Source organism: Rodentibacter haemolyticus (assembly GCF_015356115.1).
In the GTDB taxonomy this organism is placed as follows: Bacteria; Pseudomonadota; Gammaproteobacteria; order Enterobacterales; family Pasteurellaceae; genus Rodentibacter; species Rodentibacter haemolyticus.
This window is the reverse complement of the sequence record NZ_CP063056.1, coordinates 2,245,592-2,360,934: the sequence shown is the minus strand read 5'-3', so window position 1 is coordinate 2,360,934 and position 115,343 is coordinate 2,245,592. Positions and strand designations below refer to the sequence as shown.

The following is a 115,343-nucleotide window of genomic DNA, read 5'->3' as shown; positions in this document are numbered from 1 at the left end:
CGAACCGCCGTTTTCCAGATTTTTTCCTCAGCAAATACCGTTAATGTTTCTTTGGCACGAGTTACCCCGGTAAATACCAATTCACGCGAAAGTACGGGATTAAGTTCCGTCGGAAGCACCATAAAGGTGTGATCAAACTCCGATCCTTGTGATTTATGAATCGTCATCATAAATGCCGGTTCATGTGCCGGAATGCGGCTGGTAAGCACTTCCCGATTACCAAACCATACCTTACCCTTTTCCAGACACAAACCGATGTCGCCGTTATAAAGGCGTACATTGTGATCATTTTCCGTAATCATAATCGGTTTACCGATATACCAATCCTGCTCGTGGCGAAACCAAAGCAAATTTTCTCGGCGTAACGCCAAGGCAATTTCTTTATTCAGGTTTTCGACACCTAATGCGGAAGTGCGAAGTGCGGTTAAAAATCCGCTTGAATTAAAGCACGTTTGAATACTTTCCGCATAGCTTTTACCTTGTTCATTCAGTGCAGCAAAATCGACACCCCGTCTTTGTAACATTCGAAGTTCCGTTAAATAAAGGCGATAATTTTCGACCGCACTTTCCACCACTTGCCGTACGAAAGCGGCTTCATTCTGAGCAGAATCAAAAGCATTAAATTGTAATTCTTGCGGGCATTCGACAAACAATGCAAGGCTTTTTTCCGCACTGCCTCTCTGAATTTGTTCCGCAAGCCGACCGATAGCGGAATTTTTATCAAAACGGCGACTAAAAGTGAGATGGCATAGGAAATCACGCATTGGGTTAGAGGTTGGCGTGCTTGCTACCTCATAACCTGTGGTTCTACGTAAATAATCCGCCGTTTCATCACTATAAGGCAAATCCCGCCATTGCGCCAACTCGCCAAGCACAGCCCCGGCTTCCACAGAAGCAAGTTGAGCCTGATCACCTAATAAAATCAAGCGGGTTTCAGGTTTTAAGGCGTTAATTAACTTCGCCATTAACGGTAAATCGATCATTGATGTTTCGTCCACCACAAGCACATCCAACGCCAAAGGATTATGTACGTTATGACGGGCGTTATCGTTGAAAGCATTCACGCCAAGCAAACTATGTAGGGTTGCGGCTTTTTGCGGAACAGATTGAATCAAGGCAACGGGCAGTTCCATTGACTGTTGTAGAAATCCCAAAGCCTCTTGAATGGATTCTTCCAAACGTGAAGCGGCTTTCCCTGTCGGTGCAACCAGTTTGATATGCAATCGGTGTGCGTACAATTCTTGCAACACTAACAATAAACGGGTCACGGTTGTGGTTTTCCCTGTGCCGGGACCGCCCGTAATCACGGTAAAAGGGCTTTTTATCGCTATCGCAACCGCCACTTTTTGCCAATCGGTATCATCTGTTTTTTGAGGAAAATAGATCGCTAACTTTTCCCGAATTTTTTCATCAGAAAACGCTAAAGTGCGGTTATTTTTTAAGGTATTTTTTATGTAATTCGCCACGCGATATTCATCGTGCCAGATTCGATAAAAATACAATGCGCCGAATTGAAATACGAGCGGTGCGATTTGTGAAATCGGATCTTGTGTAAAAGCGATATGATCACACAAAGCGGATTGCCATTGCACCACAGGCAGAAAATCTATTTTTTGTTGAATCGCTGCCGGATAATTTTTTTCTGCCGAACGATAGCCTAAGCCGAACAAATTTCGTTCCAATTGTTTATCCAACGCAACGCACGTATTCCCTTGTGCGTAGTGCCAGCTACAAAGTGCAGCAAGTAATATCGCTAGATTTTTAACATTCTCAGGTAAATCGGTCGGTTGTTTATCTGCAATCAATTTCGCAAAATAATAATCGCTATAACTGATTATGCCTTGCTCATTAAGTTCTTGTAACAGGTTTAGCATTAAAACGCCTCCTCTAATTCATCAATGAGTTGCTTCGTTGGGCGATCAAAAAATACGCCGGATTGCGCTTTGCCGTTCATACCTCGCAAGAAAAGATAAAACACGCCGCCAAAATGACGTTCGTAATCATAATCACGATCCACGGTTTTTAAATAACGATGTAATGCCAAGGTATAAAGCAAATATTGCCAATCATAGTGATGATGTAACATCGCCTTTTCAAGCGCTTCGGGTGAATAATCCGTTTGCGTTTCGCCAAGGAAATTCGATTTATAATCCAACAAATAATATTTACCTTGATGGCGGAATACTAAGTCAATAGTTCCCCGTACCATTCCTTGAATATCTTCAAATTGCAATTTTTCACTCGGTAGTCGATGATAGTTCTTCAAAGCCCGATTGAAGATTTCCACATCAAAATGATCGCGGATTGATAAATAAAATGACATTTCTTTAATACAATCCGTTTTCGCCACTCCGGCAAGTTTCAGCGGCACGGCTTCGGAGAAAGGCGTTTGCAAAATTCGCTCAAACCATTGTTGTAACGGTTTGATAAAAGCCTCATCAAGTTGTAATTCTTGACACAGCTTTGTGATAGCCGCGTCATTGCTTAACAGACTAAAATCGTTTTTTTCTAAATAACGATGTAGCGCCGTCCCGACTTGTGTACCACGGGGAAGCCCTAAAATATCCGCGTTTTTTTGTTCCGAAAGTGCGGTCAATATTCCGGAAGAAATGTCGTAATCTTTCGCTTCATCAAAAACCAAGGATTTTTTTACCGCACTTTCGCTCAAATAATGCGCCCGACGGTGCGCTTGTTCAATCCCGGTGAAACTGGTAATACGCCAATCTTGCTCGATCTCTCCGCTAAATTCAGCCGCAGCAAGCCCCTCTTCCGTTCTGCCAAAAAACAAAGGCGGCAATTTAATTAATGTCTCTGCCGATTCAATCATCACTGCCTTCATTTTTGCCTTAAATTGATCGAGCAACGGTGCCGTTTGGTAGTTCTCCGCTAATTCCAATTTTTCACCGATTTCGCCTTGCGTCAGCACATAAAGGAACGGATTCCATTTTTTATCAAATTGCGTAGGCAAGGCAAATGCCATTTGGTATTTTGCCCTTGTCAGCGCCACATAAAGCAAGCGTAATTCTTCCGCAAAAGTTTCTTGGTTCAGGGCATCTAAATGGCGATTTTGCATATCCCATATCATCGTATCCCGTTCTTTGGAATAATAAAGATTCATTTCTTTTGCCGCATTACCCGATTTACTTGGATCACGGCTCGGCACGGCTAAAAACGGCAACCAAACCAAATCATATTCCAACCCTTTGGATTTATGGATAGTCACGATTTTTACCAGCTGACGCTCGCTTTCCAAACGAATTTGCGCCTCTTGTCTGCCCTCGCCTTGAATTTGTTTTTCAAACCAACTTAGCAATGCCGCTTCGCTTTCATTGAGGGTTGCCGCTTGTTGAAGAATTTCAGCCAAATGCAAGAAATCCGTTAAATCCCGCTCTCCCTTAGGTAAGCTTAATAATCGCTCCGCAATGCCTTGTTCCAACAAAAGTTGATGCAACATCGGCAACACGCCTTGTCGTTTCCACATTTGTTGATATTGAGCAAAACTATCCGCCCTGCGTTGCCAATCCGTTTCATTATGATGAATCTGGTGAATTTCCGCCGCATTCAAGCCGAAAAGTGCGGTCGCAATCGCATTTAAAATCGGGCGTTCAGCCACATTCAGACAGGCTTTTAACACAAGCACCAGTTCTTTTGCCACGCGGCTATCAAATACCGAGTTTTGATCGGAAAGATAAACGGAAGCGATGCCCAACTGCTGTAATTCACTTTTGACTAATTCGGCTTCATTCTTATCACGCACCAATACGGCAATATCCGCAGCTTGCAGCGTTTTGCTGTCCTTTTCAGCTTTAAAAACCGCCTGATTTTCAACCGCACTTTTTAACCAATGTTGAATTGAAATGGCGCAAGTGCGCGCCAAAGCGGTTTTATCTAAATTTTTACCGTCATTTTCCGTCAAATAAAAACGGTAAGCCGGCTCGCATTCGCCATTCAAATAAAATCGGTAATGATCCTCACGTGCGCCAACAGGAGAAAATTTAATATTATCGTAAATAAACGGTAAATCATTGAAATCAAATAGCGCGTTTACCCCTTCTACAACCTGCTTTTGCGAGCGGTAGTTTTTGGTTAAGTTAAAGCGTTCATCCGCCTGCTGTGCTGCTTTTAAATAAGTGAAAATATCCGCACCGCGAAAACGATAAATCGCCTGCTTAGGATCACCTATCATAATAAAACCGGTATTTTTCACCCGATGATCCCGATATATTTTTGAGAAAATGCGATATTGTTGCGCATCCGTATCTTGAAACTCATCAATCATTGCGAAAGGATATTGAAAGCGGATCATTTCCGCCAGATTATCGCCTTGCTCGTTGTGCAAGGCTTCACAAAGTAAACGCAATAAATCATCAAAAGATTTTTCCTGATGATTTTGTTTATATTCAAGGAGTTTTTGCCAAATGCCTTGGCGATAATGATAAAGGGTGATTTTTTTGAGTAATGCCGGATCAACGAGTTCCTGCACCCGATCTTCCAATTCCACAAAAACGGGATGTTGAAAAGGAGCTGCTCCCTCCTCGCCTTTTTGCGCTAAAACGGATTGCAGAAAATAATCCTTTAAAAGTTGATGAATATGATAATCCCGAGTATGGTTTGCCCATTTATTAATCTGTGCAAACCAATTTTTTAATCTGCCGGCTTGATATACTCTTCGATTTAACTTTTTAGGCGAACCTTTCGGGTAGGTTTTGGAAATTTCTTCGGTGATAAGCTCGCCGATTTTATCTACTTGTTGTAACCAAAACGCTTTCAATTCATCAACCGCCTGCAAATATCCGCTAAGGTTTCTCTGTAAAAACTCACCAATCGGTAAAGATAAAGAGTGGGGATTGTCTATTTCCACCTGCACATCTTTGCCCAAATCGGATTTTAAAATTTCCAACACCTCATCAGGCGAGCCCAATTCATTTGCAATAAAATTCGCTTCATCAAAAGGCAACGGATAAAAATGTTCACGCCAAAATTCATTAGCAAATTGTTTTAGCAAATCCGATTGATCCTTTAACAATTCTAAGTTGAAGTGAACACCGGAATTAAACGCATATTGCATTAACATTCGCCGACAAAACCCGTGAATAGTGAAAATAGCGGCAAGATCCATATTTTGTTCGGCAAGTTTTAAACGTTGAATGGCAAGCGGTAAATTATCAATGTTTTCGCAAAGTGCGATCAGAAATTCATCATTTTTAAAGGCGGTGATTTCTTTCGTTTCCGCATATTCCGATAATTTTTGTATGGCATCCGTAATACGTTCACGAATTTTTTGCTTTAATTCTTCCGTAGCCATTTCAGTAAACGTTACCACTAAGATTTCTTCCACATTCAATGGACGAGAAAAATTTTGTTCGCCGGCTTGTAACAAAAGTCGGAGATATAACGAGCCGATAGTATAAGTTTTTCCCGTACCGGCTGAAGCCTCAATAAGATTGACTTGATTTAAAGGCAATGTGACAGGGTTTAACGGCGTTGTTTTTTTCATAGTGTTATAAATAAAAAATTCATTATTATGTAGAGTGGGCAAATTTTTTGCCCACCGATTCAATGAAAACATTTCAATGGTGGGCAACAAGTTGCCCACCCTACAGGGGATACATAATACCGAAAAAATCGAATGTGGATATTTTAGGGACTAATAGCGGCTTTGGCTATGTATATAGTAAATAAAATTGATTTTTTCCGAGTAAAGATTTCGTTACAATATGCCGCCGAAAAATCAGTAAAATCATTGAGGAAATATGCGAAAAGGTAGAGGTTTTGCCTTGGTTGGTGCTTTACTTTTGGCAGGAATTATAAGCCTGCCTTGGTGGCTTTCCCCTAAACAGGCGGAACGTTTGGCAAATTATTTTCTTATGCCGGAATATTCACTGCAATTATCGGAGAATTGGACATTAAATGCCGAAGGATTATCGCTTCCTTATGCTCAACTCAAAACCGCTCAATGCACCTTAGTTGAATTTAAAGATCTCCGCTTACAAGGCTGGTTTACGCCTCGTTTAACGATTGAAGAAGGCTTGGCGGACTATGCTTGTATTCAAACCCTGCCGGATAACAGCGAAAAAAACTCACTGAAATTGACCGCACTTTTCGCCTCTCTTCCGCAATCCGAGCTTGACATTCATCATATAAAATTACGCAATGCCGAAGCTATCACCCCGTCGCTTTTTCAAAATTTATTCAATGCGGAGCTTTCCGCTATCGCTCATTATCAAAATAATCAATTTCATTTAAGTTTTTCCGCGAAGAAGAATGATGGTGTCATTATGGATCATCATTCCACATTACAGCTGCAAAACGGACATTTTCAGTGGCTTGGCGAGACAAATTATCAACCGGAAGAAAAACAGCATTATCACCTTGATTTTTCTCTATTACTCAATGATGAAATCTTACAAACCCAACCTGAAGGTAAAGTCCTATTAACTTGGCAACACCCCGATTTTTCCGTCAGTCAAGGCGAGGCGATTCTTTCTTGGAAGGGGGAAAACGGATTAATTAAAGCCCAGGATCTCAGCCGTCATTCTCCTTTATTAGATGTACCTTTTATTTTCACTCCGAAAGGATTAGAAATTTCTTGGGGAAATTTTTACTGGATATTTGACGGATACCAACCGATTAAAGGCTTTCTCGGTTTATCGGTTCGCACGCCTCAAAAAGGTTGGTTGCCCTTTAATATTGATTTAAATGTGATTGTGCAAACTTTTGGTGAAAAAGGTAAAGGGGAAATCGTGATTTCAGGTAAAGAAGGCAAAATAGGAGGCGGTGAGAAACGGGATCAAATCGATTTTGATCTGAAAACCCGTGGCGATTTGCGCTACAACAACACCGTTGCACAAACCAATTTAAGTTATCGGCTCGGCGGTACATTTTCCGATCCCATATTACACTTTCAACCCAATTCTATTTTTAAAATGGATAACCAACAAGCGGACACCAATATTCGGGTTCGTCTTCCGCTTGATAACGTACAAATCGGCAAATATGGTCTGAATGGCAGGCTACAGGCTTCATTGCAAGGTTTTACCCCACAATTTTCCAATATCGACATAAAACTTGACGGACAAGCCGATGAATTTATTGCCGGTATTAAAACACTCTTTGAACTGCGTGATCCGCAACAAAAATTACACCATGCCGAGCTCAACGCAGATAATCGTTGGGATTGGAGTATTGAAGGAAATGCCCGCTGGAATGCCCTGAAAACCCCAATCCGCTTAAAAGGAAGCGGCTTTTGGCAAGCGGATCATATCGAATTAAATCAGCTTAATGCCTCCTCCGATAAAATAAAAACGAACGGCGTTACTATGGCACCGCTTTATATTGAATTAAAAGATCGTCTACGCTGGGATTATGAAAAACAACACATTCGCGGTTTAATTCAAGCTAAAACGGAGCGGATCGCATTTGATTACGGCGGATATTTTATTAACCCTGTTTTAGGTATCGGCTTAGACGGTAAAAGTATCGGGCATTTTAATATTGCAGGCGATCTAAAAGCAGGTCAGCTAGGTCCTATTGATTTACTTGCCCGTTATGAAAATCAAACATTAAAAGGAAAAATAAGCTGGAAAACACAATCGGCAAAAGTGTTCCAATCACTTTTCCCGCAACAATGGGATTGGTTGATTCACCAAGGCGATATAAAAGGGGAAAGCGATTTCACAATTAATGATAAAGGTATCGCTATGAAGGGAAATTTAGCTTTACACAATGCCGATATTTCGTTTCCGGACGGTGAAATTGAAAATTTAACGATCCGTTTTCCTCTTCACTATCAAAATAATCTATTGCACAATAAACCGACTATGCCGATTAAAGTTTCTGTCGGCAATATGCGAAAAGGGGCATTATTCTTAAATAGCGGTGAGTTTGAGTTATACGGTAGTTATCCTAATTCAAAGAAAAAACCGCTGATCTTAAATAACGCTAAGATCGGTCTATTTGACGGTGAATTAAGGATTAATAAATTAAGTTTCCCACAAACCGAAATCGCCACGCTCAATTTTCATCATATTAATCTTGAGCGAATAATGACAATGGCGCAATATAATCAAATTCATTTGGAAGGGCGTGTAAATGCCACACTGCCTTTTTGGTTAAAGCATAATACCTGCTTAATTTGTAACGGCAGCTTAACGCAAGTCGGAAAAATGCGCATTAAGCTGAATGATGAAGTGGTTAAAGGGCTGAAAAAAGGCGGGTGGACTGAAAATATTCTGGTTGATTTACTAAAAGAAATGGAACTTAAAGATTCTTATGCAAATATCGATCTCACACCAAACGGACAAATGAATTTACGAACCAGCATTAAAGGGCTCAATGTCAATAACCCGACACATCACCCGATTACCTTAAATTACACACATCAAGAAAATATCTTTGAATTATGGGATATGATTGACTACGGTGCTCAATTTGAACAAAATTTACAATATCAACTTTATAAGCAATTAGACAATGAAAAAACACCTTAAAAATCAACCGCACTTTCTTGCAGGATTATTTGCTCTCAACCTTCTCACGGCGTGTACTCCGACTATTCAACTTGATACGCCCAAGGAAGGCATCACCATCAATATGAATGTGGTGGTCGATCATAATATAAATGTTACGATGGACGAAAAAGCAAAAGCTGTGAGCGGGGAAAATAAGAAAAAATAACGGCTTATGTTCCCATAAGCTATTCCGGTATTATGTAGCACCTGCATAAAACATTGTAGGTCTCTTAGGCGAAGCCGCACCCTTCCCCGATAAATATTGGATATAAAATTCTCCTATGTGCAACTGATATATAATACTGAGTCATTCAATTAAAAATTCAGTACCTTATCCGCTTCCACCGTCCAATCGGCAAGTTCGATTAGCGTGCCGATTTCTACCCCTTCGGCTAAAGCCGCTTCGGTAATGCCGCGCGCATTCGTACAAGTTTTGCAAAGTTTTACAACTGCGCCTTGCGCCGTTAGAATTTCCAACATTTGCTGTAGATGATAACCTTCACTCGGATTCTGTTTTGCCAAACCGCCCGTTACCGCATCAGACATTAAAAATAGTTTTAAATTGACCGCACTTTTATGCTGCTCTTGTATCTGTAACGCAAGGCGTAGTGCACTGAAGAAATGTTCATCGCCATAAGGTGAAGAATGAATAATAAAAAGCATATTTTGCATATTAAATCCTTGACTTATTCAGTTATAAAAAGGGCGAACTTTTCGCTCGCCCATCAAATTAACCGACCCACACAAATTTCGCAATAAATAAAATGGATACGACCCAAACCGGTGCATTTACCTCTTTAATGCGACCGGTGCAAGCTTTCATAATACAGTAACTAATAAAGCCAAAAGCAATCCCCTCTGTGATGGAATAAGTAAAGGGCATCATCGCAGCGGTGATAAAAGCCGGTGCGGCCTCCGTTAAATCATCCCATTGCACACGAATAAGGCTGGATGCCATTAAAATCCCCACATAAACCAATGCACCTGCCGTGGCATAAGCCGGCACCACACCGGCAAGTGGCGAGAAGAAAATCGTCAATAAGAACAATACACCTACGGTTACTGCCGTTAACCCCGTCCGTCCGCCAACGGAAACTCCCGCACCGCTTTCGATATAGGTACTGATCGCAGATGTACCGATATAAGAACCGCCTACCGCACTCACACTATCTACCAGTAAAGCCTGTTTCATTTTTGGAAAACGTCCTTTTTCATCGCTGATACCTGCTTTGTCTGTCACCCCCAATAACGTACCGGAGGAATCGAACAGATTTACCAATAAAAATGAAAAAATAATGCCAAGTAAAGCCGTATCCAACGCGCCGGCAAGATCAACCTTCCCGACAACCGCATCTAATGCCGGCGGCATAGACATCACACCGTGAAACACCACGGATTCATCAAGCCATAATGCTAAACCTGTTACCACTGCAATGGAAATCAGCACACCGGAAAAAATATTACGTGCCGCCAATACCATAATAATGAAAAATCCTAATATACCGAGCAATACTTTCGGATCATGTAAATCGCCAAGAGCCACTAACGTCGCCGGATTAGCGACAACAATCCCCATATTTTTAAATCCGATGAGCGCGATGAAAAAACCGATCCCTGCGCCAATCCCTACCCGCAACGCTAAAGGAATCGATGCCATTAACCAGTAACGAATTTGAAAAAGGGTTAGAAGCAATAAACCGACCGATCCCCAGAAAATCGTTCCCATCCCGATTTCCCACGAATAACCAAGTTTTCCCACAACTACATAAGCGAAAAAAGCATTCAGCCCCATTGCCGGTGCTAGTGCGATAGGAAGATTACTAAATAATCCCATCGCAATCGTTCCGAGCCCGGCAATCAGACAAGTCGTTACAAATACCACTTGTTTATCCATTCCGGCATCGCCAAGAACGGAAGGGTTTACAAACACAATGTAAACCATGGTGAAAAAAGTGGTGATCCCCGCAATAATTTCGGTTTTCGTGGTTGAACCTTTTTCACGCAATTTAAAAAGTCGTTCTAACATAATTGTTCCTTAAAATTAATAACCTTGATGATAAATCGCTTCCAATAACTTCAGTGAAAGATGGGCAAGATTAAAACGCTGCTCATCGGCAACGCTCCAAAATTCAATGCCGTTTTCAACCGCACTTAGCCCGCAGATATGTAATCTTACCTGCTCTTCCCCACTTTCAGCTTCACCGTTGATAACCGGTGTGATAAGGCTATCGTGATATTGCAAAAAGTCGTTTTCTTGCGGCTGGAAATCTACATTATAATCGGAAAGTGCGGTCACTTTTTGTGCCATTCCGTAAAATACCGGCACTTGCACAGCGTGAAATAGCACGGAATCTAATTGAGGAAAAATCTTTTGAATTTGTTGCGATAATGACAATGTATTTTGCGGGTGTACATCAAAGGCAAAACGGGGTTCTTTTTCCTCTAACGGAATACCGTTCAGCAAGCGTGCGGTTTGCCCTGCAAGTTTATTCACCGTATCAGTATTTTGATAAGAAGCAGGAAGTAAAGACGTGGTAAAAATTTGCGAAATATTTGCCGTTTGCAATAAAGGATAAATTGCCAAAGCAAGTTGGCTAACTTGCGGATCTGGCAAACTGACAATATTGCGTTGTCTTAATTCAACAAGATCCGCTTCATTCACACTTGGTACGACAACCGGCACATCAGATAATGCCGCACATATGCCTTTCATATCAATGACAACGCAGCCGCTTTCCGCTGCTGCGGCGATATGCGAGGCTTGTTCAAGATCACCGGCGAAAAAGAGATAATTCATCTCCGACCAATCCATTTCTTGCGGTGAATATTGCATCACACTTTTATTATTAAAGCGTACGCCCTGTTCTTCTCCAAAAGGATAAATCTCAACAATTGAGACTTTGCCGATATTTAAAGCACTTTGTTCAAGGCTTTCTGCAATTTTCTCGCATAATTCAAATTCTGCCGCAATGGCGATATTTAGGCTTGCGTCCATTTTTTTCTCCGCTGTAAAATAACGCGCCATTCTACAAAAAAAGGACAAGAAATAAAATGACACCGGCCATTGATTTACTCAAAAAACAAAAACTTCCTTTTATCCTGCATAGTTACGATCACGATCCGAATAACACTCATTTTGGCGATGAAGCCGCCGAAAAATTAGGTATTGATCCGCATCGCTCTTTTAAAACCTTGCTTGTTGCAGAAAACGGTGATCAAAAGAAACTCGCCTGTTTTGTCCTACCGACCGCCAATATGCTCAGTATGAAGAAAGCGGCGAAGGCGATCGGAGCCAAAAAAGTTGAAATGGCAGAGAAAGATTCGGCTCAAAAAAGCACGGGTTATTTAGTGGGAGGTATTAGCCCGATCGGACAAAAGAAACGGATAAAAACAGTGATAAATTCAACCGCACTTGATTTTGAAACTATTTACGTTTCCGGCGGAAAACGCGGACTAAGCGTAGAACTTGCTGCCGAAGATTTAGGGAAATTGTTAAATGCCGCCTTTACGGATGTGGTGGATGAGGAGTAGTAAATAACAGGTATTCGATTTCACCTGAAAAATGCTCTCTTCTGCATACTATTGTATAAAATGTCCGCATTATTACCGGTTACACAAAGAGAACTTTATCACAAATATTTGTTGGAGTAAGGTGGTTAGCCATAGGCGTAGCGCACCTTTCTGTCAACAATTTATCAATAAATTTCATTACGGTGCGTTACGGCTTCGCCTAACGCCCCTAGAAGTTTTATGCAAATGCTGCATAATATCGCTCGTATGCTTAATTTTATTCACTATAAATCTTAGAAACTGGAGGTATCTTGGAATAATCCGACTTTTAAATCTGTTGCGGTATAGATTACGCGTCCATCAACTTCCACTTCTCCGTCAGCCATTCCCATCACTAATTTACGATTAATTACCCGTTTCATATTAATGCGGTAAATGACTTTTTTTGCAGTCGGTAAAATTTGACCGGTAAACTTCACTTCACCCACGCCTAATGCACGCCCTTTTCCTTTGCCTCCTACCCAGCCGAGGAAGAAACCGACCAATTGCCACATCGCATCCAAACCTAAGCAACCCGGCATTACCGGATCACCGATAAAATGACAAGCAAAAAAAGGTAAATCAGGGTGAATATCTAATTCCGCTTCAATATAACCTTTATCAAACGTGCCGCCATTTTCTGTCATTTTAACAATACGATCCATCATTAACATGGTCGGAGCCGGAAGCTGCGGACCTTCTGCACCAAATAATTCACCACGGCCGGAGGCGAGTAAATCTTCATAGGTGTAACTTTCTTTTTTATTTGGTGAACAAGTGTTTTGCATTTTTATTCCTTAATTAAATCTAATTTCAGCAAATGACTGATAACTCCGCATTCTAAAAGGAATAACACTCAATGTAAATAGAAAACACTTGTTAGCTGAACTTGTCCAATCAGTCGATTTTACGTATAAAAAAACGCGAACCCAAATTCGCGCTTTGTAAATCTTAGAACCGGAAAAAATCCAACAAACCTTTTTTTATCGGTGCGGCCTTAAAATCAAGGCGATGTTGGATCAAACGGGAAATCGGTGTTTTATTGTCGGCATAGATTTTATCTTCTTCCAATAAATCACGTTGAAAAATCAGTTCGCAAGTTTGGAAAATGTCTTCTACCGGAAAGATAAAAAACTCGCCGTTTTTGACCGCACTTACCACCTCATTGGAAAGGCTTAATTGCTGAATGGTGGTTGCTGGAATAATCACGCCTTGATTGCCGGTTAAGCCACGGCGCTGGCAAATAGAGAAAAAACCTTCAATCTTATCATTCACTCCTCCTACGGCGTGCACCAAACCGAATTGATCGATTGATCCTGTGATGGCAATATGCTGCGGCAATGGCAAGTCTGCTAAAGCGCTGGTAAGCACGCAGAAAATCGCCAAAGATGCGCTGTCGCCATCAATTTCTCCATAAGATTGTTCAAAGACAAGCGAAGCGGAAAAAGGTAACTGCGAGGGCAATTCTAAAATATTTGATAAACAGGCTTGCGCAATCATCATTCCTTTACTGTGTAAATTACCGGCAAGCTCATTTTTGCGCTCAACATCCACCACTTCGCCGTCACCGAATTGTACAATGCAACTAATTCGGGAAGGCTCACCAAAAGCTACCGGCGTACCGGGATATTCAATCACGGACAGCCCGTTGATTTGCCCTACAATTTCACCTTTGGTTTCAACATAAACCTGCTCGTTTAAAATATCCGAGTAGGTTTGTTCTCTCAAAAATCCGTGTTGTGCGGTTTGTTGTTGAAAAACACGTTCAAAATCGACCGCACTTAACTTTGTTTTTTGCACTAAAATCGAAGCATTTCGCAGCATCGTGTTTAATGTATTAGGCGAAACATTGATCAAAAAACGGTTTTCACTTTCGCGAACTAAAAGTTGATAAAGTTTATTAAACGCAGAAAAATCAAGTTCAATCCCTTGTTTTTCCGCTATTTGCCGAACATAAGACACCCAATTTTTCTGCTCTTCCACATTCGCAACCGAAAGATAACTTTCAATTTCCGCATAATCGGCAAAAGCGTATAAATTTTCCTCTAGTTCGCCAAGTGTGGCGAGTTCTGTTCGATTGCCTAAAATAATCACTTTTATATCAATAGGATAAGCGGGAATATCGCAAGGTAAGGTTTTAAAAGGATGAGAAGAATACCAATCAAATCGCTTGGTTTGTAAAATATGTTTTAAACGCTGCCATAAATCAAATTGGCTCAACAATGTAGAAGCCCCCAAAATCAGCACGCCACCGTTTGCACGATGTACCAGCCCCGGTGTGAGCTGAATATCTCGCGAACTTGGATGTACTTTCACACTCCCGAAAAGCTGAAATTGATCGCAATAAAGCGCACTTAATACCTCTCCCGAGGCGGCAAAATTATCTTCTAAAGATTGTGCCGGTTCTACCTTGATATGCGGAAAGGAAAAAGAATCGCCTTGTTCCACCACATAATTCGCCCCGAAAACCGACCGCACTTCGGGCAACATTTCACGCATAAGTGATGTTAATAAATCCGCATAATCCGCTTGATCATCAGCTTTTAGTAGCATAAGCGAACGGCTTGCATTTCGTAAAAATAAAGAAAGCGCATTTTTAGCATTCTGTTGTAATGCCCAAAAATCAAGAGATTGTGTCGGTTTTTCGGTAAGGCTTAATTCTGGCTGCAACACTTGCCAATCAAGAGACTGTTCTTGGAAGAAAGATGAACTCACGGGTGGTTTCTCATTAGTAAAATTGGGGGTATTATCTCACATTTATGGATATTGTAAAAATCAACTGGAAAAATGGCGATAAAATGCGTATATTGAAACGGTTACCACGTCACTAAAGATCGGCATTATGAAATATCAAAAACTCGAGAATCAAGAAGCGAACTGGAAATGGGTTTATCTTATTCGTAAACATCGCGAAGGTGAAAATATCACCCGTTACAATGAAAAAAGCCTACAAGAGACGATTGTTAGCGAATTATTGGAAAGCCAACATTATCCGGAAAAAATCGAAAATTGGATCAAACAGCATCTTTCCACCGCATTACCCATTAAATTAGATCAAGCAATTCGCGCACGCCGCAAACGTTTTTTTAATGCGGAAAAGCAATCCACTAAGAAAAAATCTATTGATTTGGAATATGCGGTTTGGCTGCGCCTTTCAAAATATTCACGCAAAATGAATATGACCCTTTCCGAAACCATCAGTTATATGATTGATGAACGCGAAAGCAAAGCCTTATACGAGAGTCAAATGTCGGCAATGAAAAGCAGCCTAAGAAATTTACTGAAATAAAAAAGCAAGGTGATGAGCCTTGCCTTTTAAATTAACTAAGAAGAGGAAACTTTAAGAACACCAAATACCAGTTCTTATTTTATTCCGCAATCGGAATAATCTTTGTGGCGTGAGATCCTTTGTCGCCGTGAATAACTTCAAATTGCACTTTTTGCCCTGCTTTCAATGAACGATAACCGTCCATTTCAATCACGGAGTAATGTGCAAAAATATCAGTATCCACGCCTTCTGCGGAAATAAAACCAAATCCTTTTGCATTATTGAACCACTTAACAACACCAATTTCCATAACAGACCTCTTAGGCTTCGCCTATAATTTATAAATCAAATAAGACTATTGCCTTATCACCAAATCGTCGGCTATGTTTAAACATTTTCTTTTCTTATGCAACAAGCAATATCAAAAAGTGTTATGGAGATCACAAAAATTTTTATTTTTTGCTATTTTTATCTTCTTTTTCATATAATTCACGCAATTCTTTCGCCACAATTTGGATCGCTTCCCCGCTATTAATACCTTGCGCCATCAATTCTTGGATTTTTTCAACCGCTCTTTGCTGTTCTTCGTGTGTTAATTGAATATCTAACATAATTTACCAACCGAATATTTTCATTAAATTTTGCCATTGCTCATCTAATGGAGCCTGAATGATGATTTCTTTCCGTTCCCAAATAGGATGTTTAAAACGCAAGGTTTCCGCATGTAAGAATAAGCGCTTGCCTCCCGTATTTTCCGCTAATGCACGGTTTTGATGTAAATCGCCGTATTGCGTATCCCCCAAAATCGGATGAAAAATATGTTTACAATGACGGCGCAACTGATGTTTTCGCCCCGTATGCGGCATCAAACGGAGCAAAGAATAACGCGAAGTCGTATAGCGTCCTGCCGAATACGGCATTTCAACGATTTTTATACTTTCATAATCCGTGACGGCTTCTTGCGGCACTTTATCTTCTTCGGAAAACTTATCCGCAATTTTATCTAACCGAATTTTCAACGGATAATCAATACGTCCGTTTCCTTGTACATAACCGCGAACAATCGCCAAATAAGATTTTTTCACCGTCTTTTGCTCAAATTGTCGGCACATTAAATTCGCCGTCTCACGATTTAATGCAAATAACAATACGCCGGAAGTCGGACGATCTAAGCGATGAATAGGAAAAACGTGTTGTCCGATTTGATCACGCAGGGTTTGCATCACAAATTGCGTTTCGTGCGTATCCAACCAACTACGATGCACCAACATTCCTGCAGGTTTATTCACGGCAACCAACCACTCGTCTTGATATAAAATCTCTAATGTCATTGATTTTGTAATAACTCTTCTAATGCAACTAAAGGCGCAAGCAATGCGGTAAGCTCATCAAATTCCTTCAATGCTTCTTCAATATAGGGGGAAATCGCAATTTGATTCGGTAACGGTGTGCCGCTTTCTAATAATGCCTGCATACGAGGAATAAAAACCCATTGCAACCATTCTTCCGGCGCCATCGTATCAAGCGAAAAAGGTTCCTGGCTTAAAAACGCTTCCTGTGCCGGCGGCACAGCCTGCCATAAATTTAAACGCTGCATCGTTTGCCGAAGTTGTTCAAGATAAATTTTGGTTTGATTGCGCATAATGACTCCTCAATAAAAATCGGCATATTCTACATAAAATCACGATATTATGTAGTAAGTTTTACACTCTATATGAACCGTATAGGGTTATACGGCAAAGTCGCTTTGCGGCTCACAAGCGACATAATCGCTTAAAACAACCGGAATTTTGACCGCACTTTTCCCCCTTTAAATTTCTTATGTTTGCCAATACAAGCGATGAAGAAACCTCCCGAATGAGCATTATACAAAAACCGGTAAATACCAAAATTGTCGGTATAACATTTCAATCTGCGGCGTGGAAGGAAAAACCGTCTTGGTATCTTATCGCTAAACAAGATAAAGTGATTCCGGCAACAACGCAATTAATGATGGCAAAACGTATTCCAATCATTGGAGTGGATACGAATCAGGCACCACTGGTTTCTAAACCGGAAGAAATGGTAGATTTCATTCTTAAAGCGACTCAAACGGTAGCATAATGCACTGAAGCCCTTAGTCGGCTGTTGCAAAAAGATTTAAAGGCAATGTTAATCCCATTGCCTTTATTTTTAGCCTTGTACGCTAATACCCCAATATCAATGAATAACGGAAAAATCCTCCGAAGTGATTTCGGCGTGTTCATTTACAATCACTCGTTCCACTTTTGCCGTTTTGGGCCCTGTTTTTAACCATTGCGCCAACGCATTTATTTGTACCTCATCGCCCTGTGCAATCACTTCTACGGAACCGTCATTACGGTTTCTAACCGAACCTTTAATTCCTAATTTTTCCGCTTCTTTCCAAGTAAAGTAACGAAATCCAACGCCTTGCACTCGTCCGTAAATAAAAAATTGTTTTGCCATATTCCCCCCTTGTATTTCTTTGTTCTCCTCGTTTTATATCATAAGGAGAACAAAGAAAAAGAAGATGTTTAAACTATTTTGTTATGAAAACCACAAACCAAGATATTTAACGAAGGTGATCGTACTTAATATCGCCATTAAAATCGCTACGATCCAGCCACAAATAGCTAATGAAACGGGGTGTTTGTAATCTTTAACAATTGATTTCTTGTAAGCTGCAATTAAGATTAAACCTAGCGAAATCGGTAAAATAAAGCCATTGAGTGCACCGACGAACACCAATACTTGTGCCGGGCGACCGATGGTGGCGAGAACGACCGTGGAAATCGCAATAAAAATCACAATCCAGCGGTTTTTATGTTGTTCTATTTTTGGCGAGAAACTGCTGATAAAGGAAACGGAGGTATAGGCTGCGCCAATTACCGAAGTAATAGAGGCAGCCCAAATAACCACGCCGAAAATCATTAGTCCGATATTACCGGCGACAAAGGAGAATGCGGTTGCCGCAGGATTGGTCGGATCGAGTTTTACCCCTTGTGCGACAACACCCAACACAGCAAGAAACAGCACAACACGCATAATAGAGGCTATTAAAATGGCTGAAATAGAACTTTTACTAACTTCTTTGAGGGCGGATTTTCCTTTAATTCCTGCATCGAGTAAACGATGCGCTCCTGCAAAGGTAATGTAACCGCCTACCGTACCACCCACGAGGGTTACAATAGCAATCACATCTAATTTTTCAGGTAAAAAAGTGCGATAAACCGCTTCAGCAAGGGGAGGTTCGGCTTTAAAAGCAACATACAGGGTTAACGCAATCATAATAAAGCCCATTATTTGAGCAAATCGATCCATCGCTTTGCCCGCCTCTTTGAAAATAAAAATGCCGATAGCAATTGCTCCACTGATCAAAGCGCCCACCTCAGGCGAAACCCCAATTAAAATATTCAACCCTAAACCGGCGCCGCCCACGTTACCAATATTAAATGCTAATCCGCCCATTACAATCAGTACCGCCAGTATATAACCCGCACCGGGCAACACCTCATTTGCGACATCTTGAGCGCGTTTTTCAGAAACGGAGATAATTCGCCAAATATTCAGTTGAGCCCCAATATCCAACAAAATAGAGAGTAAGATCACAAAACCGAAACTTGCCAGCAAAGTTTGGGTAAAGGTTGCCGTTTGGGTTAAAAAACCCGGACCAATGGCAGAGGTTGCCATTAAAAAAGCAGCCCCGAGTAGGGCATTACGATTAGCAGACATCTTTCCCCCTTAGCAACAAGCCGTAATTTGAATATTTTCTGAACCTAGTGATGCCACAATACGTCGTGCAAACTCAATTGCGTGTTCGCCATCGCCGTGTAAACAGATACTTTCGGCATTCACAGAAATTATTTGCCCATCTACGGATTGTACTGTTCCGGTCTTGACCATTTGTAAAACTTGACGGATCGCTTCATCTTCATCTTCATCTTTGACTAATGCATCAGGGCGTGAACGGGGTACGAGTGCGCCGTTTGCTAAATAACGGCGGTCGGCAAAGACTTCTGAAATGGTGCCTAAACCGAGATCTTGTGCGATCCGAATAGGCAAGCTACCCGATAACGCCATAAGTTTTAAATTAGGATCGAAGGCTTTGATCGTTTGAACGATCAAGGTTGCAAGCTCCGCCTCTTTTGCAGCTTGGTTATATAGTGCACCGTGTGGTTTTACATAAGCCAATTTTACGCCCTCGGCATCACATAAGGCTTTGATTGCCCCAAGCTGGTAACGCAAACAAGCTTGCAAATCATCGGAGGCAAGCCGCATTTCTGTTCGTCCGAAATTGGCTCGGTCAGGAAAACCGGGGTGAGCCCCAACGGCAACCTGATTGACTTTCGCCCAACGAATTGCCTTATACATTTCCATATAATCGCCGGCGTGTAAACCACAAGCTACATTTGCGGAGCTAACTAATTGCAATAACACTTCATCATTGGCACAGCCCTCGGCTAAATCTACATTTAAATCAACTTGTTGCATTTGCTTTTCTCCTAATGTTGTCTAAATACCGCTCATCTTGTTGGTGTAATCTCAGTGCAGTTTGGCGATCTACTTGGGTAAAACGCACGTAGGAGCCGATCGCTTGTTGTGCTAATCTTCCTAAATCCGCTTGTATCACACAAGCGATTTTCGGGTATCCCCCAGTGGTTTGGGCATCTGCCATTAATACGATAGGTTGCCCATCAGGCGGGACTTGTACTGTTCCCATCGGTACGGCGTGCGAAAGCATTTCTAAAGTTGAACGTAGCCGCAAGGCTTCTCCTTGCAGGCGATAGCCCATTCGCCCACTCGGCGTTTTAATTGTCCAATCCTGTTGCCAGAAAGCCTGTCGGCTAGATTCTTCAAAGGCTTCATATTCACTAGAGACTAAAGCATGAATTTGCGAACAAAAATTGATAGGTTCAATACCTAACGGAGAAAGGTAAGTATCACGCGTTCCTGTGGCTAAATGATCGCCTTTTTTCAATAAACGTCCGTAAAACCCACCGAACTTCGCGTTTAAATCGGTACTGGCAGAGTTCAAAAATAGGGAAACCTTTACCCCACCCGCCACGCATAAATAAGCGTAGTTACCTGTGGTAATTCGCTTAATATGTAATGTTTGGCGAGCCTTCGCAGTGTATCGCCAATAAGGGAAAATCGGTTGATCGTCTAAGCTTGCTTCACATAACGCCCCGGTTAAACAAAATGGCGTGGCACAATCAAAAGTTATTGTGAAACCGCCCATTGAAAATTCAATTGCAGAGCATTCGGGAGAATTTTGTAGCAATAAATTGCCGGCTTTTAGCGCTAATTTATCCATTGCACCTGCCTGTCCGATACCTTGTCCACGATAACCTAGACGCCCTAAATCTTGAATATGGGCAAAGGCTTGAATAGATTGAATGTACATCATAATTCGATACGCTCTGCAAAAAATTTCACTTTATCACCCGCTTGTAACAATACAGGCGGTACCTTGTTCGCATCAAATAGAGGAATTGAGGTTTGCCCTATAAGCTGCCAACCACCGGGAGAACTAAAAGGATAAATACCCGTTTGTTCTCCCCCGATACCCACTGCACCGGCAGGCACTTTGGCACGAGGTTTAGTGTGTCGAGGAGTATGTAAGTGTTGAGGCAAACCGCCTAAATAAGGAAAACCGGGTTGAAAGCCGATCATAAAAACAGTGTAGGTGGGTTCGGTATGACGGCGGATAATTTCTTGAGGAGAACAGCGATGAAATTGAGCCACAGCGGCTAAATCCAACCCGACTTCACCACCATAATGCACGGGGATTTCAATCAGTCGTCCGATTTCTTGAAAGGATTGATATTGTAGGGTTTCCCATTGCTCAAGCAAGGTTTTGATGATGGTCGTATCAGGTGATGAGGAAAAAAATAGTGTTAGATTATTCATTCCCACCACTGTTTCTTGCACGTTCGGCAAATCCTCGACCCATTTTGCAAATTGCCATAGCCGCTGTTGGTTTGACAACGTCGCAGGTGGCGATAAAGCACATAGCAATGAAAATTCGCTGGTATAAGATATGGTTAGCATAAGCCCCCCTTAATGAAAGAAAGCATCTCACTGTTTTAACGCTTTGCCTATGCATTGTCAAATAAATTAAACAAAAAATTAACAATGATTTAAAAATTAAATTTACCTCGGATAACTACCCTAGTTCGCCATAAACTTGTTGTTTTAAAACTTAATTTTTAACAATGGCTTACTGTGTGATTTAATCCCTCAGCCGTTCCTGCAAAAATACAATTAATGACTTTATTTATACCTGCTTTTCTTACCTTACTATTTTAGTTATCTAGAACCCAAGTAAGAAGAATAGAAAACCCTACTAACTATAAAATGCGATGAAAAACTTTTTCATTTTTAACCGCACTTGCCTATTTTCATTTTGTGGAAATTAGCATAGCATAGGCGACAATTTCATTTACAAACAGAAAAGGAGTAATGATGAAATTACCTGTCCTAGCTATCGCAACATTATTTGCAAGTACGGCAAGTCTTGCCGGTATGGTTTCCACCTCATCAAATATGGATTTTTTAGCCATTGATGGACAAAAAGCAAGTAAATCCCTTTTAAAAGAAACCCGTTCATTCAATGTAAATGACACAAATACCCACCAAGTTGTCGTTCGCGTGAATGAAATTGTCGGTGGTGGTTCAAGCCAGTCTTTATTCGAATCCAATCCAATTATCGTAACGTTCCAAGGTAGCGCTGAAGATTTGGTCATTTCCGCACCAAGTATTCGCAGTAAAAGGGAAGCTGAAAAATTCAATTTAGCCCCTGTTATCACAGTAAAAACGACCTCCGGACAAGAAATTCCGGCTAAAATCGATATTTTAAAACAAGAGGGTTTATTCCCATCTGCTAACGTAGTCAGTGATTTGGCAGGTTACAATGCTTCCGGTGCGAAAGCCGCAGTATCTTCATTTGCCGCCACAGCAATGCCTGCCGCCCCAATGATGGCAACGGTACCGGCGGCAAACGGCAAAGCAACCAAAGGAAAAGTGGTGGTTCAAGGTCAAAACGTGGCGGAACAACAATTACAGTATTGGTTCCAACAAGCGGACAAAGAGACTCAAACCCGTTTCTTGAATTGGGCAAAATCCCATAAATAATTAGGGAATTAAATTAAAATGGATACAAAGCCGCAAGCCGAAGACAGTACGGCGAGGCGCAGCAATGTAGTAGACATTTTTAAATTTAATTCCGGTATTATGTACTAGTTACACAAAATGGATTGTAAGGGCATATTACATACGCCCAATTTCATAAGAGGGCTTATCAGGGCGTATGTAATGCAATACGCTCCTACCGACGTAATGAAATTCTTTTTGTGCAACTGATACGTAATACCGTTTAATTCGCTATAATGACCGCACTTTAAGATGAAAAGTGAGCTTATAAGGCTCACTTTTTATATTAATCAATAGAAAATAAAGAGGATAATCAAATGAACCATTGGCTCAATGCAAAAGTCATTGCGGCGATTCCTATTTTCATTTCCGTAAATATTGCCGCACTTGGCATTTGGTTCTTTGATATTTCTACCCAGTCTATGCCCTTGATATTGGGGATTATTGCCGGTGGTTTAGTCGATTTGGATAACCGCCTTACCGGTAGACTGAAAAACATTTTCTACACCCTTATCGCCTTCACGTTTTCTGCAATCATCGTTCAATTAAACATGGGTAACGCCCTGCCTTACCTAATCTTGATGACAATCGGCACCTTTGTTTTTACGATGATCGGTGCTATCGGCGAACGCTATCGAACCATTGCTTTCGGAACATTGGTGATTGCGGTCTATACTACTCTGACTTATTCCTCGGATGTCGTGCAAAACTGGTATATCAACCCACTGCTGATTATCATCGGCACCACGCTTTACAGCATCGTTACGCTGGTTGTGTACTTGTTTTTTCCGAACCGTCCCGTACAAGAAAGCGTTGCTAAGGCGTTTTGCGCTTTAGGAGAATATCTGGATGCAAAATCTGAATTTTTTGATCCTGATGAAGTCGATGAAATTGAGAAAAAGCACCTTAATTTTGCGATGAAAAACGCCAATGTCGTCAATGCTTTTAATCTTGCCAGAACCACACTTTTCTATCGTATCCGCGGGCAACATCGCCATACCCGCACCAAGCGAATGATTCGTTATTATTTCACCGCACAAGAAATTCACGAACGCACAAATTCCACCCATTTTGATTACAAACAAATCGCCGAACAACTCAAAAATACGGATTTAATTTTCCGTATTCAACGATTACTGGAATTACAAGCCCAGGCTTGCCATGAAATTGCCGCAAGCCTGCGTGAGAACAGATCTTATCGTTATAATACTCGGGTAGAAAAAGCATTAATCGGAACAATGCAATCTTTCGAGCTTTACAGCCATCAACATACGGAACATAGCGAACAGTTATTAGTTATCCAAACGCTATTGGATAATCTACAAAACATTGACTATCAGTTACGCCAGTTAGAACAAGAAACTACAGAAAATAAACAAAACGCCCGCATTCACACGGAACAAATTACCGGCTTAAAAAATATCGTTTCCGTCATTTTCAGCCATTTTACCTTTGAATCGCCGCTCTTCCGACATGCGGTTCGACTTTCAATCGTGGTATTCGTCTGCTGTGCCATTGTCGAATTTTTCCGATTTAACCTCGGTTACTGGATTTTACTTACTGCGGTTTTTGTCTGTCAACCCAATTACTCCGCCACAAAAACCAGATTACGCCAACGAATTATCGGCACGATTTTAGGTGTTGTAGTCGGTTCACTACTGCCTTACTTAAACCCGACATTGGAAATGCAACTAGGCCTAATCGTGCTAACCTGCACACTCTTTTTCTTTTTTCGCAGTAACAATTACAGCTTCTCCACCTTTTTCATTACCTTACAGGTACTAATTAGTTTTGATGTAATGGGGTTCGGCGCAGAAACCGCCTTGTTACCTCGTTTATTGGATACATTAATCGGCACGGCGATCTCTTGGTTTGCCGTGTCCTATTTATGGCCGGATTGGAAATATTTAGAATTAAATAAAGTGAGTCGCCAAGCTATTCACAGTGATGCCCAATATTTTTTACATATCATCAGCCAATTACAATTTGGTAAAAGCGATGACTTAAAATACCGCATTGCACGCCGCAATGCCCATCAATATTCGGCAGCTCTTAGTTCTACACTTTCCAATATGAATAACGAACCGCACAAATATCAGGCCTATTTGCAGGAAGGGTTTGATTTACTGAAAATGAACTATTCTCTATTAAGCTACATCTCGGCACTCGGTTCTTATCGCTATCGTATGACAAAACTGCGGCAAGACACCCGGTTTTTATCCGGCTTCTACCCCACAGCAAAAAAAATCTTATATACCCTAGAAAATATTGAAAAACTCCCTCAAGAAGTTTTTCATAAATTACAAGAAAATATCTTATTAAGCCTAAAAGAAGTTCAATGGGATGAAACCCAAATTAAAGAAAAATCCGCCTTTACGATACCGTTTCAACAACTAAACTTGATCGCACAATTGTTGCCGCAACTATATGAATATTTTCAAAAACATCGGCAAAACTGACCGCACTTTGTCAACCTGATTTCTTGTGATTAGTAATAGTTATTGTAAAATACTTGCCCCAATTAATTTTAGAAGGATAAAGAATGATCTCAATTCAACAACGAGCAGAACTACAACGCCGTATTTGGCAGATTGCCAACGAGGTACGGGGTTCGGTTGATGGCTGGGATTTTAAACAATATGTGCTAGGCACGTTGTTTTACCGTTTTATCAGCGAACATTTTTCCGACTATATTGAAGGCGGTGATGACAGTATTTGTTATGCTGAACTATCGGATAGTATCATCACGCCCGAAATTAAAACGGATGCAATTAAAACCAAAGGCTATTTTATTTACCCAAGCCAGCTGTTTACCAATGTGGTGAAAAAAGCTCATCACAATCCGCAACTCAATACGGATTTAAATGCGATTTTTGTGGCGATTGAAAGTTCCGCTAACGGGCATCCGTCCGAGCAGGATATTAAAGGATTATTTGCGGATTTTGACACCACATCCAACCGCTTGGGCAATACCGTAGCGGAGAAAAATCAACGCTTGGCGGCGGTATTAAAAGGCGTGGCAGAGTTAGATTTTGGTAAATTTGAGAACAACCAAATTGATCTGTTTGGTGATGCTTATGAATTTCTGATTTCCAATTACGCCGCCAACGCCGGCAAGTCGGGCGGTGAGTTTTTCACTCCGCAGAATGTGTCGAAGTTAATTGCCCAACTTGCCTTATACGGACAGGAAAGCGTAAATAAAATTTATGACCCAGCGTGCGGTTCAGGCTCGTTATTATTACAAGCGAAAAAACTGTTTGACGAACATATTATTGAGGAAGGCTTTTTCGGACAGGAAATCAACCACACCACCTATAACCTTGCCCGAATGAATATGTTTTTGCACAATATTAACTACGACAAATTTGATATTGCTCTCGGTAACACCTTACTTAACCCACAATTTTTAGACGATAAGCCTTTTGATGCCATTATCTCCAACCCGCCTTATTCCGTGAAATGGATCGGCAGTGATGATCCGACTTTGATTAACGATGATCGCTTCGCCCCAGCCGGCATACTTGCCCCAAAATCCAAAGCCGATTTCGCCTTTATTATGCACGCCTTAAGTTATCTTTCTGCCAAAGGGCGAGCAGCGATTGTAACCTTCCCTGGTATTTTCTATCGTGGTGGAGCAGAACAAAAAATCCGTCAATATTTAGTGGATAACAACTTTGTTGAAACCGTGATTGCTCTTGCCCCTAATCTCTTTTTTGGCACGACCATTGCGGTGAATATTCTGGTGTTAGCCAAGCACAAAACCGAGCAAACTACCCAGTTTATTGATGCAAGCGGTCTGTTTAAGAAAGAAACCAACAATAATGTATTAACCGATGAACACATTGCCGAAATCATCAAACTGTTTGCAGATAAACAAGATGTGCCGCACCTTGCCCGTTGCGTACCTAATGATGAAATCGCTAAGAATGATTACAATCTCGCCGTCAGTTCCTATGTGGAAGCCAAAGACAATCGAGAAATTATCAATATTACCGAACTCAATGCCGAAATTCGCCAAACAGTCGCCCAAATCGACCGCTTACGAACCGAAATTGAAGCGATTGTGGCGGAAATTGAGGGCAAGTGATGAATATTCAACCATCAACTTTAAGTTGATAGTTCAAATTGAAGATAATGTTAAAAAAGGACATAAATCATAATGAGCACCCAAGAAATCGACCGTTTAAGCAAGCAGAAAGCCTATGATTTATATGATTCCGGAAAAATCGATCAGATTGAAATTGGCACAACGCAAGGGTTACAACAAATTCATCGGCATTTATTTGAAGGGTTATATGAATTTGCCGGACAAATTCGGGAACTTAATATTTCCAAAAGCAATTTCCGCTTTGCCAATGTGCTATATCTGCAGGCAGCGTTAAACGCCATTGAAAAAATGCCTGAAAATACGTTTGAGGAAATCATTGATAAATATGTTGAAATGAATGTCGCCCATCCTTTTTTAGAAGGTAATGGACGTTCAACCCGAATTTGGCTGGATTTAATTTTAAAGAAAAATCTACAAAAAGTAGTAGATTGGCAAAAAGTCGATAAAAAATTGTATTTACAGGCAATGGAGCGTAGCCCAATCAATGATTTGGAAATTAGTTTTTTATTACAAAATGCCTTAACCGATAAAATTCACGATAGGGAGGTCTTTATGAAAGGCATTGATCAATCGTATTACTATGAACAACCGGAAAATGATTAAACAAGCGGTGGAATTTTGACAAAAATTGGCAAAAGTGCGGCCGGTTTTGGATAAGTTTTAACGGGAAACAAAAATGAAAAATATATTAGATTTAATTAAAGATTGTGAAGTAGAGTGGAAGCCTTTGGGAGAGGTTGCTCAAAAAGTTTCATCTGGAGGTACACCTAAAACAGGTGTTGATGAATATTATGGAGGAAATATTCCTTGGCTTAGAACTCAAGAGGTTAATTTTTGTGATATTTGGGATACAGAAATAAAAATAACGGAAGAAGGATTAAAAAATTCTAGTGCTAAAGTTATTCCCCCTAATTGTGTAATAGTTGCTATGTATGGAGCAACAGTTGGAAGAGTTGGAATAAATAAAATCCCATTAGCTACCAATCAAGCCTGTGCTAATATACAACTAGATGATAATATATTGAATTATCGTTACTTATTTTATTATTTATCACATAAATATGAATATATAAAATCATTAGGAAGTGGTTCTCAAACTAATATTAATGCACAGATAATAAAAAAACTATTAATCCCCATTCCCCCGCTAGAAATTCAGAAAAAAGTTGTAAAAACACTTGACATTTTTACCGAGCTGGAAGCTACGCTGGAAGCTGAACTTACTGCCAGAAAGAAACAATATGAGTATTATCGTAATAAACTCTTAGATTTTAACAATCAATTCGGGGGGTATAGCCAATTCCTATCAAAAGATGTGGTTTGGAAAACGTTGGGGGAGGTTGGTACTTTTATTCGTGGAAGTGGTTTGCAAAAGAAAGATTTTGTAGAAAATGGTGTTGGTTGTATTCATTATGGGCAGATTTATACGCACTATAGTACGTTTGCTGAAAAAACAAAATCTTTTGTTTCTGAGGACTTTTTTCAAAAAGCTAAGAAAGCATCGTACGGTGATTTAGTAATGGCAACAACTAGTGAAAACATTATTGATGTATGTAAAACAGTCGCTTGGTTAGGAAAAGATGATATTGCAGTCAGTGGGGATGCATTGATTATAAAACATAATCAAAACCCTAAATATATGTCCTATTTATTTCAAATAGAGCGTTTCCTTAAATTTAAACAAAAGCATTCAATGGGGACAAAAGTTATCAGAGTTTCTACAGATAATTTGAAAAAATATCAAATTCCACTTCCCCCACTAGAAACCCAACAAGCCATTGTGGATATTTTGGATAAGTTTGATACACTTACTCAAGATTTAACCCAAGGCTTGCCAAAGGAAATTGAATTGAGAAGAAAGCAATATGAATATTATCGGGAGAAGTTGTTGAACTTTAATAACCTTAATAAATAAGAGAGTTTAAAATGAACACGAATCAAGAAAACGATGAAGAAATGTTACTTAACAAGATTGATAAATTAGAATCTATCTTAGAAAGGAATATAAGTTTTATAGTTAATTGTGATACAAAAGTCTCCTTTTGGTTATCTACATTAGGGGTTATATTTACAATATTATTCACAGTAAGAATACCTACTTTAGACTATGTTAGACAGAATTTTTCTGACCTTCAATCTATTTGTGGATGTTTTACATTGGTACTAATTATATTTATATGTTCTTTGATTTCTTGTGTTATAGGAATATATTTTTTAATACAGGTTTTAATCGCAAGGATTGAATGTAATGGTTATTCAAATTCCAAAATTTTTTTTGGGCATATTGTTCAATATTCTGATTATAGGAATTATTTAAATGTGTTAAAAAGTACTACATTAGATGAATATAAAGAAGATTTAGTTTCTCAAATCTATATAAATGCTGTTATTTGTACAGAAAAATTTAAAAATTATAATAAAGGAGCAAAATTTTGTATTTATAGCTTACCTTTTTTAATTTGGTCTTGGTCTTATATTTTTCAAAAATAAAAAATAGGAGTTGTTATGTCTGAATACGATTATAAACAAGGTAAGAACAGAGTAGAAACTATTCTTAATAATTATATGCAAGTTGAAGAAAAAGATAAACTTCCTTGTGATGATAATTTCACTTTTGAAAATGGATATTTATCTTGGGTAACTGCCATATTTGTTGATATTAGAGATTCGACTTCGCTTTTTACAAATTACAATAAAGAGATTGTCGCAAAATTAATCAGGTCATTTACTTCAGAAGTTATTGAGATTTTAAGAGATGATAATATGATTCGAGACATAGGTATTAGGGGAGATTGTGTATATGCGATATATACAACGCCATATGAGGATGATGTACTAGAATGTGCAAATAAAACATTTTACGTAAACACTTTTATAAACATGTTTAATAAGTTATTAAGCCAAAAAGGATTCCCTACAATTAAAGTAGGAATTGGTATGGCGACAGATAAAGAACTGGTGGTAAAAACAGGACGCAAGGGAGTTGGCATAAACGATAAAGTATGGATCGGACGAGCAGTAACTATGGCATCAAATTTATCTGGTATAGGAGAAAAAGATAGTGATCATAGATTGATATATTCTAGTTTATCTTATGATAATTTTTTAAATAAATTAAAGAAAAGAAATGTAGAGGCTATAAGGTGGTTTAAACAAGATTATTATGGATTCAATAAAATATTCAAAGCCAATATAATAATATCAGAATTCAATAACTGGATTGAATCTGATTTTTCTTAATTTAATAAATAAAATTTAACGAGATAACTATGTTGATTACTGAAACCACCCCCATCACCGAAACCAACAACTTTATTATCCTCGATAAATACACGCCCATTGAGCAAAACGGTAGTTATCAAACAGAAAATGATTTGGAACGGGAGTTGATCGCTGATTTGCAGAATCAGGGCTATGAATACCTCAGGGATTTGAATAGTCAGGCGAAGTTGTTGGCGAATGTGCGGGAGCAGTTGCAGAAGCTGAATAATGTGCAATTTTCCGATAGTGAGTGGGGGCGGTTTGTGGCGGAATATTTGGATAAGCCAAGTGAAACCTTGATTGATAAGACCCGCAAAATTCATCACGACCATATCTATGATTTTGTGTTTGATAACGGGCAAATCCGCAATATTTATTTGGTAGATAAAAAACAGATTGCCCGTAATAGCGTGCAGGTCATCAATCAGTTTGAGCAAAGTGGCACACACACCAACCGCTATGATGTAACCATTTTGGTGAATGGCTTGCCGTTGGTGCAGATTGAGCTGAAAAAACGGGGCGTGGCTATTCGAGAGGCGTTTAATCAAATTCATCGTTACACTAAAGAAAGTTTTAATACGGAAAATTCCTTATTTAAGTTTTTGCAGATTTTTGTGATTTCCAACGGCACGGACACCCGTTATTTTGCCAACACTACCCAACGCAATAAAAATAGCTTTGATTTCACAATGAATTGGGCGAAATCGGACAATACGCTGATTAAGGATTTAAAAGATTTTACTGCCACTTTTTTGCAAAAACGCACATTATTAAATGTACTGTTTCATTATTCGGTGTTTGATGTGAGCGAGACGCTGTTGATTATGCGACCCTACCAAATTGCCGCTACAGAGCGGATTTTATGGAAAATCAACAGTTCCTATTTAGCGAGAAATTGGAGCAATAAGGAAAGCGGCGGTTATATTTGGCACACAACAGGCTCTGGTAAAACCTTAACCAGTTTTAAGGCGGCACGGTTGGCGACCGAGCTTGAGTTTATCGACAAAGTATTTTTCGTAGTGGATCGCAAAGATTTAGACTATCAAACGATGAAAGAATACCAGCGTTTTTCGCCCGATAGCGTAAACGGCTCGGAAAGCACGGCAGGCTTAAAACGCAATTTGGAAAAAGACGATAATAAAATCATTGTTACCACCATTCAAAAACTGAATAATCTAATGAAATCGGAAGAAAAATTGCCGGTTTATCAACAACAGGTGGTGTTTATCTTTGATGAATGCCATCGCTCTCAATTTGGCGAAGCACAACGCAATCTAAAGAAAAAATTTAAAAAATTCTATCAATTCGGGTTTACCGGCACGCCAATATTCCCTGAAAATGCCTTAGGGGCGGAAACCACTGCCGGCGTATTTGGGCGAGAACTGCATTCCTACATTATCACCGATGCCATTCGGGATGAAAAAGTGTTGAAATTCAAGGTAGATTACAACGATGTGCGACCAAAATTTAAGGCGTTTGAAACGGAAAAAAATCCCGAAAAACTGACCGCACTTGAGACCAAAGAAGCCCTATTACACCCAGAACGGATTAAAGAAATCAGCCAATATGTGCTGACCCATTTCAAGCAGAAAACCCACCGCCTAAACGGCACGGGGAAAGGCTTTAATGCGATGTTTGCGGTAAGCAGTGTGGCGGCAGCCAAACTCTATTACGATTGCTTTAAACTGCTGCAACAAGCGGTGGAAAAACCGTTAAAAATTGCCACGATTTTCTCTTTTGCCGCCAATCAGGAACAAGATGCCATCGGCGATATTGCCGATGAAAGTTTTGACCCGATGAATATGCAAAATCCTTCCGATAAAGCGTTTTTGCAGTCGGCGATCAATGATTATAACGCTTATTTTCAAACCAATTACGGCGTGGAAAGTCGGGAATTTCAAAATTATTATCGGGATTTGGCAAAACGGGTTAAAAATCAGGAAATCGACCTGTTAATCGTGGTAGGAATGTTTTTAACCGGTTTTGATGCCCCTACGCTCAATACGTTATTTGTGGATAAAAACCTACGTTATCACGGCTTAATTCAAGCCTATTCCCGCACCAATCGTATTTTTGATACCACCAAAACCTTCGGCAATATTGTTACTTTCCGAGATTTAGAACAAGCCACCATTGATGCACTTCAACTGTTCGGCAAGAGCAATACCCGCAATATTGTGTTGGAACGCAGTTATCAAGATTATATGCAAGGTTATGTGGATCAAACCACCGGCGAAAGTAAACGGGGTTATATTGAAGTGGTCAAAGAGTTGCAACGCTGTTTCCCTGATCCGCAGAAGATTGAAACAGAGCAGGATAAAAAAGCGTTTGTCAAATTATTTGGCGAATATCTCCGCCTTGAAAATATTTTGCAAAATTATGATGAATTTCATCAGCCGCTAAGCTCACCTGCGGATGATAATGTGATTGCCGAGCCAGCCGCCCCTTACGGATTTCAGGATTTATCGGAAAGAGCCACACAGGATTATCGTTCCACATATAATGACATTCGGGATTGGCTACGCAAACAACATCAAGGGGACAAAACAGACAAGCAAACGCTGGATTGGAGCGATGTGGTATTTGAAGTGGATTTGCTGAAATCCCAAGAAATCAATCTGGACTATATTTTAGAACTGGTCTTTGAACATCATCAAAAACACCAAAATAAACCCGCCTTGATTGAAGAAGCTCGCCGAATGATTCGAGCCAGTGTTGGCAATCGGGCAAAAGAAAGCCTGATTGTGGATTTTATTCATCAAACGGATTTAAATCGCATTCCAAGCAAAGCAGATATTATCGAAGCCTTTTTCCTATTCGCCCAAGGTGAAATGAAAAAAGAAGCCGATGCCTTAATCCATTCGGAACAACTCAACGAACCCGCTGCCCAACGTTATCTGGCAACTTCTCTTAAACGGCAATATGCCAGCGAAAACGGCTCGGATTTAAACGAACTGTTACCGAAAATGAGCCCGCTGAATCCCAAATTCCTTACCTTGAAAAACAATATTTTCCAAAAGATTAGTGCTTTTGTGGAGAAGTTTAAAGGAGTCGGGGGAAAGCTATAAAAAAACATGACTTTAACTAATTACACTTTTTGGTAATATATTTCCCCAAATTACCTATTGTTCTCCCCTTCATAAATAGGGATAATAACGCCCTTATAAAAAGGCGGTGAGTGATGACACATTATATTTTATTGGTTATCGGTACAGCATTGATTAACAATTTCGTGTTAGTGAAATTTTTAGGGCTTTGTCCTTTTATGGGCGTATCGAAGAAAATTGAAACGGCGATGGGTATGGGATTGGCAACAATGTTTGTCTTAACCGTTGCATCGCTTTGTGCTTACTTAGTGGATCACTATATTTTACTGCCTTTAAATGCAACGTTTTTACGCACGCTTGTTTTTATCCTTGTTATTGCAGTTGTCGTACAATTTACTGAAATGGTGATCAATAAAACCAGTCCGACACTTTATCGTTTGCTTGGTATTTTTCTACCTTTGATTACGACAAACTGCGCGGTTTTAGGCGTAGCGTTGCTCAATGTAAATTTGGCGCACAATCTCACAGAATCCGTCATTTACGGCTTTGGTGCTTCTCTCGGTTTTGCGCTTGTTTTGGTGCTGTTCGCCGCACTACGTGAACGCCTCATTGCGGCGGATGTACCTATCACCTTTCGAGGTTCATCTATCGCCTTAATTACGGCAGGTTTAATGTCCCTTGCGTTTATGGGCTTTACGGGGCTCGTTAAATAACATTAGTGACGTTATGATTTATCTTTTAATGGCAATTACCGTACTGATTTTATTTATCGGGCTTTATCAAAAATTTTCCGGAAAAACAAAGAAATAATGACCGTTTTACTCGTCGTAATCACCTTACTCGCCTTAATCTTTGGTGCGATTTTGGGTTTTGCATCCCTAAAATTAAAAGTAGAAGCAGATCCCATCGTAGAAAAAATCGATGCCGTATTGCCTCAAAGCCAATGCGGGCAATGCGGTTATCCCGGTTGCAAACCTTATGCGGAGGCAATTGCCAATGGTGATGAAATTACGAAATGTATTCCCGGCGGTCAACCGACCGTTGTAAAAATTGCAGAAATTTTGGGCGTGGATGTCCCTGCGATGGAGGGGGGAGAAGAACCCATCGAAATGGTGGCTTTTATTGATGAAAATATGTGTATCGGCTGCACTAAATGTATCCAAGCCTGTCCGGTAGATGCCATTATCGGCACAAACAAAGCAATGCACACCATCATTCCGGACCTCTGCACCGGCTGCGAACTTTGCATTGCCCCCTGCCCTACGGATTGTATTTCAATGATTCCCGTGAAAAAAAATATCGACAGTTGGGATTGGAAATTTGATGCCAAGCTAGTCATTCCGGTGGTAAACATCAGCAATACTGATAAAAAATTAGTTGTGGGGGAATAAGTGACGGACGTTTTATCTCGTTTTAATTCCGGCAAATTATGGGATTTCAAAGGTGGTATTCACCCACCGGATATGAAAGCCCAATCAAGCCACCAACCGCTAAGAACAATTCCTTTAAGTACGGATTTCTACATTCCGCTGAAACAACATTCCGGGCAAGCGGGTAATCTGTTGGTGAAAGTCGGTGATTATGTGTTAAAAGGTCAACCCTTAACGCAAGGCGATGGCTTGCGTATGCTGCCTATTCACGCCCCAACATCCGGAATCATTAAATCTATTGCGCCTTATGTGGCAGCCCACCCTTCAGGATTAGATGAACCGACAATTCATTTATTGGCGGATGGGTTGGATCAAAGCGTTGAACGACATCCTATTGAAGATTTTCTACACCTGACGACAGAACAGCTCATCGAAAAAATCTACCAAGCCGGCGTGGCAGGGCTGGGAGGCGCGGTCTTCCCTACCGCAGCGAAGATCCAATCGGCAGATAAAAAAATCAAATTATTAATCATTAACGGCGCAGAATGCGAACCTTACATCACCTGTGATGATCGTCTTATGCAAGAACATAGTGGTGAAATTATCGAAGGTGTACGTATTTTGCGCTATATCTTGCGTCCGGAAAAAGTAGTTATCGCCATTGAAGACAATAAACCGGAAGCAATTAAAGCCATCAAGCACGCCCTACAAGGCGCAAATGATATTGATGTACGCATTATTCCGACAAAATATCCCTCCGGTGCGGCAAAACAATTGATCTACTTGCTCACGGGTATGGAAGTCCCAAGTGGTGAACGTTCATCCGGCATCGGCGTACTTATGCAGAATGTAGGAACGGTCTTTGCGATCAAACGTGCCGTTATGGATGATGAAGTCTTAATTGAGCGTGCAATAACGCTTACAGGCGATAAAATTCAAGAAAAAGGTAATTATTGGGTACGATTCGGTACCCCGATTTATCACGCACTCACCCACGTAGGCTATCAATTTGATGAGCGTTTTCCCGTCTTTGTCGGGGGGCCGATGATGGGATTGGAATTGCCGAATCTCAATGCACCGGTAACTAAAATCGTAAACTGCCTACTCGCTCCCGATCATTTTGAATATGCCGAACCTAAGCAAGAGCAAGCCTGTATTCGTTGCTCTGCCTGCTCTGACGCTTGCCCCGTTAATCTTATGCCTCAGCAACTTTATTGGTTCGCCCGTAGTGAAGATCACAAAAAATCGGAAGAATATGCGCTGAAAGATTGTATTGAATGCGGTGTTTGCGCCTATGTTTGTCCGAGCCACATTCCATTGATCCAATATTTCCGCCAAGAAAAGGCGAAAATTTGGCAAATGAAAGAAAAGCAGAAAAAAGCAGATGAAGCCAAAATTCGTTTTGAAGCGAAACAGGCACGTATGGGGCGTGAAGAGCAAGAACGTAAAGCCCGCACGCAACGTGCTGCTGAAGCGCGCAGAGAAGAACTTGTCAAAACCAAAGGGGAAGACCCTGTAAAAGCGGCATTAGCACGTTTAAAAGCGAAAAAATCTAACGCCCCCGAAACAACACAAATTAAAACCTTTACTTCGGAAAAAGGTGAAATTCAACCTGATAATACGGATATAATGGCATTGCGTAAGGCCCGTCGCCTAGCACGTCAGCAAACAGAAACGGTAACAACCGATAATACGGCGCAGGAAAACCACGATACCGACACGAAAAAAGCCGCTGTCGCTGCCGCCATTGCTCGGGCTAAAGCAAAAAAACTTGCTCAAGCAAATAACAACAGCGAAATGAAAATCGAAAGTGCGGTCGAAAAAACGCAAGAAAATTCAACCGCACTTGATCCGAAAAAAGCCGCTGTCGCTGCTGCCATTGCTCGGGCTAAAGCGAAAAAGCTTGCTCAAGCAAATAACAACAGCGAGATGAAAACCGAAAGTGCGGTCGAAAAAACACAAGAAAATTTAACCGCACTTGATCCGAAAAAAGCCGCTGTCGCTGCCGCCATTGCTCGGGCTAAGGCAAAAAAACTTGCTCAACCAAATAACAACGGTGAGACAAAAATCGAAAGTGCGGTCGAAAAAACACAAGAAAATTTAACCGCACTTGATCCGAAAAAAGCCGCCGTCGCTGCTGCCATTGCTCGGGCTAAGGCAAAAAAACTTACTCAAGCAAATAACAACAGCGAGACAAAAATCGAAAGTGCGGTCGAAAAAACGCAAGAAAATTCAACCGCACTTGATCCGAAAAAAGCCGCTGTCGCAGCTGCCATTGCTCGGGCTAAGGCAAAAAAACTTGCTCAAGCAAACAACAATAGCGAGATAAAAACCGAAAGTGCGGTCGAAAAAACAGAATAAAATTCCTGTGTTATGTACCAGTTGCCCAAATCATTGTAAGGTGCCGTTAGGCGAAGTCGTAACGCAACAATAAATAAAATAGTGCGTTACGCAAGGGTCAATGCCCTACCAATAAAAATTGGATATGAAACTTTTTTGTGCAACAAATACATAAAGATGGAAATTCAACCGCTATTACGCAAGCAAAGCGAAAAAGGTCGCACAGACTCAACAAGAATTGAAAAAGCTCAGGAATAAAAGATGTTTAAAATGGTCAGTTCCCCCCACACTCATTCAGGGAAATTAACGGCACGTATTATGCTTTGGGTTATCTTAGCGATGATGCCCGCTTTATTTACGCAAATTTATTATTTTGGTTTAGGTGTATTAATCCAAATCACACTGGCGGTTTCTACCGCAGTGCTTGCTGAATTTACGTCAATAAAATTACGCGGCAAAAAGCCATTTTCCTACCTTGCCGATTTTAGCGTAATACTCACCGCCTTAATTTTGGCAATGGCGATCCCGCCTTACGCTCCTTATTGGATTATTATTATCGGTACGCTTTGTGCGGTACTGCTTGGCAAACATATTTATGGCGGTTTAGGGCAAAACCCGTTCAATCCTGCGATGATCGGCTATGTGATATTACTTATCTCTTTTCCTCTGCAAATGACAAGTTGGATACCGCCGATTCATTTATTGCAAGAACCGCCGACATTTTCCGACTCGGTTTCACTGATTTTTTCAGGCTTAACCACCGATGGTTTTTCCTTATCGCAACTCACTCACGGCATTGACGGAATTACGCAAGCCACGCCATTAGATAGCGCAAAGATCTTTTATTCAAACCACAAAGCATCGGATGATTTCTACCAGCTCATAAAAATGCCGATTTTTATGGGAAATGGTACTGATTTTGCGCAAGGTTGGTGGCAAGTGAATGTTGCCTTTTTAGTTGGGGGAATCTTCTTAATTTTAAAACGAACCATTCATTGGCAAATTCCGATAGCGATGTTAGTGACTTTTTTCTGTTTAGCCACGATTACCGCCCTTGCCGGCGGCACGCATTTAAGTGTCGTCAGTCAGATATTAAGCGGTGCAATGATGTTTGGGGCATTTTTCATTGCCACAGATCCTGTTACTGCTTCAATTACGCCACGTGGGAAAATCGTATTTGGTGCGCTCGTTGGTCTTCTTGTCTATCTTATTCGTTATCACGGAAACTACCCTGACGGTGTTGCATTTGCTATTTTGTTAAGTAATATTTGCGTGCCGCTTATCGACCATTACACACGCCCACGGGTAGCGGGTTATCACATAAAAGGAAAAAAATAATGGGGACATTTAAGATCAGCTCCGGCTATGGCGCACTTTTAGGCTTAGTTGCCCTGCTCTGTACCGCAATTTCTTCCGGTATTTTCTTTCTTACCAAAGGAAAAATTGATGAAGCCATGGCAGCACAGCAGAGAGAATTATTATTACAAGTGATACCACAAAACTATTTTGATAATAATCTCGTGGAAAGTGCGGTCATTCCGAAGGCTGAAAGTCTAAACGGAATTCAAAAAGTTTATTTCGCCAAAAAAGAAAATCAAGTCTCGGCTTATGCCTATGAAACCACCGCGCCCGACGGCTATTCAGGCGATATTCGGCTGTTAATAGGGCTTTCTCCGGACGGTGAAGTATTGGGTGTTCGAGTTATTGAACATCATGAAACACCGGGGTTAGGAGATAAGATCGAATTACGTATTTCCAACTGGATTTTAAGTTTCAATCATCACTTCATTAATGAAACGAATTTAACTGATTGGGCGGTAAAGAAAGACGGCGGTAAATTCGATCAGTTCTCCGGTGCGACCATTACACCACGTGCAATTGTAAATCAGATTAAGCGTTCCGCCTTCGTTATGCTAAATAATCAACCGCTGCTACAACAACTCGCCACCGCTCAGGAAAAATAATATGGCAAATTTAACGGAAAAAACCACCGCATTTGAAGAAACTCAGCCTCAAAGTGCGCTTGAAAATCAGGCAGAAAAATCTTTATTGAAAGAGATTTTCACTCAAGGAATCTGGAAGAATAACCCGGCAATCGTACAACTGCTCGGGCTTTGTCCTTTACTGGCGGTTTCCTCTACGACAACTAACGCCTTGGGATTAGGGCTTGCCACAATGTTGGTTTTAACCTGTACTAACACGGTAATTTCACTATTCCGTAAACAGATCCCACACGAAATCCGTATCCCGATTTATGTGATGATTATTGCGACCACCGTTACCGTGGTGCAATTATTAATGAATGCTTATACTTATACGCTGTACCAATCTCTCGGTATTTTCATACCTCTCATCGTCACAAACTGTATTGTAATCGGTCGTGCGGAAGCCTTTGCCTCGAAAAATAACCTCTTACATTCCGCTTGGGACGGTTTTTCTATGGGATTCGGTATGGCATTAAGCCTTACCGTACTTGGCGCACTGAGAGAAATCCTTGGGCAAGGCACATTATTCGAAGGGATTGAAAACCTTTTTGGTGAACACGCAAAATTCCTCACGCTCCACATTTACCATACCGATAGCAGCTTCTTACTTTTCATTCTGCCGCCGGGCGCATTTATTGGATTGGGATTGTTACTCGGCCTAAAAAACAGAATCGACAATCATCAACAAAAAGTAAAAAGTCACCATTAAAGTGCCATTTAACTTACTAAGTTTCTTAAGATTTTAGGAAATTTACAGCGGTCGAATACAGCAAATTTTCCATGAAGGAAATTCATGCCAAAAAGCGTGCTTTACTATTTTCTCGTAAAAGCAAGAAAATAGAGGAAAATATTATGAATCAAAAGAAAAGAATTGAAATATTAACCCGTTTACGGGATCAAAATCCCCACCCTACCACTGAATTACAGTATAATTCGCCCTTTGAATTATTAATCGCAGTGATTTTATCGGCGCAAGCCACCGATAAAGGGGTCAATAAAGCGACGGAAAAGCTTTTTCCTGTCGCCAACACACCACAAGCTATTTTAGATTTAGGCTTAGATGGGCTAAAAAACTATATAAGAACAATCGGGCTTTTTAATAGCAAAGCGGAAAATATCATCAAAACCTGCCGAGATCTCATTGAGAAACACAACGGTGAAGTGCCTGAAAGTCGTGAAGCTTTGGAAGCACTGGCGGGAGTGGGAAGAAAAACCGCAAATGTCGTATTAAATACAGCCTTTGGTCATCCCACTATTGCGGTTGATACCCATATTTTCCGCGTATGTAATCGCACAAATTTTGCACCGGGTAAAGATGTGGTTAAAGTAGAAGAAAAACTGCTTAAAGTCGTACCTGATGAATTTAAAATAGATGTGCATCATTGGCTCATTTTACATGGTCGTTATACCTGCGTGGCACGTAAACCGCGCTGTGGCTCCTGTATTATTGAAGATCTCTGCGAATATAAAGACAAAACCGAATATTAAAATTTTTGGACATTTCATTTGTGCTCACAATCTTTTTATTTTGTGACCGCACTTTTTTATTTTAACGAGGAAAAAATGACAACAAATCAACAACGTCAAACTTGGTCAAGCCGATTAACTTATGTAATGACTGTTGCCGGCGCAACGGTAGGCTTTGGGGCAACTTGGCGATTTCCTTACCTTGTGGGGGAAAACGGCGGCGGTGCTTATGTGATACTGTTTTGTATTGCCATGATTGTCATCGGTATTCCGATGATCTTAGTAGAAAATGTCATTGGTCGCCGCTTACGTGTTAATTCTATTGATGCTTTTGGCGATCGATTACAGGATAAAGGGATTTCCAAGTATTGGAAAACTCTGGGTTATATGGGCTTACTCGGCGCATTCGGCATTATGGCGTATTATATGGTGCTTGGCGGATGGGTAATTTCCTATATCGTTAACCTTATCAGCGGTTCATTAGATATTTCTGTCCCTATCACAAAAGAAGTAGCCAAAGATTTCTATGAGCTACATATCGGCAACAGCCCTTGGGAAATCGCCGCTTATACCTTGCTATTTGTTGTCGTCAATTACATTATTTTAGCCAAAGGTATTATTGGTGGAATTGAGCGTTCGGTAAAATACTTAATGCCTCTACTTTTTATTTTCCTTATCGGTATGGTGATCCGCAATATCACCCTACCGGGTGCAATGGAAGGTATCAGCTTCTATTTAAAACCAGATTTCAGCAAAATCACCCCTAAATTATTTATTTTTGTATTAGGGCAGGTCTTCTTCGCATTAAGCCTTGGTTTCGGTGTGCTAATCACCCTGTCCAGCTATTTAAACAAAGAAGAAAATCTGATTCATACCGCCGTTATCACGGGTTTCACAAATACGATTATTGCCGTATTGTGCGGTTTTATGATCTTCCCTTCCCTATTCACTTTCGGTATTGAACCCAATGCAGGTCCGACACTTGTTTTCCAAAGTTTACCGATAGTATTTTCACACCTATGGGCAGGTAAATTTTTTGCGATTGTCTTCTTCGGCTTATTACTCATCGCCGCCCTAACTACTTCACTTACTATTTATGAAGTGATTATTACCGCATTACAGGAAAAACTCAGAATGCGCCGTGGCAAAGCCATTACTCTAACTTTAGGGGGGATTTTCTTATTTGGTAATTTACCTTCTATCTTAGGGGATAGCCTTTGGAAAGACGTGACGTTTTTTGGAAAGAGTATTTTTGATGCTTTCGATTTTGTCAGCGGCAATATTCTCTTTATGCTGACCGCACTTGGTTGCGCAATCTTCGTAGGTTTCGTCTTAAAAGATGAAGCCAAAAAAGAACTTTCTCCAACCCCAAATTCTACTTTTACAAAAATTTGGTTTAACTATGTAAAATTTGTAGTACCCGTGATTATTTTGGTGATTTTTATCAGTAACTTATTCTAACCAAGAAAAAAACCGATCTGATGATCGGTTTTCTTTTTAATTTACTTCTCTAACGCGACTTCATCTCCGCCTGATTTTTCTTTTCTTCCAATTCTTCCCAACGCAAAAATGCAGTTTCCAGCTCTGCTTCCGTGTCGGCGAGTTCTTTTAATTTCGCCTCCGTTACGTGATGAGGTTGTTGAAAGAATGTAGGTTCACCGACCTCCGTTTGAAGTGCGGTCAATTTTTCCTCTAATTCTTCTAATAATTGCGGAAGTTGCTCCAACTCACGTTGTTCATTATAAGAGAGTTTTAGCGATTTCGGCTTAGAAACCCGCTCATTTTTAACCGCACTTTCCTGCTTAGCTTCAACTTTTTTACTCTGCACTTGCTCCGCTTTTAATGCTAGATAATTCATCTGCTGCTGTTTTGCATCAAAGAAACCGCCCACATATTTATTTAATACGCCGATTCCCTCAAACATATAGCATTCGGTTGCCGTGTTATCAATAAATTGACGATCGTGGCTCACAATGAGCAATGTGCCTTGATAATCCGTCAGAATCTCCTCTAATAATTCGAGTGTTTCCACGTCTAAATCGTTAGTCGGTTCATCAAGAATCAGCAGATTATTCGGTTTCAATAATAATTTTGCCAGTAACAAACGGTTACGTTCACCACCGGATAACGCCTTAACCGGTGTCATCGCACGTTTAGGCGGAAATAAGAAATCTTGTAAATAACCCAAAACATGACGCTTCACACCATTCACTTCAATATCTTGTTTGCCATCGGCAACGTTATCCATCACTGTTTTTTCAGGATCAAGATCCGCCCGATATTGGTCAAAATAAGCGATTTCCAATTTTGTACCGCAACGAATTTTTCCTTTTGTAGGTTGAATTTCACCGAGTAACAATTTAATGAAAGTGGTTTTACCACAACCATTTGCGCCCACTAACGCAATTTTATCGCCACGTAAAATCGTGGTACTAAAATCTTTTAATAACTGTTTGCCGGCAACTTCATAACTTACGTTTTCCATTTCAAATATAATTTTGCCGGAACGGCTTGAAGTATCCAGCTGCAATTTCGCCGTTCCCATCAGTTCACGGCGTTGACGGCGTTCTTCACGCATCGCCTTTAATGCACGCACACGGCCTTCATTTCGGGTACGGCGTGCTTTAATACCTTGACGAATCCAAATTTCTTCTTGTGCCAATCGCTTATCAAACAATTCATTTTGTAGGGCTTCTACCCGTAAATTTTCTTCTTTTGTGGTGAGGTACAAATCATAATTCCCCGGATAAGAAACCAATTGACCGCGATCTAAATCAACAATACGTGTTGCCATTTTGCGAATAAAAGAACGGTCATGAGAAATAAAAACAATACTACCGTTAAATTCCGATAAGAAATTTTCTAACCATTCAATGGCTTCCACATCCAGATGGTTGGTCGGTTCATCCAGTAACAGCACGTCCGGCTCACATACTAACGCACGTGCTAATGCCGCTTTCCGCAACCAACCACCGGAAAGTGCGGTCAATTTTGTGTTCGGATTTAGACCGAGTTTAAGCAAAACTTCATTAATTTTATTTTCAAATCGCCAACCATCCGCATACTCTAATTTATTTTGTATTTGTTCAAGCTGATTTAAAATTTGATCGCTATAATTATCTTCCAACCGGAGAGAAATTAGATGATATTCTTTCAATAAATCCGTTAAATGTCCGACACCTTCCGCGACATAATCAAAAACATTTCCCTCTGCATTACGTGGAGGATCCTGCTCAAGACGGGAAACCACCAAATCTTTTTCATACTGAATTTTGCCATCATCCAACAATACATCACCGGCAATAATTTTAAGTAAGGTTGATTTTCCCGCACCATTTCGTCCCACAAGACACACCCGTTCACCGGGTTCAATATGTAATTCGGCGCGATCCAATAACGGCGCATCACTAAAAGAAAGATAACCATTCGTTAAGCTAATTAATGCCACAATAACCTCGTAAAAATTCAACTGAAAACAACCGCACTATTTTATAACGGTTAAAGAAAGAAAGCGAAGGGAGAAAATCCTGTATTATGTGTATCAGTTGCACAAAGAGAATTTTATATTCAATATTTATCGGGGTAGGTTGTGCTGGCTTTGCGTAACGCACCATTTCATCTTCACCTAACGCACCATACAAGATTTGTGCAAGTGCGACATAATAACGAGAAAATCATTATAAGAAAAAAGGACGCTTTTTAGCGTCCTCATTTTCTAAACTTTAAAAAAATTAAAGTGCAGATTTTGCTTTTTCAACTAATGCAGCGAAAGCGACTTTGTCGAATACCGCAATATCGGCAAGGATCTTACGATCAATTTCTACTGACGCTTTTTTCAAGCCGTTGATGAATTTGCTGTAAGATAAACCGTTTTGACGAGCTGCCGCGTTGATACGTGCAATCCATAATTGACGGAATTGACGTTTACGTTGACGACGGTCACGATATGCGTATTGACCGGCTTTAATCACCGCTTGGAAAGCAACGCGATACACGCGTGAACGTGCACCATAATAACCTTTAGCCGCCTTAAGAACTTTCTTATGGCGTGCTCTTGCAATAACACCACGTTTTACACGAGCCATTATTTAATCTCCTATTGTAATATTTTACTAAAATGAACTAATCGTACGTTTTGCTTAAATAACGGCTTATGCGTATGGTAAGCAAGCTACTACTAAAACTTGGTCTGCTTTCGCAACCATTGATTTATGACGTAAATGACGTTTACGTTTAGTTGTTTTTTTAGTCAAAATATGACGTAAGTGAGATTGTTTACGCTTGAAACCACCGGAAGCGGTCTTTTTGAAACGCTTAGCTGCGCCGCGTACTGTTTTGATTTTAGGCATTGTTAAAATAACTCCGCATTTTTCATTAAAACAACATAATCAGGCGAACTTAAAAAGTTACTTGAAAGCACCGATCATTTCCAACATAAGGCAAACCGAATTGCCCTCAAAAGCAGTTAGGCTGCGTAGTGTGCCCAACTTGCAGTTGTCTTTTCATTCGAATCAAGCCGAATGAAAAGATTTTATTGAAGCAGAAACTTCAATAAAAATTCTTATTTTTTCTTAGGTGCTAACACCATTACCGCTTGGCGACCTTCTAATTTTCCCGGTGCGGATTCAACAACCGAAATCTCGGCTAAATCGTTTTTTACACGCTCCAACACATCTAAACCAATGTTTTGGTGCGCCATTTCACGCCCACGGAAACGTACGGTAATTTTCGCCTTGTCGCCATCTTCCAAGAAACGAACAAGGCTACGTAATTTAACTTGATAGTCACCCTCATCAGTACCCGGTCGGAATTTAATTTCCTTCACTTGTACGACTTTTTGCTTTTTCTTCTGCTCTTTAGCATTTTTACTTTTTTCATAAAGGAATTTACCGTAGTTCATAATACGGCAAACCGGCGGTTCTGCATTCGGACTAATTTCAACAAGATCAAGGGCTGCCTGCTCAGCCATATCTAAGGCTTGCTGAATGGAAACAATCCCTGCTTGTTCACCATCTTGGTCAATTAAACGAACTTCTTTTACACGAATTTCATCATTAATGCGATTCGGGCGATTTACTGCCGGCGCTTTTTTTACGGTTTTAATAATCGTATTCCTTCTATTGATTTCAGTAAAAATCTTTTACAACAAGCAAAAGATTCCAAATTTTATAGCCCATTAAATTGAGCAAAAACGCGCGAATTTTATAGTATCCTCTGATTTTATGCAACAAGATTTAACCATTTACACGAATTTCTACGCTTAAACTTTCACCAAATTCCAACAAATGATGAATCCTTGCCGTTTCTAGGCAAATCATATTTAAATAGCCTTTCTCGCTCATCGCACTTGTGGCTTTATGCCAAGGGTTCCAAAGCACAAGTTGAGTGGCATTGTGATGATGTAACTCTATGGTACGATGAAAGGCATCATCAATAATCTGATTCTGCATGTTATCTGCCGTATAAATACAATCCACGTTTTCCGTAATACGGCGTGGGGACGGCACACTCTCCTGCTTTTGATTCAAACTGTTAAAACAGGTTTTCGGTAAATTTGCAATTTCTACCTGTGCAATATCTCCGACATTAAAGTAACTATGCAACGCAACCTGCGCCGGTTGTTCACCATAATGGGTAAAAGTAATACCGCATTGCTCGGTAAATATCATCACAAGTTTTGCCTCAATGATATTTAAATCTGAAAACAATTCAAATTCTAACCGCACTTTTTCTGCTGAAATATCATAGTGACTTAACTGCCACAAACGGATTCGAGCCGTGCCGTGTGCCGGCTGTTTGACGCTGCCAAACCAAGGATAGCAAATCGGGATTCCGCCGCGAATTGCCGTCCCTTTTTGAAAAGGCTCGATTTCACTGAGCCATAATACATCTTGTTCTGCGCCTTTAGGTTGCCAACTTAATAATTGCGCCCCTTGCAAGGCAATTTTTGCTGTACCCACAGCGTGTTTTAGATGTAAAACCGGAATTTCGTTATATTGAATTAAATGAAGTTCGGGTGTGATTGTTTTGAGTAGCGTTGTTTTCATATTTATTTCCTGTTATCACGATTAGGGCAAGAAATTCCCTTCGAGTTAAACCTAATTCGACTATTTTAAACGAATTGAAAATCCCACAAAGGGAGCTGATTATAATGAATTTACACAGTCAATGCTTATATTAATAAACGTCAAAAAATCATAAATCGGAGAAAATTTTACAAAATAAGGACGAGAAAAAAGTGCGGTCAAATTTAACCGCACTTTTAGCTATCTATAATTTGTTAAATGCCAACAACATCGCACTTTGCGGATCCAATACGGGAATGGTTAAACCGACATTAGCTAGCCACTCACCACGAATCGTTACTATTTTTTCATCGAAGCAACCACGAAGCCATTGCGGAAAAACTTTCATTAAATGCCCCGCCTTGCCCTCTCGGATATAATCGGGAATGGCAAGCACCTTCACTTGATAAACGGCATCGGTTTCCAAATAAGGCAGGCAAAGTTTGCCCATTTGTTTGTAATCCGGCATATCGGATTGGCTGATAAGCACCACCGCTTGCGATTTATCTTTTGCTACGACACCATGCAAAATGGTATTGGGTTCATGATAATCTAAACGAAAAACATCGCCATGGTGTAATAACGGGCGAAGCTGTTTGTACAATGCAATGTATTTTGCAAAACCCGCCCGTTCTTCCGCACTTTCTTTCACGGGATCAAGTTCTACCCCCATGTGACCGAACAAAGCAGTTAAACCACGATAATCAATGGAAAAACGACGATAGGTAGTTTGGCAAGGTGAACCGCCGATATGTGCCCCTATAACTTCCGGCGGATAAAAATAACTCATTCCTCGGTGAATTTGTTGACGCGTAAAAGCATCGATATTATCGGATGCCCAAAAGCGTTGTGAACGCTTCAGAATTTCATAATCCACGCGCGCCCCTCCTGATGAACAACTTTCGATTTCCACATTCGGATAACGTTTTTGCAAGGTATCAAACAGACGATAAGCCGCTTTCGTTTGCGCCACCACCGCAGCACGTCCGTTACTTCCGGGCTGAACAAGGCGGCGGTTGTGATCCCATTTTATGTAATCGATATTATGGTTGCCTAACAACCAATCCATGCGTTCAAGCAAATAATCAAATACTTCCTGTTTGGTAAGATCCAACACATATTGATGACGTTCTTCCGGCTGATTGTAGCCCTCTAATTGTAACAACCAATCCGGATGCGCTTGGTATAATTTGGTCGGCTTGTTGATCATTTCCAATTCCACCCAAATACCAAATTGCATACCGAATTTTTTTACCGCACTAATCACTTCATCCAAGCCATTCGGGTATTTTTCTTCATCTAGATACCAATCGCCCAGTCCGCCGAAATCATCATTACGGCCAATGAACCAACCATCATCAATGATGAAACGCTCCACTCCCATTTCCGCCGCTTTTTCCGCCATAGCAATAATGTGAGACGGCTGATGATGGAATGTTACCCCTTCCCAAATATTTAAATGCACCGGACGTTCCTTATGGGCGAAATGAAGAATATGTTCACGCACGTGATCATGAAATTGGCAGGACATACCGTTCAGCCCTTCTTCCGAATATACCGCATATACCCAAGGGGTGTGATGACTTTCACCTTGTTTAAGTTGAATTTCCCCCGGCAAATAAAGATTTTCTAATTGCGCAAAACGACGCCCGTCAATCAGCACATCGGCACGGATTCGGTGATTCCCCGACCAGGCGAGATGAAAGCCCCATACTTTCCCTTGTTGTTGGCTAAAATGCGGCGTCCCGATAATCAAATTAGGCGCGTATTCGTGAGAAGTTCGTCCATGACGGTTTTCTTGCGTAAACGCACCGTGTTTAAGCGATACACGATTTTCATGTAATTCACGGCACCAGCGACCGTAAAAACTCAAGATTTCATCTGCATACTCCGGCACGGGCAGCGTTACAGCTAAACGGTTTACGGTAAATATTCCTTCCCCTAAATTCGTTAAAGTATTGCGGAATTTAAACACTCCGTTTTCATCGGTTTCAATTTCGGCTTTAAAACCTAATTTCGCAATGCTATCTTCCATTTCCAATGTTAAAGAGCGGTCGGTTTTGGTGATGTTTTTGGTAACGAATACCGGCGCCCAATCATAGCCGTTACGATGCCCTTCCACACCGGCGACACCAAAATAACCGCGACCATTTTCAGCTGCTAAGGTAATCGGAACATCAATATCCAAGCTTCCGTTTGCCACACCTCGATCAATCGTCAATACGTCCATTTCGGTAATATCATTTAATTCAAGACGTTTTCCAAAGTAGAGGATCTCAGCCGGTTCTGTACGTAAAATTAAATCCGTATTTTTGCTTTGTAAGCGAACTAATTGTGAAGTCATAGCATCCTCCTCTTAATATTTGTTTTCAATTTTGCGATATTTATCTAATAAGGTGATATTCACTTTTGCCAGTAAATCACCATGCAGTTTGTAATAACGGAAGTACACGAACAATTTGATAACATAAAAGAAAATCGGCAAACCGATCATAATCACTTTCATATAAAACAAAGTTGTTTCGCTTTGCGGTACGTTAGGCACATAATCAATAGCAGTTAATAAGACACCGATTAAGAAAGCGGACACTGCAGAGCCGGCTTTCACCACCATCGTTTGCACCGCATATGCAATACTTTCTGAACGAATACCAAGTTTGTATTCGCCATAATCTACCGTATCCGCCACCATAATCACCTGTAATGTCCAAAACAACGCGCTACCGATTTGCATAAAGATACCCGCAAGGATAATAAGGAAAATACTATGATGCTCGGCAAGACCGGTATAAGCCAAAATCGCACAACTGATAATAGAACTTACAGAAATCGTGATCCATAAGGCACGGCGTGAGAACATTTTTGCCAAACGTGCAAACAAAATGATGATCGCAAGGTTTGCGATGCCGGCATAAGACATGTAGTAAGGGAACATTTCTTTGTCTCCAACCACATAAGTGAAATAATAAATGGCGAAGCCCGAAATAATATTACCGGCAATGTTGTAGCAAAGCGCCATAATAAGCAAACTAGAAAGCTGGTCATTACGCGGAATAAGCGATACCAAGGTTTTAAGCGGCACTTTTTTCTGTGGTTCACCCGTTTGAATGGTATCGGAAGAATATTTTTCTTTCACATTAGCAAGTGTAATAACGGTCGAAATAACGAAGAATGCGATGATCACCAAAGTAAACATTCTGAACCCAAAGCCTTTATCATCACCGCCAACCGCATCTACAAACGGCATACATACACCGGCAGTAACAAAACCGGCCAGGCTTGCGAAAAAACGGGGATAAGGCACGAGTTCTTCACGTTCACGTTGATCAAGTGTCAAAGTTGGGGTAAGAGACCAAAACGGAATATCCATTAGGGTATAAGTCATCCCCCAAAGAATATAAGTGACGGCAATATAAACAATCAGTGCGGTTCCAGAAAAATAATCGGCGCAAAAAAGTGAGAAAAGTGAAATAGAATTAAGAATCGTGCCGATCAAGATCCAAGGTTTAAACTTTCCCCAACGTGATCGCGTATTATTTACAATCCAGCCCATAATGGGATCATTTAATGCATCCCACACACGTGCCACCATAAAAATTGTCCCGACAATCGCGCCGGATATCCTCAACACATCTGTGTAATAGTACATCAGATACATATATACAATACCAATGGCAAAATCTTTACCATAAGCACCCAAGCCGAAGCTGATCTTAGTTTTCATTGATAAACTCATAAGCGACTCCTCTCAGTTATAAGCGATAAGTTGGGAGTTATCATCACAAAAACGCTTTCTTTTTCCTATATCGTTTTCTCACGCAGAATTCCTGAAAACTCATTTTTTGTTATAGCGATCGTAAAAAATAAGTTTTCAGGAAAAAATTCTAGGAAAATAGGAATTAATCAAAAAATTCAGTATAATCTGACCGCACTTTTCTCCCTGAAACATTTGATAGGTACGCATTATGAAACCTGAAGATCTTGCGCTCGGTTATTTTGATTCGGAAGATTCTCTCGGTAGTAAAACGACCAGCCCTTTATCTTTGCCTTTAGAAAAGCAACCATTACGTGTAAAACTTTGGCAACCGCCCGTGAATATGCCGGCTCACCACTGGCATGGACATATTGAGATCAACATTCCTTTTAACGGTGATGTGGAATATTTTTATAATGGTTCGTTCATTACCATTAAAGAAAATCATATTGCCGCCTTTTGGGCTTCGATTCCCCATAGCTTGGTCAATCGTAGAAATTGCACCGAGATGGCGGTGATTGATATTCCCGTTCACCAATTTCTTTCTTGGCAATTACCGGATAATCTTGTTACCCATATTACGCATGGTATCGTGATTCAATCTAAAAATACCGCACTTGCCAGTACCTTTGAAATTACCCGCTGGGAAAATGAACTGGCAAAAAACGATAACAATCGCAACCAATTGGTTTATAACGAAGTGCAATTACTGCTAAAACGGTTAGAACTCGATGGTTGGGAAGTATTATTAAAAACCCACTACGAACCCAATTTAGGCGGAAAATTCTCTCGTCATACACAGCATTACGTAATTGAAATGCTTAACTACATCGGCAGCCATTTCAATCAAGCCCTTACGGTTTCAGAGGTCGCAAGTGCGGTCGGTTTAAATGCAAATTACGCGATGGGGCTTTTCCAAAGCGCAATGCAATTAACGATTAAACAGTACATTACAATGATGCGTGTTAATCACGCTAAAGCCTTGTTAAGCGATACCGATAAAACAATGTTGGATATTTCGCTTACGGCAGGTTTTAATTCCCTCAGCCGGTTTTATGAAAATTTCCAAAAATATACCGGTTCATCACCGATGAACTATCGCAAACAAATGCGAGGCAGTATGTCGATTCAACACGCCTCTTACTAAAACAGGTGAAAAAACCACCGCACTTTTTATAAGGAATTTTATGCAACTCCCTGCTCTACAATCTGCGAAATTGATTCGCCGTTACAAACGTTTTCTTGCCGATATTGAACTTGCCAATGGCGAAGTGATGACAATTCACTGTGCCAACACCGGGGCAATGACAGGCTGTGGTGAAAAAGGCGATACGGTGTGGTATTCCCATTCCGACAGCCAAACCCGTAAATATCCGCATTCTTGGGAGCTCACCCAACTAACAAACGGACAGCTCTGCTGTATTAACACTCACCGTTCTAACCAACTTGTGTTTGAAGCCTTAGAAAACAAACGAATCAAAGAACTGGCAATGTATGATGAAATTTATCCGGAGGTGAAATACGGCGAAGAAAATAGTCGAATTGACTTTTTACTGAAAGGCAAAAATTTACCTGATTGCTATGTGGAAGTGAAATCTATCACTTTGGTAAAAGGTGAATTGGGTATGTTTCCCGATGCCGTTACCACACGCGGACAAAAACACGTGCGCGAATTATTAGCAATGAGAAAGCAAGGACATCGTGCCGTCGTATTGTTTGCCGGTTTACATAATGGCTTTGATCGTTTCAAAATCGCTGAATATATTGATCCCGAGTATGATCGCCTGTTAAAGGAAGCAATAGAACAAGGCGTGGAAGCCTACGCTTACGCGGGAAAGTTTGATATTTCAGACGGTATTCCGACCGCACTTTCTCTAACCGAAGCAGTGCCTTATATCAAATAGATATTTTTGAGAATTATTTTCATTTATCTATTGACATCATTATTGCGAACTATTATCATCTAGCCACTCAAACAATAATATAGAGTTTCTTCTTCACTTGAAGCACTCATCAAATAATCACTCCAACATTTCCGCCTATTTCCCCACAAATAGGCGTTTTTTTTATTCACAAATTCATCAGAATCCCTATAATAAAGCCTTTAAAAAAACACAAGCAGGAAATAAAGATGACTGATATTAATGCCGTTCTCGCGGAACTCAAACGCGGTACTGATGAGATTCTTTCGGAGACAGATTTAATCGAAAAACTGAAAGAAAATCGCCCGTTAAAAGTGAAATTAGGTGCAGATCCTACGGCTCCGGATATTCACTTGGGGCATACGGTGGTGTTAAATAAATTACGCCAATTCCAACAACTTGGTCACGAGGTTTATTTCTTGATCGGTGATTTTACCGGTATGGTTGGCGATCCGTCAGGTAAAAATACAACACGCCCACCACTTAGTCGTGAAGATGTACTGCGCAATGCAGAAACTTACAAAGAACAAATTTTTAAAATCCTTGATCCGCAAAAAACCAAAATCGTCTTCAATTCCGATTGGTTAGGTAAATTGGGTACGGAGGGAATGATTCGCCTTGCAAGCAATTATACGGTTGCACGTATGTTAGAGCGCGATGATTTCAAAAAGCGTTTTGCCAACAATCAACCTATTGCGATCCACGAATTTATTTACCCATTATTGCAAGGCCATGACTCCGTGGCGTTAGATGCTGATGTGGAATTAGGCGGTACCGACCAAAAATTCAATTTGCTTGTCGGTCGTGAATTACAAAAATCTGCCGGTAAAAAGCCGCAGGTTGCAATCACACTTCCGCTTTTAGTCGGTTTAGACGGCGAGAAAAAAATGTCTAAATCCCTCGGTAACTACATTGGTGTGACGGAAACGCCAAACGAAATGTTTGGTAAAGTCATGTCGATTTCCGATGAATTAATGTGGGATTGGTATGATCTCCTTTCATTCCGCCCGTTAACTGAAATCGCACAATTAAAAACAGAAGTTGAAAACGGCAGAAATCCACGTGATGTAAAAATTTTACTCGCTAAAGAATTAATCGCCCGTTTCCACGATGAAGAAGCGGCTAATACGGCGGAACAAGAATTTATCAACCGTTTCCAAAAAGGTGCAATGCCGGACGAGATGCCGGAATTTACCTTTAACGGTGAAATCGGTTTAGCAACCTTATTAAAAGAAGCGGGTTTAGTGCCTTCTACTTCAGAAGCGATCCGCGCCGCACAACAAGGCGGCGTGAAAATAAACGGTGAGAAAGTAGATAACGTTAAAGCCAATGCACCAAAAGGAACAAATGTTTACCAAGTGGGTAAACGTAAGTTCGCCCGTGTCACAGTGGAATAAAAACACCAGACAAATACACGTCGCTTAAGGTGATTGTTACGCCTTATGCAGCGTTGGCTAAACCAAGGTTTAAAATCTAAAGATTTTGTGACCGCACTTCTCCTTTTAAAAGTGCGGTCATTTTTCAACAAAATTTTAAAGGGAAAAACAATGAATCAAAAAATTTGGGTAACCGGTGATGCGGTGGTCGATCTGATTCCGGACGGTGAAAATCATTATTTACGTTGTGCCGGTGGTGCACCGGCCAATGTTGCTGTGGGGGTTGCGCGTTTAGGCTGCCAAAGCGGATTTATCGGACGGGTGGGAAATGATCCGCTCGGTCAATTTATGCAAGAAACCTTAAATGCCGAAAATGTGGACACTTCACATCTGATTTTAGATTCGCAACATCGTACTTCAACCGTTGTTGTCGGTTTAGATAACGGTGAGCGTAGCTTTACTTTTATGGTGAATCCAAGTGCGGATCAATTCTTACAAACAGGTGATCTTCCTCCGTTCCAAGCCGATGAATGGCTGCATTGCTGTTCTATCGCCCTGATCAATAATCCATCGCGGGAAGCTACTTTTGAAGCGATTCGCCGTATTAAAATTGCGGGCGGTTTCTTCTCCTTTGATCCGAACTTGCGTGAATCCCTTTGGACAAGTTTAGATGAAATGAAAACCGTCGTGATGGAAGCCGTTGCGCTTGCCGATGTATTGAAATTCTCTGAAGAAGAACTCACACTTTTAACCAATACCGATAGCCTTGAAAAAGCATTCGAGAAAATCACCGCACTTTACCCTGAAAAATTGATTATCGTCACCCTCGGCAAAGACGGCGCATTATATCATCTTTCCGGTAAAAAAGAGGTGGTTGCAGGGAAAGCCTTAAAACCGATAGATACCACCGGTGCGGGAGATGCCTTTGTCGGCGGTTTACTAGCCGGACTTTCCCAACACAAAGATTGGAAAAACAATGAAATATTGGTGCAAATTATCCGTCAAGCAAATGCTTGCGGGGCATTAGCCACCACGGCCAAAGGTGCGATGTCCGCATTGCCAAACAAAGCGCAACTCGCAGAATTCTTAGCCAATTAATTGTAAAGTGCGGTCAAAAAAATCGGTATTATGTCGCAGTTGCACAAACTATCGTAGGGCGGGCAAATTTTTGCCCACCATTTCAATCAGACATTTTAGGTGGGCAACAAGTTACCCACCCTACCCAATAAATATCGGATATAAACTCTCTTTGTGCGACTACTACATAATTAATGAAAAAATCTTTAGATTTTGAGGCGTTTTTATGAAACTATGGTATTCCACGACAAGCCCCTATGCTCGAAAAGTACTTGCAGTCATTCAATATCATCAACTGCAAAACCAAATTGAATTTCTACAAGCCACCAGCGGGCTAGATAAAGATTCCCCCCATAATCAAGACAATCCGCTTGGTCGCTTGCCTGCTTTACAACTAAATGACGGCGAGTGGCTATACAACAGCTCGCTCATCGCCGAATACCTTGATCAAACGGGTTCACAATCTTCACTTTATGGTGAGGGTAAACAACGTTGGCAAATACTTCGACTGCATTATTTAGCCGATGGTATTTTAGAAAACGAAATATCGGTTATTCCTGAAAAACGTTCCCGCCCTCAATCAGAATGGTGGAAAGATCGCCACGAACAAATCTTCCAACGAACGGGAAGAAGCCTGTTTGAACTCCAAAAAGCGATTGATTCTTTTGGTGAGAATTTAAATATCGGTACGTTGAATGCAGTTTGTGCGATTGATTTTTTACTTTTCCGTGATAATTGGACTTATGCTTCAAAACACACCGTTATCGCACCGTTAAAATTATGGGCTGAAAGAATGAATGCCCGCTATGCTTGTTTAAACGAAACTTACCCTAAATAGGACGACTATGATTATTTTCAACAATGGTAAATACAAAAGCCTTCTTGCAGCGGAAGCGGGTGAACTTTCCGCCGTACGCAAAATAGTAGAAAGCGATAAAACTTTCTACCCGACTTACCACCTTGCCCCCCCAACAGGGTTATTAAATGATCCTAACGGGTTGATTTTTGATGGTGAAAAATATCATTTGTTTTATCAGTGGTTTCCTTTTGATGCAATACACGGAATGAAACACTGGAAACATTTTATTACAAGTGATTTTCAAACTTATCAATCTGCTGATGATTTAATTCCTTGCGAGTTATTCGAATCTCACGGTTGTTATTCCGGTGGAGCATTAAAAATGGGCGATAAATTGGCAATGTTTTACACCGGTAATACGCGCCGTCCTAGTGATAACCAACGTGTGCCTTATCAAAATTTGGCCATTTTTGATTTAACCGGAAAACTCATCAGCAAACGCCCGTTACTCGAAAACGCCCCTCCGGGTTACACGGAACACGTGCGCGATCCTAAACCTTATTTCGCACAAAACGGAAAAATTCGTTTCGTGTGCGGCGCACAACGTGAAAACCTTAGCGGTACGGCAATTCTTTTTGAAATGGATAATTTGGAGGATACCCCCCGTTTATTAGGGGAATTATCTATTCCTGATTTTAATAATCAACACGTTTTTATGTGGGAATGCCCGGATTTATTTAAGCTCGGCAATAAAGATATTTTCGTGTGGTCGCCACAAGGCAAAGATCGTGAATCCCACCAATTTCAGAACAATTATCACGCCACTTATGCACTAGGGCATTTAAACCACAATACGTTGAAAGCGGAATCTATTGCCGAGTTGGATCAAGGCTTTGACTTCTACGCCCCACAAACTTTTAGCGGTTTAAATAACAAACAAAGCACTATTATGTTCGGTTGGATCGGCTTACCGGATTTAACTTATCCGACAGATAAATTCAAATGGCATTCCGCCCTCACAATGCCGCGTGAAATTCATCTTGAAAATCATCGTTTATACCAACGACCGATCGCAAAAATCTATGAAAATATGACCGCACTTTCCAAGCAAACGCTTCAAGGGAAAGGTGCTATTCAAGATTTAGATCGCGCGTATCTGAAATTTAATGCACAAAATCAGCCTTTTACCTTGAATTTTTTCACCAATGAAAAAGGCGAAACATTGCGTTTATCTTATCAAAACGGGTTGATTTGTTTGGATCGAAGCCAATCGGCACAAACGGAATTAATGGAAAAATTTGGTGAGCAACGTTATTGCGAGCTAAACGAACTGCACAATGTGGAAATTTTCTTCGATCGTTCAATTATGGAAATCTTCTTAAACAATGGAGAAAAAGTAATGACTTCCAGATTCTTTATTGAAAATCGGGAAAATGTTGTCGTTTCCGATCGTGAATTGACGATTGAGGTGGGATACCCAAAAGAAATCCAATTTATTTAACCGCGGTTTCGCCTTCGGGCGAAACCCTTCTACCAACGCTCATAATATAAAATCACTATGCTAAAAAACCGACAACCTCCCCAAAACCTCATCGCCTTTAACTTTCTTCTTATCGCCTTTCTCACGGGAATTGCATCCGCATTTCAAACGCCCACATTAAGCCTCTTTCTCTCACAAGAAATTCAAGTTTCTCCGTTTTTTGTCGGATTATTCTACTCCGTCAATGCCATTATCGGCATTATTCTCAGCCAAGCCATGGCGAAGTATTCCGATAGCCAAGACGATCGCCGAAAAATTATGATTTACTGCTGTTTAATCGCTATTGCAGGCTGTTTATTATTTGCTTATAACCGTAATTATTATATTTTGATTTTGTTGGCTACAACATTACTCGGTTTAGGTTCTGCCGCCAATCCCCAATCCTTCGCCTTGGCGCGCGAATATGCGGAAAGCGTGGATAAAGAAGCCGTCATGTTCAGCACAATTATGCGTACCCAAATTTCCCTCGCTTGGATCGTAGGCCCGCCGTTGTCCTTTTTTATCGCACTAAACTGGGGGTTTGAATATATGTATTTGGTGGCAGGATCGGCATTTTTACTCTGCGCAGGCGTTAGTCTATTACTGCCCCGAATTTCACGCCAAAGTGCGGTCAAAAAGTTAGCGGTTTCGGAACAAACCTCACCACGTAAAAGTGTGATTTATCTCTTTATCGCCAATCTGCTTTTATGGACTTGTAACAGTATGTACTTGATTAATATGCCGTTATTCATTATTCACGAATTACAGCTGAACAAAGAACTGGCCGGAATATTAATGGGAACAGCGGCAGGATTAGAAATTCCCGTGATGATCATCGCCGGTTATCTGACAAAATATTTCACGAAGAAACAATTAATCGCTTTCGCATTATTTGCCGGCCTTTTATTTTATATCGGAATGCTATTTGCGACACAAACCTGGCAGTTCGTCACATTACAATTGTTGAACGCAATTTTTATTGGTATTACCGCCACAATCGGTATGGTCTATTTCCAAGATCTTATGCCGACACAAATGGGTTCCGCCACTACACTTTTTAGCAACGCAGCAAAAGCAAGCTGGGTTATCGGCGGCCCGATTGCCGGTATTATTGCCGAAATTTGGCACTATAATTCGGTGTTTTATGTCGCCACGGCATTAATTTTAGTGAGTATTTTTTGCTTGAGAAAAGTAAAATCCGTATAAACATACTAAAGAGACAAACAATCTTGCTTAGGCTTACCGGATAAATAGGATAAAATGAGGTGAATTTTTAATTAGAGAGGAAAATCATGATAAAACTTACTGCTCAAGAGGTTATTGAACTTCTCAATCAACGTAGTTCTACCCGCTATTACGATTCAAGTAAAAAAATTAGTGATGAAGACTTCAATGCTATTTTAGAATGCGCCCGCCTTTCTCCAAGTTCTGTCGGTTCAGAGCCTTGGAAACTCCTCGTCATTCAAAATAAAGCTTTGCGCGAAAAAATCAAACCTTTTAGTTGGGGTATGGCAAATCAACTTGATGATTGCAGCCACCTTGTTGTGTTACTCGCCAAAAAAAATGCCCGTTATGACAGTCCGTTTTTTGTTGATGTGATGACAAGAAAAGGATTGAACGAAGCACAGCAGCAACAAGCATTGGCAAAATACAAAGCATTGCAAGAAAACGAAATGAATTTGTTGGAAAACGACCGCACTTTATTTGATTGGTGCAGCAAACAAACTTACATCGCTCTTGCCAATATGCTTACCGGTGCGGCGGCATTAGGTATTGATTCTTGCCCGATTGAAGGGTTCAATTATGAATTAATGAACCAAGCTCTTGCAGAAGAAGGTTTATTTGATCCGAATGAATACGGTGTATCCGTTGCTGCAACTTTCGGCTATCGCTCACGTGATATTACGAAAAAATCACGTAAATCAATGGATGAAATTGTGACTTGGGTTGAGTAGCAACTGTGTCTAAATAAAAATTAGACCTTGTTTAATCCACCTTAACAGTGGATAAATAGCAAAAACTGTAGAGTAGGCAAATCTTTTGCCCACCGTTTCAATCCTGATATTTTTCGGTGGGCAACTTGTTGCCCACCCTACCCCTAAATTATAGATCTGTAGGGTGGGCAAATTTTTGCCCACCATTTCAATTTTAATATTTTAGCTAGGCTACAAGCTACTCACCCTGCGCAGACTTCATACCCTATGGTATGGTAGTTTAGTTCAGTTGATTATTGTCGCCCATCAAACTGTCGCATTCCCAACCGATATATTCGCCCATAAATTGGGTTGTGATTTTCTCAAACTTCTCAACCAGATCGAAAATCTCACCGTTATCAAGCGAAATTTCTTGCTCAAGTTTAACCAAATAATAAGGTTCATCTTCTTCATTAAACTGAATCGGTTGTGCCGAATATTGCAAGGTGGTAAACGAATAATTACCGAGGCTTAACTCATCCATAAAAGAGAACATTTTTTGTTCTTCATCAAAATGGAAACGGTGTTCCACCAAGTAAGTATCACTTAAATCACGCCCTTTACTTCGTAATAACCCAAGCAATTCTTCCGTCGCATTCATTTTAATTTCAAGGGGAGAAGCAAGCAAAAAATCAAAATAAATATCCCAACTCGGATCATCTTGAATACTCACTTCTTCTGCAAAATCAATTTGTGCCAAGGTTTCCAATAGGCTCTCGGAATGTTCGCAATAAAAATGCATTTTCGCTTGCCCGCTACAAATAAAATGCCCGGCAAAAAATACATTCGGAAGTGCGGTCAATTGCGACAAAATTTTGAATATGCGATGAATTAACTTATCGTATTCATCTTCAGAGGGTAACCCCGTCTCATCTCCTTCATAATTAATCGCAAACTGCACGATTTTATTGCACTGCTTACCATGAAAGAGATCGACATTTTCAATGTTTGCCGTAAATACAGCAGGCATATTGTTCACTGTGGAACGATAATTCTGCCAATTCGCCATATCCATATTTTATTCCTATCTAAATTCCGCCCAAATCGGTGCGTGATCCGAAGGCTTTTCCATTGCACGAATATCTAATGCAATGCCGACATCTACACAATGTTCCGCTAATTTACGGTTCACCAGAATATGATCAATGCGTAAACCGCGGTTATCATCAAAGCCTTTTGAACGGTAATCAAACCACGAAAATTTATCATTTACGGTCGGGTTCAATTTACGAAAGCTATCCTCCAAACCGTAATCATATAAACGTTGATACCACTCCCGCTCTTCAGGCAAAAAAGAACACTTACCGGTACGCAACCAACGTTTACGGCCTTCTTCACCGATACCGATATCTAAATCACTCGGGCTAATATTCATGTCCCCCATAATTAAAATCGGGTTCGTTTTATCGTGATCTTGTTCTAAATAGCGTTGCAGATCCGCATAAAACTTTTCCTTTGCCGGAAATTTCGTTTCATGGTTTCGACTTTCCCCCTGCGGAAAGTAACCGTTAATCACCGTCAACAAACCGAATTCCGTCTCCAGATCCGCCATAATAATACGTTTTTGCGCATCCTCCGCGTCTGTTGGAAAACCGCGGCGAATCGCTTTAGGTTCTTGTTTGGTGAATAACGCCACACCATAATGCCCTTTCTGCCCGTGATGAAAGACGTGATAACCTAGATTTTCGGTGATTTCGTAAGGAAATGCTTCATCCGCCACTTTGATTTCTTGTAAACCGATAACATCCGGTTGATATTTTTCAATCACCGCTTCAAGCTGATGCGGACGAGCACGCAACCCGTTAATATTAAAAGAGATAAATTTCATTTAAGTTCCTATTGTGAATTTATTCGCAAAACTGCGGGGCATTATACAGGATCTCACCTCATTTCCTAAAATCGCCTTGAATTAAATTTGGTCCCCCGCGCCAAACACGGCTTGCAAAACACCTTGCACGGATTCTTTCTGCCAAATTATGCCTTCTTTTGGCATAGTGAACAGTTCCACGTTTTCCCCTTTAAATTCAAACGCTAGTTTTGCCGCGTGTAAATAAGTGCGGTCAATTTCCGCAGTGTTTTTGGCATATAATTTATCACCTAAAATCGGGCTGCCCAGGCTTTTCATCGCCACCCGTAATTGGTGGGTTTTACCTGTTTGAGGGGTTAAGACGAATAAACGCAAATTGGGCTCACAGCTTATGGATTTAAATTCGGTTATCGCCGGATTTTTTCTCGTTTGGCACAGTTTCCACGCACCGCTACGGGCTTTTTGCATATCACCGATAATCAATCCCTGCTTCTTTTTCGGTTTTTGATTGCTCAAAGCAAGATAGGTTTTGCGAATCTTATGTTCAATAAAAAGTCGTGAAAATTCAGCCGCACTTTCCGCATTTAAGGCAAGAATCAATAGCCCTGAAGTAATTTTGTCTAATCGATGAACAAGCCAGACTTGTGGCAAACCAAGTTGTGCCGCCACTGACGTGGTAAGACCAACTTCGGCATTATCTTTATGCACACTTACACCATAAGGCTTGTAAATGATGATAAAATCACGATGTTGGTAAAGAATATCGAATGTCATAAGTGCGGTTAAAATTTTATGAGTTTTGAACATATTATACTGGTTTATATTATTCCTGTGTTGGCGTGGCTGATAATTATCTCGGTTACGCTTCGCCTTTTAGTCAAAAAACAATCTTCCTCCGCCACCCTTTCTTGGTTGATGCTGATTTATTTATTGCCGATCATCGGTGTACTCGCCTACTTCATTTTTGGTGAAATAAAACTGGGAACAAAGCGTGCTAACGCTTTCAAAACCTTACACCCTAAATACAGCGAATGGCTCGCCCGTTTATCGCAACAAACGGAGCTAATCAACGTACCGAAAAATCTCCAATATCGACCGCTCTTTGATCTGAATCACCGCCGTTTGGGTATTCCTTGCATTAAAGGAAACGAGCTGCATATTTTAGATACGCCGGAAAGTATTATCCGCAGTATTATTGCCGACATTCACCAAGCGAAACATTCCATTAATATGGTGTTTTACATCTGGTCGAATAAAGGCATGATTGAAGAGATCGGTCAATCTTTATTAGAAGCTAAACAACGCGGCGTAGAAGTTCGTATTTTATTAGATTCCGTGGGTAGTCGCCCTTTTCTGAGAAGTAAGGCCTGTCGTGCTTTACGTGAACAAGGTATTGAAATTGTCGAAACCTTATACGTAAACTTATTTCGGATGTTTTTCAGCCGTATCGACTTACGCCAACACCGAAAAATCATTGTTATTGATAACCAAATTTCCTACACCGGTAGTATGAATATGGTCGATCCGGCTTTTTTTAAACAAAATAGCAACGTGGGAAATTGGGTAGATATGATGGTGCGGGTGAATGGTGCGGCATCTGCCGTATTAAATAGCTTACATGCTTGGGATTGGGAAATTGAAACCGGTAATGAGCTCACGATTTTTTTGCCAAACTGCCCGCTCGTACCGATCGAAGATAACGATACCCACTCCGTTCAAGTTATCGCGACCGGGCCTGCTTTTCCGGATGATCTCGCACCGCAAACTTTAGCCTTGGCGATATACGCCGCCCGTGAAAATATTACCATCACCTCCCCCTATTTCGTACCAAGCCATAGTATTGCGGAAGCCTTGCGTATTGCCGCATTACGTGGAGTGGAGGTTTCACTGATATTACCAAAGAAAAACGATTCGCTTATGGTGGGCTGGGCAAGCCGGACTTTCTTTGACGATTTACTTGCCGCAGGCGTAAAAATCTATGAATTTAAAGCGGGTCTTTTACATACAAAAAGCGTTCTGATTGATAATAAACTTGCCTTAGTCGGCACGATCAATATGGATTTACGTAGCTTTTTCTTAAACTTTGAACTCGCTCTTGCGGTAGAAGATCGTGCTTTCGCCAATGAACTGGCTATTCTGCACGAAAGCTATATTAACAATTCTGAATTGCTTGATAGCAAAAAATGGTTTGTTCGACCGTTTTATTACCGAATTATTGAGCGGTTGTTTTTTCTGTTTAGCCCATTATTATAATCATCAAACTGGTTTTGAAATAAGAATAGTTTTCATATAGAATAGCGCCATAATTTTGATGTTTTTTCGGGTTATTTGTGTTTCAACTTCAGCAAGTTTCATTTTCTATACCGCAACGGGTCTTACTGCATCCCGTATCACTTTCCTTTGAAACCGGAAAATTATACGGTTTAATAGGTCATAACGGTTCGGGGAAATCCACTTTAATTAAATTGATGGCGCGTCAACAACCGATTTCCGGTGGCGATATTTTATTGGATAATCTCTCCGTCAAACACTGGAATAGCCGTGATTTTGCTAAACGTGTGGCTTACTTACCGCAACATTTGCCTCAAGCCACAAATATGACGGTCCAAGAGCTCATTGCAATGGGGCGTTATGCTTGGAATGGCTTATTTGGACGTGAAACCAAAACCGACAAACAAGCGATTGAAAATGCATTACAGCTCACCCACACGGAAAAATTTGCCGCTCAATTGGTCGATACGCTATCCGGCGGTGAACGTTCGCGAATTTGGCTTGCAATGCTATTAGCACAACAAAGTCAATTCCTCTTGCTTGATGAGCCTTTAGCCGCATTGGATATCGCCCATCAAGTAGAAGTGATGCAACTTCTTCACCGACTTAGTCGGGAGCTTAATCTTGGGATCATTATTGTGATTCACGATATCAATCTCGCTTCCCGTTTTTGTGATCATTTAGTGGCGTTACATAGCGGAAAATTATTGGCCCAAGGCGATGCATTCGAGATCGTGAACGCCCTTTCATTGAAACAAATTTATGGTATCGAATTGAATGTGATCGAACACCCCGAAACCCATCGTCCCGTGAGTTTTTATTAATATGTTGCGATTACTCAAAAATTCATTCCTCATTTTAACCGCACTTTTCATTTCCTTTAAAAGTATTGCCGAGAAACAAGCCGGTTATGCCACGGTGGACTGGTCGGTTGCCGAAACCTTAATCGCACTCGGTCAGCCGCCACTTGCCGTAGGTGATATACAAAGCTATCAAACTTGGGTGATAGAACCTAAACTTCCCGACAATACCGTTGATCTCGGTGTTCGTTTGCAACCGAATTTAGAACGCATTGCAAGTCTGTCCCATTCATTCGGCTCGCAATCGTTCACTTTCATACACGGCTCCTTTTACGCTTCACTGAATAATAAGTTATCTTCTTACGGAAAAGTTTATAACGTGGAATTTTATAACGAGGGGAATGCTTGGGAAAATGTCGTCTCCGCCACACAAGAAATCGGAAAGATTATTCACAAACCCGAAGCGGTTCGGCATTTGCTTGCACAATACGAGCAAACAATCAGGCATTACCGCACGCTGTTAAAACCTTTCATCGATCGCCCTATAGCCTTAGTACAATTTATTGATACACGCCATTTGCGTATTTATGGCAAAAACAGTTTGCTTGGTGCGGTACTTAATCAGTTGGGCTTTGAAAATGCTTATTTACCTGAAGTAAATTATTGGGGTTTTCAAAATATCGAAATTACCGAGTTGACAAAACTCCCGAAAAATACCCGTTTTGTGGTGATAAAACCCTATCCGAATAATATCGCTACGGCACTTACTCATAACACCTTATGGCAACATTTGCCTCTTGCCCGAAAACCTTTAATTTTACCTGCCGTATGGACATTCGGCGCAATTCCTTCCGCCCAACGTTTTGCGTCCATTTTTGCAAACGGGTTATTACAAGGCGGTGAAACATGGTAAATCGAGTCGCCTTATTCTTTATCGTTTTAATCGGTGTATTTATTGCCCTATTCAGTATGTTGTTTAATGTGCAACTCCCTGAAAATACGCCTATTTGGTATTTGTTCCGGGCAACCGATAGCTTAGACTTATTACTATTGCAAAGCTATACCCTGCCGCGGATCACAATGGCCTTACTTGCCGGCGGCAGCCTTGCATTCGCCTCTTTATTATTACAGCAAGTAACGGGAAATCCGCTTGCTTCCGACAATACCCTTGGCATAAATAGCGGCGCGCAATTTAGTCTTTTTTTGGTTGCCATTTTCGCCCCTCATTTATTGGAATACGGATCAAACTTTATTTCGCTTATGGGTGCGGCGCTCAGTTTGTTAATGGTGGCGGCACTTGCTATACGAAAAACAATGTCGCCCTTATTATTGATTCTTGCGGGGCTTGTAGTAAATCTCTATTTTGGTGCGCTCATCGGAATAATGATGTTATTTTATCCCGAAGAATCACGTGGTTTGGTTCAATGGGGAGCAGGCTCGTTGGTGCAAGAAAGTTGGCGGGATAGCCAACTTTTATCGCTACAAAGTGCGGTCTGTTTTAGCCTTATTTTTTTACTGCGCCGTCCATTAACGATTCTTGCATTAAATGATAGCAATGCGAAAAGCCTCGGTGTTCCGGTAGGGAAACTCCGTTTTATCGGATTATTGCTGAGCGCTTATCTGATCGCATCTGTTGTAAGCGCTGTAGGAATGATAGGTTTTGTCGGGCTGGCTGCCGCAACCTTAGTTCGTCAATTAGGCATCCGCACTTTCACCCGACAATTAGCGGCCTCTTTTATGCTTGGCGCATTGTTGCTTGCGATCACGGATTTAGTATTGCAGCTGGTTAATTTCTATTATCACATCGGTTTACCGACAGGTGCCGTCACTGCTTTACTCGGCACACCTCTATTGCTTTGGCTAATGTTCCGCGCCTTACCGCAAAGCGGGCGTTTAACCAACCATTTAGCACCAAAATTCCGTCAATATCGACCGCACTTTACGTGGTGGATTATCCTACTTTCTATCGTAAGTTTATTTATTGCACTTTGCGTAGGAAAAGGTGCATTTCATTCGGAATGGAAAATGCTTTTAGCAAATAGCGACCCGGATTTAGCAATTATTGCATTGCGCTATCCACGTATTTTAATCGCTATCTGCGCAGGTATTTTGCTTTCCGTTGCAGGCATATTGTTGCAGCGTCTCACCCTTAACCCGATGGCAAGTCCGGAATTACTCGGCGTATCCTCCGGTGCGAGTATGGGGATTCTCGTATTGCTTTTTATTCTCCCTACGCAAAACGCCATTTGGTTTTGGATAGCCGGTATCAGCGGCGCATTGATTTCTTTAGTGGTTATTACGCTCATTAATCAACGTAGTCATATGTTGCCGGAAAAAGTGTTACTAACGGGTATTAGCCTCTCTGCTTTATTTGATACCCTACAGCGTATTGCTCTCGCCAGTGGCGATCCGCGTGCAAACCAATTAATTAGTTGGACATCAGGCTCGACACAGAACCTTGATCCGACACTTTCAATCCCTTTTATCATACTTTCAATCATTTTATTGGCTGTCAGTTTAATTTTTAGTCGATGGCTGGATTTACTCGCTTTGCAAACACCAATGGCACAAGCATTAGGATTAAATATCAAAAGCACCCGTTGGATTATCATCATTTTTAGTGCGATTTTGACCGCATTTGCGACCCTAATTATCGGGCCACTCAGTTTTATCGGCTTGCTCGTACCGCATTTAACCGCCTTCTTGGGCGTACATAAGGCAAGATCTCAATTATTACTCTCTGCCCTATTGGGCAGTACCCTTATGCTGATTGCCGATTGGATCGGACGACAAATACTCTTTCCCTATGAAATTCCGGCGGGATTAGTCTCCACATTAGTCGGTGGGACTTATTTTTTACTGATGATACGAAAAGTATAGTGAATTAAATTGAAAAACGTCTACTGCATTGCTGCACCTCGCCGTACTATTTGTACTGCCTTCGGCTTGCAGCTTTATATCCATGTCTCAATTTAATTCACTACAACGAATTTATTTACCTCAACCTCGATATAGGAATGAAACATGAAAAAAAACTTTGTATATAGTGCGCTGGCAAGTGCGGTCATTTTTGCCGTTAATTCTGCCCAAGCGGAAACTAAGAATGTGGAAGAACTGGATGAAATCAACGTTGTCGGCTCCGTTGCCAAAGCCGGTAAAGTGGATTATATGGCGCCACGTTCTATCGCTGTGATAAATGATGAAACCCTAAAAAACTGGGAATTAAATCAGCTTGATGCAAGCCTTCGTTATGAAACAGGTACGCTGGCACAGGTTTACGGTGCGGATCTGGATACCAATGACTGGGTAAAAGTACGCGGAATGGACTCCCGTTTAACCATTGACGGTTCCGCCGTTTATAACACCGGTTACAGCCATTGGTCGCCGAATATGTATGGTGTAGAAGCGGTCGAAGTGGTAAAAGGTGCCGATTCATTGACTTACGGCTCTGCACAAAGCGGCGGTTTAATCAATTTAATCACCAAACGTCCGACAGCAGAACCTAAAGGAGAAGTGAATCTCAAATTAGGCAATCGACACGAACGCGGCATCAGTGCGGATATTAGCGACAAAGCGGCGGAAAGCGTACGTTATCGCCTTGTTGCCGATTACCACAAAAAACAAGGAGAATTACGTGGTACTTGGTTGGAAAGTTATTATTTCGCACCAAGTTTAACTTGGGATATTTCTAACCGCACTTCCCTCACCCTATTGGCTAGCCTGCAAAAAGATGTGGGCGTACCAACCACAGGTTTCTTCCCAATGCAGGGAACGCTTTATACCAATTTAGGGAAAATCGACCGCCGAACAAACTTAGGCGATCCGACAACGGACACCTTAAACCGTAAACAATATTCACTCGGCTATGAATTTACCCACAAATTTGATGACAGCTTAACCTTTTCACAAAACTACAAATTCAATATGCAAGATGTGAAACAGCAATCCGCTTTTTCAAATGGTGTAACGGTTTTCCCAATCATCGGACAAGGTGCGGTATTTAACGATGTCATTACCCGAAGCCATTCTCTTGATAACCGACTTACTAAAAACTGGAAAGGTGATAATTATGAGAACAGTTTAACCTTAGGGGTTGATTATCAGTATTTAACGGCAAAAGGTGCATACAATAGCTACTATATGCCGTACTCCGTACCGGCAACTTATACACCTCTTTATACACTCAATAGTGTATCGCCTGTTTATAATGGCATTCAAGTACCGAATAATGCCCGTCCTAATTATGATGTTACTCAACGTCAATTAGGTTTCTACTTGCAAGATCAAGTCAAAATCGGTAACTGGCATTTATCCGCAGGAGTACGTAATGACCGTGCCAAAGGTGAAGAAGGAGAGAAAAGTTATAAAATTAATCACACCTCTTACTCCGGCGGTGTAATGTATGTCGCAGAAAATGGGCTTGCTCCTTATTTCAGCTATTCGGAATCTTTCGTACCGGAAACCGCACAATACAAACCGACAGAAGGTAGACAATATGAAGCCGGTATCAAATATTTACCAAGCTTTATTGATGGAACTTTCTCCATTGCCTATTTTGATTTAAAACAAGATAACGCTTTCACGCCAAGTGCTACAGGTAATGCTTTCCAAACGAAAGAATTAAGAAGCAAAGGTGTTGAAGTTGCCGCTAATTTTAACGTAGCAGAAAAAACCGCAATCGTATTGGGCTATACCTTTAATCGCGTAAAAGATATTCGAGAAACCGGCAATGTTATCCGCCCGGCATTGATTCCTCGTCATACTGCTTCGGCTCAAGTCACCTATCAATTCCTTGATAATTTAATTGCAGGTGCAGCTATCCGTTACATCGGTACTTCATCGAACGGTACTGCTGATAATATTAAAGCCCCTGCAAAAACCTTGGCTGATATTATGTTGAAATACCGCCTCAACACCAACTGGGAATTACAAGCAAACGTATCAAACCTAACGGATAAAAAATATGTCGCAAGCTGTTTTTACAGCACCTGCTACTACGGAGAAGGACGCCGCTTCAGTGCAAATTTAAGCTATAAGTGGTAATCTCACCTCATTAGAACGATAAAAATCCCAATTTTGTGTAGGCAGAATTGGGATTTTTTATAGATAAAGCCGATTTTTTATCATCCCCCGCCAAAATGAGTAAATTTGCATTATTACGTAGACCCCGTAGGGTGGGCAAATTTTTGCCCACCTTTCTAATTTACGATATTTCAATGGTGGGCAACTAGTTGCCCACCCTACCCCAAGAAATATCAAAGCGCTTTGTGCAACTGATACATAATACCGTAAAAATGCGATCATATTAAAGCATTGCTATTTTGTATTATATAGCAATTGACCAAAGAGAAATTTATATCCAATCTTTAATTTTGGTAGGGTACGTTAGCTTTGCGTAACCCACCATTTAATTATTAACCTCTACTGATTTCTCCGTATCTATCAACAGGATAGACTATTCACGATTTTTAGTTCCAAAAACGTAATAACATCCCATTAAAAATAAAAAGATAAATAAATCAAATAAATATTCATTTATTGAAAATGGCAGATTAGGATAAACAATCTTAGAAAAAAATAAAAAAGCAAATAAACTAATCGTAAATCTCATTTATATACTCCATTATTATAATGAATGTCTTAATTCTCAGAAGGCTTTATAATTATAAGTCTCCATAAACTGGTGATTAATCCAAAAATTTTTAGAAACCATCTACTTATTATTAAATATTTGGGCGTTAGCTTACTTTACCCCAACGCCTTCTCTTTCATTTTCTTATTCAATACCACATCCTTAATCGTCGTCAAAAGTTCTTTTTGGAGATGGGAAAGTTTTGGTTTTTCAGAAGGTTGAAATGCGAGCGGGCGGCAAAATTCCATCGCTTTTACGCCTAAACGAGCCGTGAGTAAGCCTACACCGATACCTTGGGCAATACGTGCGGAAAATTTTGCGGTAATGTCCTGTGAAAGCCAGTCCATACTCATATCCTGCACGATTTCCGTTACACCGGCGAAAGCAATGTTCACTAATACCATTCGCAATAAACGAATACGTGTAAAATAGCCTAATTCGATGCCGTAAATTTCCGCAATTTTATTAATTAATCGAATATTTCGCCACGCTACAAAAAACATATCCACCACAGAAAGAGGGCTTATCGCCACCACCACGGCAGATTCCGCCGCAATTTTGCCAATTAATTTTTTCGCTTTCGCATCAAGAGGTTTTAATACGTGATAGCTAAAAAGCCGTGCGACTTCTTGTGCCGAATAGGTTTCATTTAGTTGATTTTGCCATTGAACAAGGATTGGGGATTGTTCGTCCAAACGCAGACTTTTCGCCATCTCCAAGCAAAATTTTTGACCTTGTTCGCCGTCTTGATGTTCAAAAACATCGTGATTTTTGACCGCACTTTGCCTCCAAAGTAAACGACTTTCTTGTTGTAGTTGCTCGCGTTTTTTTAAATGAACCAAACGCCGCCATTCAAATACGATTTCTTTTATACCGAATAGGATAACTATTAGACTTACAAGGGAAAATGCCAAGTAAATCCATTGCTGATTTTGATAGCTATTCCAAATCCATTGAATCGACTGTGCCACAGTTGCCGCTCCAAACAAAAGTGCGGTCAATTTTAACGTTGTTTTCCAACCCGTTGATTTCGGTTTCATCACTTGTTCAAAACGTTCATCCAGTAACTCCCCTTCTAAAGGTTCATCAGGTATGGTTTCTACATCAATAAATTCTTGTTTTGGCTGAAAAGTTTCTGCTTTGGATTCATCATATTGGTTGAAAATTTGCTTTTCCATTATAAAATACGCCCTGTTTCTAATTTTATGTCATCGCTTTTGCTGACATTCTACTAACTTAATATCAAAATGACTAAGCCGACTCAGCCAATTAGGCCAACTAAAATTTCTTTTCCAACTTATGTGCAAATGTATCCTTATTCAAAGGATCGTCCGTTTGCAAAACAACTGCGGGAAAAACTTCGCTATTATGCTTATACGTTCATTCATAAAAAACAATGCGGGCAGCTCATCGCATTTTTAAATGAAAAGACGCAGTGGCAGCCACTCTTCACACAAGATTATTATCGTTTTAACCCGCTTTTAACCACTTATTGCGATAAACGTTTTTCAGCCGCTCAACGATTTGATGCGATTAGCCAAAATTTAACTATCGCCGAAGAAAAATTAGGTTTAACGTTTTGTTCCCGTTTACTTAGTGAGCAATCCATTTTATTAAGTCAATTAAGTGATGATCTTTCACTTAATTTAAGTTTGAATTTTATTGATCCTTTTGAAGGATATTTTGCCGTCAATATTCGCAATAAAAATAATGAACGTATTTATGACGCTTCATTCACTTTTTTATCACCGAACAAATTATTAATTGCTTCTGTTCAAGGCCCTCGCCACGGTAACACGCAGGAATTGGTCAAACAGGCAACGAAAGATCTACACGGCGTTCGCCCAATGTTTATGCTAATGAACGTATTCCGTGAATTAGCCAAAAACCTACAATGCGATCTATTGGGTATTCCGCACAAATTTCAAGGTAAATATCGACTTTCTGCACGCAGTAAAATTTTATTTAATTACGATGAATTTTGGCAAGAAAACCAAGCGGTTTATCAAAATCCTTATTGGCTGTTACCGCTTGAGATTGAACGTAAGCCGTTAGAAGAAATCGCCAGTAAAAAACGTTCAATGTATCGCAAACGTTATGAGATGTTGGATCAATTAACACTCGATATTAAAAAACATCTCAGCTAGGTATTCCAGCCTTATTCAAAACGATCCCCTAGCAAGAATTGCAGCACGGCATCCATTCGCAAATGGGGGATTGCCTCCCCCGCCTCAAGGTGCGGCGGTTCAAAATAATCAAAATCGAACGGCATATTATGCGGATTGTCGTGTGAATTTTCCCCTTCAAAGTGCGGTTGTTTTTGCCAAAATTCTTGATCGGGTAATTTGCTTGGAACACTGCCCGGATAGAGGGTAATCAATCGCTTATCTTTAGAGCGTATTCCTTGAATCGCTTTAATCTGCTTGTCGTCTTTATTTACCACCACTTGTTTTGTCGCACGGATGGCAGCAATCGCAGTATATTCCGTATCGATACCGGTAAATTCTGCGTGACGACCACCTTCCTGCACTAATTGGCGCATAAGGCTTACCAAATTCGGCATTTGATCGCTGGTGATGTGATCCGCTTTCGTTGCAATAAACATTAATTTATCAATACGTGGGGAAAATAAACGGTACAGAAAATTTCGGTTACCATAATGAAAATTTTTGAACAACCGATTCAATCCGGCTTGCATATCCAGAAAGGCTTGTCGGCTATGATTCAGCGGGGTTAAACAATCCGCCAGAATCACTTGGCGATCAAAGGTAGAGAAATAATGTTCATAAAAACCTTTTATGATTTTATTGCGATAGTAATCATACCTTTTATTCAACACTGCAAAATAACTGTTTGATTTAGCCTCTTTTTTGAGCCTTTTCCATTGCTCTAGCCTTAAATGCAGTAAAGGGAAAAACTGTAATGCAGGGGCCCCTTCTAATTCCCCCGGTAACACAAATCGTCCCGGTTGAATAAATTGCATTCCCTGCATTTTGCATTGTTGAAGATAATCCGTATAGCGTTTTGCTATTTTTGCCAAAATTTCTTCATTAACATCCGCACTTAAATCCAATTTTTTCATCTCATCAAGCCAAGGCTTCGCCAGTTCACCGCGAATGCCCTGAGTAATCTGAGCTTGTTCGGTTGACCATTGTTGAAAATCCAGATGCAGTAAAGGTAGATCCAACAACCATTCACCCGGATAATCAAAAATATCCAAATAAAGCGTACCCCGTTCTTTCAGATGACGAAACAAACCCGATTGCCGTTGAAAACGAATGGCTAAACGCGTTTCACTCACGCCACGGGTTGATTGACACCATTGCGGAGGTTGTTGAGAAAGTGCGTTCAAATTTTCCTCATAATCAAAACGCGGCACACTCAAATCCTGTTGTGGAACACGTTTTACCGCAATAATCGCCCCATTTCGAGCCGCTTCAAATAACGGCAAATGATTTTTTGCGGTCTGATTAATTGATAAAAGTTGATTGATTAAGCTCGTAATAAAAGCTGTTTTACCGCTACGGCTTAAACCGGTAACCGCAAGACGCAAAGAGCGGTCAAATCCGCGGTTGATTATTTGATTGATTTCTTTTTGAATGGAACTAAACATTAGGGTCTTGGATAACTCATGTTGAATGGCACGAGGTTTCATAAAAGCAACGTCTAGCCATTTTCGGCAATATACCTTACAATTTGTGGCATAATTTACCATAACGCATTCATTATGTTACGCCGAAACTTACTATTTTTCTGTTTTCTTTTAATAAATTGGGGCTTGTTCATACAAGTTCAAGCCGCCCCACGCGTGCCGGAAAGTTTAACGGAAAACGGTTTAATTTATTGTACCAATGCCTCAGGATTTTCTTTTAATCCGCAAACGGCTGATGCCGGTACAAGTATGAATGTGATAACGGAACAAATTTACAATAAACTGTTTGAAATTAAAAATCATAGCGCCACCGTAGCACCATCTTTAGCGCAATCTTATTCTATTTCGCCCGATGGAAAAGAAATTTCGATTTATTTACGCAAAGGTGTGAAATTCCACCACACTCCTTGGTTTACACCAACCCGTGATTTTAATGCGGAAGATGTGGTATTTTCGCTCAATCGCGTACTTGGACACGATACTTATCTCCCTACTTTTTTTAACCAAGATAATTCGACATACGATAAAAACCCGCAATATCGCGTATTTCACGAACAGGCTAAAAAAGTACGCTTTCCTTATTTTGATAGCATTAAATTAAACCGAAAAATTAAGTCTGTGACGGTTGTCAATCCTCACCAGGTTAAAATCGTATTGTTTGAGCCGGATTCATCAATTTTATCTCATCTTGCCAGCCAATATGCCATTATTTTTTCGCAAGAATATGCCTATCAATTAAGTGCGGACGATAATTTGGCTCAGTTAGATACTCACCCAGTCGGCACCGGGCCTTATCAAGTACAAGATTATGTGTATAACCAATACGTGCGATTATTACGCAACGACAAATATTGGAACAAAGAAGCTAAAATCAAACATATTTTGGTCGATCTTTCCACCGTTCGTACGGCTCGGCTCATTAAATTCTTTAATAATGAATGCCAAATCGCCGCCTATCCGGAAGTGAGCCAGCTAGGGCTTTTACAGGATAAAGATGCCCGCTATTATCTGCAATCGGTCGAAGGGATGAATTTGTCTTACCTCGCTTTTAATTTTAATAAGCCTTTGATGCAAAATGAACAAATTCGCCACGCAATTTCTCAAGGCATTAACCGAGCGCGTATTGTTCGGAATATTTACCATAATACGGCAACCGTAGCGAATAACATTATTCCTAACATTTCTTGGGCATCGAATATCAATACGCCGGAATTTGAATTTGATTACTCACCGAAACAGGCGAAAAAATTTCTGCAAGATAAAAATTTGCGACTGAATATGTGGGTGCTGAACGAAGAACAAATGTACAATCCTTCTCCGCTCAAAATGGCGGAATTAATCAAATGGGATTTGGCGCAAGCCGGAGTGGAAGTAAAAGTGCGGTCGGTTACACGCACGTTTTTGTTGGAACAACTTGATAAGAAAACGGAAGATTACGATATGATTTTAACCGGTTGGCTTGCCGGAAATTTAGATCCCGATGGTTTTATGCGTCCGATTTTAAGCTGTGATACCCAAAATGAAGTAACAAATTTATCCAACTGGTGCAATCCCGAGTTTAACGAACTGATGGACAATGCCCTCGCCACGACCGTTTTACGTGAACGGGCAAAAAATTACAATAGCGCACAAGAGCTCGTGTTAAAAGAATTACCGATTATTCCGATTGCCAATGCAAAACGCTTTTTAGTTGCCAATAGCAAAGTAAAAGGCGTGCAAACCAGCCCTTTCGGTAGTATGAATTTTTCAACACTCTATTTTACTAAGGAGAAAAAATAATGTTGTGGTCGGCATTACGTCATCTCCTTTGGGTGGCCTTGTTATTGTTTATTTTAACGCTGGTCAGTTTCGGCATTTTAATGCGTGATCCGCTAAATTCGGTGCTTATTACAAACAATATTTACAGTGGTTATCTTCACTACCTTAATAATTTGTTACAGAGCGATTTAGGGATTACCTACAATGGCGGACAATCGCTAAAATCGCTCATTTTTACCGTGCTACCGCCCACTTTGGAACTTTGTTTCACCGCACTTTTACTCGCATTTATTTTAAGTGTTCCTTTGGGCATTCTAAGTGCGGTCAATAATCGGGGTGTTTTTTCTAAAAGTTTACAAACTCTCTCTTATATCGGTTTGTCAATTCCCATTTTCTGGCTTGCCCCTATTTTGCTTTATATGGCAGCCATTTACGGTTGGGAAATTTCCGCAACGGGTCAGTACAATTTACTCTATGAAATTAAGCCGATTACCGGTTTTCCGGTGATTGATGTGTGGTTTGTTGATGTTCCTTACCGTACTAAAATCGTACAAAGCGTATTACAACATTTAGCCTTACCTACGCTCATTTTATGTATTCTGCCGACAATGGAAATTATCCGCATAATTCAACAACGTGCCGAATATATCCTACAACAAAATTATACGAAAGTTGCCATTACACGAGGTTGGTCAAAATGGAAAGTTTTACGACGGTATGTTTTCCGCAATACCTTTCCATTACTCATACCACATATTACCCGTGTCTTTACTTTGGTAATCACCCAATGTATGTTGGTTGAAACCCTGTTGGGTTGGCCGGGAATAGGTCGTTGGCTCATTGATGCGGTCGCCAACCAAGATTACAACAGTATTTCTGCAGGAGTGATCGTGCTGGGAATTTGTGTTATTACTATTGACGTACTAGCGAAGATGATAATGTTTACTCTCGATCCGTTTAATAAGAAAGGTTGGTATGCAAGATAAAGAACCTGATGAATTTCGTGAAAGCACATCAATCTATCAAATTTGGTTACAATTTCGTAAAAATCGTGTAGCCCTGTTTAGCTTTTATCTCTTTCTTTTGATTATTTTGACCGCACTTTTTGCGCCTTTCATCGCTCCATATAGCGATAGCATGGAGTTTGTGGGGAAAGAATTAATGCCGCCTTCGTGGGTGGAGAAAGGAGAAATAGCCTTCTTCTTCGGCACGGATGATCTTGCTCGTGATGTATTAAGCCGTGTCATTATCGGTGCGCGCTATACCGTGGGTTCTTCCCTTATTGTTGTCATATTCATCGCCCTTATCGGTGGTGCATTAGGGATTTGGGCAGGAATATCGGGCGGACTCAAAGCTCGCTTTCTCGGGCATATTTTCGATACGTTTTTATCGATTCCTATTTTGCTCATTGCGATCATTATTTCCACATTTATGGAACCGAGCTTGATCAATGCGATGGTATCCACATTATTGGCGATACTGCCCTATTTTATCCATGCCGTTTATCACGCCATTCAGCAAGAACTCAAAAAAGAATATGTGATAATGTTAAAGTTGGACGGGATATCCGACAGCGAATTACTGCGTAGCACGATTTTACCGAATATTACTGTTACCTATATTCAAGAAATCTCACAGGCATTTGTGGTGGCGATTTTAGATATTAGCGCTTTGAGCTTTATCTCTCTCGGTGCGCAACGGCCAATGCCGGAATGGGGAGCAATGATTAAGGATTCTCTCGAACTCATTTATCTTGCGCCTTGGGCGGTTTTACTTCCCGGTTTTGCAATTATCATCACCATTTTATTAAGCATTATATTTACTCACGGCTTGTGCAAAGCCATTAATCAGTATTATCAATAATTATGGCGTTACTGGATATACGAAATCTCAATATTGAAATTAAGACTCCAAACGGTCGAATCAAAATCGTTGACGGTGTAAATTTAACCCTCAATGAAGGAGAAATATTGGGTTTGGTCGGCGAATCAGGCTCAGGCAAGAGTTTGATTGCCAAAGTCATCGGCAATGCAGTTAAAGAAGATTGGGTTATCACGGCAGATCGTTTCCGTTTCAATGATATCGAATTATTAAAACTTTCCCCGAGCCAACGCAGAAAATTAGTCGGAAAAGAAATTTCGATGATTTTCCAAGATCCGCTCACCTGCCTTGATCCCAGTCGAAAGATCGGCAAACAGCTTATCCAAAGCATTCCTAATTGGACATTTCGTGGGAAATGGTGGCAGCGGTTCGGCTGGAAAAAACGCCGAGCCATTGAGTTACTACACCGAGTAGGCATCAAAGCCCATAAAGACATTATGGCAAGTTATCCCAATGATCTCACCGAAGGGGAAGGACAGAAAGTAATGATCGCCATTGCCGTGGCGAATCAACCGCGTTTGTTAATTGCAGACGAACCCACTTATGCCCTTGAATCCATCACGGCATTGCAAGTTTCCCGTTTGCTTTCAAGTATGAATCAAAACTTAGGCACAAGCATTCTTTTGGCAAGTAATAATATTCGTGACATCAGCGATCTCTGTCACAATATCTCCGTGTTATATTGCGGACAAAATACAGAATCCGCACCTACGCAAACTTTATTAAAAACACCGCATCACCCCTACACACAGGCGCTCATTCATTCTGTACCCGATTTCACCAAACCGCTTGGCTTTAAAACCAAATTAGGGGCATTAGAAGGTACCGTGCCGATTTTAGAACAAATGCCGATGGGCTGCCGTTTAGGGCCTCGCTGCGCATTTGCACAAAAACAATGTATTCAAAAACCGGCTCGTTATCGTATTAAACAACATGAATTTTCCTGTCATTTCCCGATTAACTTTAGAGAAAAGCGAGTGAAAGAAGCAGTGCCTAATTCTCCATTAACCTTATCAGCCGAACCGAACAATAAGGAATAATCTATGTCGTTATTGCAAGTGACGAATCTTTGTAAAACCTTTGATGGTCCTGCCCGTTGGTTTGGCTCAAGTAAGTTTTATGCCGTAAAAAATATAAGTTTCAACCTTGGGCAAAAACAAACGCTCGCCATTATCGGGAAAAACGGTTCAGGAAAATCAACGTTAGTAAAAATGATTGCGGGTATGATAAAGCCCACATCCGGTGAAATGAAATTTAACGGAGCAACGCTAAATTTTGAAGATACCCATTACCGTGCCCAACATATTCGTATGGTATTCCAAGATGTCAATTCCGCCTTCAATCCCCGTCAAAATATCGGGCAAGCATTAGATGCACCTTTGCGCCTAACGACAGATTGGAATGAAGAAAAACGAAATCAAAAAATTTTTGAAACACTGGCCATGGTGGGACTTTATCCCGATTACACAAATCTAAAAATCAAAAATCTTTCCGTTAGCCAAAAACAACGGATCGCACTGGCGCGTGCCTTTATTCTCGAACCTGAAATTATTATCGTTGATGATGCATTAGGTTCGTTGGATAGCTCCGTACGGGTACAACTACTCAATCTTTCCTTAGATTTACAACAACGCCTAGGCGTGGCCTATATTTATGTCGGACAAGATCTCGGCTTGATAAAACATATGGCTGACCACGTACTCGTGATGGATGAAGGGAAAATGGTTGAATACGGCACACCACAAGCGCTTTTTTGCAATCCTCAAACAACCATCACCAAACGGTTAGTGGAAAGCCATTTCGGCAGACTGCTTGATGAAAATTCGTGGCTTAACACGAATGATGACTGATTTATGGTTCCCAACGATATGATAATGAAAACAGCGTTAAAATCGACCGCACTTTTTACTTGATCACGACAAGGAAAACTTATGCAATCACTACTTAAATTCACTCAATTTGTCAGTAAAACCTTTGCATTATGGGCAATTGTTTTCGCCGTACTCGCTTTTTTATTCCCGGCAGAATTTAAAATCTTCGCGCCCTACATTCCTTACTTACTCGGCTTAGTCATGTTTGGGATGGGCATTACGCTCACTTTCAGCGATTTCGGTGAAGTGGCAAAACATCCGAAAGCCGTATTTATCGGTGTGGCAGGCCAATTTATAATTATGCCGGCTATCTCATTCTTTTTAGCAAAAGCGTTTAATTTACCTTCTGCTCTCGCCATCGGTGTGATTTTAGTGGGTTCTTGCCCTGGCGGTACATCTTCAAACGTAATGACCTATCTCGCAAAAGGGAATACTGCCCTTTCCGTGGCATGTACTACAATTTCAACCTTACTTTCACCACTTTTAACACCTGCGATTTTCTACTTATTAGCAAGCCAATGGCTGGATATAAATGCCTCTGCGATGTTTATGTCGGTGCTAAAAATGGTGCTTTTCCCAATTTTCTTAGGTTTAATTGCGAGAACGCTATTTAAAAATGTCATTGCACAGGCAAGCCGGATCACTCCTTTGATTTCCGTTGTATCTATCGTGTTAATTCTGGCGGCCGTTGTGGCAGTAAGCAAAGATAAAATCGTGGAATCCGGTTTGCTCATTTTTAGCGTAGTGGTGTTACATAATTGCCTTGGTTATTTTATCGGTTTCCTTGCCGCTAGATTATTCAAACTCAATACGGCCGACAGCAAAGCCATCGCAATTGAAGTAGGTATGCAAAACTCCGGTTTAGGAGCAGCCCTTGCAGCGGCACACTTCAATCCGATCGCCGCCGTACCAAGCGCTTTATTCAGTTTCTGGCATAACGTTTCCGGCCCGATCTTGGCAAATATTTTCTCAAATATGAAAAATAAAAAGTAACGGAAATGATCTGATCCCAAAAAGTTAGGCAGTTTAACAAAGGGTTTGAACTTGATATTGTACCGGGCTCACCCCTTTAATTTTAATGATATCCGAACTTAAACAGTCTAATATCAGCGAAACATAGCACTTACTACCGTCCTTGACTTTCATTTCCGTGATGTCGGTAGGTCATTTTTCATTCGGTTGGTCAGCGATGAAATCCCGTTGTAAGTGATTTGGGGCGATATTGTAAACCTTAGCACGGTAAGCGCAGTATTTTCTCTCATTTCCGGGGGATTTCACAACCCCATTTATCCTATCAATCGTTGCCCTCATTTATGATTGATACCTTACAACAACGTACTCACACGATGATAACCAAATACGCCGATGATATCTCGACGGCGTAAACTTTCGAAAACCGAAGCAGTGAAATAACCGATGTCTTTTATTGGCATTCGCTTTCAAAAGCTAGCTGCGTTTTCCAACTTGTACGTTTCATCTGGATTACTATGTTTCAACTCACAACCACGTGAAGGTGGCTGCGCACTTTCAAGTCCAATGACGGCTTTCAGTTTAGGGTTTCAACTCACAGCCACATGAAAGTGGCTGCTGTTGCTAGTGCATTTGCTGTTTCTACTTGGTTTGGTTTCAACTCACAGCCACGTGAAAGTGGCTGCTCCCTACTAGATAACGTATTGAAATATTAGGCTTTATTTCCTTTTATTCGCTAACATTTTGTAGTGAGTGGAAAAAGTATATCATATCGCTGATACGCTATACTTTATATTTTCTAATGGCTTGATTGTTAAAGAACTATTTCTATTCGCTAACCCGCCCACCTTTTAGTGAGAACCATCAGTTAGCGATTTATAAAATCAGGATATCTTTAAAAATATCTACCGAAGGTTTTACGCCGTGGTGTTCCACTTTGGTACGCCATTTACTCCTAAATGGTAGAAGCGTAAACTGCCGCAATCCGGGTTATAAGTTGCCAATAATTTATTTTTAGTTTACCCCATCACACTCAGACACTGAATATTGCGCTCGCACACCATAATCTAAACAATGTTTGGCGATTTAGCGTAGGCGTTTTTGTCCTTCCGGCTCATCAAATGAAATACCGTAGGTAATTAACATCAGCATATCTAACTATTCCCCAATAACTGAAGCTGAAAAGAGCGGTCAAATTTCAACAAAATTTCGGTATTACATATCACTTGCACAAAGGGAATTTTATCTCCGAGATTTCTTAGGGTAGCAACTGTGTCTAACATAAAAAAATCAGACCTTGTTTAACCCACCTTAACAGCGGATAAATAAATGGTAAGATACATCCCATTTTCATTACGTTTAACCAACGCATTCATAATGCGTCAGCAACTTACGCATACAAACCGTTAATGCCAACTTTTTGGCTTTGCTCCGTTCAACCAATCGGTTGTAAAAGGTTTTAAACACGGGTTCGTGCCGTACAGCGGATAGCTCAGCCATATATAAGGCATTGCGAACTGTTGCCCGCTTTCTCTCGGGTGAGGAATAACACCCATGAACGAGACAAGATAAGGCGTTTTGAGGATAGCTTTCCAAGCTCGGGCAATCGGCACATCAAGACGGTGATGCAGTTTTTGCCTACGCCTTTGATATCGGAGATAAGTTCGGCTTTATCCTTAAAATGTCGGGTATTATCGCCAATATACTGTCGAGTTCGGCAATCATTTTATCCAATATCTCAATATGTCGTGAGATATTTTTCTGCTGTGTTTCGTGGCTCTGCCATAAGCGATTCAACTTCGCAGCCCGCATATCGACAAGTTGGCGGCGACGTACCACAAGGGCTTCAAGCCGCTCTTCCGCTTCAGTGGGTGGGGTGTAAAGTAATTTCTCCGCCTCGCCTTTGATGTCGAGGTTTTGACCGTAAAAAATAGGCTTATAAGGGTTATTTAGTGAATTTAAGGATGGACTAATTAACCATAATGAATTAATAAAACGGCGTAAGATTGTGTTTATAAATATAAATGATTTTTAAATAGAAAAGGTTGCTAATAATTTAAATATTTATTATTAGCAACCATTTTGTCTATTACATCTAAATTTTTATGCTGTAATTTTATTAGATTTTTTCAATAAGTCTGCATGAGCCTTCTTCTGTTCTTTCATTTTTGCGCTGGTCTCACGGCGTTGTGTAGAAAGCTCGGCGCTACGGATCGTGTAATCGTCAACCCGTGCCTCATAGTCATCACGCATACTTTCAATAATCGCACGCACATCTTCAATATCCATATCATCACGAATATATTGATTCAAATTATCAAGCAATAATACACGTTTCTGGTTATCACGAATTTTACGATTAATGTCTTCAATATCGCGCTTTAACTTGTTTTTTAAACGATACATACGGACGTACTCCAATACTTCTTGAAACGATTGTTTGTTTACTGTTTCCATAATTGTTCTCTCAATAGCCAAAATAGTGGCTGTAATGTAACTTTTTTTGTCTTATTCGTCAAAACCTTAAATTTAAATTTTATGGTATATATCAAAAAAAGTCTCTATTTTACTAAAAACCGTTGATTCTACACTTTTCTAGTGATAAAACGTACCATATTATTCTTTCTAAAAACAAGGAAACACAATGTCAAAAGTCTTCAATTTTAGTGCCGGCCCGGCAATGATTTTCCCCGAAGTATTGCATAAAGCCCAAAGTGAACTTACCAATTGGTTGGATCAAGGTGTGTCGGTGATGGAAGTAAGCCACCGCGGTAAATACTTTATGGAGCTCATCACTGAGGCAGAAAAAGATCTGCGCGAAATCTATAATATTCCGGACAACTACAGCGTGCTGTTCTTACAAGGTGGTGCACGCGGTCAATTTGCTGCCTTACCGATGAACTTAATCGGTAAAAAAGGCAAAGCCCTTTATTTAAATAGCGGACATTGGTCTGCAACGGCGGCAAAAGAAGCGCGTAATTTCGCAGAAATTGACGAAATTACTATTGTAGAAAATAGCGATGACACCAAAATTACCCGTTTAGATTTCAGTGATATTGCGGATCAGTATGATTACGTTCATTACTGCCCTAACGAAACAATCAGCGGTGTAGAAATCTTTGACGTGCCAAATGTGGGTGAAGCGGTACTGGTGGCGGATATGTCTTCCAATATTCTCTCCCGCCGAATCGACATTAATAAATTTGGGGTGATTTATGCAGGTGCGCAAAAAAATCTTGGCCCGGCCGGTATCACGCTTGTGATTATCCGTAATGATTTAATCGGCAACGCCCGCAAAGAAACCCCGTCTATTTGGAATTATGCGGTGCAACGTGATGCGGATTCAATGATTAATACTCCTCCGACTTTTGCTTGGTATTTGTGCTCGCTTGTTTTTAAGCACATCAAGGCTATCGGCGGAGTGGATACCATCGCAAAACGTAACGCCTTAAAAGCTCAAACACTCTATGATTATATTGATTCCAGCAAACTTTATCGCAACGTGGTCGCCAAAGAAAACCGTTCAATGATGAACATCACCTTTGTAACAGGTCAACCCGAATTAGATGCGAAATTTGTGGCGGAATCTACCGCTGCGGGTTTACAAGCATTAAAAGGACATAAGGTACTTGGCGGAATGCGCGCCTCAATCTACAATGCAATGCCTTTAGAGGGCGTGGAGGCCTTAATCGAATTTATGAAAAAATTTGAAGCGGAGAATTTATCTTAATCACCGTAAAAACCGAAATCATCAAATCAAGACATATTAACCTTATAATGATTTCAATACCTTTTGGGGCGTAATGCCCCTCTCACCAATTCAATATAAAAAAATTATGCAGTATATCGACATTGCCAACCAAGGCGTAAAATCCCTTTCCCCTTATCAAGCGGGCAAACCCATTGAAGAGCTTGAACGCGAATTGGGCATTTCTAATATCGTCAAACTCGCCTCTAACGAAAATCCCTTCGGTTTTCCGGAAAGTGCCAAACAAGCGATACAAAAACAACTGGATAGCCTAACCCGCTACCCTGATGCCAATGGTTTTGAACTCAAGCAAACCATCGCGAAAAAATTTGATCTACAGCCCAATCAAATCACTTTGGGTAACGGCTCAAATGATCTGCTTGAATTATTTGCCCATACCTTTGCAAGTGAAAGGGATGAAATCATTTATTCACAATATGCTTTCATTGTTTATCCCTTAGTCACCAAAGCGATTAATGCGGTAGCAAAAGAAATTCCGGCGAAAAATTGGGGACATAATTTAAACGCATTTTTGACCGCACTTTCCGATAAAACAAAGTTAATTTTTATTGCTAATCCGAATAACCCAACGGGTAATTTCTTAACGGAACAAGAAATTGACACCTTTTTAGCCAAAGTACCGGAAAACGTTATTGTAGTATTAGATGAGGCCTATACGGAATTTACCTTGCCTTCGGAACGTGTGGATTCTTTTGGCTTATTGAAAAAATACCAAAACCTCATTGTTTCCCGATCACTTTCTAAAGCCTATGGTTTGGCCGGTTTACGTATAGGCTATGCCGTATCCAACCCCGAAATTGCCGATTTATTGAATCGGGTTCGCCAACCCTTTAATTGCAACAGCCTCGCGCTTGCCTCTGCCATTGCGGTAATGAATGACGAGACTTTTATCACAAAAGTAGCGGAAAATAACCGCACGGAAATGGCGCGTTATGAAGTATTCTGTCAAAAACATCAGTTGGAATACATTCCCTCTAAAGGCAATTTTATTACTATTAATTTTAAACAACCTGCCGAACCGATTTATAATGCACTATTGTGTGAAGGGGTAATCGTTCGACCTATCGCAGGCTACGGTATGCCTAATCATTTACGTATCAGTATCGGCTTACCTCAAGAAAACGACACATTTTTTACCGCACTTTCTAAAGTGTTGAATTTAACATAAGCAAAATAGGAGCTTTTATGACAACCGTAACCATGATGGGCAATCCCATCGAAGTAAAAGGCGATTTTCCGCAAAAAGGCGACAAAATTGAAAATCTGATTTTAACCGACAAAGATTTAACGGATATCGGTTTAGACACCTTTGCCGGAAAACGCAAAGTGTTAAATATTTTCCCAAGTATTGATACCGGCATTTGCGCAATGTCCGTTCGGGTGTTTAATCAACGTGCGGCAAACTTGAAAAACACCGTAGTATTGTGTGTTTCAGCCGATTTGCCTTTCGCTCAAGCACGTTTCTGTGGTGCGGAAGGCATTGAAAACGTACAAACGCTTTCTACATTCCGCCATAAAGAATCACATGAAAATCTCGGCGTAAATATTGTGACAGGGCCAATTGCCGGTTTAACCGCACGTTCCGTGATCGTGTTAGATGAAAACAACAATGTACTACACAGTGAATTGGTTTCTGAAATTAAAAGTGAACCGAATTATGATGCTGCATTAGCCGTATTATAAGCAAACAAAAAAGTACGGTTAAAACCAACCGCACTTTTAGACTGCTGACAAGCCTCTATCGTCCTAAAGGCTTATCGTCTAAGCCGCTTTAACCAATAAAGCGGCTTTTGTTTAATTTCGTCATTACTTCACTAACCCACAGTTTAAACAATATAAATACTGTCCTTTCGGATCATTGAATTTGTTGAGTTGATTTAAATGATGTTTGAGTTGTTGGATCGGTTTTGGTAAATCAAACCAAGATGCTATAAGTTGCTGTCCGCTACGTTTAAAATCACGAAACAATTTACTCAACATATCGCTGTCTTCTTCAGCCACCCATTCAACAGAAAATCCTTCGATAACCGTTTCTCGATGAAGGTTAACCAACTCTGCGGCTTTTTCCACCGCACGATCGAAATCCCCTAATTCATCAACTAAATTATGTTTGAAGGCATCCGCACCAAGCCACACCTTTCCTTGTGCAATCTTATCCACCGTCTCCTTTGACATTTGACGACCACGACCGACTAAATCTAAAAATTTGTTATAGCCATATTCAATTTCTAACTGATAAATATCCTGAATATTTTTAGAAAGCGGGCTAAATACGGAGGTTTCCGCAAGTTCTGTGGTTGCCACACCGTCTGCATTTACACCGATTTTTTTTAGGGTGTTTTCAAAAGTCGGTAGCATAGCGAAAATGCCAATGGATCCCGTAATCGTATTTTTATCGGCAATAATATAATCGGAAGTGGCGGAAATCCAATAACCGCCTGAAGCCGCCATCACCCCCATAGAGACCACAACCGGCTTACCTGCTTTCTGAAGATTATCCACTTCCTGACGGATCAACTCCGAAGCAAAAGCACTCCCACCCGGTGAATTTACACGTAATATAACGGCTTTCACTCTGTCATCGTCATAGGCTTTACGCAGTGAGCGTACAACACTGTCTCCTCCGACTTCGCCTTCCGTACTTTCACCATCAATGATCGCCCCTTCCACATTCACCACGGCAATTTTATTCTCCGCCAATGAAAAACCGACACGATCCTCAAAATTTGACAAATAAGCGGAAAATTCCACCATATTTGCCTTACCTTCAGAATTCTTACCAAAAAGTGCGATCAGTTTTTGTTCCAGTTCTAAATCGGTTACAAGATCCGTGACGAGCTTACGCTGTTTCGTATAAGCCGTACTATCGCCTCTCAAAGCCTTTAATTCGGCCAAATATTGTTTTGCACTTGGCAGTAGGGTTTCGGCAGAGATATCACGATTTTCACTCACGGTTTGCAGGTAGTTTTTCCACATACCGTTTAGCCATTGATTCATATTTGCCTTTGCTTCCGGCGACATATCATTACGTAAAAACGGCTCTACTGCGGATTTATAGGTGCCGACACGGAAAATATGCGGGGTAATCGCCAATTTTTCCAACAAATCTTTGTAGTATAAATTCTCTTGTGCCAGCCCTTGAATGGAAACCTGACCAATCGGATTTAAGTAAATTTGATCGGCAAAACTTGCTAAAAAATACTGTCCTTGAGAATAATTGTTCGCATACACGATCACCGGTTTTTTAGATTCTTTAAAATCTTCAATCATTCTACCGATATAACCCATTGCCGGTAAATCCCCTCCCGAAAAATGGTTGAGATCCAGCACTAAGCCGGTAATACGCTCGTCTTCTTTCGCCATATTAATGGCAAAGACCACATCAAAGGTTGAAATTTGCATTGAGGTACGATCATCGGCTGTCAATTCCTGCAATGTTTTCATCCACCCCGCATTATCACGATTATCAGCTAAATAACCGTCTAAATTAAGCAATAACGCTCCTTTATCTGCTGATAAATTAACCGCACTTTTTTTCGTATTTGCGGTTAAACTAAAAATCGCTACCAGCAATAAAATAAAGGTTAAAAAGAAAAAATTCATCACTAAATCACGAATAAAATTTAGTGTACGCCAACAGAATTTAATCACACGAAAAATAGCATTCATAAGTATTTGGAGAGGTTGGAAAAATTGCGCCTAGCGTAACACAAACCCTCGTGAAAAACTATGCTATAATCCACCGCACTTTTCATTAAAAAAGATAAAAAAATGGATACTTTAACACTTTTAACCACACGTCATTCAAATAAAAAACTCACCGCACCCGCACCAAATAAAGCACAACTTGAACAAATGTTTCAAGCAGCGCTTCGAACGCCGGATCACGGAAAATTACAGCCTTATCATTTTGTTGTAATTGAAAATGAGGGATTGGATAAATTGGAAGTTTTGCTTAAAGAGGCGGTAACGGAACTAAATCTTGGCGAAGAACGCTTAAAAAAAGCGGAAAATTTAGCACATCGCGCGCCAATGGTGATTGCGGTTATCGCAAAAATTAATCCTGATATTGCTAAAGTCCCTGAATGGGAGCAATTAATCACCGCCGGTTGTGCCACCTACGGCATTCAACTTGCCGCCAATGCACAAGGTTTCGATAATGTTTGGATCACCGGAAAATGGGTAAATGGCAACGCACTACGCCAAGCCCTCAATTGCCGCAAACAAGATAAAATAGTCGCCTTATTGATGATTGGCACTGCTGCAGAAAAAACGGAGCGTGAATATCGAACCTGCAATACTGAGGAATTTGTAAGCTACTTATGATGAAAAAGTGCGGTCGAAATCAACCGCACTTTTCAGTTTTCCCCAGCCAATCCTTCCCGAATCCATTTGTCAAATCCATCATAATCCACCAAAAACGCATCATGCCCATAAATTGAGGGAAATTCATAGAAAGCCAATGACACATTGCTTTGTTCCAAAAGTCCTTTGCTTTTTTGTAAATCGACAGATTTAAAAAGTTGATCGGTTGTAACGGAAACCAATGTATAACGCGCTTTTATGCGAGAAAGGGCTGTTTTTATATCATCATAACCAAGAGCGGGATCATACATATCTAAGGCTCGTAATAAATGGAGATAACTATTCGCATCAAAGCGTTGGAGGAATTTTTTTCCTTGATAGCTAAGATAAGATTCCACTTGGAAATAATCACCCCAAAAATCACCTTCGGTTTTGGTGGCGCGTCCGAAAGCTTTGGCAAGTTGCAAATCGGTACGGTAAGTCAACATACCTAACATACGTGCGATAGATAACCCCTGATCCGGTGCCGTACCGTCATAATAATCGCCACCATTAAAATTCGGATCATTAATTATCGCTTGACGCATAATGTGATTGAAACCAATCGCTTCCGCACTGAAAAAAAGAGAAGAACAAAGGTTGACGATATTATCCACAAAATCAGGATATTCAATGCCCCATTGGGTTGCTTGCATTCCACCGAAAGAGCCGCCAATCACCGCTTTTAAATGCGTAATACCAAGGTAATCAATTAAGGCTTTTTGCACGTGTACAATATCCTGTACCGTAATCATCGGAAATCGGCTACCGTAAGGTTTATTGCTTTGAGGATCGATAGAAGCTGGGCCAGTGGTACCTTTGCAGCCACCCAATACATTTGAGCAAATAAAAAAATAACGGGAAGTATCTAATGCCAATCCATCTCCCATAAAATGCTGCCACCAACCATTTTGTTCTCCATCGGGAAAATAAGGCTCCGCATCTCCCGTAAGCGCATGACAGATTAACACGATATTATTTTTATCGGCATTCAATGTTCCGTAAGTTTGGTAAGCCACATTAATCGGAGAAAGCTCGCCACCAAGCGAAAGCTTAAGCGGGTTATCTTGAAAAAGCACCACATGTTGAACAGCCATTGAAAACCTATTACACACAACAAAGAAATGCCTCAATTATCAACAGCGCATTTGCTTTGTCAAGAAATTTTAGCCGTCTAAACGGCTAAAATTCATCACACTCAACAACTCAAACATAATGACAGATGCAAAATTCAGCTTGAACTTATTGCTATTTTTCATTATGTTACCGAGCATATTCGATTTCAAAACGCTTTAAAAAATGACCGCACTTTCTCTTTGGCATCGTCTTCACCTGAAAAAAATCATTCGTACAGTGTTTTGTACCGGTATGTTTACACTTTTAGTTTGTGTCATCATCGATCAAAGCATCAGCTTTTATGTTCGGGATCGTGTGTTTGAACAAATTGACGCTCTCCCCTACCGCCCCTATGCGGTGGTGCTTGGCACATCAAAATACGTGGCGACCGGCAAAACCAACGATTACTACACCAACCGTCTTACCGCAGCCAAAACACTTATCGATAATCAAAAGGTCAGTTATCTGCTTTTAAGCGGTGATAATCGAACGCTACAATATAATGAACCTCGCATGATGCTGAGAGATTTACGTAAAATGGGCATACCTGAAGATCGACTTTTCCAAGATTTTGCCGGTTTTCGTACTTTAGACTCCGTGCTGCGTGCGAGTAAAGTTTTTCAGGTGCCGTCCTATACGATTATCAGCCAGCGATTTCACTGCGAACGCGCACTCTTAATCGCCAAATATTATGATATTAATGCCGTTTGTTTTACCGCAAAACAACCGGAAGTGTATTTGGTGACAAGAGTGAGAGAAATGTTCGCACGCGTTAAAGCGATATTTGATTTAATCGCAGGTATCCAGCCTTATTTCCTTCGTGAACCGGAACCGCTTCCGCTACCGGATAACCCGTAGCATTTATCAAATTATCCGATAATTAATTTGAGTTTTGACTTGTGCAACTTTTTTATTCATTTTTTATGGAATTATAATTGACAATCTTTTATGAAGTCGCTATTTCTATAATCCTTGCAAACACAATATCTAAAATTTTCAATTTAATTAAGGAATTATCTATGTCTCATTTATCCATTGCCAAATTCGGCGGAACTTCCGTTGCCAACTACGCTGCGATGACAGCTTGTGCAAAAATCGTTATTGCAGATCCGAATACACGTGTCGTGGTACTTTCCGCTTCTGCCGGAATCACCAATCTTTTGGTGGAACTTGCCGGCGGCGTGGAAGCGGAAAAACGCAGAAAACTCGTCGGCGATATTCGTCAAATTCAAGAAAATATCTTAAATGAACTCAAAGACGATGGTCGTGTCCGCCCTATTATTGAAAAATACCTTGAAAATATTGAATACCTTTCCGAAGCCGCAAGTCTTGCCACTTCACCTGCCTTAACCGATGAATTAATAAGCCACGGTGAAATGATGTCCACCCAAATTTTTATTGAAATCCTGCGTGAACAAAACGCAAGTGCGACTTGGATTGACGTTCGCACTGTTGTAGCAACCAACGACCACTTCGGCAAAGCCGTACCGAATGATGAACAAACCCAAGCCAATAGCGACAGCATTTTAAAACCATTGATTGATCGTGGTGAATTGGTGGTCATACAAGGTTTTATCGGTCGTGAACCGAGTGGTAAAACAACCACATTAGGCAGAGGGGGAAGTGATTATTCCGCCGCATTATTAGCCGAAGTATTAAATGCAAAAGATGTTTTAATTTGGACGGATGTTGCCGGTATTTACACCACCGATCCACGTGTTGTGCCCGCCGCACAACGCATTGAAACAATGAGTTTTGCCGAAGCCGCCGAAATGGCAACCTTTGGTGCAAAAGTGCTCCACCCTGCAACCTTGCTTCCTGCTGTTCGCAGCAATATTCCGGTTTATGTCGGTTCAAGCAAAGCGCCGCAAGATGGCGGAACATGGGTAACACGGGATCCACAACCCCGCCCGACTTTCCGTGCCATCGCACTACGTAGGAATCAAACCTTATTAACGCTTTCCAGCCTCAGTATGCTACATGCGCAAGGTTTCCTAGCGAACGTATTCAGCATTTTGGCAAAACACAAAATCTCTGTGGATACCATCACAACTTCCGAAATAAGCATCGCATTAACCTTAGATAAAACCGGCTCTGCCACATCCGGTGCAGAATTACTTTCCGATGAATTATTGGAAGAATTAAGACAATATTGCACGGTGAAAGTAGATACAGGTTTATCCTTAGTTGCACTTATCGGCAATGACTTGCATATTGCGGCAGGTGTGGCAAAACGTATTTTTGATACGCTTGAGCCTTACAGCGTTCGTATGATCAGCTATGGCGCAAGCACAAATAATATTTGTATGTTGGTACAAAGCGAACACGCAGATGAAGTCGTTCGCCTACTACACAAATCATTATTTGAATAAAAAATATCCTCTTAAAGACGAATAGTCGGAATCATTTTTTGAGTAAATCAAGAGTGATTCCGATTTTATTGTTGTTTATACTTTACATTCATTCGGTAATGTAAAATAAATAGGAAATTCATATGTCGCTTTTACACAAAAAATCAAAGCTAAAAACATTCGTGATTTCGACCGCACTTTGCGGAGGAATCGGGTATGCCGTCAGTTATTGGATAAATCCGATATGGAAAACGGAAGCTGAAATCACCCAGCCAGCCTTATCTCAATTGGGTAATTACTATTCTTTATCTTCAATGTATCATCTGATGAAAGGTCAAGATAAAGCGGATGAAAAAATCCCCAATGAAGTATATCAAAATTTTACCGAGCAACTGGTTTCCTATGATAACTTGAAAAACTTTTGGGAAAACTCTGCATACTATCAACAAAAAATAAATGGCGACACAAAGGAGAAAGTGCCTCTATTAAATGAATTAATTGAAGAAACGCATTTCCAACCGATCAATAATAAAAGCGGAAAAATTACCCTCAGATTAAATGAAGCGGATCAATTAGGTACTTTGTTCTCTTCCTTGATAGATAATGCCAATGCGCTAACTCAAAAACACCTTTATGATGAACTCATTATTCAGTGGAAAAACTTATTTACTCAAGTGAAAACGGCGGCACAATTCAACTTGAACAATGGCAATAATGCAGGAAATCAAGATTGGCAAGAAAAATTAAATATGATGAAATCCGTAAGCCCGCTTGATGAACAATTTACCGCCTTTCATTTCATAAAAAGTCCTCAAGAGGTGCAACCGCAAGGACGGAAAAGCTGGGCGATAATAGGAGCAGGAATCGGTTTCTTATTCGGATTATTTAGTATTTTCTTTCGTCGTAACCCAAAAACATCCGAATAATAACTAGATTGAACTTATATTACCGTAAGAAAAGACTAGAAAGCACAACCGGAATAGTTTAGCATAGCAAACCGTGATTGATGCTAGGTTTACATACATTCTTCATTAAAGTATTGCTATTTGTCATAAATAAAATACCACAATAATAAAACACAAATCGTTTATCATAATTGACAAAATGCTAACAACACTGATGCACTGCAATCGCTCCGTTACGTCTGAAAACAGAAGATACGAAAATGCCGAGCATTCCGAACAAACCGGTGCAGAAATAAAGTTTTAACAGGGTCAAAATAAAAAGTTTGACTATTCATTTAATCTTTCAACCAATTTGAAAAAGGTGAAATCATGGGAAAAAGTGTTGCTATCCTAGGCGCTCAGTGGGGCGATGAAGGTAAAGGCAAAATCGTTGATTTATTAACGGATCGCGTGAAATATGTAGTGCGTTACCAAGGCGGTCATAACGCCGGTCATACGCTTATTATTAACGGTGAGAAAACCGTGTTGCGTTTGATTCCATCAGGTATATTACGCCCGAATGTAACCTGCCTGATCGGTAACGGTGTCGTACTCTCCCCTGCTGCATTAATGCAAGAAATGGGCGAATTGGAAAGCCGTGGTATCAACGTGCGTGAGCGTTTATTAATTTCCGAGGCTTGCCCGTTAATTCTGCCTTATCACGTTGCAATGGATCACGCACGTGAAGCCGCACTCGGCAAAAAAGCAATCGGTACGACAGGTCGCGGTATCGGACCTGCTTATGAAGATAAAGTTGCCCGCCGTGGCTTACGCGTGGGGGATTTATTTGATAAAGAAACCTTTGCTGAAAAACTCAAAAACATTCTTGAATACTATAATTTCCAATTAGTAAACTATTACAAAGTAGATGCGGTTGATTATCAAAAAACTTTAGAAGATGTCATGGCGGTCGCCGATGTTATTACCGGTATGGTCGCAGACATCACCACTATCCTTGATACCGCACGCAAAAATGGTGACAACATTCTATTTGAAGGTGCACAAGGCACGATGTTAGATATCGACCACGGCACTTATCCGTACGTAACCAGCTCAAACACTACCGCCGGCGGTGTAGCAACCGGTGCAGGTTTTGGCCCGCGTAATCTTGATTATGTACTGGGTATCATCAAAGCTTATTGCACACGCGTAGGTGGTGGTCCGTTCACAACGGAATTATTTGATGATGTCGGTGCCGAAATTGCACGTAAAGGGAATGAGTTTGGAGCAGTAACCGGTCGTGCGCGCCGTTGCGGTTGGTTCGATGCGGTGGCAATCCGCCGAGCAATCCAACTTAACTCAATCTCAGGCTTTTGTATGACAAAATTAGACGTATTAGACGGCTTTGATGAAATCAAAATCTGTGTGGCATACAAAATGCCAAACGGTGAAATTGTGGAATATGCGCCGCTTGCAGCCAAAGACTGGGAAGGCGTAGAACCTATTTACGAAACCTTACCGGGCTGGAAAGAAAATACTTTCCGTGTAACTGATATCAATAAATTACCACAAAACTGCCGTAACTATATCAAACGTATTGAAGAAGTTACCGGCGTGCCTGTAGATATTCTTTCTACCGGTCCTGATCGTGTTGAAACCATGATTTTACGCGATCCGTTCGGTGCATAATTTTGCAGTTGTAGGGCGTATAATCATATACGCCCTGCTAATATTTAGTGGTAAACGACAACCACAGTCCCGACACCATCATGAATACACAAGACATTATTACTTATCTCAAAACACATCCCGATTTCTTCACACAACACCCCGACTTATTAGAAACATTAACGCTATACCATCCGCATAAGGGCTCAATATCGCTCGTTGAAGCACAATTGGCGCAACAACGTAAACAAATCACCACATTAACTTCACAGCTTGAAAAACTTCATCAACTTGCTATCCAAGAAGCCGATATTTTTTTCGCTTTAATGCCGTTGCAAAAGAAACTTTTTCAAACGGAGGATTTTCTTTCGGCAGAAAAGAAATTGGATCAATGGGCAAAATCTTATGAATTGGACGGTGCTAAAATTCTGCTATTTAGCGACAGCTGGGAAAAAGACGATAATTTGCCTGCTCATTACCGAATTGACCGAAAAGCCTTTGAAATTATTCGGTTAGAACGCTTTGGCTTACGTCGGTTTTATTTGGGAGATTTAAGCAATAAAGAAAAATCCTTAATGTTTTTAGCGGAAGAATTTCCTATCGGTTCCATTGCTTGCTGCCTACTCGGAACAAAAAATACGCATAAACCGACCGCACTTTTATTGTTTCGCTCTCGTGATACGCAGCGTTTCCACAATGGACAAGACATTTCATTTCTCAAACACCTAGTCGATATCGTTGATATTCACTTATCAAGATGGTTACAGGAAAAAAATCGGATATTTAAAAATTCAGCGTTCAGAACAAGTGTGAATAATCTCGCTATTATGTAGCACTTGCACAAAACATCGTAAAGAGCATTAGGCGAAGCTAACTAACCTACCCAACCCCGATAAATATTGAATATAAAATTCTCTTTGCGCAACTGATACATAATACAGAATAATCTCTTAACAAGGGAAAAGAAAAGGCTTGTGATGACATTTTTTATAAAATCGTCGATCTGTCAATCGTTTTTTGAAAAAAATAATTTGTGATCAAGATCCCATTCTGAAAAATTGACTTTTTTGTGAAAAATTCAAATCGCATATAATTCCCACCGAACTGTGTAAAATCAAGAGGAACAGTATGAAAACATTAAGTGAATTTATTGTAGAACGCCAAGCGGAATACCCTAATGCAAAGGGGGAATTGAGCGGTATTTTGTCATCCATTCGTTTATTGGCGAAAATTATTCACCGTGATATAAACAAAGCAGGCTTAACAAACATTTTAGGGCAATCCGGTGTAGAGAACGTACAAGGTGAAAGCCAAATGAAACTGGATCTTTTTGCTCATAACACGATGAAAGCGGCATTGATGGCCCGTGAAGAAGTGGCAGGTTTTGCCTCGGAGGAAGAAGAAAGTTTCATCGCATTTGATACCGAACGGGGACGTAATGCAAAATATGTAATTCTCACAGATCCGCTTGACGGTTCGTCCAATATTGATGTAAATGTTTCCGTGGGAACGATTTTCTCCATCTATCGCCGTATATCTCCTATCGGCACGCCGGTAACCTTAGAAGATTTTCTCCAGCCGGGAAACAAACAGGTCGCTGCCGGCTATATTGTGTACGGTTCATCAACGATGTTAGTTTACACCACTGGGCACGGCGTGAATGGTTTTACTTACGATCCGTCCATTGGCACTTTTTGCCTATCTCATGAAAATATGCAAATGCCGAAAAACGGTCGTATTTATTCTATCAATGAAGGGCAATACCTCAAATTTCCACAGGGTGTGAAAAAATATATCAAATACTGCCAGGAAGAAGATAAATCGACACAACGCCCTTATGTATCCCGTTACATCGGCTCCCTTGTGGCTGATTTTCACCGTAATTTATTAAAAGGCGGGATCTATATTTATCCAAGTGCAACCACTTATCCGGAAGGGAAATTGCGCTTACTTTATGAAGGAAATCCAATCGCATTCTTAGCAGAACAAGCCGGCGGTTTGGCAACTAACGGCTATCGCAGAATTTTAGACATAGAACCGAAAGAGTTACACGAACGCGTACCCTTATTTGTCGGCTCTGAAGAAATGGTGAAAAAAGCGCAAAAAATGATGGAAGAATTTAAAGAGGGCTAATCATCTAAAAAAAGTGCGGTCAATTTCTTTGATGTTTTAAAACACATTTAAAATTGACCGCACTTTTTATATATTGAAAATCAATGGTATTTGTATCAGAAACCGTAGGGTGGGCAAATTTTTTGCCCACCGTTTCAACCTCGATATTTTCGGTGGGCAAGCAAATTTCTCCCCCCTACCAAATAAATATTAGATTGTTGTGCGACAGATGGAATCAATCCCGCTTTCTGCTCAGTAACCACCAAATAATGGCAATAAATAATAAACTTGGTATCAATGCGCCAAACATTGCCGGCATATTATAAACAACGCTCAGTTGTCCGAAAATTTCGTTCACCACATAAAACAAGAAACCGAAACAAATTCCCGTTACGATCCTCGCCCCTGCGGTAACACTTCGTAAAGACCCGAAAATAAAGGAAAGTGCCAGCATCATCATCACTCCAACTGAAATCGGTTGGAAAATTTTACGCCAAAAAGTGAGTTCAAAACGTCTTGCATCTTGTCCCGTTTCTTTCAAAAACGCGATATATTCATACAATCCGCTAACCGACAGTGATGTCGGGCGCAATGAAACCGCGCCCAATTTATCCGGTGTTAAATTCGTTTCCCATCGTTCGGATAATCGATTCGTATTAGAAATTTGCTCTTGCCCGATAACTGAATGACTGACTTGGCGTAGCTCCCATTTACCTTCTTCCGGTAAATAAGTTCCTTGGTTGGCGTGTTTTAAACCGATAAGACTTCGATTGTCATCAAAGCTGTAAATATATACGTCATTCAGCTTCGCCTCTTCCGAAACTCTGCGCACAAAAACAAAATTCTGACCATCTTTTGCCCAAACACCGTTTTTTACGGAAAGCATTGAACCGCCGGAAATTGCACGTGTACGCATATCTCTGGCAAATTGCTCTGTTTGCGGAATTCCCCACTCTCCAATAACCATGGTTAAAATAACCAACGGTAATGCCGTTTTCATTACCGCCAAACCGATTTTAAAACGGGAAAATCCGGCAGATTGCATTACCACCAATTCACTACGGCTAGCAAGCCCGCCAAGCGCAATTAATGCCCCAAGTAATGCAGCCATCGGGAAAAAAGTTTCGACATCTTTCGGCATCGTTAAAAATGTGTAGGCAACCGCTTGTAACACATCATAAGAGCCTTTTCCTACACTTCTAAATTGCTCTACAAATTTAATAATTGCCGATAAACCGACAAGCGTTAATAAGGTTGCAAAAATCGCCCCTAAAATGCTTTTACCAATATAACGGTCTAAGGTATTCATCATCATTTGGCTTACCTTTTTCGGCTAAAAAAACTACGGAGTTTATACATCGGCGCACTATCCCACCCATTCAGAATAATACCGAGCAATAAGAAGGCGATATTGACGATTGGCATAAAAATCGCCGCATCTAATTTTCCGGCTGAACCGGCGGATTTAAATGAACTCTGTAATAAGAAATAGATAAGATAAAGCAACAATGCGGGTAAAATTTTCGCAAAACGACCTTGACGGGGATTGACGCGACTAAGCGGCACGGCAATTAATGCCATCAATGGCACGGCCAAAACCAAAGAGATACGCCACTGTAATTCGGCTTTGGCTGCCGGACTATTTTGCTTCATCAATTTATCTGATGAAAGTGTTGCCGCTTCATCGGATTTACTATCGGTGGATTGATAACCTAAATAGGCTTGGTAGTCATCAAAATGTGTAATACGTAAATCAGGCAATGCCGCCGTGCCTTCAACTCGCTGTACATTTTGTAAATTCAATACTTGATCACCATTTGGCAATGCTTTCAATTCACCGTTTTCTGCCGTCACTACAGAGGGTTTGGATTGTCCCTTAGGCGTGGTTTGGAATAAATAAACATCATTAATTTGACTGCCTTTGATACGATCAATAAACAAAACAAAATCATTGTTACCGGTGGACATAAACTGCCCGGAAGAAAGGGCTCCCATGGTTGGATTTGCCTTAGCCTCTTCTACAATCGTGCTTTGCTTTTGAATCGCCCAAGGGGAAAGCCATAAGGCGTTATAAGCGGCAAGCCCCGCGGTGAATAACGATAATAATAACGCAACCCGCACTAAGATTCGTTGCCCTACACCGCAAGCACGCATTACGGTAATTTCACTTTCCGCATATAAACGCCCGAAAGTAAGTAAAATCGCAATAAACAAGCACAATGGCAACATCAACTGCGCCATCGCCGGCATACCTAAACCCAACAAAGAAAAAACTAAGTCCGCCGGTACTTTACCATTTGCCGCCGATCCCAACACACGCACAAGTTGCTGAGAAAAAAAGATCACCAGCAAAATGAACAAAATCGCCACTTGGCTTTTGAATACTTCTTTTGTTAAATATCGAGTTAAAATCATCTTATTACGTTATTATTCATCATTATAGTGAATCGGGAAAAAATGCGAATGAACGCCCAATAACCCTAGATAAAACCGGTCGCATATGATACCTTATTTTCGCTAAATTAAACAGACAAAATAAGGAAATCAAATGAAATATCAAGCAAAACCGACCGCACTTTCTCAAGCTGTAGAATGTATCTTAATCGGTGTGTATGAGAACAACGAATTTTCAAAAAGTTTCAGTGAAATCGACCACGCCACACAGGGCTATCTGAATCAATTAATCAAATCAGGCGAACTTACCGGTAAATTAGGGCAAACCCTTTTACTGCGCGATCTTAACGGCATTGCAGCAAAACGTGTACTTATCGTTGGCTGCGGACAAAAGGGAGAACTGACAGAACGCCAATATAAACAACTCATTCAAAACACCCTAAAGGCATTAAAAGAAGCAAATATACAGGAAGCCGTTTCCTATTTAACAGAAATTGAACTTAAAAATCGCGATCTCTACTGGAATGTACGTTTTGCCATTGAAACTATCGAACATACCAATTACCAATTCGATCAATTCAAATCTAAAAAAGCAGAAGCACCAAATTTAAAAAGCATTACATTCAACACCGATTGCACACAGGCAGAACTTGCGATTACTCATGCACAAGCAATTGCCGCCGGTGTGAAAGCGGCACGTGATATCGCCAATATGCCGCCGAATGTGTGCAACCCTGCTTATCTTGCGGAACAAGCAAAAAATTTAGCGGAAAAATCAACCGCACTTTCACTTGATGTAATTGATGAAAAAAGAATGGCGGAACTCGGTATGAACGCCTATTTAGCCGTTTCTCGCGGTTCCGCAAACCCTGCTTATATGTCTGTTCTTCACTTTAACAATGCACCCGATAAAAACGCTAAACCTATCGTCCTTGTCGGCAAAGGTTTAACCTTTGATGCAGGCGGCATCTCTTTAAAACCTGCCGCCGAGATGGATGAAATGAAATACGATATGGGCGGCGCAGCTTCCGTATTCGGCACAATGCAAGCCATTACAGAATTAAATTTACCGCTCAACGTCATCGCAGTTCTTGCCGGCTGTGAAAACTTACCGGACGGCAACGCCTACCGCCCCGGCGATATTCTCACCACAATGAACGGCTTAACCGTAGAAGTGCTAAATACAGACGCCGAAGGTCGCCTTGTGCTTTGCGATGCCCTCACCTATGTAGAACGTTTCGAACCGGAATTGGTCATTGATGTGGCCACCTTAACCGGTGCTTGTGTCGTGGCATTAGGTCAACATAACAGCGGATTAATCTCCGAAGATGAAAATCTGGCAAATGATTTACTCAATGCCGCACAACAAACTAATGACAAAGCATGGCGTTTACCATTGAGCGAAGAATACCAAGAACAGCTCAAATCTCCATTTGCAGATCTCGCCAATATCGGCGGACGTTGGGGAGGCGCAAGCACCGCCGGCGCATTTTTGTCTAACTTCACAAAAAAATATCGTTGGGCGCATTTGGATATCGCAGGCACCGCCTGGCTTCAAGGCGCAAATAAAGGTGCAACCGGTCGTCCGGTTTCTTTATTGACGCAATTTTTGATTAATCAAATAAAATAAAATCTAACAAGAATAACCGGTATTATGCATCAGTTGCACAAAGAGAATTTTATCTCCAATATTTATCGGGGGTAGGGTGCGTTAGCTTTGCGTAACGCACCGTTTTATCATTAAACCCTCAATTGGTGCGTTACGGCTTCGCCTAACGCCACCCTACGGTGATTTGTGCAAATGCTACATATACCGAGAATAACCGCACTTTTTCTATATCATCAAAGTGCGGTTACGTAATTTATTATATTTGTCTAAACGATCTAATAAATCCGTATTTTTGACAGCAATTATAAAGCGATAATTTCATCTGCTAATTGATGAATAAATCCTTGATGATGAGATGAAATAAGCATTGGTAAGTTTAATTCACGCAAAAGTGCGGTCAATTTTTCGATATTTTTGTGATCAAGTCCATTTGTTGGTTCGTCTAATAATAAAATTTGGGGTTGCATAGCCAATACGCCGGCGAGGGCGGTAAAATTTTTCTCGCCACCGGAAAGCGTATGTATCGTTCGATCTTTTAGATGTAAAATACCAAGTCGCTCCAACTGCTGTTCCCCTATCCTATAGGCTTGTTCGCGAGATAAATTTTGGTTTAGCGGGCCAAAAGCCACATCGTCCAATACGGTTGGTCCAAAAAGTTGATCATCTGCATTCTGGAAACAAATACCGATATTGCCTCCTCGGAACGGTGCAAAATCTTTTTCACTGCGACAGGTTTTGCCGAATAATCGGATCTCCCCTTTTGAAATCGGTATAAAACCAAGCAATGCCAGCAACAATGTTGTTTTGCCGGCACCAATTTCACCTTGCACAAAAATTCGTTTTTTCTCTTCAAGACAAAAAGTCAAATTTTGAATTATCGCCTTGCCGCTGCGTTCGATATAAAGTTCTTTAACCGTCAACATTCGATTTTTCCTTCTTTTTTCCAAATTGAAAACCACGGCATTTCAATACAATTTGTGCTACTTCAGCTTTCAATAATGCATGAAGTAAGAGTAACGCCACATTTTGAGCCGTTACATAAAGCGTTCGGCGATTGAACCCGGCACGGAATCCGCGAGCACGCATTGCGATATCCATTTTTTTGCGAACTTCACCAAGTAATGCAATATAGCGAACTGTCAGCACGAATAATTGCACCAATTTTTCCGGCAAAGGCAACTTTCCAAGCGCTTGTAATAGCACCACATCGTTGATATTCCATAAAAAAAACCATAGGGAAAATAATAAAAGATGCATTCGCAAACTCAGTATTTTTGCCAACTGAATCCCTTGAAAATTCAATTCAACGCCAAGTTCACCTATTCGCCAGCTTAATGTCGCCCATATCAGAGTGATAAAAATCAGCAAGGCAAACCAAGGTTTAAGATAGCTGAAAAAAGACTTTGAATGACAACCCAGCATTATAAAAAAAGCGCTCATCACACCGATATTTAGCATGATGAGCCAAGATAAATCGTGCAAACCGCTAATCATCAATCCCCAAATAAAGAGATAAATCAATCTAAAGTGCGGTTGAAAAAAACGGTGAATTTTCATAATGTGAATGAGGCGCGGTTTAAAGCCTGAGGATACATTTTAGCGAGTAATGAGAGTACGCCCACACTGATAATGCCATCTAAAATAAATACCGGTAAGTGAGAAACGAACAACAGCCAAACAAGATCTATGTAGCTTTTTCCGCCATCCAGCACTAATGCCAAAGCAGCCAGTGCCCCAGCGCCACCAACGCCGACTATACCTACGCCAATTCCTGTGAATAATCGGTTTTTTAATGTCATTTGAGGTTTCAAACGTGAACGGAAAAGGTAATGTGCGATCAATGCCGGTATTGCCATAATGCAAAGGTTCACACCTAGCACGGCAAAGCCGCCAAAAGAGAAAAATAAAATTTGCAATAATAACGCGATAAGAAAAGCGGGGAAAACCGTCCAACCAAGAAATAATCCCGCCATTCCGTTTAAAATTAAATGTACACTGCCGATACCTATCGGGATATGAATTGTTCCCGCTACAAAAAAGGCGGCGGCAAACAAGGCGGTAAGAGGCAAACGTTCCGCCTCTAAACGGCGTAATCCCAGAACAACTCCCAATGTGGCAATAGTAACTCCCGCTAATAAAATCGGGGGATGTAATACACCTTCAGATAAATGCATTATGCACATCCTTGTTTGATTTTACGCGCATTCCACCACGCAAGAAGTCCTGCAATACCGGCAATATAGCCGATTCCTCCGAGAATATCGTGAAGATAAATTTTATCTTTTAAATGAGCTATATCTTCACGCAATAGCGTTAAATCGGCACCATTATTGTTTGAAGGGATAACACGATCCGCAACCACCGCGACACGGTGTCCCTCTTCGCCTTCCACCACCACCTTTAGTGCCGTATTCGCTACATCAGGAACAGCAATATTAAAAGCACCTTTGCCATCTGTTTTAGCATTTAAAATCGGCTCATTGGCTCCGGAACGAAATACTTCTAAATAAGTTTCCGCAGCCGCCGTCATATCCGAATAATAAGCCTTTCCCGAAAGGGTTTGCCCGTCATATTGGGCAAACACATAAAGCGCATGAGCGTAGGCATTCGGAAAGTACAATACCGTTAAAAGTGCGGTGAAAAATGACAAAATTCTCATTTCTCTCTCCAATTATTCCGCATCAAAAGTCAGCATATATTCGATAGAACGACGATCATAGTCCGGGTTATCCGTAATCTTCTCGGCAAACTCCGCCCAAACTTTGTTATATCCTTTGCTTGGTGTAAATTCCGCAATACCTTTTTCATTGGTTAAATTAAAGGGCGCATCTTCGCCAACCCCCACCTTAATACCTTGCACCGGTTTTCCGTTATGCAACACTAAAATTGAAAGCGGCTTACCGGCTTGCGCTTTGGTTTGCGGAATTAACTCGTAGGTAACATTATGCGCTTTGAAGGCTTGTTCATTCCATTTTAAGATGGCTTTACCAAGTTTCATCGGGTTAGTGCTGAATTCTGCGCCAGGTTCTTCACGTTTTGTTTTTTCCACATATTTCCCACTTGGCAATTTTGACCACACGCCGTTATTGAACTGAATAAACACGATGTCGGATTTCGGCGTTAAATAGGCTTCACCATTTTTAAATTCATAATCAAGTGCGGTCAATTTACCCTGAGGATTTAAGATTTGAATAGACTGAATTTTATGTTTTGGGTAGGTTTCGGTTTCTAAATGACCAAATTTCATTACATATTCACCTTGTGACGAAATAGGCTCAAGCCACACATTGTGAGCATTTGCAGAAAAAGCCAAAAGTGCGGTCAATCCCAGCGTCATTTTTTTTAATTCCATTTTTTTCTCCTTACTGTGAAATTTTTACCTATGATAAAATATGAAGTAACTTCACAGTCAAGCAAATTTTTAGGAAAATGATGAAAATAGGTCAACTTGCCAAAGCATTAAATTGCACCGTAGAAACCATTAGATTCTATGAAAAACAAGGTTTACTCCCTCCCCCGCAACGCACAAACGGTAATTTTCGGAAATATAATACCGAACACATACAACGCCTTTCCTTTATTTGTAATTGTCGCAGTTTGGATTTATCGCTAAAGGAAATTAAAACACTCATTTCATTGGAAAATCAAAGTGAACAACGTTCTGAAGAAATGAATAAATTACTTGATCAACATATTAAAGATATTGCGAAACGCATTCACGAATTGGCACACCTGAGGATGAAATTAATCGAATTAAGGGAGAAAACCGCTACAACCGATGAAGATCCTATGAAATTATTATTACAACATAGCGGAGTAAGATTTGTTCGATTGTAGCATTAGATAAAAAAGCCGCACTTCGATCTTCTCCAAAGTGCGGTTATTTTTTACGATGTTTTTAAAGTGCTTTTAAAATGTCTTCAACACGATCTTTTGCATCACCAAAGAGCATTTGTGTATTCTCTTTGAAGAATAATGGATTTTGCACACCGGCGTATCCTACTGCCATTGAGCGTTTAAATACGATCACGTTTTGTGCTTTCCAAACTTCCAATACCGGCATTCCGGCAATCGGGCTGTTCGGATCTTCCATTGCAGCAGGGTTGACAGTGTCATTCGCACCGATCACCAATACTACATCGGTATCTGCGAAATCATCGTTGATTTCATCCATTTCAAGCACTACGTCATAAGGCACTTTCGCTTCCGCTAAAAGGACATTCATATGTCCCGGTAAACGCCCTGCAACCGGGTGAATACCAAAGCGTACGTTTACGCCGCGTTCACGTAATTTCGCGGTAATATCCGCAACCGGATATTGCGCTTGCGCTACCGCCATACCATATCCCGGGGTGATGATAACGGAACTTGCATTTTTCAATAATTCCGCCACTTCTTCGGCTGTGGTCTCACGGTGTTCACCTTGTTCTTCATCTGAAGACACTTGAACATCATTACCAAAGCCACCGGCAATTACACTGATAAATGAACGATTCATCGCTTTACACATAATGTAAGAAAGGATTGCGCCGGAAGAACCGACAAGTGCACCGGTTACAATGAGTAAATCATTGTTCAACATAAAGCCTGCCGCCGCCGCAGCCCAACCGGAATAAGAGTTAAGCATAGAAACCACGACCGGCATATCCGCACCACCGATAGAAGCAACCAAGTGCCAACCGAATGCTAACGCAATCACAGTCATTAATAATACAGGGAAAATGCTTTCCGGATTTCTTAAGAATGCGATCATAAGCAATACGGACACCACAATGGCGGCTAAATTTAATTTATGACGATGCGGCAACATTAACGCTTTAGAGTTAATTTTGCCACTTAATTTGCCGAATGCCACGACAGAACCGGTGAAAGTTACCGCCCCGATAAAGATACCAAGGAATACTTCCACGTTGTGAATGTTACTTAATACCGCTTGTTCTGCGATAAATGCCGCTTGTGCTGCGGCATCTAAGTTCTCAGGTACCGCCGCTTCATTGTGCAGACCATAGCTATTAAAACCAACCAATACGGCAGCTAAACCAACAAAACTATGCAAAATGGCGACAAGCTCCGGCATTTCTGTCATTTCAACTTTTAATGCGCGTTGAACACCGATAACACCACCAATAATCATCGCAATGATGATCCAAAACGTCCCTTCGGAATGAGGCCCAAAAATCGTTGCAACCAACGCAATTGTCATACCGACAATACCGAACCAACAACCTGCTTTTGCGGTTTCATGTTTAGAAAGCCCCGCTAAGCTCATAATGAAAAGTAATGCTGCTAAAATATACGCAGCCTGTACTAAACCTTCAGACATTGCGATCTCCTTAACCTTTTCTAAACATTGCTAACATACGTTGTGTCACGCGGAAACCGCCGAAAATATTGATACTCGCAACTAAAATTGCAACGAAAGCAAGCAGATCAATAAAGAGGTTTCCTGTCAGCTTGCGAATTTGCAATAGCGCCCCTACGATAATAATTCCAGAAATTGCATTAGTTACTGCCATTAATGGTGTATGTAACGCATGACTTACGTTCCAAACCACGTAATATCCCACCACACAAGCTAATACGAACACCGTAAAGTGCGATAAGAATACGGCAGGTGCGACAGAAGCAAGCCATAGAAAAAGCGCGCTTACTCCAGCCATCACACCATATTTCACACGAGGATCTAACGGCTTCGATTCTTTTTTCTCGCCAGTCTGCGCTGTCATTTTTGATTCTTGTTTTGGTTGAGCAGAGACTTGAATTTGTGCCGGCGGAATCTCTTCCCCATCACGAACCACAGTTACGCCACGTAGCACAACATCATCAAAATCGATATTAATGTTGCCGTCTTTCTCTTTACACAAAAGTTTCAACAAATTCACCAAGTTTGTGCCGTAGAGTTGAGAAGATTGCGTTGGTAAACGACTTGGGAAATCCGTATAACCAATAACTTTTACTTGATTTTCTGTTGTTACTACGGTACCTGCTTGCGTGTATTCACAGTTACCGCCCGTTGCCGCCGCTAAATCGACAATTACGGAGCCCGGCTTCATCGAATCTACCATTTCTTTGGTAATTAAGCGTGGTGCAGGTTTGCCCGGAATTGCAGCGGTGGTGATGATAATATCCACTTCTTTTGCTTGTTCTGCGTAAAGCTCCATCGCTCGGCGATTAAATTCTTCCGACATCACTTTCGCATAACCGTCTCCACTTCCCCCTTCTTCTTTGAAATCAATTTCTAAGAAGCTGGCCCCCATACTTTGCACTTGCTCTTTTACTTCAGGACGTGAATCAAATGCACGCACAATCGCACCTAGACTATTTGCCGCACCGATTGCCGCTAAACCTGCCACACCCGCACCAATAATCAATACTTTTGCCGGAGGCACTTTACCAGCCGCAGTAATTTGACCGGTGAAGAAACTGCCAAATTCATGTGCAGCTTCAATCACAGCACGATAACCGGAAATATTCGCCATTGAACTTAATGCATCTAAAGCTTGTGCACGTGAAATACGTGGCACGGCATCCATCGCAAGAACATTAATTTTCTTTGCCGTGAGTTTTTGCATTAATTCCGGATTTTGCGCGCGCCAAATAAAGCTTACGAGGGTTGCCCCTTCTTTCATTTGGATAATTTCCTCATCTGTAGGCGGATTTACTTTAAAAATAATATCCGATTTCCAGATGTCATCTGCCGAACCGACTTTCGCGCCTGCATCTAAAAATGCCTGATCCTCAAAACTTGCTTTAAAGCCCGCATCGTGTTCCACGATCACGTCAAAGCCCAATTTCAGGATCTGCTGAACCGTTTTCGGCGTTGCCGCCACACGGCTTTCATTATCAAGCAGTTCTCTTGGTATACCAATTAACATACTGTTTACCTCTGTTTGATGGTTGGGTTAATGATTGTGTTGAACGAATATACATCCATTCTTTCTGTAAATGACAAAAGCCAAACAGCGTTAAATGTATCATTGTTCCAATAAAACTTGGTAGCGTTTTTTAACTGTTTTTATAAGATATTGTGATAGGGATCACAAAATGAAATGAGGAAAGAAAGGTAATTTATTACCGAAATAAAAATAAGCGAATAATAAATCAGACACCAAGTACGGTATTCCTATGTTCGTTTAAAATAATGACTTATGTAATTTCTACCTAATACCGTCTAAATCATAAAAAAACGGTGGAAAAATCCACCGCTCTTTTACTTAAACTTATAGACTACTCAACAATTAAAGTACGACATACATTAGTGTGTTTAATTGACTCATCACCTTGAGTTAATAGCACTAAGTCACCTGAATTTAGGTAACCTTTTTCTTTTAACAACGCAATTGCCGCTTGAGCACCGTTCGCACTACGAGATTCAACATCACTGAACACCGGCGTTACGCCACGATATAAAGAGCAAAGGTTCAATGTCTCTTGATTACGGGATAAAGCAAAGATCGGTAAACCCGAACTAATACGGGACATTAACAATGCCGTACGGCCGGTATGAGTTAACGCAACGATTGCAGCAATACCTTTCATATGGTTTGCAGAATACATTGCAGACATTGCAACGGCTTCTTCAATATCAGTAAATTCTTTATCCATACGGTGACGGGATACATTCACGCTAGGCATTTTTTCCGCCCCTAAACATACACGCGCCATTGCCGCAACCGTTTCAGCAGGATATTGACCCGCGGCAGTCTCCGCAGAAAGCATTACCGCATCAGTACCGTCTAATACCGCATTCGCAACGTCCATGACTTCCGCACGGGTTGGCATCGGATTACTAATCATTGATTCCATCATTTGAGTCGCCGTGATTACTGCGCGGTTTAATTGGCGTGAACGACGAATTAATTTTTTCTGAACACCAACCAATTCAGGATCACCGATTTCAACCCCTAAATCACCACGAGCAACCATAATGACATCAGATGCCAAGATAATATCATCCATTGATTCGTCATCAACAACGGTTTCCGCTCGCTCAACTTTTGCGACGATTTTTGCATTTAAGCCTGCTTGCTGCGCCAATTCACGCGCATAGTTCAAGTCTGCACTTGAACGAGGGAAAGAGACGGCTAAGAAATCAACACCGATACGTGCAGCAGTAATGATATCCGCTTTATCTTTTTCGGTTAGCGCATCAGCGGATAAACCACCGCCTAATTTATTAATACCTTTATTATTTGATAATGGACCGCCAACCGTCACTTCGGTGAAGACTTTTGCACCTTCGGTAGATAACACTTTTAATTGAACACGACCATCATCTAATAAAAGAATATCACCCGGAACAACATCTTGCGGAAGGGTCTTATAATCTAAACCGACGGCTTCTTGATTGCCCTCACCTTTTGGCAATTCCGCATCAAGAGTAAATTTATCTCCGACATTTAAGAAAATTTTGCCATCTTTAAAAGTAGATACACGAATTTTAGGACCTTGTAAATCGCCTAAGATCGCTACGGTTTTACCTAATTTCTTTGCGATAGAACGAACACGTTCGGCACGCTCAATATGATCTTCTGGCGTACCGTGAGAGAAATTCATACGCACAACGTTTGCACCCGCCGCAATAATTTTTTCAAGATTGTTATCGCGATCAGTCGCAGGCCCCATAGTACATACAATCTTCGTTCTTCTTAGTCTTCTAGACATTAATTCTGCTCCGTCAATATTTATATTTTAAATAAATTCACCCAAATACCTCGGGTGAAGCCAATCGGCGCGCATTATACGCTGAAAAAAAGCCAAAATCAAAAAGAGTTATAAACTTCCAGCCGAGTAATTTTGGTTAATTTTTTATCGTTCGTAACAAACATCAGAGAAAATCACTTGTCTTTATACAAAAAACTGTTTATTATCCGCTGCGTTTGACGCGACTATAGCTCAGTTGGTTAGAGCACCACCTTGACATGGTGGGGGTCACTGGTTCGAGTCCAGCTAGTCGCACCATATTTTTAATATCTCTGTTCAACGAATGAGATTTTTCTTATCAACAAAAAGTGCGGTCAAAATTTTTAGTGTTCTGAGCGCACTTTTACTTTTCAATAAATACTTATTTGTTTCTCATACTTTCTTGAATACGTTCAGGAATTCTTAGCCCGACTAAGCTCACTAGCAATAGCGTCCAAAATAATGTGACATAGACCAAAGATGAGCCTAAACCGACACGTTCACTTAATGCGGCTGCAATAACCGGAGCAATACCACCACCAATAGCAGCAAAGTTATAAATGAAACCAATACCGGTACTTCTCATTTCTGTTGGAAAAAATTTAGCCATATATTTCGGAACTAAACCGGCGATCCCCAAGTTTGTTGCAAGTAAGAAAAATAATAATATCCCGAGGATAAATTCATTATTTTTCGGTAAATAGAATACAGGGAAAAGGAAACAAAGTGAGAGCAATAAACTATAAACAAACGTTTTCTTTTCACCTAGCTTATCTCCTACAAATCCGGCAATTAGCGTGCCTACAAGAATGCCGAATCCGGCCCAAAACATTAATGATTTTACATTTTCAGCATAGCCATTTTCTTTTAAATAAAGTGGCAATAATCCTATTACGGGCCAATTTACCGAAAAAATTGAATAACAAATGAAAAATACAATAAGTGTTATTGGTAATTGTTTCCTAGAAAATAACTGAGCCAATGGTACTTTTTTCACTTTTCCTTCAGCTTTTGCTACCGCCCATTCCTCACTTTCCGGAGCGTGGCGGCGTATATATAGCACAAGTATAACCGGAGCCAACCCAACAAAAAATGCGATCCGCCAACCATAAGAAGCCGCAATCCAAGGAATGATTTGAGAAGCTAAAATATTCCCAATAGAAAAACCGCTGACTAAAAATGCACTGGCTTTAGTGCGTAAATGTTGCGGCCAACTTTCAATAGCGTAAGAGGAAGAACAGGCATATTCCCCCGCCATCCCCATACCAACAATCATACGAAATATGAAAAGCCAAATATAACTCGTGGATAAGCCACATAAAAATGTCCCGACCGAATAAACTAAAATCGAAACAATCATAGCTAAACGACGACCATATTTATCCGCAAAACTACCAAAAATTGCTCCGCCTAACGGACGAGCAACAAAAGCAGCCAATAATAATGTTGAAGTTTCTGTTGTACTCATGGAAAATTCTTTCTGAATATCCAAAAGCACATAAGTGATCAACATATAATCAAATCCGTCGAAAACATACCCTAACCATGCAGCAAATAATGCTTTTTTTTGGATAGGACTTACTTCTTTGTACCATGGTAATGTTTTTGCCATAGTAGCCTCCTTTAATACGAGTAAAATTTGTGGAAGAGATCACAGAATTTAAAATTACTACAACTTTCTGCTTGCATAAACAAAGATAAGACGTATGATGTCTTATGTCAATGAGATGAATTAAAGAAGAATGAGAGCCAGATCACAAATTTGAAAGAAAGTATCTAAGCTAATGAGAACAATAAAAAATGAAAGCAAATAAAAAAGAAGCCAGCCTTGAACTTCAAGACAAAATTAAGGCATTAATCATTAAACGAAATTTAAAATCCGGCGATCTAATGCCAACAGAAAATGAATTGATCGAATTACTTGATGTGAGTCGTTCCAGCTTACGAGAGGCCATTAAATCTCTTGAAGCCTTGCATATTGTAGATATTAAACATGGTGTGGGAACCTTTGTCAGTAAATCATCACTGATTCCAATGATTCGTGGACTGAGTTTTCATACCCAACTTAATTTACGTTCGGATTTGAACCAACTCATCAATATTTTAGATATTCGAGAAATTTTGGAATACGGTTTTACACCAATGGTTCTTGCCAAAATAACAAATGAAAAAGTGACCGCACTTCAAAAATACATAACCAATATGGAAAAAAATGCAAAGAATCAAAAATTCTCACCAAAAGATGAATACCGCTTGCATCTGGAACTTTATGAACCGCTTAATAATCCTCTGCTACTGCAGTATTTAGATGCATTTTGGCAAATTTATCACGAAGTGGAAAAAGATTTACCGGAAATACAGCTTTCCGCCCAACAAATGGCAATGTTACACAAAGAATTAATAGATGCAGTGGAAGCTCGCAATCTTGTACGAATGCAACGAGCCATTTTGCACTATTTCAAAGGAATTAGACAACGTTTATCACAAGGAGAGGAAAATGAGTAAGACTCTTAATGTCGCATTAATCGGCTGTGGTTTTTTTGGTTCGCAACTTGCTTCTGCATTCTATAAAGCTGGTGCAAATTTAATTGCGGTGACGGATATCAACCCCACTCTTGCAGATAAATTAGCCCAACAATATCAAAGTTGTGTTTTTCCTAGCACAGAAGAATTGCTGGATAAAAGTAAGCCGGATCTCGTTATTATCGCTACACCTAATTATGCGCACTACTCACCGGCTGTTCTTGCTCTTAATGCAGGTTGTGATATTTTTATCGAAACACCTTTTACTTTAAGCACTGCTCATTGCCAACATTTAATTAATTTAGCAAAAGAACAACATCGCCAAATATTTATCGGCTATTTAGAACGTACTCTTCCCGGTTTATTACGGGTTAAACAAATATTAGATAATCGTCTACTTGGTCAAATCACAGTTGTACGAGCTGTACGCCAACGCTGGATTGAAAATTTAAGTAATAAAGAATGGTGGAAACTTGATACTAATTTAACCGGAGGTGAACTTTTCCATTTAATTCACGAATTAGATTTATTATGTTGGTTAGTGGGAAATATACAATCTGTTTATGCTCAATCTACTAATATAGCCCACAAAGATACACCTGATAGCCATGATGTTATTCAGCTACTCTTTCACTTTAAAAACGGTGCTTTAGGCTCTTTAGAAATGGGAACAGCTTATCGCCAACACCAGTGGGAGATACAAATTCACGGTGAAAAAGGGATGATCGACATAAACTTTTTTACCTCCAGCGTCACTTTCACTTATGCAGACGGAAAAACCGAACATTATGATTTATATGAAGAATTTGAAGCTGATTTATCCTTGCGAGATAGTTCAAAAGGTATACAGCAATACAACCAACCCCATACACTTTGCCCGCTTTGGTTAAGTCGAGCCGCAGAAATTGAAGCACTTGATGTAGTGAAACATTTACGTAATGAAACGACTTCCCCCTTAAGCCAATGTATTGGTGACTCAATTCAAATCGCAGAAGCAGCAAAGTATTCAATGATTGTTAAAGAACGAATTACCCTCAAAAATTAACTCAAATAAGGAGTCTAATATGATTAATTACGGTGTTGTAGGAGTAGGTTATTTCGGAGCAGAACTTGCACGTTTTATGAATGAACAGGAAGATGCCCGTATTTCCCTGGTATATGATCCGGAAAATGGCAACGCAATTGCAGAAGAATTGCAATGCGAAGCAGTCTGTTCATTAGAAGAACTAGTTACATCCTCTAAAGTTGATTGCGTAATTGTCGCTACACCAAATTATTTACACAAGGAACCGGTTTTATTAGCGGCAAAAAATAAAAAACACGTTTTCTGCGAAAAACCAATCGCATTAAATTATCAAGATTGCGATGAAATGGTTCGTGCTTGTGAAGAAAACGGAGTGAAATTCATGGCAGGTCACGTAATGAATTTCTTTAATGGTGTTCATCATGCAAAAAAGCTAATTAATCAAGGCACTATTGGCAGAGTATTGTATTGTCATACCGCTCGCAATGGTTGGGAAGAAGAACAACCGACAATTTCTTGGAAAAAAATCCGTGAAAAATCAGGGGGACACTTATATCACCATATTCACGAACTAGACTGCGTTCAATTCCTGATGGGCGGTATGCCAAAAACGGTAACCATGGCGGCTGCTAATGTTGCACATAACGGTGAAAAATTTGGTGATGAAGACGATATGATTTTTGTCACAATGGAATACGAAGACAACCGTTTTGCAGTGCTTGAATGGGGCTCTGCATTCCGTTGGGGTGAACATTATGTATTAATCCAAGGAGAAAAAGGGGCAATTAAAATTGATATGTATAACACCAAAGGAACTTTACGTGTGGATGGAAAAGAAACTTATTTTCTTGTACACGAAAGTCAAGAAGAAGATGATGATCGCACCCGCATTTATAACAGTACTGAAATGGATGGGGCGATTCAATATGGCAAACCGGGCAAACGTACCCCAATGTGGTTAAGCTCAATTATGAAAAAAGAAATGAAATACCTAAACGATATTATGCATGGTATGCGCCCTACCGCAGAGTTTGAAAAGCTATTAACCGGTGAAGCCGCACGCGCAGCTATTGCAACGGCTGATGCTTGCACCCGCTCCCGTTATGAAAATCGTAAAGTTGCGTTATCCGAAATTATAGGTCAATCGTGAGAGCAAGTGCGGTCAATTTCTATCTACTTTCAAAACATTAGTGAAACTGACCGCACTTTTCTCTACTCATTCATAACAAACTTTTCTCTCAGCTGATGGAGCTGATCACGAATTGCGGCAGCTTTTTCAAATTCCAAGTCTTGCGCAAATTTGTACATTTGCTGTTCCAATTTTTTAACCTGATGTTGATATTCTTTTGCATTTTTCGGCGCATTGTAAAGTGCGGTCGGTTCGGCAATGATTTTACCGCGTGATCTACTTTTTCCTTTGGTTGTAACACCTTGTCCGATATCAAGCAATTCACCGACTTTTTTATTTAGTGCTTGTGGAACAATGCCTTGTTCCTCATTGTATTTCATTTGTTTTTCACGGCGGCGGTTGGTTTCTGTGATGGCTTTTTCCATTGATTTTGTGATGCTATCCGCATACAGAATCGCTTTTCCTTTCAAGTTTCGTGCCGCCCGGCCAATCGTTTGAATAAGCGAGCGTTCCGAACGTAAAAAACCTTCTTTGTCCGCATCAAGAATTGCCACTAATGACACTTCCGGAATGTCCAATCCTTCACGGAGTAAATTGATTCCGACCAGCACATCAAATTCTCCCAAACGTAAATCACGGATGATTTCCACACGTTCTACGGTGTCTATATCCGAGTGCAAATAACGCACGCGAATGCCGTGTTCATCTAAATAATCCGTAAGATCTTCCGCCATTTTTTTGGTTAGCGTAGTGACTAAAACCCGCTCATTTTTGTCCGCTCTTTGACGAGCTTCGGAAAGTAAATCATCCACCTGAATAGAAACCGGACGAATTTCAATTTCCGGATCGAGTAGGCCCGTCGGCCGCACGACTTGATCGATAATTTCATCACCGGATTTTTCCAATTCATAAGGTCCGGGCGTAGCGGATACATAAATCGTTTGCGGAGCAAGACGTTCAAATTCTTCAAAACGCAATGGACGATTATCCAATGCCGATGGCAGGCGGAAACCGTATTCCACTAAGGTTTCTTTACGTGAACGGTCACCACGATACATTCCCCCGATTTGGGGCACGGTAACATGAGACTCATCAATGATGAGGATCGCATCGGATGGCATATAGTCGAATAAAGTCGGGGGCGGTTCTCCCTCATTCCGACCTGAAAGATAACGCGAGTAGTTTTCAATGCCGGAGCAATAGCCAAGCTCATTCATCATTTCAATATCAAACATTGTGCGCTGGCTAATTCGTTGTTCTTCCAACAATTTATTTTCTTTAATGAAATATTCGCGGCGTTGTACCAGCTCCTCTTTGATTTTTTCAATTGCATCTAAAATGCGTTCGCGTGGTGTTACATAGTGCGTTTTCGGGTAAACCGTATAACGTGGAACTGTCCCTAATCCCTGTCCGGTAAGCGGATCAAATAAACTCAAACGCTCGATTTCATCATCAAATAACTCAATACGTATGGCGATATCGTCCGATTCAGCCGGGAAAATATCAATAATCTCACCACGCACACGGAATGTTCCGCGCTGAAAGGCTTGATCGTTGCGCGTATATTGTAATTCCGCCAGTTTTGCCAAAATTTGACGCTGATTAATAATTGCCCCTTGTTGCAAGTGCAACATCATTTTCAAATAACTATCGGGATCGCCCAAACCATAAATCGCGGAAACCGATGCGACTACGATCGTATCGCGGCGTTCCAAAAAAGATTTTGTTGCCGAGAGGCGCATTTGTTCGATTTGATCATTGATGGAAGCATCTTTTTCAATAAAAGTATCGCTACTCGGCACATAGGCTTCCGGCTGATAATAATCATAGTAAGAAACGAAATACTCTACTGCATTTTCAGGAAAAAACGCTTTCATTTCAGCATAAAGCTGTGCAGCAAGGGTTTTATTCGGGGCAAGCAACATTGCCGGGCGATTGAGTTTTGCAATCACATTAGCGATGGTAAATGTTTTTCCGGATCCCGTTACCCCGAGCAATGTTTGATGAGCCAAACCATCATCTAAATTTTCTGCGAGTTTTTCAATCGCTTGAGGTTGATCACCCGAAGGTTTGAAATCTGAGTGAAGAATAAAAGGTTTACTATTAATTTTTTCTGTCATAAAAAGTGCGGTTAAAATTTGATAAATTTTTGTCGGTGTTATTCTAGCATATTCCTCCCTTTGATTGAGGGAAAAAGATAAGTTTTACACAGTGTTAGCGCTGTCAAGAGAAAAAGTATAAAAAATCCGTAAAAAATTTTAATTTTTTTACTGGACTTTATCTAAGATATTGAAAAATAAAGAAATGCTATTTTGCAACCAATTTTTGCTCTGCCCCCTAAATCCCCAGTATTTATCAGTATTCTGTGATCTTAAGTGCTATTTAATCCACAAAGTTATCCACAGGCTTTGTGGATAGAAATTTGTGGAAAGAAAACATGGAAAACAAATCAGATAAATTTTTTTGAACTTTCTCGTATCATCCATTGACAAATGATATTCGGATCATTAGAATGCGCGACACGATTCCTTGTGATACAGAGTTATTCCTCCTTA

At 40.6% G+C, this 115,343-nt stretch carries 99 protein-coding genes, 2 tRNA genes and 1 pseudogene (2 of these 102 running past the window's edge); 58 read left to right on the top strand and 44 right to left on the bottom strand.

Features of this window, described 5'->3' with window-relative positions; translation table 11 throughout:
- Together recD and recB are read right to left on the bottom strand one after the other, a co-directional pair.
- Positions 1 to 1,874, bottom strand: partial view of an exodeoxyribonuclease V subunit alpha gene (gene recD / locus IHV77_RS11235; protein WP_194812032.1) — the 5' portion only. Its footprint begins 67 nt before the window's first position; only the first 1,874 of its 1,941 coding nucleotides appear in the window; the start codon lies at positions 1,872 to 1,874; its stop codon lies beyond the left edge, outside the window.
- Entirely contained in the window at positions 1,874 to 5,497 is a 3,624-nt protein-coding gene (gene recB, locus IHV77_RS11230; protein ID WP_194812031.1) for an exodeoxyribonuclease V subunit beta, read from the bottom strand. The genes recD and recB overlap by 1 nt, the downstream gene beginning before the upstream one ends.
- A 256-nt stretch (positions 5,498 to 5,753) precedes the next feature.
- Between recB and IHV77_RS11225 the strand changes: the two genes are divergently transcribed.
- On the top strand, positions 5,754 to 8,489 hold the full coding sequence (locus IHV77_RS11225; protein WP_194812030.1) for a YdbH family protein: 2,736 nt from the start codon (positions 5,754 to 5,756) through the stop codon (positions 8,487 to 8,489).
- A complete protein-coding gene (locus IHV77_RS11220) occupies positions 8,473 to 8,676 on the top strand; it encodes a YnbE family lipoprotein (protein ID WP_194812029.1) in 204 nt (67 codons plus the stop codon). The genes IHV77_RS11225 and IHV77_RS11220 overlap by 17 nt, the downstream gene beginning before the upstream one ends.
- 149 nt (positions 8,677 to 8,825) lie before the next feature.
- On the opposite strand, the gene IHV77_RS11215 is transcribed toward IHV77_RS11220, so the two are convergent.
- The 3 genes from IHV77_RS11215 to IHV77_RS11205 are packed head-to-tail and all read right to left on the bottom strand — an operon-like array spanning position 8,826 to position 11,505.
- Positions 8,826 to 9,182 carry a DsrE/DsrF/TusD sulfur relay family protein gene (locus IHV77_RS11215; protein ID WP_194812028.1) on the bottom strand — a complete coding sequence of 119 codons (357 nt, stop codon included), beginning with the start codon at positions 9,180 to 9,182 and terminating at the stop codon, positions 8,826 to 8,828.
- Positions 9,183 to 9,240: 58 nt separating this feature from the next.
- On the bottom strand, positions 9,241 to 10,536 hold the full coding sequence (locus tag IHV77_RS11210) for an NCS2 family permease (protein ID WP_194812027.1): 1,296 nt from the start codon (positions 10,534 to 10,536) through the stop codon (positions 9,241 to 9,243).
- A gap of 15 nt (positions 10,537 to 10,551) precedes the next feature.
- Positions 10,552 to 11,505, bottom strand: a complete 954-nt coding sequence (locus IHV77_RS11205) for an oxidoreductase (protein WP_194812026.1) — start codon at positions 11,503 to 11,505, stop codon at positions 10,552 to 10,554.
- A gap of 56 nt (positions 11,506 to 11,561) precedes the next feature.
- Between IHV77_RS11205 and ybaK the strand changes: the two genes are divergently transcribed.
- Positions 11,562 to 12,041 carry a Cys-tRNA(Pro) deacylase gene (gene ybaK, locus IHV77_RS11200; protein WP_194812025.1) on the top strand — a complete coding sequence of 160 codons (480 nt, stop codon included), beginning with the start codon at positions 11,562 to 11,564 and terminating at the stop codon, positions 12,039 to 12,041.
- 272 nt (positions 12,042 to 12,313) lie between these two features.
- On the opposite strand, the gene fabA is transcribed toward ybaK, so the two are convergent.
- Both fabA and IHV77_RS11190 read right to left on the bottom strand, forming a co-directional pair.
- Positions 12,314 to 12,847, bottom strand: coding sequence for a 3-hydroxyacyl-[acyl-carrier-protein] dehydratase FabA (gene fabA, locus IHV77_RS11195; protein ID WP_194812024.1), 534 nt, complete (start codon positions 12,845 to 12,847; stop codon positions 12,314 to 12,316).
- Positions 12,848 to 13,010: 163 nt separating this feature from the next.
- Positions 13,011 to 14,774: an AAA family ATPase gene (locus IHV77_RS11190; protein WP_194812023.1), complete on the bottom strand. Its 1,764-nt coding sequence runs from the start codon at positions 14,772 to 14,774 to the stop codon at positions 13,011 to 13,013.
- 127 nt (positions 14,775 to 14,901) lie between these two features.
- Between IHV77_RS11190 and matP the strand changes: the two genes are divergently transcribed.
- Positions 14,902 to 15,348: a macrodomain Ter protein MatP gene (matP, locus tag IHV77_RS11185; RefSeq protein ID WP_194812022.1), complete on the top strand. Its 447-nt coding sequence runs from the start codon at positions 14,902 to 14,904 to the stop codon at positions 15,346 to 15,348.
- Positions 15,349 to 15,427: 79 nt separating this feature from the next.
- Here matP and cspD read toward each other — a convergent pair whose 3' ends face one another.
- From cspD to IHV77_RS11165, 4 genes are all read right to left on the bottom strand, one after another.
- Entirely contained in the window at positions 15,428 to 15,637 is a 210-nt protein-coding gene (cspD, locus tag IHV77_RS11180; RefSeq protein ID WP_194812021.1) for a cold shock domain-containing protein CspD, read from the bottom strand.
- Between the two features lie 142 nt (positions 15,638 to 15,779).
- A complete protein-coding gene (locus IHV77_RS11175; RefSeq protein WP_194812020.1) occupies positions 15,780 to 15,938 on the bottom strand; it encodes a YoaH family protein in 159 nt (52 codons plus the stop codon).
- A 3-nt stretch (positions 15,939 to 15,941) separates the two neighbouring features.
- Positions 15,942 to 16,658: a tRNA pseudouridine(65) synthase TruC gene (truC, locus tag IHV77_RS11170; protein ID WP_194812019.1), complete on the bottom strand. Its 717-nt coding sequence runs from the start codon at positions 16,656 to 16,658 to the stop codon at positions 15,942 to 15,944.
- Complete coding sequence (locus tag IHV77_RS11165; protein ID WP_194812018.1) at positions 16,655 to 16,969, bottom strand: YqcC family protein; 315 nt, start codon at positions 16,967 to 16,969, stop codon at positions 16,655 to 16,657. The genes truC and IHV77_RS11165 overlap by 4 nt, the downstream gene beginning before the upstream one ends.
- Positions 16,970 to 17,184: 215 nt before the next feature.
- Between IHV77_RS11165 and IHV77_RS11160 the strand changes: the two genes are divergently transcribed.
- Positions 17,185 to 17,430, top strand: coding sequence for a hypothetical protein (locus IHV77_RS11160; protein ID WP_194812017.1), 246 nt, complete (start codon positions 17,185 to 17,187; stop codon positions 17,428 to 17,430).
- 96 nt (positions 17,431 to 17,526) lie between these two features.
- Here IHV77_RS11160 and IHV77_RS11155 read toward each other — a convergent pair whose 3' ends face one another.
- From IHV77_RS11155 to pxpB, 5 genes are all read right to left on the bottom strand, one after another.
- On the bottom strand, positions 17,527 to 17,793 hold the full coding sequence (locus IHV77_RS11155) for an acylphosphatase (RefSeq protein ID WP_194812016.1): 267 nt from the start codon (positions 17,791 to 17,793) through the stop codon (positions 17,527 to 17,529).
- Positions 17,794 to 17,874: 81 nt separating this feature from the next.
- Positions 17,875 to 19,059 carry an NRAMP family divalent metal transporter gene (locus IHV77_RS11150; protein WP_194812015.1) on the bottom strand — a complete coding sequence of 395 codons (1,185 nt, stop codon included), beginning with the start codon at positions 19,057 to 19,059 and terminating at the stop codon, positions 17,875 to 17,877.
- Positions 19,060 to 19,068: 9 nt separating this feature from the next.
- Positions 19,069 to 19,818 carry a 5-oxoprolinase subunit PxpA gene (gene pxpA / locus IHV77_RS11145; RefSeq protein ID WP_194812014.1) on the bottom strand — a complete coding sequence of 250 codons (750 nt, stop codon included), beginning with the start codon at positions 19,816 to 19,818 and terminating at the stop codon, positions 19,069 to 19,071.
- Complete coding sequence (locus IHV77_RS11140; protein WP_194812013.1) at positions 19,805 to 20,734, bottom strand: 5-oxoprolinase subunit C family protein; 930 nt, start codon at positions 20,732 to 20,734, stop codon at positions 19,805 to 19,807. The genes pxpA and IHV77_RS11140 overlap by 14 nt, the downstream gene beginning before the upstream one ends.
- On the bottom strand, positions 20,731 to 21,378 hold the full coding sequence (gene pxpB / locus IHV77_RS11135) for a 5-oxoprolinase subunit PxpB (RefSeq protein ID WP_194812012.1): 648 nt from the start codon (positions 21,376 to 21,378) through the stop codon (positions 20,731 to 20,733). The genes IHV77_RS11140 and pxpB overlap by 4 nt, the downstream gene beginning before the upstream one ends.
- 414 nt (positions 21,379 to 21,792) lie before the next feature.
- Between pxpB and IHV77_RS11130 the strand changes: the two genes are divergently transcribed.
- From IHV77_RS11130 to IHV77_RS11055, 16 genes are all read left to right on the top strand, one after another.
- Positions 21,793 to 22,461, top strand: a complete 669-nt coding sequence (locus IHV77_RS11130; RefSeq protein ID WP_194812011.1) for a curli polymerization inhibitor CsgI-related protein — start codon at positions 21,793 to 21,795, stop codon at positions 22,459 to 22,461.
- A gap of 335 nt (positions 22,462 to 22,796) precedes the next feature.
- Positions 22,797 to 24,938, top strand: coding sequence for a YccS family putative transporter (gene yccS, locus IHV77_RS11125; RefSeq protein ID WP_194812010.1), 2,142 nt, complete (start codon positions 22,797 to 22,799; stop codon positions 24,936 to 24,938).
- An 83-nt stretch (positions 24,939 to 25,021) separates the two neighbouring features.
- Entirely contained in the window at positions 25,022 to 26,566 is a 1,545-nt protein-coding gene (locus tag IHV77_RS11120; protein WP_194812009.1) for a type I restriction-modification system subunit M, read from the top strand.
- A 72-nt stretch (positions 26,567 to 26,638) separates the two neighbouring features.
- Positions 26,639 to 27,190: a protein adenylyltransferase Fic gene (gene fic, locus IHV77_RS11115; protein ID WP_194812008.1), complete on the top strand. Its 552-nt coding sequence runs from the start codon at positions 26,639 to 26,641 to the stop codon at positions 27,188 to 27,190.
- 73 nt (positions 27,191 to 27,263) lie between these two features.
- The gene (locus IHV77_RS11110; protein WP_194812007.1) at positions 27,264 to 28,502 is read left to right on the top strand and encodes a restriction endonuclease subunit S; all 1,239 of its coding nucleotides are present in this window, start codon (positions 27,264 to 27,266) and stop codon (positions 28,500 to 28,502) included.
- 11 nt (positions 28,503 to 28,513) lie between these two features.
- On the top strand, positions 28,514 to 29,077 hold the full coding sequence (locus IHV77_RS11105) for a hypothetical protein (RefSeq protein ID WP_228550016.1): 564 nt from the start codon (positions 28,514 to 28,516) through the stop codon (positions 29,075 to 29,077).
- A gap of 15 nt (positions 29,078 to 29,092) precedes the next feature.
- Entirely contained in the window at positions 29,093 to 29,827 is a 735-nt protein-coding gene (locus IHV77_RS11100) for an adenylate/guanylate cyclase domain-containing protein (RefSeq protein ID WP_194812006.1), read from the top strand.
- A gap of 29 nt (positions 29,828 to 29,856) precedes the next feature.
- A complete protein-coding gene (locus IHV77_RS11095; RefSeq protein WP_194812005.1) occupies positions 29,857 to 32,916 on the top strand; it encodes a type I restriction endonuclease subunit R in 3,060 nt (1,019 codons plus the stop codon).
- A 113-nt stretch (positions 32,917 to 33,029) separates the two neighbouring features.
- Positions 33,030 to 33,608, top strand: coding sequence for an electron transport complex subunit RsxA (rsxA, locus tag IHV77_RS11090; RefSeq protein ID WP_194812004.1), 579 nt, complete (start codon positions 33,030 to 33,032; stop codon positions 33,606 to 33,608).
- A gap of 96 nt (positions 33,609 to 33,704) precedes the next feature.
- Positions 33,705 to 34,286 (top strand): electron transport complex subunit RsxB, encoded by a 582-nt coding sequence (gene rsxB, locus IHV77_RS11085; RefSeq protein ID WP_194812003.1) that lies wholly within the window; start codon positions 33,705 to 33,707, stop codon positions 34,284 to 34,286.
- Positions 34,287 to 36,626: an electron transport complex subunit RsxC gene (rsxC, locus tag IHV77_RS11080; RefSeq protein WP_194812002.1), complete on the top strand. Its 2,340-nt coding sequence runs from the start codon at positions 34,287 to 34,289 to the stop codon at positions 36,624 to 36,626.
- A gap of 240 nt (positions 36,627 to 36,866) precedes the next feature.
- Positions 36,867 to 37,943, top strand: coding sequence for an electron transport complex subunit RsxD (rsxD, locus tag IHV77_RS11075; RefSeq protein WP_194812001.1), 1,077 nt, complete (start codon positions 36,867 to 36,869; stop codon positions 37,941 to 37,943).
- Entirely contained in the window at positions 37,943 to 38,569 is a 627-nt protein-coding gene (gene rsxG, locus IHV77_RS11070; protein ID WP_194812000.1) for an electron transport complex subunit RsxG, read from the top strand. Before rsxD ends, rsxG begins: the two co-directional genes overlap by 1 nt.
- A 1-nt stretch (position 38,570) precedes the next feature.
- Positions 38,571 to 39,299: an electron transport complex subunit E gene (locus IHV77_RS11065; RefSeq protein WP_194811999.1), complete on the top strand. Its 729-nt coding sequence runs from the start codon at positions 38,571 to 38,573 to the stop codon at positions 39,297 to 39,299.
- A gap of 143 nt (positions 39,300 to 39,442) precedes the next feature.
- Positions 39,443 to 40,078, top strand: a complete 636-nt coding sequence (nth, locus tag IHV77_RS11060) for an endonuclease III (RefSeq protein ID WP_194811998.1) — start codon at positions 39,443 to 39,445, stop codon at positions 40,076 to 40,078.
- 75 nt (positions 40,079 to 40,153) lie between these two features.
- Positions 40,154 to 41,518 (top strand): sodium-dependent transporter, encoded by a 1,365-nt coding sequence (locus IHV77_RS11055; protein WP_194811997.1) that lies wholly within the window; start codon positions 40,154 to 40,156, stop codon positions 41,516 to 41,518.
- A 49-nt stretch (positions 41,519 to 41,567) separates the two neighbouring features.
- Here IHV77_RS11055 and IHV77_RS11050 read toward each other — a convergent pair whose 3' ends face one another.
- From IHV77_RS11050 to melB, 7 genes are all read right to left on the bottom strand, one after another.
- Positions 41,568 to 43,505, bottom strand: coding sequence for an ABC transporter ATP-binding protein (locus IHV77_RS11050; protein ID WP_194811996.1), 1,938 nt, complete (start codon positions 43,503 to 43,505; stop codon positions 41,568 to 41,570).
- 283 nt (positions 43,506 to 43,788) lie between these two features.
- On the bottom strand, positions 43,789 to 44,142 hold the full coding sequence (rplT, locus tag IHV77_RS11045; protein ID WP_005596075.1) for a 50S ribosomal protein L20: 354 nt from the start codon (positions 44,140 to 44,142) through the stop codon (positions 43,789 to 43,791).
- 66 nt (positions 44,143 to 44,208) lie between these two features.
- Positions 44,209 to 44,406, bottom strand: coding sequence for a 50S ribosomal protein L35 (gene rpmI, locus IHV77_RS11040; protein WP_005596065.1), 198 nt, complete (start codon positions 44,404 to 44,406; stop codon positions 44,209 to 44,211).
- A gap of 212 nt (positions 44,407 to 44,618) precedes the next feature.
- On the bottom strand, positions 44,619 to 45,080 hold the full coding sequence (gene infC, locus IHV77_RS11035) for a translation initiation factor IF-3 (protein ID WP_456300213.1): 462 nt from the start codon (positions 45,078 to 45,080) through the stop codon (positions 44,619 to 44,621).
- A gap of 211 nt (positions 45,081 to 45,291) precedes the next feature.
- Complete coding sequence (locus IHV77_RS11030; protein WP_194811995.1) at positions 45,292 to 46,104, bottom strand: D-hexose-6-phosphate mutarotase; 813 nt, start codon at positions 46,102 to 46,104, stop codon at positions 45,292 to 45,294.
- 223 nt (positions 46,105 to 46,327) lie between these two features.
- Positions 46,328 to 48,466, bottom strand: coding sequence for an alpha-galactosidase (locus tag IHV77_RS11025; RefSeq protein ID WP_194811994.1), 2,139 nt, complete (start codon positions 48,464 to 48,466; stop codon positions 46,328 to 46,330).
- Positions 48,467 to 48,478: 12 nt separating this feature from the next.
- Complete coding sequence (melB, locus tag IHV77_RS11020; protein ID WP_194811993.1) at positions 48,479 to 49,858, bottom strand: melibiose:sodium transporter MelB; 1,380 nt, start codon at positions 49,856 to 49,858, stop codon at positions 48,479 to 48,481.
- A 229-nt stretch (positions 49,859 to 50,087) separates the two neighbouring features.
- On the opposite strand from melB, the gene melR reads away from it, so the two are divergent.
- The 8 genes from melR to IHV77_RS10980 all read left to right on the top strand — a co-directional run bounded on the left by melR (position 50,088) and on the right by IHV77_RS10980 (position 58,524).
- On the top strand, positions 50,088 to 51,023 hold the full coding sequence (gene melR, locus IHV77_RS11015) for a transcriptional regulator MelR (protein ID WP_194811992.1): 936 nt from the start codon (positions 50,088 to 50,090) through the stop codon (positions 51,021 to 51,023).
- A gap of 40 nt (positions 51,024 to 51,063) precedes the next feature.
- Positions 51,064 to 51,780, top strand: coding sequence for a DNA/RNA nuclease SfsA (gene sfsA / locus IHV77_RS11010; RefSeq protein WP_194811991.1), 717 nt, complete (start codon positions 51,064 to 51,066; stop codon positions 51,778 to 51,780).
- Positions 51,781 to 52,007: 227 nt separating this feature from the next.
- Complete coding sequence (gene tyrS, locus IHV77_RS11005; protein ID WP_194811990.1) at positions 52,008 to 53,195, top strand: tyrosine--tRNA ligase; 1,188 nt, start codon at positions 52,008 to 52,010, stop codon at positions 53,193 to 53,195.
- A 150-nt stretch (positions 53,196 to 53,345) separates the two neighbouring features.
- Complete coding sequence (locus IHV77_RS11000; protein ID WP_194813288.1) at positions 53,346 to 54,272, top strand: aminoimidazole riboside kinase; 927 nt, start codon at positions 53,346 to 53,348, stop codon at positions 54,270 to 54,272.
- A 205-nt stretch (positions 54,273 to 54,477) separates the two neighbouring features.
- Positions 54,478 to 55,089 carry a glutathione S-transferase N-terminal domain-containing protein gene (locus tag IHV77_RS10995; RefSeq protein WP_194811989.1) on the top strand — a complete coding sequence of 204 codons (612 nt, stop codon included), beginning with the start codon at positions 54,478 to 54,480 and terminating at the stop codon, positions 55,087 to 55,089.
- A 7-nt stretch (positions 55,090 to 55,096) separates the two neighbouring features.
- The gene (locus IHV77_RS10990) at positions 55,097 to 56,551 is read left to right on the top strand and encodes a glycoside hydrolase family 32 protein (RefSeq protein WP_194811988.1); all 1,455 of its coding nucleotides are present in this window, start codon (positions 55,097 to 55,099) and stop codon (positions 56,549 to 56,551) included.
- 57 nt (positions 56,552 to 56,608) lie between these two features.
- A complete protein-coding gene (locus tag IHV77_RS10985) occupies positions 56,609 to 57,775 on the top strand; it encodes an MFS transporter (protein ID WP_194811987.1) in 1,167 nt (388 codons plus the stop codon).
- An 86-nt stretch (positions 57,776 to 57,861) separates the two neighbouring features.
- Complete coding sequence (locus IHV77_RS10980; protein WP_194811986.1) at positions 57,862 to 58,524, top strand: NAD(P)H-dependent oxidoreductase; 663 nt, start codon at positions 57,862 to 57,864, stop codon at positions 58,522 to 58,524.
- Positions 58,525 to 58,783: 259 nt separating this feature from the next.
- Here IHV77_RS10980 and IHV77_RS10975 read toward each other — a convergent pair whose 3' ends face one another.
- The 3 genes from IHV77_RS10975 to IHV77_RS10965 form a co-directional block, all read right to left on the bottom strand.
- Complete coding sequence (locus IHV77_RS10975) at positions 58,784 to 59,557, bottom strand: TIGR01619 family protein (protein ID WP_194811985.1); 774 nt, start codon at positions 59,555 to 59,557, stop codon at positions 58,784 to 58,786.
- Positions 59,558 to 59,566: 9 nt separating this feature from the next.
- Entirely contained in the window at positions 59,567 to 60,370 is an 804-nt protein-coding gene (gene xthA, locus IHV77_RS10970) for an exodeoxyribonuclease III (RefSeq protein ID WP_194811984.1), read from the bottom strand.
- Positions 60,371 to 60,451: 81 nt separating this feature from the next.
- Positions 60,452 to 61,123, bottom strand: coding sequence for a TIGR01621 family pseudouridine synthase (locus IHV77_RS10965; RefSeq protein WP_194813287.1), 672 nt, complete (start codon positions 61,121 to 61,123; stop codon positions 60,452 to 60,454).
- A gap of 18 nt (positions 61,124 to 61,141) precedes the next feature.
- On the opposite strand from IHV77_RS10965, the gene cls reads away from it, so the two are divergent.
- The 5 genes from cls to IHV77_RS10940 all read left to right on the top strand — a co-directional run bounded on the left by cls (position 61,142) and on the right by IHV77_RS10940 (position 68,463).
- Complete coding sequence (cls, locus tag IHV77_RS10960) at positions 61,142 to 62,602, top strand: cardiolipin synthase (protein ID WP_194811983.1); 1,461 nt, start codon at positions 61,142 to 61,144, stop codon at positions 62,600 to 62,602.
- A 77-nt stretch (positions 62,603 to 62,679) separates the two neighbouring features.
- A complete protein-coding gene (locus tag IHV77_RS10955; RefSeq protein WP_194811982.1) occupies positions 62,680 to 63,444 on the top strand; it encodes an ATP-binding cassette domain-containing protein in 765 nt (254 codons plus the stop codon).
- A 4-nt stretch (positions 63,445 to 63,448) separates the two neighbouring features.
- Positions 63,449 to 64,333 carry an iron-siderophore ABC transporter substrate-binding protein gene (locus IHV77_RS10950; RefSeq protein WP_194813286.1) on the top strand — a complete coding sequence of 295 codons (885 nt, stop codon included), beginning with the start codon at positions 63,449 to 63,451 and terminating at the stop codon, positions 64,331 to 64,333.
- Positions 64,327 to 66,300, top strand: coding sequence for a Fe(3+)-hydroxamate ABC transporter permease FhuB (fhuB, locus tag IHV77_RS10945; protein ID WP_194811981.1), 1,974 nt, complete (start codon positions 64,327 to 64,329; stop codon positions 66,298 to 66,300). Before IHV77_RS10950 ends, fhuB begins: the two co-directional genes overlap by 7 nt.
- Positions 66,301 to 66,444: 144 nt before the next feature.
- Complete coding sequence (locus tag IHV77_RS10940; RefSeq protein ID WP_194811980.1) at positions 66,445 to 68,463, top strand: TonB-dependent siderophore receptor; 2,019 nt, start codon at positions 66,445 to 66,447, stop codon at positions 68,461 to 68,463.
- Between the two features lie 705 nt (positions 68,464 to 69,168).
- On the opposite strand, the gene IHV77_RS10935 is transcribed toward IHV77_RS10940, so the two are convergent.
- Positions 69,169 to 70,230 carry a TIGR01620 family protein gene (locus IHV77_RS10935; protein ID WP_194811979.1) on the bottom strand — a complete coding sequence of 354 codons (1,062 nt, stop codon included), beginning with the start codon at positions 70,228 to 70,230 and terminating at the stop codon, positions 69,169 to 69,171.
- A 129-nt stretch (positions 70,231 to 70,359) separates the two neighbouring features.
- On the opposite strand from IHV77_RS10935, the gene IHV77_RS10930 reads away from it, so the two are divergent.
- Complete coding sequence (locus tag IHV77_RS10930; RefSeq protein ID WP_228550015.1) at positions 70,360 to 71,199, top strand: VirK/YbjX family protein; 840 nt, start codon at positions 70,360 to 70,362, stop codon at positions 71,197 to 71,199.
- An 11-nt stretch (positions 71,200 to 71,210) separates the two neighbouring features.
- Here the strand turns inward: IHV77_RS10930 and IHV77_RS10925 are convergent, their stop codons facing one another.
- Positions 71,211 to 72,665, bottom strand: a complete 1,455-nt coding sequence (locus IHV77_RS10925; protein ID WP_194813285.1) for a YcjX family GTP-binding protein — start codon at positions 72,663 to 72,665, stop codon at positions 71,211 to 71,213.
- 114 nt (positions 72,666 to 72,779) lie between these two features.
- Between IHV77_RS10925 and IHV77_RS10920 the strand changes: the two genes are divergently transcribed.
- From IHV77_RS10920 to IHV77_RS10895, 6 genes are all read left to right on the top strand, one after another.
- Positions 72,780 to 74,483 carry an ABC transporter substrate-binding protein gene (locus IHV77_RS10920; RefSeq protein WP_194811977.1) on the top strand — a complete coding sequence of 568 codons (1,704 nt, stop codon included), beginning with the start codon at positions 72,780 to 72,782 and terminating at the stop codon, positions 74,481 to 74,483.
- Positions 74,483 to 75,448, top strand: coding sequence for an ABC transporter permease (locus tag IHV77_RS10915; protein WP_194811976.1), 966 nt, complete (start codon positions 74,483 to 74,485; stop codon positions 75,446 to 75,448). Before IHV77_RS10920 ends, IHV77_RS10915 begins: the two co-directional genes overlap by 1 nt.
- Positions 75,438 to 76,325, top strand: coding sequence for an ABC transporter permease subunit (locus IHV77_RS10910; protein WP_194811975.1), 888 nt, complete (start codon positions 75,438 to 75,440; stop codon positions 76,323 to 76,325). The genes IHV77_RS10915 and IHV77_RS10910 overlap by 11 nt, the downstream gene beginning before the upstream one ends.
- A 2-nt stretch (positions 76,326 to 76,327) precedes the next feature.
- Positions 76,328 to 77,383 carry a peptide ABC transporter ATP-binding protein gene (locus IHV77_RS10905; RefSeq protein WP_194811974.1) on the top strand — a complete coding sequence of 352 codons (1,056 nt, stop codon included), beginning with the start codon at positions 76,328 to 76,330 and terminating at the stop codon, positions 77,381 to 77,383.
- 3 nt (positions 77,384 to 77,386) lie between these two features.
- Positions 77,387 to 78,193, top strand: coding sequence for a peptide ABC transporter ATP-binding protein (locus IHV77_RS10900; protein ID WP_194811973.1), 807 nt, complete (start codon positions 77,387 to 77,389; stop codon positions 78,191 to 78,193).
- 81 nt (positions 78,194 to 78,274) lie between these two features.
- Positions 78,275 to 79,207: a bile acid:sodium symporter family protein gene (locus IHV77_RS10895; protein WP_194811972.1), complete on the top strand. Its 933-nt coding sequence runs from the start codon at positions 78,275 to 78,277 to the stop codon at positions 79,205 to 79,207.
- 852 nt (positions 79,208 to 80,059) lie between these two features.
- On the opposite strand, the pseudogene IHV77_RS10890 reads toward IHV77_RS10895, so the two are convergent.
- Together IHV77_RS10890 and IHV77_RS10885 are read right to left on the bottom strand one after the other, a co-directional pair.
- Positions 80,060 to 80,269: pseudogene (locus tag IHV77_RS10890) on the bottom strand (CRISPR-associated endonuclease Cas2).
- Between the two features lie 1,017 nt (positions 80,270 to 81,286).
- A complete protein-coding gene (locus IHV77_RS10885) occupies positions 81,287 to 81,640 on the bottom strand; it encodes a DUF496 family protein (protein WP_194811971.1) in 354 nt (117 codons plus the stop codon).
- 187 nt (positions 81,641 to 81,827) lie between these two features.
- Between IHV77_RS10885 and serC the strand changes: the two genes are divergently transcribed.
- The 3 genes from serC to tpx all read left to right on the top strand — a co-directional run bounded on the left by serC (position 81,828) and on the right by tpx (position 84,635).
- Positions 81,828 to 82,913, top strand: coding sequence for a 3-phosphoserine/phosphohydroxythreonine transaminase (gene serC, locus IHV77_RS10880; RefSeq protein WP_194811970.1), 1,086 nt, complete (start codon positions 81,828 to 81,830; stop codon positions 82,911 to 82,913).
- 106 nt (positions 82,914 to 83,019) lie between these two features.
- Positions 83,020 to 84,120 carry a histidinol-phosphate transaminase gene (gene hisC, locus IHV77_RS10875; RefSeq protein WP_194811969.1) on the top strand — a complete coding sequence of 367 codons (1,101 nt, stop codon included), beginning with the start codon at positions 83,020 to 83,022 and terminating at the stop codon, positions 84,118 to 84,120.
- Positions 84,121 to 84,137: 17 nt separating this feature from the next.
- Complete coding sequence (gene tpx / locus IHV77_RS10870) at positions 84,138 to 84,635, top strand: thiol peroxidase (RefSeq protein WP_194811968.1); 498 nt, start codon at positions 84,138 to 84,140, stop codon at positions 84,633 to 84,635.
- 123 nt (positions 84,636 to 84,758) lie between these two features.
- Here tpx and sppA read toward each other — a convergent pair whose 3' ends face one another.
- Entirely contained in the window at positions 84,759 to 86,612 is a 1,854-nt protein-coding gene (gene sppA, locus IHV77_RS10865; protein ID WP_194813284.1) for a signal peptide peptidase SppA, read from the bottom strand.
- A gap of 111 nt (positions 86,613 to 86,723) precedes the next feature.
- On the opposite strand from sppA, the gene IHV77_RS10860 reads away from it, so the two are divergent.
- On the top strand, positions 86,724 to 87,278 hold the full coding sequence (locus IHV77_RS10860) for an NAD(P)H nitroreductase (RefSeq protein ID WP_194811967.1): 555 nt from the start codon (positions 86,724 to 86,726) through the stop codon (positions 87,276 to 87,278).
- 32 nt (positions 87,279 to 87,310) lie between these two features.
- Here the strand turns inward: IHV77_RS10860 and metX are convergent, their stop codons facing one another.
- Positions 87,311 to 88,393, bottom strand: a complete 1,083-nt coding sequence (gene metX / locus IHV77_RS10855) for a homoserine O-acetyltransferase MetX (protein ID WP_194811966.1) — start codon at positions 88,391 to 88,393, stop codon at positions 87,311 to 87,313.
- A 202-nt stretch (positions 88,394 to 88,595) separates the two neighbouring features.
- Between metX and IHV77_RS10850 the strand changes: the two genes are divergently transcribed.
- From IHV77_RS10850 to fbp, 6 genes are all read left to right on the top strand, one after another.
- Positions 88,596 to 89,270, top strand: coding sequence for a SanA/YdcF family protein (locus tag IHV77_RS10850; RefSeq protein WP_194811965.1), 675 nt, complete (start codon positions 88,596 to 88,598; stop codon positions 89,268 to 89,270).
- 161 nt (positions 89,271 to 89,431) lie between these two features.
- Positions 89,432 to 90,784 (top strand): lysine-sensitive aspartokinase 3, encoded by a 1,353-nt coding sequence (gene lysC, locus IHV77_RS10845; RefSeq protein WP_194811964.1) that lies wholly within the window; start codon positions 89,432 to 89,434, stop codon positions 90,782 to 90,784.
- Between the two features lie 122 nt (positions 90,785 to 90,906).
- A complete protein-coding gene (locus IHV77_RS10840; RefSeq protein ID WP_194811963.1) occupies positions 90,907 to 91,689 on the top strand; it encodes a hypothetical protein in 783 nt (260 codons plus the stop codon).
- Between the two features lie 348 nt (positions 91,690 to 92,037).
- Positions 92,038 to 93,336, top strand: a complete 1,299-nt coding sequence (gene purA, locus IHV77_RS10835) for an adenylosuccinate synthase (RefSeq protein ID WP_194811962.1) — start codon at positions 92,038 to 92,040, stop codon at positions 93,334 to 93,336.
- 80 nt (positions 93,337 to 93,416) lie between these two features.
- On the top strand, positions 93,417 to 94,148 hold the full coding sequence (locus IHV77_RS10830) for a DUF484 family protein (RefSeq protein ID WP_194811961.1): 732 nt from the start codon (positions 93,417 to 93,419) through the stop codon (positions 94,146 to 94,148).
- Positions 94,149 to 94,443: 295 nt separating this feature from the next.
- Positions 94,444 to 95,448, top strand: a complete 1,005-nt coding sequence (gene fbp / locus IHV77_RS10825) for a class 1 fructose-bisphosphatase (protein WP_194811960.1) — start codon at positions 94,444 to 94,446, stop codon at positions 95,446 to 95,448.
- Positions 95,449 to 95,662: 214 nt separating this feature from the next.
- Here fbp and lptG read toward each other — a convergent pair whose 3' ends face one another.
- Together lptG and lptF are read right to left on the bottom strand one after the other, a co-directional pair.
- Positions 95,663 to 96,739 carry an LPS export ABC transporter permease LptG gene (lptG, locus tag IHV77_RS10820; RefSeq protein WP_194813283.1) on the bottom strand — a complete coding sequence of 359 codons (1,077 nt, stop codon included), beginning with the start codon at positions 96,737 to 96,739 and terminating at the stop codon, positions 95,663 to 95,665.
- An 8-nt stretch (positions 96,740 to 96,747) separates the two neighbouring features.
- Entirely contained in the window at positions 96,748 to 97,842 is a 1,095-nt protein-coding gene (gene lptF / locus IHV77_RS10815) for an LPS export ABC transporter permease LptF (protein WP_194811959.1), read from the bottom strand.
- Positions 97,843 to 97,975: 133 nt separating this feature from the next.
- Here lptF and IHV77_RS10810 point away from each other — a divergent pair, with 133 nt between their 5' ends.
- Entirely contained in the window at positions 97,976 to 99,451 is a 1,476-nt protein-coding gene (locus IHV77_RS10810; protein WP_194811958.1) for a leucyl aminopeptidase, read from the top strand.
- A 281-nt stretch (positions 99,452 to 99,732) separates the two neighbouring features.
- Here the strand turns inward: IHV77_RS10810 and IHV77_RS10805 are convergent, their stop codons facing one another.
- From IHV77_RS10805 to IHV77_RS10785, 5 genes are read right to left on the bottom strand one after another with little or no spacing between them, the layout of a single operon-like run.
- A complete protein-coding gene (locus tag IHV77_RS10805) occupies positions 99,733 to 100,353 on the bottom strand; it encodes an energy-coupling factor ABC transporter ATP-binding protein (protein ID WP_194811957.1) in 621 nt (206 codons plus the stop codon).
- Positions 100,340 to 100,987, bottom strand: coding sequence for an energy-coupling factor transporter transmembrane component T (locus tag IHV77_RS10800; protein WP_194811956.1), 648 nt, complete (start codon positions 100,985 to 100,987; stop codon positions 100,340 to 100,342). The genes IHV77_RS10805 and IHV77_RS10800 overlap by 14 nt, the downstream gene beginning before the upstream one ends.
- Complete coding sequence (cbiM, locus tag IHV77_RS10795; protein WP_194811955.1) at positions 100,984 to 101,604, bottom strand: cobalt transporter CbiM; 621 nt, start codon at positions 101,602 to 101,604, stop codon at positions 100,984 to 100,986. Before cbiM ends, IHV77_RS10800 begins: the two co-directional genes overlap by 4 nt.
- Complete coding sequence (locus tag IHV77_RS10790; protein ID WP_194811954.1) at positions 101,604 to 102,089, bottom strand: carboxypeptidase regulatory-like domain-containing protein; 486 nt, start codon at positions 102,087 to 102,089, stop codon at positions 101,604 to 101,606. The genes cbiM and IHV77_RS10790 overlap by 1 nt, the downstream gene beginning before the upstream one ends.
- Before the next feature lie 12 nt (positions 102,090 to 102,101).
- Positions 102,102 to 102,782 carry a DUF4198 domain-containing protein gene (locus IHV77_RS10785; RefSeq protein WP_194811953.1) on the bottom strand — a complete coding sequence of 227 codons (681 nt, stop codon included), beginning with the start codon at positions 102,780 to 102,782 and terminating at the stop codon, positions 102,102 to 102,104.
- Positions 102,783 to 102,862: 80 nt separating this feature from the next.
- Between IHV77_RS10785 and IHV77_RS10780 the strand changes: the two genes are divergently transcribed.
- A complete protein-coding gene (locus tag IHV77_RS10780) occupies positions 102,863 to 103,267 on the top strand; it encodes a Cd(II)/Pb(II)-responsive transcriptional regulator (protein WP_194813282.1) in 405 nt (134 codons plus the stop codon).
- 61 nt (positions 103,268 to 103,328) lie between these two features.
- Here the strand turns inward: IHV77_RS10780 and pntB are convergent, their stop codons facing one another.
- From pntB to pyk, 3 genes are all read right to left on the bottom strand, one after another.
- Complete coding sequence (gene pntB / locus IHV77_RS10775) at positions 103,329 to 104,753, bottom strand: Re/Si-specific NAD(P)(+) transhydrogenase subunit beta (RefSeq protein WP_194811952.1); 1,425 nt, start codon at positions 104,751 to 104,753, stop codon at positions 103,329 to 103,331.
- A 10-nt stretch (positions 104,754 to 104,763) separates the two neighbouring features.
- A complete protein-coding gene (gene pntA / locus IHV77_RS10770; protein ID WP_194811951.1) occupies positions 104,764 to 106,305 on the bottom strand; it encodes a Re/Si-specific NAD(P)(+) transhydrogenase subunit alpha in 1,542 nt (513 codons plus the stop codon).
- 352 nt (positions 106,306 to 106,657) lie between these two features.
- Complete coding sequence (gene pyk, locus IHV77_RS10765; RefSeq protein ID WP_194811950.1) at positions 106,658 to 108,094, bottom strand: pyruvate kinase; 1,437 nt, start codon at positions 108,092 to 108,094, stop codon at positions 106,658 to 106,660.
- Positions 108,095 to 108,314: 220 nt separating this feature from the next.
- On the opposite strand from pyk, the gene IHV77_RS10760 reads away from it, so the two are divergent.
- Positions 108,315 to 108,391, top strand: a tRNA-Val gene (locus tag IHV77_RS10760).
- A 103-nt stretch (positions 108,392 to 108,494) separates the two neighbouring features.
- Here IHV77_RS10760 and IHV77_RS10755 read toward each other — a convergent pair.
- The gene (locus IHV77_RS10755) at positions 108,495 to 109,724 is read right to left on the bottom strand and encodes an MFS transporter (RefSeq protein WP_194811949.1); all 1,230 of its coding nucleotides are present in this window, start codon (positions 109,722 to 109,724) and stop codon (positions 108,495 to 108,497) included.
- A 188-nt stretch (positions 109,725 to 109,912) separates the two neighbouring features.
- On the opposite strand from IHV77_RS10755, the gene IHV77_RS10750 reads away from it, so the two are divergent.
- Genes IHV77_RS10750 through IHV77_RS10740 form a run of 3 tightly spaced genes read left to right on the top strand, consistent with a single transcriptional unit; the run spans position 109,913 to position 112,809 of the window.
- Positions 109,913 to 110,617, top strand: coding sequence for a FadR/GntR family transcriptional regulator (locus IHV77_RS10750; RefSeq protein ID WP_194811948.1), 705 nt, complete (start codon positions 109,913 to 109,915; stop codon positions 110,615 to 110,617).
- Positions 110,610 to 111,680 carry a Gfo/Idh/MocA family protein gene (locus tag IHV77_RS10745; protein WP_194811947.1) on the top strand — a complete coding sequence of 357 codons (1,071 nt, stop codon included), beginning with the start codon at positions 110,610 to 110,612 and terminating at the stop codon, positions 111,678 to 111,680. Before IHV77_RS10750 ends, IHV77_RS10745 begins: the two co-directional genes overlap by 8 nt.
- Before the next feature lie 19 nt (positions 111,681 to 111,699).
- The gene (locus IHV77_RS10740) at positions 111,700 to 112,809 is read left to right on the top strand and encodes a Gfo/Idh/MocA family protein (RefSeq protein ID WP_194811946.1); all 1,110 of its coding nucleotides are present in this window, start codon (positions 111,700 to 111,702) and stop codon (positions 112,807 to 112,809) included.
- A gap of 62 nt (positions 112,810 to 112,871) precedes the next feature.
- Here the strand turns inward: IHV77_RS10740 and uvrB are convergent, their stop codons facing one another.
- Positions 112,872 to 114,908 carry an excinuclease ABC subunit UvrB gene (gene uvrB, locus IHV77_RS10735; protein WP_194811945.1) on the bottom strand — a complete coding sequence of 679 codons (2,037 nt, stop codon included), beginning with the start codon at positions 114,906 to 114,908 and terminating at the stop codon, positions 112,872 to 112,874.
- A 426-nt stretch (positions 114,909 to 115,334) separates the two neighbouring features.
- On the opposite strand from uvrB, the gene IHV77_RS10730 reads away from it, so the two are divergent.
- A tRNA-Asn gene (locus IHV77_RS10730) sits at positions 115,335 to 115,343 on the top strand (it continues 67 nt past the right edge of the window).

Bases quoted from the DNA above. Each gene is read 5' to 3' on its own strand.
- recB (WP_194812031.1), bottom strand. From the start codon at position 5,497: ATGAAAAAAACAACGCCGTTAAACCCTGTCACATTGCCTTTAAATCAA.
- IHV77_RS11225 (WP_194812030.1), top strand. From the start codon at position 5,754: ATGCGAAAAGGTAGAGGTTTTGCCTTGGTTGGTGCTTTACTTTTGGCA.
- IHV77_RS11220 (WP_194812029.1), top strand. From the start codon at position 8,473: ATGAAAAAACACCTTAAAAATCAACCGCACTTTCTTGCAGGATTATTT.
- IHV77_RS11215 (WP_194812028.1), bottom strand. From the start codon at position 9,182: ATGCAAAATATGCTTTTTATTATTCATTCTTCACCTTATGGCGATGAA.
- IHV77_RS11210 (WP_194812027.1), bottom strand. From the start codon at position 10,536: ATGTTAGAACGACTTTTTAAATTGCGTGAAAAAGGTTCAACCACGAAA.
- IHV77_RS11205 (WP_194812026.1), bottom strand. From the start codon at position 11,505: ATGGACGCAAGCCTAAATATCGCCATTGCGGCAGAATTTGAATTATGC.
- ybaK (WP_194812025.1), top strand. From the start codon at position 11,562: ATGACACCGGCCATTGATTTACTCAAAAAACAAAAACTTCCTTTTATC.
- fabA (WP_194812024.1), bottom strand. From the start codon at position 12,847: ATGCAAAACACTTGTTCACCAAATAAAAAAGAAAGTTACACCTATGAA.
- matP (WP_194812022.1), top strand. From the start codon at position 14,902: ATGAAATATCAAAAACTCGAGAATCAAGAAGCGAACTGGAAATGGGTT.
- cspD (WP_194812021.1), bottom strand. From the start codon at position 15,637: ATGGAAATTGGTGTTGTTAAGTGGTTCAATAATGCAAAAGGATTTGGT.
- IHV77_RS11175 (WP_194812020.1), bottom strand. From the start codon at position 15,938: ATGTTAGATATTCAATTAACACACGAAGAACAGCAAAGAGCGGTTGAA.
- truC (WP_194812019.1), bottom strand. From the start codon at position 16,658: ATGACATTAGAGATTTTATATCAAGACGAGTGGTTGGTTGCCGTGAAT.
- IHV77_RS11165 (WP_194812018.1), bottom strand. From the start codon at position 16,969: ATGCGCAATCAAACCAAAATTTATCTTGAACAACTTCGGCAAACGATG.
- IHV77_RS11160 (WP_194812017.1), top strand. From the start codon at position 17,185: ATGAGCATTATACAAAAACCGGTAAATACCAAAATTGTCGGTATAACA.
- IHV77_RS11155 (WP_194812016.1), bottom strand. From the start codon at position 17,793: ATGGCAAAACAATTTTTTATTTACGGACGAGTGCAAGGCGTTGGATTT.
- IHV77_RS11150 (WP_194812015.1), bottom strand. From the start codon at position 19,059: ATGTCTGCTAATCGTAATGCCCTACTCGGGGCTGCTTTTTTAATGGCA.
- pxpA (WP_194812014.1), bottom strand. From the start codon at position 19,818: ATGCAACAAGTTGATTTAAATGTAGATTTAGCCGAGGGCTGTGCCAAT.
- IHV77_RS11140 (WP_194812013.1), bottom strand. From the start codon at position 20,734: ATGATGTACATTCAATCTATTCAAGCCTTTGCCCATATTCAAGATTTA.
- pxpB (WP_194812012.1), bottom strand. From the start codon at position 21,378: ATGCTAACCATATCTTATACCAGCGAATTTTCATTGCTATGTGCTTTA.
- IHV77_RS11130 (WP_194812011.1), top strand. From the start codon at position 21,793: ATGAAATTACCTGTCCTAGCTATCGCAACATTATTTGCAAGTACGGCA.
- yccS (WP_194812010.1), top strand. From the start codon at position 22,797: ATGAACCATTGGCTCAATGCAAAAGTCATTGCGGCGATTCCTATTTTC.
- IHV77_RS11120 (WP_194812009.1), top strand. From the start codon at position 25,022: ATGATCTCAATTCAACAACGAGCAGAACTACAACGCCGTATTTGGCAG.
- fic (WP_194812008.1), top strand. From the start codon at position 26,639: ATGAGCACCCAAGAAATCGACCGTTTAAGCAAGCAGAAAGCCTATGAT.
- IHV77_RS11110 (WP_194812007.1), top strand. From the start codon at position 27,264: ATGAAAAATATATTAGATTTAATTAAAGATTGTGAAGTAGAGTGGAAG.
- IHV77_RS11105 (WP_228550016.1), top strand. From the start codon at position 28,514: ATGAACACGAATCAAGAAAACGATGAAGAAATGTTACTTAACAAGATT.
- IHV77_RS11100 (WP_194812006.1), top strand. From the start codon at position 29,093: ATGTCTGAATACGATTATAAACAAGGTAAGAACAGAGTAGAAACTATT.
- IHV77_RS11095 (WP_194812005.1), top strand. From the start codon at position 29,857: ATGTTGATTACTGAAACCACCCCCATCACCGAAACCAACAACTTTATT.
- rsxA (WP_194812004.1), top strand. From the start codon at position 33,030: ATGACACATTATATTTTATTGGTTATCGGTACAGCATTGATTAACAAT.
- rsxB (WP_194812003.1), top strand. From the start codon at position 33,705: ATGACCGTTTTACTCGTCGTAATCACCTTACTCGCCTTAATCTTTGGT.
- rsxD (WP_194812001.1), top strand. From the start codon at position 36,867: ATGTTTAAAATGGTCAGTTCCCCCCACACTCATTCAGGGAAATTAACG.
- rsxG (WP_194812000.1), top strand. From the start codon at position 37,943: ATGGGGACATTTAAGATCAGCTCCGGCTATGGCGCACTTTTAGGCTTA.
- IHV77_RS11065 (WP_194811999.1), top strand. From the start codon at position 38,571: ATGGCAAATTTAACGGAAAAAACCACCGCATTTGAAGAAACTCAGCCT.
- nth (WP_194811998.1), top strand. From the start codon at position 39,443: ATGAATCAAAAGAAAAGAATTGAAATATTAACCCGTTTACGGGATCAA.
- IHV77_RS11055 (WP_194811997.1), top strand. From the start codon at position 40,154: ATGACAACAAATCAACAACGTCAAACTTGGTCAAGCCGATTAACTTAT.
- rplT (WP_005596075.1), bottom strand. From the start codon at position 44,142: ATGGCTCGTGTAAAACGTGGTGTTATTGCAAGAGCACGCCATAAGAAA.
- rpmI (WP_005596065.1), bottom strand. From the start codon at position 44,406: ATGCCTAAAATCAAAACAGTACGCGGCGCAGCTAAGCGTTTCAAAAAG.
- IHV77_RS11030 (WP_194811995.1), bottom strand. From the start codon at position 46,104: ATGAAAACAACGCTACTCAAAACAATCACACCCGAACTTCATTTAATT.
- IHV77_RS11025 (WP_194811994.1), bottom strand. From the start codon at position 48,466: ATGACTTCACAATTAGTTCGCTTACAAAGCAAAAATACGGATTTAATT.
- melB (WP_194811993.1), bottom strand. From the start codon at position 49,858: ATGAGTTTATCAATGAAAACTAAGATCAGCTTCGGCTTGGGTGCTTAT.
- melR (WP_194811992.1), top strand. From the start codon at position 50,088: ATGAAACCTGAAGATCTTGCGCTCGGTTATTTTGATTCGGAAGATTCT.
- sfsA (WP_194811991.1), top strand. From the start codon at position 51,064: ATGCAACTCCCTGCTCTACAATCTGCGAAATTGATTCGCCGTTACAAA.
- tyrS (WP_194811990.1), top strand. From the start codon at position 52,008: ATGACTGATATTAATGCCGTTCTCGCGGAACTCAAACGCGGTACTGAT.
- IHV77_RS11000 (WP_194813288.1), top strand. From the start codon at position 53,346: ATGAATCAAAAAATTTGGGTAACCGGTGATGCGGTGGTCGATCTGATT.
- IHV77_RS10995 (WP_194811989.1), top strand. From the start codon at position 54,478: ATGAAACTATGGTATTCCACGACAAGCCCCTATGCTCGAAAAGTACTT.
- IHV77_RS10990 (WP_194811988.1), top strand. From the start codon at position 55,097: ATGATTATTTTCAACAATGGTAAATACAAAAGCCTTCTTGCAGCGGAA.
- IHV77_RS10985 (WP_194811987.1), top strand. From the start codon at position 56,609: ATGCTAAAAAACCGACAACCTCCCCAAAACCTCATCGCCTTTAACTTT.
- IHV77_RS10980 (WP_194811986.1), top strand. From the start codon at position 57,862: ATGATAAAACTTACTGCTCAAGAGGTTATTGAACTTCTCAATCAACGT.
- IHV77_RS10975 (WP_194811985.1), bottom strand. From the start codon at position 59,557: ATGGATATGGCGAATTGGCAGAATTATCGTTCCACAGTGAACAATATG.
- xthA (WP_194811984.1), bottom strand. From the start codon at position 60,370: ATGAAATTTATCTCTTTTAATATTAACGGGTTGCGTGCTCGTCCGCAT.
- IHV77_RS10965 (WP_194813287.1), bottom strand. From the start codon at position 61,123: ATGACATTCGATATTCTTTACCAACATCGTGATTTTATCATCATTTAC.
- cls (WP_194811983.1), top strand. From the start codon at position 61,142: ATGAGTTTTGAACATATTATACTGGTTTATATTATTCCTGTGTTGGCG.
- fhuB (WP_194811981.1), top strand. From the start codon at position 64,327: ATGGTAAATCGAGTCGCCTTATTCTTTATCGTTTTAATCGGTGTATTT.
- IHV77_RS10940 (WP_194811980.1), top strand. From the start codon at position 66,445: ATGAAAAAAAACTTTGTATATAGTGCGCTGGCAAGTGCGGTCATTTTT.
- IHV77_RS10935 (WP_194811979.1), bottom strand. From the start codon at position 70,230: ATGGAAAAGCAAATTTTCAACCAATATGATGAATCCAAAGCAGAAACT.
- IHV77_RS10930 (WP_228550015.1), top strand. From the start codon at position 70,360: ATGTATCCTTATTCAAAGGATCGTCCGTTTGCAAAACAACTGCGGGAA.
- IHV77_RS10925 (WP_194813285.1), bottom strand. From the start codon at position 72,665: ATGTTTAGTTCCATTCAAAAAGAAATCAATCAAATAATCAACCGCGGA.
- IHV77_RS10920 (WP_194811977.1), top strand. From the start codon at position 72,780: ATGTTACGCCGAAACTTACTATTTTTCTGTTTTCTTTTAATAAATTGG.
- IHV77_RS10915 (WP_194811976.1), top strand. From the start codon at position 74,483: ATGTTGTGGTCGGCATTACGTCATCTCCTTTGGGTGGCCTTGTTATTG.
- IHV77_RS10910 (WP_194811975.1), top strand. From the start codon at position 75,438: ATGCAAGATAAAGAACCTGATGAATTTCGTGAAAGCACATCAATCTAT.
- IHV77_RS10905 (WP_194811974.1), top strand. From the start codon at position 76,328: ATGGCGTTACTGGATATACGAAATCTCAATATTGAAATTAAGACTCCA.
- IHV77_RS10900 (WP_194811973.1), top strand. From the start codon at position 77,387: ATGTCGTTATTGCAAGTGACGAATCTTTGTAAAACCTTTGATGGTCCT.
- IHV77_RS10895 (WP_194811972.1), top strand. From the start codon at position 78,275: ATGCAATCACTACTTAAATTCACTCAATTTGTCAGTAAAACCTTTGCA.
- IHV77_RS10885 (WP_194811971.1), bottom strand. From the start codon at position 81,640: ATGGAAACAGTAAACAAACAATCGTTTCAAGAAGTATTGGAGTACGTC.
- serC (WP_194811970.1), top strand. From the start codon at position 81,828: ATGTCAAAAGTCTTCAATTTTAGTGCCGGCCCGGCAATGATTTTCCCC.
- hisC (WP_194811969.1), top strand. From the start codon at position 83,020: ATGCAGTATATCGACATTGCCAACCAAGGCGTAAAATCCCTTTCCCCT.
- tpx (WP_194811968.1), top strand. From the start codon at position 84,138: ATGACAACCGTAACCATGATGGGCAATCCCATCGAAGTAAAAGGCGAT.
- IHV77_RS10860 (WP_194811967.1), top strand. From the start codon at position 86,724: ATGGATACTTTAACACTTTTAACCACACGTCATTCAAATAAAAAACTC.
- metX (WP_194811966.1), bottom strand. From the start codon at position 88,393: ATGGCTGTTCAACATGTGGTGCTTTTTCAAGATAACCCGCTTAAGCTT.
- IHV77_RS10850 (WP_194811965.1), top strand. From the start codon at position 88,596: ATGACCGCACTTTCTCTTTGGCATCGTCTTCACCTGAAAAAAATCATT.
- lysC (WP_194811964.1), top strand. From the start codon at position 89,432: ATGTCTCATTTATCCATTGCCAAATTCGGCGGAACTTCCGTTGCCAAC.
- IHV77_RS10840 (WP_194811963.1), top strand. From the start codon at position 90,907: ATGTCGCTTTTACACAAAAAATCAAAGCTAAAAACATTCGTGATTTCG.
- purA (WP_194811962.1), top strand. From the start codon at position 92,038: ATGGGAAAAAGTGTTGCTATCCTAGGCGCTCAGTGGGGCGATGAAGGT.
- IHV77_RS10830 (WP_194811961.1), top strand. From the start codon at position 93,417: ATGAATACACAAGACATTATTACTTATCTCAAAACACATCCCGATTTC.
- fbp (WP_194811960.1), top strand. From the start codon at position 94,444: ATGAAAACATTAAGTGAATTTATTGTAGAACGCCAAGCGGAATACCCT.
- lptG (WP_194813283.1), bottom strand. From the start codon at position 96,739: ATGATGAATACCTTAGACCGTTATATTGGTAAAAGCATTTTAGGGGCG.
- lptF (WP_194811959.1), bottom strand. From the start codon at position 97,842: ATGATTTTAACTCGATATTTAACAAAAGAAGTATTCAAAAGCCAAGTG.
- IHV77_RS10810 (WP_194811958.1), top strand. From the start codon at position 97,976: ATGAAATATCAAGCAAAACCGACCGCACTTTCTCAAGCTGTAGAATGT.
- IHV77_RS10805 (WP_194811957.1), bottom strand. From the start codon at position 100,353: ATGTTGACGGTTAAAGAACTTTATATCGAACGCAGCGGCAAGGCGATA.
- IHV77_RS10800 (WP_194811956.1), bottom strand. From the start codon at position 100,987: ATGAAAATTCACCGTTTTTTTCAACCGCACTTTAGATTGATTTATCTC.
- cbiM (WP_194811955.1), bottom strand. From the start codon at position 101,604: ATGCATTTATCTGAAGGTGTATTACATCCCCCGATTTTATTAGCGGGA.
- IHV77_RS10790 (WP_194811954.1), bottom strand. From the start codon at position 102,089: ATGAGAATTTTGTCATTTTTCACCGCACTTTTAACGGTATTGTACTTT.
- IHV77_RS10785 (WP_194811953.1), bottom strand. From the start codon at position 102,782: ATGGAATTAAAAAAAATGACGCTGGGATTGACCGCACTTTTGGCTTTT.
- IHV77_RS10780 (WP_194813282.1), top strand. From the start codon at position 102,863: ATGAAAATAGGTCAACTTGCCAAAGCATTAAATTGCACCGTAGAAACC.
- pntB (WP_194811952.1), bottom strand. From the start codon at position 104,753: ATGTCTGAAGGTTTAGTACAGGCTGCGTATATTTTAGCAGCATTACTT.
- pntA (WP_194811951.1), bottom strand. From the start codon at position 106,305: ATGTTAATTGGTATACCAAGAGAACTGCTTGATAATGAAAGCCGTGTG.
- pyk (WP_194811950.1), bottom strand. From the start codon at position 108,094: ATGTCTAGAAGACTAAGAAGAACGAAGATTGTATGTACTATGGGGCCT.
- IHV77_RS10755 (WP_194811949.1), bottom strand. From the start codon at position 109,724: ATGGCAAAAACATTACCATGGTACAAAGAAGTAAGTCCTATCCAAAAA.
- IHV77_RS10750 (WP_194811948.1), top strand. From the start codon at position 109,913: ATGAAAGCAAATAAAAAAGAAGCCAGCCTTGAACTTCAAGACAAAATT.
- IHV77_RS10745 (WP_194811947.1), top strand. From the start codon at position 110,610: ATGAGTAAGACTCTTAATGTCGCATTAATCGGCTGTGGTTTTTTTGGT.
- IHV77_RS10740 (WP_194811946.1), top strand. From the start codon at position 111,700: ATGATTAATTACGGTGTTGTAGGAGTAGGTTATTTCGGAGCAGAACTT.
- uvrB (WP_194811945.1), bottom strand. From the start codon at position 114,908: ATGACAGAAAAAATTAATAGTAAACCTTTTATTCTTCACTCAGATTTC.